Raw genomic sequence first — 107,743 nt, forward strand, 5'->3', positions numbered from 1 at the left:
TCCGGGCCGGCCTGCGTCTTCCCGTCACCGGGAGCGCCCTCGGGGTGCACGTGCAGGTAGGCCAGGTCGCCCTCGCGCAGCGCCACCAGGTGACCATACGCCGCCAGGTAGGGCTGGAGGTCCGTGACCGGCGCGCCGTCCTTGGTGACGGTGAGCTTCACCGGCGACGACTTGCCCGGCACCAGCTCGCCGTCCAGGCGGACCCGGTAGCCGTCGACCTCGGCCACCCGCGACGGTGCGAAGGTGCGGGGCTCGAACGGGCCGGCGGCGTCGAGGTCGACACCGAGCGTGGTCGCCTCGCCACCCGCCGGCTTGAAGTCGGCGAACACCCGGTAGGAACCCGCCTCCGGGATGTCCAGCGGCACGGTCCACGTGCCGTCCGGCGCCATCTCCGGGTGGACGTGCCGGAAGCCGGAGGTGTCGCGCCGGATCGCGATGAGGTGCATCCGCTTGTCGTGCTCGACGTCGAAGGCGGTGACCGCCGCGCCGTCCGGGCCCAGGACGCGGAAGGAGAAGTAGTCGGTTCCCGTGGTCAGCGTCGTGTCGGTGGGCGTGAGGGTGTAGCCGCCCCTGGACGACGCCAGCCCCGCGGGCTGGTCTGGCGCGGTCTCCGCGACGGTGCCGCTGTGGTCGTCCCCGTGCCCGGTGCCCTCAGCACCGGACGTGCCGTCGTGACCGCCCGGGGCGGCCTCGACGGCGAAGGGACCGACAGCGCTACCGGCCGCCCAGGCGCCACCGGCGACCAGGGCGAGTACCGCACCGTAGGCGGAGAGCTTCGCTGCTGTGCTCATCTTCAGTCCTCGAGACTGGTGGAGCCCGCCACGTGACGGGCTCCGGTTCGGCTGCGTCGCCGTTGTTTCTCGGTCGTGTGGTGCTCGGTCGTGTGGTGCTCGGGGTCAGCCGGCGAGGGCGTAACCCGCCTCCTCGACGGCCGCGCGGACGTCCGCCTCGTCGACCGGGGCGGCGCTGGTCACCTTGACCGCGCCGGTCGGCAGGTCGACGTCCACGCCGGTCACACCGGGGATCTGCGAGACCTCCTCGGTCACGGACGCCACGCAGTGGCTGCAGGTCATGCCGGTGACGGTGTAAGTGGACTCGGCCATCGGGAACTCCTGTGTTCGTCGGTCGGGATCGGTCGGGTGCGATCGGGTGCGATCGGGTCAGGAGCGCACGAGGCGCGCGATCGCCTCGCTCGCCTCGCGGACCTTCGCGTCGGCGCCTTCGCCACCCTGGGCGAGGGCGTCGGCCACGCAGTGCTTCAGGTGCTCGTCGAGCAGGCCGAGGGAGACCGCCTGCAGGGCCTTCGTCGCCGCCGCGATCTGGGTGAGGACGTCGATGCAGTACTCGTCGTCGTCCACCATCCGCTGCAACCCGCGGACCTGGCCCTCGACCCGGCGCAAGCGCTTGAGGACGTCGTCCTTGCCTGCCGTGTAACCCCTCATGTCCCACTCCCCTCGGCCACCTGGTGCGTGCCCGTCAGGGATATTCATACCCCCGGGGGGTACCTACGTCAACTCGGGTGGCGGGCCGGGTGAGCGGCGTCACCCGCGAGCGGGCGATGACCCCACCCTACCCCCGTACTGTATCGACCACCGGTCGGCGCGGTGCCCCGGGCAGTGGCCCGAGGTGAGTCGGCGCTGGTCAGTCGGCGCAGCGGAAGCAGAAGTGCGGGCCGACCGGGCGGTCGAGGCCGTGCCAGCCCGCGGCGACGGCGTGCGCCCACAGGACGCGCCACCTGGCGGCGACCTCGTCCGGCCGGGCGTGCGCGCGTCCGCAGTGGTCGCAGATCAGGACGAGCGCGGACACGTCGAGGTCACCGGGGATGGCGGTCACAGTGCGGGTATCGACTTCCTGGTCGGGTGCGGCGGAGCAGGGGGCCGACCGCGTCGGCGGCGGGCGCCTGGTCGTGCGCCGGAATTCTGCTGTCGACCATGGCCGGGTGGTGCGCTGAAACGCCCGTGCGGAACCTTGCGATCAGCTTTCGATCGCTGCGGGCGTGGTCGTCGTCGGGCACTCTGGTGGCCATGTCACCCCAGGCGGGCCGGCGGTGGGATCGCTGATGCCGCGGTTCTCGTTGCGCTGGCGGGTCGCGCTGGCCATGGGGCTGGGTTCCGTGCTGCTGACCAGCGCGGTGGCCGTGGCGGTCTGGAACCTCACGTCCGGCTACATGCTGCGGCAACGCGAGCAGAGCGCGGTGCGGCAGGCCGAGGTCAACGTGCGGTTGGTCGACGCGGCACTGAGCACCGGGTCCGATGGGCTGACCGGGCTGCTGACCGGCCTGACCACCGGACCGGACTCGACCGTCCTGCTGTTCCACGACGGCCAGGTGCTGACCAGCGGGCGGCAGGTGGACGCGCGGGTGCTGCCGCGGCGGCTGGTGGACCTGGGCCGGGAGGGGACTCCCGCGGCTCAGCGGCTCGTGGTGGAGGGCATCCCGGTGCTGGCCGTGACGCTGCCCATCGAGTCGACCTACGGCGCCTACGTCGAGCTGGCGCCGCTGGTGCAGCTGGACCGCACGTTCCGGTTCCTCAGCGCCCTGCTGGTCGCGGTCACGGTCATCAGCGGGTTGCTGGGCGTGGCGCTGGGTTCGTGGGCGAGCCGGCGGGCGCTGCGGCCGTTGACCGAGCTGACCCGGGCGGCGTCCCGGATCGCGGGCGGCGACCTGGGAGCCAGGCTGCCTGCCCAGACCGACCCCGACCTGAAACCGCTGGCCACGACGTTCAACGCGACCGCGGAGGCGCTGGAGCAGCGGGTGCGGCGGGACGCGCGGTTCGCGGGCGACGTCAGCCACGAACTGCGGTCGCCGTTGACGACCATGGTCAACGCCGCCGAGGTGCTGCGCCGCCGCCGGGTGGAAGTGCCCGGCACGGCGGGCAAGGCGCTCGACCTGCTGACGTCCGAAGTGGACCGGTTCGCGCGGATGGTGGTCGACCTGCTGGAGATCTCGCGGGCCGACCAGCAGGCCGAGGACCCGACGTCGGAGACGATCGACCTGGTCTCACTGGTGGGCAACGTCGTCGCGGCCCGGCCCGGTGGTCCCGTGCCGCTGGACACCGGTTCGCCGCCGCCGCGGGTGCTCGGCGACCGCCGCCGGCTGGACCGGGTCGTCGACAACCTGCTGGACAACGCCGAACGGCACGCGGGCGGCGTGGTGCGGGTCGGGGTGTTCGCGCACGGCGGCACGGCGCGGATCGAGGTGTACGACGCCGGGCCGGGCGTGCCACCGGAACTGCGCGACCGCATCTTCGACCGCTTCGACCGGGGCACGCGGGCCGGGCGCCGGGGTGCGGACACCGGCAGCGGGCTCGGGTTGGCGCTGGTCGCGCAGCACGTGCAGCGGCACGGCGGCACCGTGCGGGTGGAGGACCGCCCCGGTGGTGGCGCGCGGTTCGTGGTGGAACTGCCGGAGGCGGAACGATGAGGGCCGCGGCGGTGCTGGTGATGGTCTCGGCGCTGGTCACGGGGTGTGGCGTGACGACGCAGGACGAGCCGCAACCGTTGGTCACGTCCACCGCCAACCCGGTGCCGACACCGACGCTCACCCAACACCTGGACCCGACCACGTCCTCCACGACGACCACCACCCCGGCACCCACCACCTCGGGGTGAACGAGTCCCGCCCGACAGCGAGCCGATCGGCGCTGGCCGGCCCGGCGTCCTGGCTTGTGGGCGAGACCGCGCTGACCGGGCAACCCCCGCTCGATGACCCACGCGGGCCACGGTGATCGGCGCGGGCCGAGCCCGGAGACCAGGGCGTGGCGAGCCGCGCCTATCGACCCGGCCCGCACCGACCGGCGCCACCGACGACCGGTGACCCGGATGATGGTCGGGTGCGCAGGCGGGTGTTGTCGGTGGTCGCGGTGGCGGCCATCATCGTGGGCGTGGTGTTCGGTGGGGCGTTCGCGTTCCAGCGCAAGCTCGTCTACCTGCCCAGCGGTGGGCCGTTGCCGGCCGCGGGTGAGGTGTTGGGCGGTGGGCGGGACGTCACGCTGACCACCGGTGACGGGTTGCGGTTGGCGGCCTGGCACTTCCCGGTGGACGCGGCACGGGCCACCGTGCTGGTCGCGCCCGGCAACGCCGGGAACCGCCACCTGCGCGTCCCGCTCGCCCGATCGCTCACCGCACGGGGCCTGTCTGTGCTGCTCATCGACTACCGCGGCTACGGCGGCAACCCCGGCGACCCGACCGAGGCCGGGCTGGCGCTGGACGTGCGCGCGGCCCGCGACTTCCTGGTCCGCGACGCCGGGGTGCCGCCCGAGCGGCTGGTGTACTTCGGCGAGAGCCTCGGCGCGGCGGTGGCCGCGGAACTCGCGGTCGAGCACCCGCCCGCCGGGCTCCTGCTGCGCTCGCCGTTCACGGACCTCGCCTCGGTCGGCGCCCACCACTACCCGTTCCTACCGGTGCGGTGGCTGCTGCGCGACGAGTTCCCGACCGAGCGGCACGTGGCGCGGGTCGACGCGCCGGTCACCGTCGTCTACGGCACGGCCGACTCGATCGTCCCGCCCGAGCAGAGCCGCGCGGTGGCGACGGCGGCCGGCGGGCGGTCCGTCGAGGTCACCGGCGCCGACCACAACGACCGCGTGCTGCTGGACGGCACGCGGCTGATCGAGGCGGTGAGCGACCTCGCCGGCACCTGAGCGGCTGGTCGAGGCGGTGAGCGACTGGCCGGCTACCAGGTGTCGTCCGGGCCGTCGTCGGGCAGCGGCACGATGCGGTGCTGGTCGGCGACGTCCATCGGGTCGGCCTCGGGCACGTCGGGCGGCTCCGGCGCCTGCTGCGCGCGGCCGACGGCGGCCTCCTCGTCCACGATCCCGGCGTCGGGCTCGGGCTCGACGGGCTGCGACTGATCCGCCACGTCGTTCCACGGCTTTTCCAGGCTCATCTCGGTGATCCTCCACAACGGCACGGGCAGGACGTCCGCTGCGACAAGCGTCGCAGCGGACGGACGGATACGACGTTCAGAAGTGGATTCACAGACCATCGGGGGACCAAACCCGCAGTGCTCGCCGATCGCGTCGGCGTCGAGGCAGCTCGCGTGCGACGAGCCCGCGTCAGGTGGTCCAGTCGGCTGGCAGACCGGACACCGCGACCTTCTCACCGGTCGCGCTGATGTGCGCGGTCTCGTCGCCGAGCCGCAGGTCGGACAGGGTCAGCTCACCCCACCGCGGCGGCAGGTGCGGCCTGGTGGTCAACGTCCGGCGCGGCACGTGCGGCTCCAGTCCGAGGCACGCGCGGACCAGCAGCAACGGTGACGCGCTGGCCCACGCCTGCGGCGAGCACGACGTCGGGTAGGGCACCGGCGGGCTGAAGTCGTCGCGGGAGAAGCCGCAGTACAGCTCGGGCAGCCTGCCGCCGAACGCCTCCGCGGCGTCGAGCAGGCCGTCCGCCAGCCGGTGCGCGAGGTCGACCGCGCCGGGCAGGTGGGCGTAGCGCAGCAGCCCGGCCACCGCGATGGCCGTGTCGTGCGGCCACACGGACCCGTTGTGGTAGCTCATCGGGTTGTAGGCGCCCATCGACGACGCGAGCGTGCGCAGGCCGTAGCCGGCGTCCATGTCGGGCTCGGCCAGCCGCCGGATCACCGTGGCCGCGTGCTCGTCGGTCGCGATGCCGGTCCACAGGCAGTGGGCGATGTTGCTGGTCAGCGCGTCCACCGGGTGCTTGCGACCGTCGAGCGCGATGGCGTACCAGCCCTTGTCCGGCAGCCAGAACGCCTCCGCGAACCGCTGCCGCAGCTCCTCGGCGCGGGCACGCAGGCGCGCGGCGGTCGCCTCGTCCCCGGAGCCCTCGGCCAGCTCCGCCCGCCCCAGGAACGCCGCGTACACGTACCCCTGGACCTCGCACAGCGCGATCGACGGGATGGCCTGCCTGCCGGAGGCGTCGTTGACGCCGTCGAAGCTGTCCTTCCAGCCCTGGTTGGCCAGGCCCCGGTCGGTGGCCCGGCGGTACTCCACGAACCCGTCGCCGTCGCGGTCGCCGTACCGGTCGACCCACGCGAGCGCGGCGTCGGCGGCGGGCAGCAGCGAGCGCACCACGTCGGGGTCCGCGCCCCACCGCCAGCACTCGGCCAGCAGCATCACGAACAGCGGCGTGGCGTCGACCGTGCCGTAGTAGTGGTTGCCGCCCAGCACGGCCGTGCTGTCCGGGCCGAGCCGCAGTTCGTGCAGCACGCGGCCCGGTTCTTCCTCGGTCAGCGGGTCGACCACCTTGCCCTGCGTCTCGGCGAGGGTCTGCAGCGTGCCCAGCGCCAGGCCGACGTCCAGCGGCAGCGCCATCCACGCGGTCAGCAGGCTGTCGCGGCCGAACAGGGTCATGAACCACGGCGCCCCGGCGGCCACGAACGGTCGGCCGCCGCGTGCCGGGTCGTGGATCTGGAGCGCGCCCAGGTCGCTTTCGGTGCGGCGCAACACGTCGGTCAACACCGGGTCACTGGCGGTGACGACCGTGCTGGCCGCGCGCCACGCCCGGATCTTGCGCGCGGGCCCGCTGGCCTCGATCCGCTCGCCGCGGTGGAACTGCGGCTGCACGGGTCGGCCGGACACGGTCGGCTGCACGACCACCTCGGTCGACCACCGGCCGCCCGCGGGCACGACCACGTGCCAGCTCAACGCGCCCGGCACCACGACCGGTTCGGCGGTGGCGGTGAACGACACGCCGCGCGAGCCGTCCTTGCGGTCGCGCAGCACGAGTTCCGGCCCGGCGGCGGTGGCGTCGGAACCGCTGTGCACGGCCCGGCCCTCCTTGACCGCGAACAGGTCGGCGAAGTCCGCGTCCACGTGCAGTTCCAGCCGCACGGCGGTGGCCTCGCGCCCCAGGTTGTCGACCGTGATCGTCTCCCGCATCCCGTCGCCGACCAGCCGTTCCCGCACCAGCAGCAGGGTGCTGTCGGCCAGGCCCGCGGCCGGTGGCCTGCGCAGCACGAACCGCGCCGCGAACGCCTCCGGGTGCGACACCGACAGCGGGTGCGGCGTGCGGCCGTCCAGCCGCAGCTGCCACCGCGACAGCACGCGGGCGTCGCGGAAGAACAGCCCGTGCGGCGTGCCCGGCTCGATGTCGCCGGTGCCGGTCGAGAGGCAGAACGTGCTGCCCTCCACCAACGTCGTGGTGCCGCCGACATCGCCCGCGAACGCCGGTTCGCCCGCGTTGAACGGCTCCGGGGGACCTTCGGCGATCACGCGCGGCCCCCGGACGCGGGCACGTCGACGTTGCGCTCGTAGACCCGGTCGAGCGCGGAGTCCAGCGCGGCGTAGTCGCGGCGCAGCGCGGTGAGCGAGCCGTCACCGGCGAGGACCTCGCGGTAGGCGGCTTCGTAGCCCGCGCCGAGGCCGTCGACGTCGAAGTGCGCGGCGACGTGCGCCCGGCAGGCGGCCGGGTCCAGGTCGCGCACGTCGTGCAGCGCGGCCACCAGCTCCTCCGGGTCGTCCCGGACCAACCCGGTCACGCCGTCCACCACCACCTCCGGCACCGCGCCCGCCCGCAGCGCCACCACCGGCGTGCCGCAGGCCATCGCCTCGATCATCACCATGCCGAACGGCTCTTCCCAACGGATCGGGAACAGAAGACACCGTGCGGCGGACAGCAGCTTGCGCTTCTCGGTCGAATCGGCGACGCCGAAGACGTGGTCGCGCTCGGTCAGCCGGGGACGCACCTCGGCCTCGAAGTACTCCTTCTCGATCGGCTCGGCGCACTTGCCCGCCAGCACGAGCGGCACACCGGCGGCGTGCGCGGCCTCCAGCGCCAGGTGCGGCGCCTTGTCCGGGTGGAAGCGGCCGAGGAACAGCGCGTAGTCCTCTTTCCGCGCCCGGAACGGCCAGTCGGCCAGGCGCAGCGCGTTGTGCACGGTGCCGACCCAGTTCAGCTCGGGTGCCAGCGCGCGCTGCCGGTCGCTGATCGCGACGAGACCGACGTCGTCGCCGAGTTCCCGGTAGTAGCGCCGCATGTCGGTGTCCACGGGACCGTGCACGGTCGCCACGGTCGGCAGGCCCATCGCGGCGTACGCGGGCGCGTTGAGCGGCCCGGCGAGGGTGTGGTCGTGCACGACGTCCAGGCCCGAGGTCGCGGCCAGCCGTTCGACCTCGCGGCGGACGGCGGCGGCGTGCACGACTTCGGGGAACGGCTCACCGAGGCGTTCGGGGACCGTGCGGTCCCACACGGGCACGAACTCGGCCTTGGTGCCGGGTTCTCCCGCGCCCAGCAGGGTCACCGAGTGACCGCGGGCGACAAGGGAGTCGGCGAGGTCGGCGACGACGGCCTCCACACCGCCGTAAGCCTTGGGCGGCACGTCGAAGTACGGCGGGGCCACGAGCGCGACGCGCAGCCGGTCGCGGGCGCCCTGGCGCGGAACCGTTGCGGTGGCAGGAAGGCTGCTCAAGTCGACCTCCGATCTGGCAGGCGGACCACTGATGGCACTCTTCGCCCCAGAGTGCTAACAAAGATCGTGGGCGGTGCGCAACACCCGCCGCGCGAACATGACGTCGATCACGGGGAGAGGTGCTGCGGTGATGGCGGTGGACGGCGACCTGGTGCCGTTGCGGGCCGATTTCGACGTGACGTGGCGCGGGTACGACCGCGGCCAGGTCCGGCACTACGTCGAGGGCGTGGAAGCCGAACTCCGCGTGCTGGCGGTGGATCGCGACGCCGCCGAGGCGCGGGCCGACGACCTGGCCCGCCAACTGGAGACCGCACGGGCCGAGATCCGCGTGCTGCGCGAGCACGTCGACCGGATCTCCCGCACGCCGATCGCCCCGGACGCGCTCACCGCGCGGCTGCGGCGGATGGCGGAACTCGCGCACGAGGAGGCGGCCGAGATCACCGAACGGGCGCGGGCCGTCGCGGAGAACCACTGGGCCACCGCCGAACGGGCCGCGGCGCGGGTGCGCGAGCGGTCGGAACGGCTCGTCGCCGAACTCGACGCCCGGCGGCGGGAGGCCGAGGCCGAGCACCAAGCCCTGATGCGGGAGGCCGGTGAGCGGCTCCTGGCGACGACGCGGCAGGCCGAGCAGCGGCGGCGCGAGCTGGACGAGCGGGCGGCGGCGTTGCGCGAGGAGGTGCGGGTCGACTTCGAGCTGGCGATGAACGCGCGCCGGGCCGAGTCGCTGGAGGCGATCGCCGCCGAGGAGGCCGCCGCGCGGGCGCGGGCCGATCGGCTGGTCCGCGAGGCCGAGGAGCACGCGCGGCGGATCGTGGCCGAGGCCGGGCGCCGGGTGGACGAGCTGCGTGCGCGCCGTGACCGCATCGCCGACGGGTTGCGCGGCGCGCGGGCGCTGTTGGCGGAGGCGAACCCGCTGCTGCACGCGCCGCTGGACGAGATCCCGGCCCAGCGGACGAGTCCGGCACTGCTGGAAGGTACAGCAGAGGCTGTATAGTTCGTCCGGTGCTGACGTGTGAAACCCGCGAGACCGCACTCGCCCGGCTCGGTCGGGCACTCGCCGACCCGACCCGGTGCCGCCTCCTGGTCGCGTTGCTCGACGGCCCCGGCTACCCGGCGCAGCTGGCTGAGCAGTTGGGGCTGACCAGGTCGAACGCGTCCAACCACCTGTCGTGCCTGCGCGGCTGCGGGCTCGTGGTGGCCACCTACGAGGGCAGGCAGGTGCGCTACGACATCGCCGACCCGCACCTGGCCAGGGCGATCGGCGAACTGCTCGACGTGGTCCTCGCGGTCGACCCGACACCGGACTGCGTGGACGACGAGATCCCGGTGGGCGCGCTATGACGGGCGAAACGGCGTCGACGTGCGCGGACGGCTGCTGCACCACCGAGAGCAAGCCGGTCCTGACTCTCGACCGTCGCAGCGTGCTCACCCGGCGGGTCCGCCTGCTGGTCGCCGCGACGATCGCCTACAACGTGGTCGAGGCGGTGATCGCGATCGCCGCCGGGACCATCGCGTCCTCCACCGCGCTGATCGGCTTCGGGCTGGACTCGGTGGTCGAAGTCGCTTCCGCGACCGCGGTCGCCTGGCAGTTCTCGGCCAAGGACCACGAGGCGCGGGAACGGGTCACGTTGCGCGTGATCGCGCTGTCGTTCTTCGCACTCGCGCTCTACGTGACAGTCGAATCGGTCCGCGCACTGCTCGGCGCACAGGCCGCCGACCACTCCACCACCGGCATCGTGCTCGCCGCCGTGTCGCTGGTCGTGATGCCCGTGCTGTCCCGGGCGCAGCGCGCAGCGGGCCGTGAACTCGGCTCGGCCAGCGCCGTTGCCGACTCCAAGCAGACGCTCCTGTGCACGTACCTGTCCGCCGTGCTGCTGGCCGGCCTGCTCCTCAACAGCACTCTCGGCTGGTGGTGGGCCGACCCGCTCGCGGCGCTCGTCATCGCCGCCGTCGCAGTCCGGGAAGGCCGCGAGGCCTGGCGCGGCGAGCACTGCTGCTGACGACGACGGCCGGCCTGTGCGCTGATGGCGGCCGGCCGGCCGGTGCCCGAGCGCGCACGACCTGATGGCCGACGCCTGCGCCTGGCCGCCCGTCAACGCGCTCGTCGAGTGGCCGGACACGGACGAGGACGTGGTGCGGCTGCTGGCCGCCGAGTGGGGCGAGGCGGCCGGGCACACGGAGCCGCTGAGCCGCCTCGACCTCGGCCCGATCGGCGCCGCGTGGGCCGACCCGCCGGGCCAGGCGTTCCACGGCCGGATGACCGCACTCGGCACGGCCGCCGGTGAAGTGGGCACGCGGATGCGCGCGCTGCAGACGCTCGCCGCCGCGTTCGCGACCGACGTCACGTCGGCCAAGCAGACCATTGTGGACGTCATCAACGCCAACATCCCCTTGTACGCCAAGGCGGCGCAGCTGGACCCCGCCGTGGCGGCGTCCACGCAGGACCGGTTCGTCACCGAGATCGCGGCCTGGCTCAACGCCTACCTCGCCTCCTTGGCGGGCCACGGCCCACTACCACCACCGTTCGTGCCGCCCGAGGGACCCGCAGAGGAGGAGGAGAACTGGGGCAAGACGATCGGTGACGCCGCAGGCGTCGTCTCCGCCGTCGCGGGCACCGGCTCGGACGCCGCACCGTACCTGCGGTTCGCCACCGACCAGTTCACCGGCAACGCCACCAACGCCGGGACCGCGGCCAAGTTCGTCCAAGGAGGCGCGTCGATGTTCGCCCAGACTCCCGAGTTCTACGGCGCCGCTTCAACAGCCAGTTGAAGAACAAGTCCAGAGCCAACGCGCCGATCGCGGCCGCAATGGTCGTGATCACGTCTCCACAGGTAGACCGCGCGGCGGCGGGCCCACAACTCGAACGACCACAAGCACTCGTCCAGGTGGCAGGTAACGACCAGGTTTCAAAACAGTGCCCTCACGCGTGACCGGGGGTTGTGATGCAGCTCATGAACACGCATGCTGACGGCCGAATGGGAGCGCTCCCAGACAGCGTTCCGTGAGGAGCAGTCGAGTGAGGAACGGACCGAGAGGACGGCGCGTCGGGCTGACCCTGGCGGCGACCGCGGTGTGCGCGTTGATCGGCGTCAGTGGCGCCGGAGCGGAGGGAACGGTGACGGCCTCGGGACCACCGCACCTGCCCAAGGGCACGTCCTTCTACGTCGAACCCGACAGCAACGCGGCCCGGCAGGCCGAGCAGTGGCGTGCCGAGGGCCGGGTGGCGGACGCCGAGCTGATGGAGGGCATGGCCGCCCAGCCGACCGCCATCTGGTTCACCACGGCGGGCGCCGACCAGGTGCGCGAGAACGTGCGCAACGTCGTGCGCGCGGCACGGGCGAAGGACCAGGTGCCGGTGCTCGTGGCGTACTTCGTGCCCTACCGGGACTGCTCGCAGTGGTCCGCGGGCGGCGCGCGCAGCGAGCAGGAGTACAAGGACTGGATCGACGCCTTCGCCGAGGGCATCGGTGACGAGAAGGCCGTCGTGGTGGTCGAGCCGGACGGCCTGGCCCTGCTGACCAGCGAGCCGTGGTGCACGATCGGCCCCGACTCCGAGCTGGTGCCCCAGCGGTTCCGCGAGATCAACCACGCCGTGGACGCGCTCAAGCGCGGCAAGCACACCCGCGTCTACCTCGACGCGGGTCACTCGGCGTGGCAGGCCCTCAACGACTACGACGCGGGCTACGGCGAGCCGCGTCAGCAGCTGGGCATCGTCAACCGCCTGCTCCAGGGCGGTGTCACCCGGGCGGACGGGTTCGCGCTCAACACCTCGAACTACCGGTTCACCGAGGACCTGGTCCAGTACGGCACCCGTGTGTCGAAGTGCATCTACCTGCGCACGGAGCGGGGTGCGACGAGCTGCCCGGCCAACGAGGAGCTGGACGCGATGCCGGTGCACCGGCCGAAGATGACCCACTTCGTGCTGGACACCAGCCGCAACGGCCTCGGCCACTACACGCCCGGCGAGGGCGAGACCGACTGGTGCAACCCGCCGGGCCGCGGCCTGGGCGAGCGGCCCACGGCGAACACCGGCATCCCGCTGGTGGACGCGTTCCTGTGGGTCAAGCGCCCCGGTGAGTCCGACGGCGAGTGCCAGGGCGGCCCGGCCGCCGGCCGCTGGTGGCCCGAGCAGGCGCTGGAGCTGGCGAAGCTGGCCTCACCGCCGCTGCGCTGACGTGACGTCGGGGCCGCCTCGCCGCCGGGGCGGCCCCGACTCGTCGCGGCGGACACCGAGTGGCGCACGCCGAGTCGCCGTGCCCGCGACGGGTAACCTGTCCGGGTACGGCAACCACGGCGGACCAGGGGTGACCGTGTTCAGCGTGCCCGAGGCGCGAGAAGAGCTGGCCAAGCTCATGCCGGTGCTCACCGAGATCATCGAGGTCCGGGCCGACGCCGCCGAGCTGGCCGCCTCCCTCAACGGCGGCGGACCCACCGACCTCGGCGGGCTGCCCGAGCTGAAGGCGGCGCAGGCCAGGCTGGACGACCTCATGACCACCGTGCAGGCGACGGGCGCCGAGCTGAAGGGCTTCGCGCCGCTGCTGGTCGACTTCCCGTCCGACTTCGACGGCGTGCCGGTGCTGCTGTGCTGGCTCGAAGGCGACCAGGGCCTCGACTGGTACCACCGCACGGACCTGGGGTTCGCCGGACGCCGCCCGCTGGCGTAACAACCCGGCCGGGGCTCACAGGAACGGCGGCAGCCGCAGCGCGCGGTCGTCCAGCCCCAGCTCGGCCAGGATCGCGTCGCACTCCCGCCGGTACGCCTGGGCACCACCCGGGTCGGCGATCGCCAGGCGAGCCAACGTCCGCGCCACGTCGAGCCGCGCGCCCACCTCCCGCCAGAGCGCCGACGACCGGCGCAGCACCTCGGCCGCCTGCCCGCCGCGGCCGAGTTCCAGCTCACCCATCGTGGCGAGGGTCCGGGCGGTCTCGTCGCGCACGCCCAGCTCCTCGTGCACCCGCAGCACGCGGTCCAGCCGCTCGGCGGCCCGGTCCCACTCGCCCCGGTGCAGCCACACCCTGGCCAGGTCGTGCCCGACGCGGGCCGACCCGAGCTCGTCGTCGAGACCGGCCAGGAGCGCCGCCGCCTCGGTCAGCAACCGCTCGGCCGCGTCGACCCGGCCCACCGCCAGCAGCACGTCGGCGCCCAGCACGAGCAGCAGCGCCTTGGTCCGGTCGCTCTCGTCCGCCGGCCAGTCGGCCAGCAGCCGTTCGACCACCGGCACGGCCCGCGCGGAGAACCCCGCCTCGTGCCACGTGCGGGCCAGCGACAACGTCAGCCACCGGGCCAACGGCGGCGGAACGGACTCGTCACACGCCTCGACGCCCTCCTCGAACCACCGCGCGGCCTCGGCGAGCCGTCCCAGGCTCTGCGCCGCCCACCCGGCGTTGCCCAGCGCGCCCACAGTCCCGGCCCGGTCGCCGAGCTTGCGCGCCAGGGCGAGGCCCTCGGCGGCCAACGCGGGCAGTTCCCCGAACCGCGACCGCTGGGCCGCCAGCCCGAACAGGCCCAGCAGCAGCCGGACCGACTGCCGGTCCACGCCGTGCGCCCTGGTGACCTCGGCGGCGGCACGCAGGACCCGTTCCCGCTCCACGTCGTAGGTGCGCAGGGCGAGGAACCCGGTCAGGCGCAGCGCCAGCCCGCCCGCGAGCTCGGCCAGGCCGTGCCGGCACGCCTGCTCGACGCACGCGATGAGCGTGGTCAGCTCGACTTCGAACCACTCCCGCGGCGCGGCGGCGATCGGCCCGGCCACTTCGTCCGGCGCGAGCGGCAGGTCGAGCCCGACCACGTTCTGCAGGCCGTGCCCGACCCGTTCGTCCGCCACCCCGGCCCGGCCGAGCCAGCCGGACAGCACCCGCCGGAGCGCCGCCTCGCGCTCCTGCGGCGGCTCCTCCTCGGCGACCCGTTCGGCGACGAACTCGTACACCAGGTCGTGCAGCCGGAACCGCTCCTGCCCCACCCGGTCGCGGCCGAGCACCTCGACCAGGTGCACGTCGGCCAACGTCTCCAACAACCGGTCCACCGGCTCGTCACCGCCGACGAGCGCACCCGCCACCCACGCGGGCCACTCGGACGTCGCGGCCAGGCCGAGCCGGCGCAGCAGCAACCGGGCGGGCGGGTCGAGCAGCCCGTAGCTGGTCGCGATGACGGCCCGCACGTCCAGGTCGCCCAACGACAGCTCGTCCAGCCGCCGCCGCTCCTCGGCCAGCCGGTCCCACAGCCGGGCGACCGGCCAGTCCGGGTGCACGGCGAGCCGCCCGGCGGCGACGCACACGGCCAGCGGCAGGTTGCCGCACAGCGCGACGATCGCGTTCGCCGCCTCCGGTTCGGCGGCGACCCGCTCCGCGCCCGCGACCCGCGACAGCAGCTCCAGCGAGTCCTCGGCGTGCAGCGCGGGCAACGTCCACCGCGCCACGCCGACCAACGCGCCGAACTGGTGGCGTGACGTGATCACGGTCGCGCACGACGAGCCGCCCGGCAGCAGCGGGCGCACCTGGGCCTCGCCCGCGGCGTCGTCCAGCACCACCAGCACCGCGCGTTCGGCGAGCACGCTGCGGTACAGCGCGACCCGTTCCTCCGGGTCCTCGGGCACCGCCGCGCCGTCCACGCCGAGCGCCCGCAAAAACCGGCCGACCACGACGTGCGGATCGGCCTGGTCGCGGTGCGAGCCGCGCAGGGTGGCGAACAGCTGGCCGTCCGGGAACCGCACGGCCACCTGGTGCGCCACCGCCACGGCCAACGCGGTCTTGCCGACGCCACCCGGTCCGACGAGCACCGCGAGCCCCGGACCGTGGTCGGCCCGCAGCGCCGCCGCCACCTCGGCGTGCACCTTGCCGCGCCCGGTCAGCACCGCCATCTCGGGTGGCAGCTGGCGCGGCACCACGGCCGGCGCGGACCGCTGCGGCACGAGCGGTTCGCCTCGCAGGACCCGTTGTTCCAGTTCCCGCAACGCCGCTCCGGGCCGCACGCCGAGATCGTCGTCCAGCTTCCGGTACGCCTGCCGGTACACCTCCAGCGCGTCGGCCTGCCGCCCCACGGCGGCCAGCGCGACCATCCGCGTCTCGTAGAGCCGCTCCCGGTACGGGTGCTCGTCGATCAGCGGCGCCACATCGGCCAGCACCTCGTCGTACCGCTCCAGCGCGAGCCGTGCCGCCAGCCTGCCCTCCTGGGCGGCCAGCCGTTCCTCGTGCAGCGCCGCCCGGATCGGCCCGGCCCGCTCGTCGTCCACGTCGGCCAGTGCCGGCCCGCGCCACACCGCCAGCGCCGCCCCGAACGCCTCCTCCGCCACCGCGTGGTCACCGGCCTCCGCCGCCCGCCTGCCCCGCTCGGCCGACTCCCGGAACTCCACCAGGTCCACCTCGGCGCCCCGCGTGGAGAGCTGGTAGCCGGTGGGCCTGGTGACGATCACGCCGTCGCCCAGCCGCGCGCGCAACCTGCTGACCAGGTTGTGCAGCTGCGCGCGGGCCGAGCGCGGCGGCTGCGACCACAGCTCGCCGATCAGCCGTTCCGCCGGTGTCACCCGGTCGGCGTTGAGCAGCAACGCGGCCAGCACGTACCGCTCCCGCGCGCCGCCGACCGGCACGGCGTCTCCCCCGCTCCACGCCGTCACCGGCCCGAGCACCCCGAATCGCACGGCTTCGGTATACCGCAGCCGGACCAGCGCGGAATCGGCCGAAAGCGGCCGTTGTGGGGCGACGGAGCCCGCCGGACCGGTGGTCGGTCCGGCGGGCCCTCCCCCCTCGCGAACCGGACCGGTTCACCCGCGTCGACGGGTGAACCAGTGCCGGTGGCCACGGTGGAAAGCGATCAGGAAGGCCGTCTGCAGCACGCACTCCACGGCGATGACCAGCGCGCTGTCCACCACCCGCCACGGGTCGCCGATGCCGCCGAGCAGACCGGTGAACGCGCCCACGACCCCCGTGATGACGATCGGCAGGCCGTACAGGGCGAAGACCGACAGCGAGATCGCGCTGCCGACCGCCATCGCCACCGCGTACACCCGCACCGCACGCCGTTCCCGCGCGGGCAGGTCGGCGGTCGGGTCCGGGCCGCGCCGCACCAGGTGGCGCAGGTACGCCAGCGCGTCCTGGAACACGTTGCGGCCCCGCAACCACTCCATCAGCACGTAGTACAGGTCGGTGCGCATGTAGACCTGCACCTGGACGGCCATGCTCAGCAACACCACCAGCGCGAGCGCCGCGAGGACCCGGTCCACGCCCACCGGCAGCCCGGCGTGCGCCACCACCAGAACGCACCCGGTGACCAGGAAGGCGTCCCACTTCATCCCGGCCAGGTACACCCGCAACCGCGCCCGCCGCGGCACCGCCCAGATCGCGGTCACGTCGGTCTGCACCACCAGGTAGTGCAGCCGGGTGGAGAAGCCGATCCGGGCCGGCGCGCCGTAGGACCGGGCCGCCGCCAGGTGCATCAGCTCGTGCACGGTCGCGCTCACCGAGAACAACGCCGTGTTCACCAGCACGGCGAGCCCGACGTACGGCGTCCAGTAGAAGTCCGACGCCGACGGCACCAGGTCCGGGCGCTGCCACCACGTGACCGCCGCCGCCAGCAGCACGCCGAGCCAGACGACGTTCGCCGTGCGGCCGAACAGCCACCGCACGTGCCGTTCGCGCAACCACGGCAGGTGCTCGCGGCGCTGTGCGCCACCCGACAGGGACCGACCGTCCACACCGGACACGAACTCCAGCTCGACCAGTGCCTCGGCGAACTCCACGACGTCCAGCTCCACGTCGTGCTCGCGGGCGATCCGCTCCTCCACCTCGCCCACGGTCGATCCGGTGTCCAGCAGGGAGATCGCGATCGCGCCGATCCGGGGCAGCTCGACGAATGCGCCCGTCTCGGCCCGGCCGACCACCACCTCGTCCGGGTCGTCGTCGCTGTCGCGCACGGCGAGCCGGTGCAGCCGCAGCACGCTGGACGGCCCGATCGCCACGTCGGTCGACGGCTCAGCCATGGCCGCAGCTCGGGCAGTCGGCGTCGTGCGGCACGTCGATGAAGTAGTGGTGGCCCCAGTCGGCGAAGTTCCAGTGCAGCACCCGCCCGCGCACCTGCGTCGGCAGCCCGCCGAGGTGGTAGATCACCTCCAGCGCGCACAGGTGGCCGCTGACGCTCGCGCTCGCCGCGATCACCGCGTTGGCGCGGTCGCCCTGGAACAGCACCCGGCTGTCCGACACGTGCTCCTGCGTGTTCATCCACCGGAACAGGCACTCCCAGCAGCCCGTCTCCCCCGGCACGTACCCGCCGACGACCGCCATCGGTCCGGTGTAGAGGGACACGAACCACGGCGTGCCGGTGCGCAGCGCGGCCTCGTTGGTCCAGCGCATGATGTCCGGCTGCGGTTGGTCGGCGCACAGCACGAACGCGTCCCGGCCCGCCATCAGCTCTGCCACGTCGTCCGCGCCGGTGACCCTGCGCTCCTCCCCGGTGACCTCGACCAGCGAGTTCATCGCCCGCAGCCGGGCCACCGCGCGGTCCACCTTGGGCGCGCCGACGTCCGCCTCGTCGTAGAGCAGCTGGCGGCACAGGTTCGACTCCTCGACGGTGTCGAAGTCGGCGCAGTGCAGGTGCCCGACCCCGCTCGCGACCAGCCCGGACGCGACCGCCGACCCCGTGCCGCCGAGCCCGAGCAACGCCACCGAGGCGTGCTTGAGCCTGGCCTGGATCTCGTAGGGCGAGCTGCGCGGCGTGCTGTCGATCCAGGCGAAGTAGTGGCGCGGCGAGGCGTACCGGTCGGCCTCCCGCGCGGACACCGGCGTCGGTGCGCCCGCGTCCTCCACGAACCCGTTCGCGGTCAGGTCGTCGACGACCTCCCGCACGCTGTCCGGGTCGACCCCGGGATGGGTCCGGGCGACGTCGGCGCAGATGGCGTCGACGTCACGGGTGCCGTCCATCAGCACCAGGATCCGCTCCAGCGTGCGGTCCTCGTCGTCCTCGATCTCGGAGGCGATGCCGTGCTGCATCAGCCCGATGACGATCCGGTTGCCCGGCAGGGCGAACGGCCTGTGCACGTTCTTGATCCGCGGTCGGAGCATGTGTCACCTCGATTCTCCGGCGGGACGACCGGGCCGGCCGCGGTGCGCGACCGGCCCGGTCCCGCGCGCTGCTCAGCCGTCGTTGCGGACGACGGTGGTCTCGAGCTTCTCCAGCTTGCGGATCTTGACGCTGACCTTCTTCTTGGTGTTCTCCACGACTGCCTCCCTCGGTCGCGGCCCCTTCCCTGTGGGACCGGGGGACAAGCCAAGCCGAGGCCTCTAACAACTCTCTAACCGCCGCCGATGAGCCGCACCCGCGAGCAGCCACCTCCCCCGAGCCGGACACGAGCGGCAGCCGCCTCCGCCGAGTCCTTCCGCGACCCGCCACCGCCCTCCGCGACCGCACGCGCGAGCAGGCGGGCGGCGACCGGATTCCGGTCACCGCCCGCCTGCACCCTCGCGGCCGGTTGGTCTCGGTGGTGGGTCAGAACGCGATCGACCAGGCGTCGATGGTCCCGGTGTCGTACGTGTAGACGTCCTTCACCCGCAGCTTCCACGTGCCGTTCTTGTTCTCCTTGGACGTGTCCACCTTGAACGTCTCGTGGATGCCGTCCGCGGAGTTCTCGCCACCGGACGCCCGCAGCGGGAACACCGCGCCGCTCGGGCCGATCAGGTCCACCGCCAGGTCGGCCGTGTACGGGTGCACGATGTCGACCTTCACCGAGGTCTGCGCGATGCCGGTGCCGTCGCACTCGGACACGACGATGTCGGAGGTGACCGCGTCACCGGCGTCCGGGATGGCCACGTCGTCGGCGTTGGAACCACCGGGACAGACGGGTGGCCTCGGGTTGCCGCCGATGAACCCCGTGTACAGCAACTTGTTCGGCGAGCCGGTACCCGGGTTCTTGACCACGTGCGCGGTGGCGTTGTCGATCAGCGCCTTGGCCACGTCCGCCGGGGTGGCGGCGGCGTCGGCGGGGTTGGCGCCCAGGTACAGCGCCGCCGCGCCCGCCACGTGCGGTGCCGCCATCGACGTGCCGTTGATCGTGCGCTCGCCGCCGTTGTTCCAGGTGGAGGTGATGTTCGCGCCGGGGGCGAAGATGTCGGTGCAGCGGCCGATGTTGGAGAACGTCGCCCGCTTGTCGGAGCTGTCGGACGCGTTGACGGTGATCGCCTCGGGGGCGCGGGCCGGCGAGACGTTGCACGCGTCGCGGTTGTCGTTGCCGGACGCCACGGCGACCGTGACACCGGCCGCGACCACCTTCTTGACCGCCTCGTCCACCGACGTGCTGGCCGTGCCGCCGAGGCTCATGTTGGCCACCGCGGGCTTGGCCGCGTTCTTCGCGACCCAGTCCAGGCCGCCGATGACCTGCGACCACGCGCCGGAACCCTGGCAGTCGAGCACCCGCACGCCGACCAGCTTCACGGCCTTGGCCACGCCGTACGTGGTCGAGCCGATGGTGCCCGCGACGTGCGTGCCGTGGCCGTGGCAGTCCTGCGCCACCGCGTCGTCGTCGATGAAGTCGTAGCCGTCGCCGGCCCGGCCGCCGAAGTCGGGGTGCTCCTTCTGGATGCCGGTGTCGACCACGTACGCGGTCACGCCCTCGGCGGTGTTGTGGTACTTGTACTTCTTGTCCAGCGGCAGCGTCTTCTGGTCCACCCGGTCCAGGCCCCAGGTCGGGTTCTCCTGGGTGCCGGTGGCGTGCGCCTCGCCGTCCTGCTCGACGTACTCCACGGTCGGATCGGCGGCCAGCCGGCGCGCCTGCGTCGCGTTCATGGTGGCCGCGAAGCCGCGCAGGGCGGCGGTGTAGGCCAGCTTCACCTCGCCGCCGTACCGGCCTACCAACGCCTCGGCGGCGGCGGGCGTCTGCTCCAGGCTGACCGAATCCGCCCGCAGCACGACGATGTAGCTGTCCGGCACCGCGCCCGGCCGGCCGGCGCCCACGACGTCGCCCTCCGGTTGCCCTCCGGCGGCGTAGCCGTAGCCCGCGCCGACCGCCAGCAGGGTTGCCGTCGTCAGGCAGGCGGTGACGACCCGTCGCCGGGTCGAGCGATCGTGTCGCATCGGTCGTTCTCCGTTCCACCCGGCCGCCCGGCAGGGATGTGTTGGTGCGGGCAGGCGGCCACGTGAACCCACCCTCCGGCGACGACGGACGTCTAACAATCCGGATAGCGGTACGTAGGTCTACGCGAACCAGCGGGGCGGTGTACTCCGGACTCCGACGAACTCGCCATGGCCTTCGACTACCCGGCGCACAGTCCGGTCATGCGTCCGGAGCAGTCACCGGATCGGGCGATCGGCCGCGTCGACTACCCCGATAGGCCCTCTCGCGGGCACGGGCCAGGAAGTCGGGTGCCAGGTCGAGGCCGGGCGGCCGGTTCAGCACCGGGTCGAGCGCGGGCAGGTCGCGGTCGACGTCCAGCGGACGGGCCACGAGCCTGCCGATCGGCCGCCACGGTGGGCCGATCTCCAGCCGGAACCCCAGTTCGGCGGGCAGGTCGGCCAACGCCGCCGAGCGGAGCCGGGCCGGGTCGGGCACGGCGGCCAGCCACACCAGCCGGTCGTGCCGGCGGAACGGGGTGATGGTGCCGTACCGGGCGCTCGTCCACGTCCGCGCGGGTCGGGGCAGCACGCGGGCGAAGCAGGTCGACAGCAGCACGTCCCACGGTCCCGGCAGCCGGAACGCCAAGCCGAGCACGTCGGGCAGCCCGCCCGGGGTGCCCACGCCCTTGGACAGCCGACCGGACACCTCCACCACGCCGACCGGCAGCGGCAGCCCGGGGTCGAACGTCGCGGTCACCGTGCCCTCGAACCACCGTCCGCGCGGGTGGAACGCCTTGGCGTCCCGCACGCCGGCCAGCGCGCGGAAGGCGGGCTCGACGAGGTCAGGCACTGCGGGCATTCGGGTTGCCCTTGAGCGCGAGGCCGAGCCCGATCATGCCGAGGCCGAGACCCAGGTGCAGCCAGTCGTCGGCGTCGTTGACCGGCACGAAGTTCGCCGCGCTCGCCTTGTCCACGATCAGCCCGTACAGCCAGAGCAGCAGGTACACCGCGCCTCCGCCGACGAGGAACGCCCGCGCGGCCGCCGTCCGGGCCATCACCAGGCCCACCGCGCCGAACAGCAGGTGCACCAGGTTGTGCAAGACGGACACGTGGAACACGCCGATCAGGTGCGCGCCGGACTCCGGACCGGCGAACGTGATCCGGTCGAGGTGGGCGGTGATCCCGGGCACGAACCCGAGCACGCCCACCACCAGGAACACGACCGCGACCCCCACGGCCGCACCGCGGACCGGGTGCGGCAACCGCGTGGTCGCATTCATCGCTGATCACCTCGCTGTGACGGTGGCTCCCGCTCGACTACCCCGCGATCACCACTCGAAACGACCGTCACCTCCCGGTCACCGGAGCGGGCTCACCACCCACCCCCACCGTGCCCGTCCTCCCCGGACCCAACCCGCCCGTCATCAACCGGAACCGCCCGCCCGTCGCGACCCGAGCCGGCACGACCGGCGTCACCGGCAGCCGCCGGGCGCCCTCCGCGCGACACGACCCGCCCACCACGACCGGCAGCCGCCACACGGCCGTCACGCGACACCGTGACGCCCGAAACCGCCCGCGCCCCACCGCCCGCCGCCGCGCCGCGCTCCTCCCCGCTCGCCACCGCCCGCCCGGTCGCCGCCGACGCGACGTCCGGGTAGCGCGGGAACAGCCGGTCCAGGTCGGTGCGCTCGAACACCCGCCGCACGTGCGGCGGCACGGCGGCCAGCCGCAGCCAACCACCCGCCCGCTGCGCCCGCGCCCTGGTCCGCACCAACGCGCTCATCGCCTGCGCGCCGCAGAACGCGACCCCGGACATGTCGAGCACGATCCGGTCACGTCCCTCGCTGACCAGCCGGTCCATCCGGTCCAGCACCCGGCGCGCACCCGCCAGGTCCAACTCCCCGGTCGCCACGACCACCGCGCACCCCGTCCGGTGGGCCTCGACCGACAGCGCCAGCATCCCGATCCCTTCACGCCACCCGATAGCACTCGTCGTCATCGCCCGTCCCGATCAGGGACAGCAGCAACCCTTCCCTGGTCGACCAAGGGCATATCTCCACCTCGTCGGACCCGGTGGCCACCATCAACGCCTCCACCACCAGCGCTCCCGCCAACGACTGCTCCGCCCGGTGCCGGGAGATGCCGGGCAGCCGGGCGCGCCGGGGCGCGGGCAGCCGGGCCAGCCGGGGTATCCAGCTGCGCAAGTCGGCCAAGCGCAGGGTGCGCGGCACGAACGGCCCCTCGTGCTGCGGTCGCGCCCCGGCCAGCCGCGCCAACTGCTGGAACACCTTCGAGCACCCGACTGCCCGGTGACCTTCGACCGACGTGCCCTCCAGCGCGGCCACCACCCGGTCGTGCACCAGCACCTGCTCACGCGCCAGGCCGCGGTGTTCCCGCCGCACGGTCCGGTTCAACCCGAGCTGCCGGCTCATCGTGCGCGCGCCGAACGGCAGCGAACGCGTCAACGACGGCTCCACGTCCTCACCGGCGGCGAGCTCCACCGTGCCGCCGCCGACGTCGAGCACCAGCAGCGGGCCGACGTGCCAGCCGAACCAGTGCCGCGCGGCCAGGTAGGACAGGCGGGCCTCCTCCCGGCCGGGCAGCACGCGCAGCCGGGTGCCGGTGAGGCGGAAGACCTCGGCGATCACCTGGTCGGCGTTAGGCGCGTCGCGGATGATGGACGTGGCGAACGGCACGAAGGTGGAGACGCCGGCGCGCTCGGCGACGCGGCGGGCGATGCGGACGGCGGTCACAACCTGTTCCACGCCTTCGGGGCGCAGTCGGTTGTCACGGGCGAGGGCTTGGTCGAGCCGGAGGCGGGTCTTGTGCGAGACGACCGGGTGCAGTGGTGAACCGGAGACGACGACGAGGTGGGCGCTGAAGCAGCCGACGTCGAGAACACCGACCTGAGCAGGCCGTCTGGACATACGTCACCACCGTTCGCGTGTCAGAGGTACAGGGGGGAGTGCCCAAAAACGCATCGGGTGAAACCGGATTGGGTGATCCGACTCCGGGTAGTTGACGACCATGAGTGCTTCGGAGAGGCCGTTGGCGGTGGTGACCGGCGCGTCCAGCGGGATCGGGCTCGAGCTGGCGAAGGTGTTCGTCGAGCACGGGTTCGACCTGGTCGTGGCGGCGGAGAACGACGCGGTGCACGACGTGGCGCGGGAGTTGGCCGCCGGTGGGGCGCGGGTCGACCCGGTGCGGGCGGACCTGGCCACGTTCGAGGGCAACGAGGACCTGGTCGCCGTGGTCGAGGACGTGGGGCGGCCGGTGGACGCGTTGGCGGTCAACGCCGGTGTCGGTGTCGGCGGCGACTTCGTGGACGACAGCGACCTGCGCACCCACCTGCGGGTGGTGGACCTCAACATCTCGTCGGCGGTGCACCTGGCGAAGCGGCTGGTGCCCGCCATGGTGGAACGCGGTGCGGGCCGGGTGCTGTTCACCTCGTCGGTGGCGGCGACCGCGCCCGGGCCGTTCCACTCGGTGTACGCGGCGTCGAAGGCGTTCCTGGCGTCGTTCTCCCAGGCGTTGCGGGAGGAGCTGCGCGACAGCGGGGTGACCGTGACGGCGCTGATGCCCGGCCCGACGGACACCGACTTCTTCCGCCGGGCGGGCATGACGGACACGAAGGTGGCGACCGGGCCGAAGGACGACCCGGCGGACGTCGCGCGGGCCGGGTTCAAGGCGCTGATGGACGGCGACGACCACGTGGTGGCCGGTTCGCTGCGCAACAAGGCACAGGCAGCCGCCGGCCGCGTCCTGCCGGACCCGGTGAAGGCCCGGGCGATGCGCGGCATGACCGAACCCGGCTCGGGCAACCCCCGCTCGTGACCGCTGGAAGACCCGCAGCTCACCGAACCGCCGGTTCGGGCTGTCGCCCCCGGCTGCCGGTCGATGCCGCCCGGTTCGGGCCGCCGGTCAGGCCACCGGGTTCGGGGCCGCAGGTCCAGGCCGCCGACCGGGCCCCCGGGTTCGGGCCGCCGGGTTCGAGCTGCCGGTGGGGCCGCTGGTGAGGGCCGGCCGGCTCAGAACTCCGGGATCTCCGGTACCTCGTGCCCCTTCTCCGCCGGCTCCGGCTGCTCGTCCCCGATCAAGGTCAGGTACTCGTCGACTTCCTGCGGTGTCGGGTCGATCGGTGCTTCCTCGGCGATCTCGTCCGGGTCGACCGGGTCGCCCACTGGTTCCTGTGCTGCCGTCATGACCGCTGGTTACCCAGTGTGCGCTTGCTCGAACGGGGTAACCGTGACGCCGTGACCATCCACGCGAGACGAGACGTCCCCGCCCTCCCCGACCTGGTCTTCGCCGCCGCCGCCGACCCCGCCCGCCTGGCCACCTGGCTGCCCGACCCCTACCAGGTCGTCGGCCGCTCGGACGACGTGCTGATCCTGCGCGCCCACGACGCACCGCACCAGGTCAGCCTGGCCGCCGACTACGACCAGCTGCTCCTGACCTGGGACCCCCTGGCCGGGCACGGCTGCCGCGGCGAGCTGCGGGTCTCGCTGGCCGGTGTCGCGGGCAGCGTCGCGGAGCTGCGGGTGGACGACTGCCCCGACGACCAGTTGCCGTCCCGCATGCTCGAAGCCCTCGCGAACGAGGTTGAGCGGAACCTCACCGCCGGCTGACCATGCCCCGGTGGACCTCCGCCCCGCCCGACCGGACGAACTGCCGCTGCTGCCCCCGATCGAACGGGCCTCCGGTGAGCAGTTCCGCGACTTCGGCATGCCGGAGATCGCCGACGACGACCCGATGCCGCTGAGCACCCTCACCCACCTGCACGTCTGGGTGGCCGCCGACCCGCACCCGGTGGCCTGGGTCGCGGTCGAGGTGGTGGACGGCGCGGCGCACGTGGAGCAGCTCTGCGTGCACCCCGACCACGCCCGGCGCGGCATCGGGGCGGCGCTGCTCGACCACGTGGGGAGCTGGGCCGCGGCGCGCGGGCTGGACGCGTTGACCTTGACGACCTTCCGCGACATCCCGTGGAACGGACCCTATTATCGACGGCTCGGGTTCGGTGAGCTCACGGACCTCTCGCCGGGTCTGGCGGCCGTGGTGGCGGCCGAAACCGCGCGCGGCCTGGACCCGGCGACACGCGTTTGCCTGCGCAGACCGCTCCCGTAACGGCGTTCGGGCGCGATACTGGACGGGCAGACCGCCCCGCCAGCGACCGTTTCGGAGGTTCCCCAAGGTGGTCGACTTCGTGCACGAGGCGCTGTTCTACCGCGACGACGAGCAGTTCCTCGCGGGCACAGTGCCGTTCGTGCGCGACGGTCTCGCCGCCGGTGAGCCGGTGCTGGTGGCCGTGCCGCAGCGCGGGATCGACCTGGTGCGCCGCGCGTTGGGCGGGCAGGCCGAGCAGGTCGAGTTCCTGGACCTCAGACGCGCCGGGCGCAACCCGGGCCGGATCATCCCGGGCGTGCTGGCCGCGTTCACCGACAACGCCTCCACCACCGGCCGGGTGCGGATCGTCGGCGAGCCGATCTGGCCGGAGCGCACCGAGTTGGAGTACCCGGCCTGCGTTCAGCACGAGGCGCTGATCAACACCGCGTTCGAGGACCGCGCCGCCTGGATCCTGTGCCCGTACGACACGGCGAACCTCACGCCGGCGGCGGTGCGCGACGCGGAGACCACGCACCCGGTGGTGGTCGAGGGGCAGCAGCGCAGGCAGAGCGTCGGCTACCGCGAGCCGTTCCTGGTCGCCGAGGAGTTCAACCGGCCGCTGCCCGCGCCCCCGCCGGACGCGGTGGTCCGCCGGTTCGACCTGGACGGCCTGGCCACCACCCGCCGGCTGGTCGCCGCGTTCGCCACGGACACGGGCCTGAGCACCGACCAGGTGGAGGACCTGGTGCTCGCGGTCAACGAGCTGACCACCAACAGCGTGGTGCACGGCGGCGGCTTCGGCACGCTGGTGCTGTGGCGCGAGGGCGGCGCGGTGGTGTGCGAGGTGCGTGACGCGGGCCGGCTCGCGAACCCCATGGTGGGCAGGCGGAACCCGGGCGTGAGCACCCACGGCGGGTACGGCGTGATGCTGGTGAACCTGCTGTGCGACCTGGTCCGGGTGCACGCGCACGAGGACGGCACGTCGATCCGCGTCTACGTCGGCTGACCCCGCGGTCGGGGCGGCACGCGCTGTGTGCTTGCCCACGCACCGGTCCCGATCGGCGGGTTCGCGCTGGTCGCCGATCACCCTTCGCCCACAAACAGCGGCGGCGCACCGGCCCGGACCGGCAGAATCGGGCACGTGACTCCCGCACTTCTGCTCGCCCACGGGGCCGGTGGCACGGTCCGCGCGAACTTCAGCCCGCTCATCCCGCGGCTGTCGCGCAAGCGCAAGGTGCACGCGGTGGACTTCCCCGGCTCGGGGACCACCCCGCGCGCGACCGGGCCCCTGGACCTGGACGACCTCGCCGACCGCCTGGTGGCCACCGCCGAGGGCGAGGAGCGGTTCGCGGTCGTCGGCTACTCGATGGGCTGCGCGGTCGCCGTGCGCGCGGCACAGCGGTACCCGGAGCGGGTGACGGCGCTGGTGCTCACCGCCGGTTTCGCCCGCATCGACGACGAAACCAGGGAACGGATGCGGCAGTGGCGCCGGCTGGTGGACGGCGACCGCGCCGAGCTGGCCCGCTTCCTGCTGTCCATCGCGCTGGGCGAGCCGTTCCTGCGCCGGATGACCGCCGAGCAGACCGACGGCTTCCTGGAGCTGATCGCGCTCACCATCCCGGCGGGCACGCCCGAGCAGGTCGACCTGGTCCAACGGATCGACCTGCGCGACGAGCTGCCGTCGTTGTCCGTGCCGACGCTGGTGATCGGCGCCAAGCACGACCGGTTGATCGCACCCGGCACCACGCGGCAGCTGGCCGACCTGATCCCCGGCGCCCGGTGGGCCGAACTGGACAGCGGCCACTCGCCCGCGGTGGAGGCGCCCACCGAGTGGGTCCGGCTGATCGAGGAGTTCCTGGACGCACTGCCCACCGGCGGCTGATCGCCATCACCGCACGTGCACGGCGCCGTGCACGCCCACCTGCCGCTTGCCGACCTCATGGCGGCGCACCGCGGCCCGACAAGCCGGCCACGCCACCCACCGCGCCGACCTCGCGGTTCGCGGGGGCGGCCGGTTTGCGGGTCGGCCGGCCGGGCTAACCAGGCCGCATGACCAACACGCTCGTCCTGGACGTCGACGGGACGCTGGTGGACACCAACTTCCACCACGCGGTGGCCTGGTTCCGCGCGTTCCGCCGGTTCGACATCACCGTGCCGACCTGGCGGCTGCACCGGTCCATCGGGATGGGTGGTGACAAGCTCGTCACCGCCGTCGCCGGCGAGCACGTCGAACGCGAGCACGGTGACGAGCTGCGCAAGGCGTGGGAAGTGGCGTTCGAGCCGATGCTGGCCGAGATCAGGCCGCTGGAGGGCGCGCACCGCCTCGTCGCCGCGGCGCTGGAGCAGGACTTCGCGGTGGTGCTGGCCAGCTCGGGCAAGCGCCACCACGTGGACCACTACCTGAAGCTGATCGACGCCTCCGGCATCCCGTCGACCTCGTCGGACGACGTCGAGGACACCAAGCCCGCGCCCGACCTGATCGAGGTGGCGCTGCGCCGGGTGGACCGCGCCAGCCGGGCCGTGGTCATCGGCGACTCGGTGTGGGACTGCGAGGCCGCACGTCGGGCCGGGCTGCCCTCGGTGTGCCTTCGCACGGGTGGTTTCGGCGACGCCGAGTTGCGCGAGGCCGGTGCGTCGGCAGTCTACGAAGAACTCGACGAGTTGCGGGCGGACCTCACCGACCTGCCGATGGCGTAGGAGGAATCGTGCGGATCGGGTACACGCTGATGACCGAGCAGGCCGGGCCGCGCGAGCTGGTCGAGCACGCCGGGCTGGCCGAGCAGGCGGGGTTCGACTTCGAGGTCATGAGCGACCACTACTCGCCGTGGCTGGACGAGCAGGGGCACGCGCCGTACGCCTGGAGCGTGCTCGGCGCGGTCACCCAGGCCACCGAGCGGGTCGAGCTGATGACGTACGTGACCTGCCCGACCGTGCGCTACCACCCGGCGGTCGTGGCGCAGAAGGCGGCGACCGTGCAGCTGCTGTCGGGCAACCGGTTCACGTTGGGCATCGGCGCGGGCGAGAACCTCAACGAGCACGTGGTCGGCCGCGGCTGGCCGCCGGTGAACGTCCGGCACGAGCTGCTGCGCGAGGCCGTGGAGATCATCTCCCAGCTGTTCGACGGCGGGTACGTCAACTACTCGGGCCAGCACTTCCGGGTCGACTCGGCGAAGCTGTGGGACCTGCCCGAGCAGCGCGTGCCGATCGCGGTCGCGGTGTCGGGCGGCCAGTCGGTGCGCACGTTCGCGCCCCTGGCCGACGCGATGGTGGCCACCGAGCCGGACGCGTCGCTGAGCCAGGAGTGGGACGTCTTCCAGGGCGGGCCGTCGCGCAAGATCGGCCAGCTGCCGATCTGCTGGGACACCGACCGCGACGCGGCGATCGAGCGGGCGCACGAGCAGTTCCGCTGGTTCGGCGGCGGCTGGAAGGTCAACGCGGAGCTGCCCGGCACGGCCGGGTTCGCGGGCGCGACGCAGTTCGTGCGACCGGAGGACGTGGCCGCGCAGATCCCGTGCGGCCCGGACGTCGGCCCGGTGGTGGAGGCGGTGGCGAAGTTCCGCGAGGCCGGCTTCACCGACCTGGCCCTGGTGCAGATCGGCGGCGACCACCAGTCGGAGTTCCTGGACTTCGCCAAGGGCGAGCTCCTGCCCGCCCTCCGCTGACCGCCCGCTGACCGGCGGACTACCCGGTCAACCCCGCTTGGCCGAGCCGCCGCGATCCTTCGACGGCGGCCCGGTCACGGTGGGCGGACCGAGGTTCGGGACGATCACGGTCGGCGTGTTCGGAGGCACGTGGATCGGGGTCTCCCGCTGTGCCTTGGTGGTCGTGGTGGTGGGCGGCGTGGTCGTCGTACCCGCCGAGGTCTCGTCATCGGGCTCGACACCGACGTTCCCGGCCGGCGGCTGCGACTCCGGCGCGCCCTGCACCACGGTCACCGTGGACGGGTCGCCCGACACCGCCACGCCCGTGTCCGGCGCCTGCTCGGCGACCGGCTCGGCACCGGTGGTCGTCGGTCCACCGGTGCGCCCGCCGGGAGCGGGCACGATCGGGTCGCTCATCAGCAGGAAGCCCACCAGCGTCAACACCACCGCGGCGGCAGCGGCACCCACCAACACCGCCTTGGACTTCGGCTCGCGCTCCTCGACCTCCTCGGGCCGGTCCACCACGGCCACCTCGACCAGCGGCGACAGGCCCGCGCTCGCCCGCTGGGCCCGCGCCAGCAACCGCTCGCACTCCGCCGCGGACGGCCGCTTGGCCGGGTCGGTCGCGGTCATCGCGGTCAGCACGTCGGTCCACGGGTCGGGCAGGTTCGCCGGGATGCGCGGCTCCCGGTGCAGCCGCGCCAGCGCCGCCTCCGTGTCGCCGCCCGGGTATTCGGGCCGCCCGGTCAGGCACTCCAGCAGCACCAGGCCCAGCGCGTAGACGTCGGCGGCGGGCAGCACGTCACCGCCGCGCACCTGCTCGGGCGCGAGGTAGCCCGCCGTGCCGACCAGGATCCCGGACTTGGTCACCCGGGTCACCTGGGCCTGCAGCGCCAGGCCGAAGTCGGCCAGGTAGGCGCGCCGCCCGGCCGTGTCGAGCAGGATGTTGGACGGCTTCACGTCCCGGTGCACCACGTCGTTGGCGTGCACGTGGGCGAGCACCCCGGCGATCTGCGACCCGATCGCGGCCACCACCTCGGGCGACATCGCGCCCCGCATCCGGCGCCGCAGCGTGCCGCCCTCGACGGGCTGCATCACGAAGTACGGACGGCCGCGGAAGCTGCCGGTGCCGTACACCTCGACCAGGCCGGGGCAGCGCAGCGAGCCGAGCACCTCGGCCTCGCGGTCGAGCCGGATCCGGTCCTCGCCGGAGGCCTGGCCCAGGAAGAACTTGATCGCGACGTCACGGTCGAGGCGGGTGTCCACCGCCCGGTACACCTCGGCCATGCCACCCGATCCGAACAGGCTGCCCAGGGCGTACCTGCCGTCGACCACCTCGCCGGTCAGGTCACCGTCCCACATCCGGTAGAACCTCCGCTGTGTCGACGACGTCGGCCCGGACGCCGGAAGCTACCGGTCCCACGCCACGGCGAGCCACCCCGTTTGCCGTTCCGCGTCCACCTACCCGTAGCACTCCCGTCACAAACCACCGATTTCTTCGGGTTGCCGAACCTGTGCTGGAGTAACGACCGCTGCCGGTGAACCTGACGACCGTGCGCCGAAGACCACCCGTTCGAGGGACCTCCGGCGCACGGCACACCCGTCAGGGCGAGGCGGTGGCGCAGGGCGTGGTGGTCGACGTGGAGGACACGGTCGTCACCGGTGGGCCGGCCGAGGCGAGCCGGGTGCCGCTGCACAGGTGGGTCTCCACCCGGCCGTCGGACGAGTCGCCGCTCGCGAACACCAGGTACTGGGTGCCGACGCGCAGGCTGATCCCGCACAGCCCGCCGCTGGTGGACGTGACGACGTCGACCCGTGCGGGCACGTCGCCCTTGTACTCGCGGTGGACGGCGACGGCGTAGCGGTACTTGTCGTCGTGGGGCGAGGACGGGTCGCCCGCCTCCAGCGCCTGGCTCAGCACCAGCCCGGAGAACACGTGGGTCGCACGCTGGTAGCGCTCCCCCTCCGTGCTGGGCAGGCAGCTGCACGCGCTGGCGGGGCTGGTGAACACGGCGGTGAGCAGGGCGGCCGTAACGGTCACGATGCCGGCCGCGTGGGCTAAGAGACGGAAGCGCGCCAAGAGATCCCCCTCGGAAAGGAGTGGTCGGCGGCGGTGTGCGCCCAGCCTACGGTCCGGCGTGCAGCGCCAGCCAGAGTTCGGCGCGCACGCCCGCGGGTTCCAGCGAACGGCCCAGCAGCTGCTCGACCCGCTTGAGCCGGTTGCGCACGGTGTGCCGGTGCACGCCCAGCCGGGTGGCGGCCGGGTCGGCTTGGCCGTGGCACGCCAGCCACACCCGCAGCGTCTCGCGCAGCACGTCGTCCAGCGGCGCGAGCAGGGTGGCGGCGAACTCCGCCGCATCCGGCGCGAGCAGGCCGGACCCGGCGACCTCCTCGAACGTGGCCACGCCCGCTTCCCACGCCCGCAGCGCCTCCCGGTAGCCGCGGGCGACGTCACCGGCGTCCACCGGGCTGGACGCGGCGGCGGGCACGTCCACCTCACGGCCCAGCACGACCACCCGCCCGTCCACCTCGGCCCAGAACCCCTCCGGTTCGGCGGGCTCGCGCAGCACGAACACCCGGAACGGCCCCGCCGGCACCCCGTCCACCGGCACGCCCGCCAACGCCAGCCGGAACCGCGCCTCGCGCAGCTCCCGCCGCACCGCGTCGACCTCGTCCGACCGGGCCAGCGCCACGGTGAGCAGCGACGCGGCGGCGTTGACCACGCCCGCGTCCAACGGCCCGGCGGTCGCCACGGCGAGGTAGCCGCGCCGACCGAGCACCTGCATCGCGACGTGCCGCTCCCCCGCCTGCCACGCCGCACCGGCCGGTCCGCCCGACGACGCCAGCCGCCGCACGTGCGGGTCGAGGTCGGGCAGCGCGCCGACGACGTGCACCGGCGTGCCGTGCGGGTCGAGCAACGCCGCCGCGCCGTCGATGAGCCGGGCCAACCGCCGCAGCACGCCCGGCGGCCCCTCGCCGACCGCGGCCCGGGTCAGCGCCCGCTGCGCCGTGCCCGCCCGGGCCAGCGCCGCGTACTCGTCCGCCGCGACGGCCCGCGACACCGCCTTGGTGATCGCGATGAACGGCGTGGCCCTGGGGACCTCCAGCAACGCCAGCCCGGCGTCCCGGGCGGCCCGGACCAGGTCGTCGGGCACTCGGTCGTGGCTCAGCCCGGTGCCGAACCCGAGCCCCACCGCACCCGCCGCCACCAGCCGCCGCACGTACCGCTCGGCCGGTCCGAGCGCGATGCCGGTGGTCAGCAGCAGCTCACCGCCCTCCAGGAACGGCGTCGGGTCGGACAGCTCGGTGCTGTGCACCCAGGCGACGGCCCGGTCCAGCCCCGCGTCCACGCGCACGGCCAGCCCGACCTCGCGGGCCAGCTCCCCGACCGTCAACGCCATGGACACTGTGTACAACCCGCGAACACCCGTTCGCCAGTCCGGATACTGTCCTCCGACGCCCGACCGGTCGATGCTGGACCCATGGCCCGACTGCGCACGGAGATCCCCGGCCCCCGGTCACGCGAGCTGGCCGAGCGGCGCAAGGGCGCGGTCGCGGCGGGCGTCGGCTCCGTGCTCCCGGTGTACGTCGACCACGCCGAGCCGGGGCTGCTGGTCGACGTGGACGGCAACCGGTTGATCGACCTGGCCTCCGGCATCGCGGTGACCGGCGTCGGCAACCCGGCGCCCCGCGTCGCGCGGGCCGTGCACGAGCAGGTCGACCGGTTCAGCCACACGTGCTTCATGGTCACGCCGTACGAGAACTACCTCTACGTGTGCGAACGGCTGGCGGAGTTGACGCCCGGCGGGCACGACAAGCGCTCGGTGCTGCTCAACTCCGGCGCGGAGGCGGTGGAGAACGCGGTCAAGATCGCCCGGCACGCCACCGGGCGGCCGGGCGTCGTGGCGCTCGACCACGCCTACCACGGCCGCACGAACCTGACCATGGCGTTGACCGCCAAGCAGATGCCCTACAAGCACGGCTTCGGCCCGTTCACCCCCGAGGTGCACCGGGTCCCCGGTTCCTACCCGCTGCACGACGGCCTGACCGGCGCGGAAGCGGCCCGGCGCGCGGTCGCCGCCCTCGACCGGCCGGACCGGATCGCGTGCGTCGTGGTCGAGCCGATCCAGGGCGAGGGCGGCTTCATCGTGCCCGCGCCCGGGTTCCTGCCCGCCCTCGCCGACTGGTGCCGGTCGCACGGCGTGCTGCTGGTCGCCGACGAGGTGCAGACCGGGTTCTGCCGCACGGGCGACTGGTTCGCGTGCGAGCACGAGGGCGTCGTCCCGGACCTGGTCGTCACGGCGAAGGGCATCGCGGGCGGCCTGCCGCTGGGTGCCGTCACCGGGCGCGCCGACGTGGTGGACGCCGTGCACCCCGGCGGGCTCGGCGGCACGTACGGCGGCAACCCGATCGCCTGTGCGGCCGCGATCGCCGCCATCGACACCATGCACGAGCTGCACCTCGACGCCGCCGCCCGGCGGATCGAGGCGACCGCGCTGCCCCGGCTGCGCGCCCTGGGCCCGGTGGTCGAGGCGCGCGGCCGCGGCGCGATGCTGGCCGTGGAACTGGCCTCCGCCGAGATCGCCTCCCGGGTCGCGGCCACCTGCCACGCGGCCGGGGTGGTCGTGCTGACCTGCGGTACCCGTGGGAACGTGATCCGCCTGCTGCCGCCGCTCGTCATCCCGGACGAGCTGCTGGCCGAAGGCCTGGACGTGCTTGAAGGAGCCCTTCAGTGACGACGACGCCGTACTGGGTCGCGGGACAGCCCGCGACGAGCGACGACCCGGTCGAGATCCGCACCCCGCACGACGGCGCCCTGGCCGGCGTGACGTCCAACGCCACCGCCGAGGACGTGGAACGGGCCGTCGCCGCCGCGCACGCCGTGGCCGAGGAGTTCGCCGCGCTGCCCGCGCACGCCAGGGCGGCGGCGCTCGACCACGTGTCGCGGCGGCTCGCCGAGCGCGCCGACGAGGTGGCCGCGCTGATCACCGCCGAGTCGGGCAAGCCGGTGAAGTGGTCGCGGATCGAGGTCACCCGCGCGGTGTCGACGTTCCGCTGGGCCGCCGAGGAGGCGCGGCGGTTCTCCGGTGAGCTCCAGCGGCTGGACACCGACCCGGCGGCGAACGGCAGGCTGGCACTCGTCCGGCGGGCACCGCGCGGTCCCGTGCTGGGCATCGCGCCGTTCAACTTCCCGCTGAACCTGGTGGCGCACAAGGTCGCGCCCGCGCTGGCGGTGGGCGCGCCGATCGTGGTCAAGCCCGCGCCGGCCACCCCGCTCGTCGCGCTGCTGCTGGGGGAACTGCTGGCGGAGACCGAGCTGCCCGCCGGGTCGTGGTCGGTCCTGCCGGTGCCCAACGAGGTGGCGGGCGCGCTGGCCGAGGACCCCCGGCTGCCGGTGGTGTCGTTCACCGGGTCCGGTCCGGTCGGCTACTCGATCCTGGACCGGGTGCCGCGCAAGCACGTCGTGCTGGAGCTGGGCGGCAACGCGGCGGCCGTCGTCTGCCCGGATTGGACCGATCTGGACTGGGCCGCCCAGCGCATCTCGACGTTCTCGATGTACCAGGGCGGGCAGTCGTGCATCTCGGTGCAACGCGTGTACGCGCACGAAGACGTGTACCCGGCGCTGGCCGACGCCGTCGTGTCGCACGTGCGCAAGCTCGGCACGGGTGACCCGACCGACCCGGTCACCGACGTCGGCCCGCTGATCAACGAGGCCGCCGCCCTGCGGGTCGAGGCCTGGGTGGACGAGGCCGTGGCCGCGGGCGCGCGGGTGCTGACCGGTGGGCGCCGGTCGGGTGCGTCGTACGAGCCGACCGTGCTGGCCGACGTGCCGCCGTCGTGCAAGGTCGTGGACGAGGAGGTGTTCGGCCCGGTGGTGGTGCTGGATTCCGTGCGGTCGGTGGACGAGGCGTTCGACCGGGTGAACGCCTCGCGGTTCGGCTTGCAGGCGGGCCTGTTCACGCACGACGTCCGGCTGGCGTTCCGCGCCGCGAAGCGCCTGGCGGTCGGCGGCGTGATCGTGGGCGACGTCCCGAGCTTCCGGGCCGACCAGATGCCGTACGGAGGCGTCAAGGACTCGGGCACCGGCCGAGAGGGGGTGCGCGCGGCCATGGAGGACCTCACCGAGCAGCGCGTCCTGGTGCTCACCGGCCTGGAGTTGTAGGGCTTGCCGCCCGACCACGCCGTCCTCGCGATCGCCACCGACCCGGCCGCCGACCTCGAGCACGGTCGGCGGCTGGTGCTGGCCGCGCTCGACGGCCTCGCCGCCACCGCGCCCGGCCACGACGCCGTGCTGCTCACCCGCCCGCCGTCGGACCGGTTCGCGGTACGGCTCACCGAAGCCGTGCACGCGTCCGCGACACCACTGCGCCTGCGGTTGGTCGTGGCGGACGGGGAGGTCTCGACGGCGCTCGCCGTGCTCGCCTCGGACGCGCTGCGGTCCGCGCACGCGTCCACCACCCGTCCCGTCACGATCGCGGTCACGGAGGGCTACGCCCGCGCTCACCCGATCGCCGATCCCGACCGTCACCGGATCGTGCGAGTGCCGGGTGTGCCCGAGCCGGTCTGGCTGCTCGACGCCCGCGTGCCGGACACCGAGGCCCTGTTCCACGCGCTGATGGAGGTGCCTTCGCTGCAGCGGGAGGAGACGCGCCGACTCGTGCTCGATCTGCTGCCACCGGTCATCGCCGCCGCCGTGCCGCACCACCCCAACGGCGCATTGCACGTGAGCGGACTGTTGCTGACCTGCCTCGAACACGTGGACGGCCTGAATGCCCTCTGCCACGCTTTGCGGGTGATGGAAGGTGAGGATTCCACACCAATGAGGCGAATAGAAACACTATTGTGGCACGAAACAAACCCCTAGCAACCGTACCGTGTAGCCCGGAATAGGGCCTACCCGGAAGGGGTTGGAACACTGCGCGCCGACCGCTCGGATGGGGGGCCACCGATGGTCCACGTGGACGACAACGGCGGCCGAGGGCTGCTCATGTCCCTGGTCGACGTGATGGCCCGCGTCCCGAGCCTGTCCGACCGCGCCGGTCGCAACCTGGTCGTCCGGATGATGTCCGCAGAATTGCGGGAAACGCTGCTCGTCGAGGAACACCACACCGCGATCGGGCACCTGTTCAACCTGGCCGAGGTCTGCCAGCAGAGCCCGGAACGTTTATCTGCACTCATTCGTATCGTATCCCGCATCGACCACGACACCCGGGCAATGGTTGAATTGCGCCGCGTCGTGGCCGAACTGACGCCACTCGACCTGTTCCCGACCTCCGATCGAGCAAAGCTGTTCACCTTGCTGGCTGGCGTCGTGGTACCCGACATCGCGGACATCTACCGCGTCGTGGCCGGACCGACCGCTCCGAGCCTGTACGGGCCGACCACCTACGCCGAGGTGTTCCGGGTGCTGGAGACGCTGAACGCCGGCCCGGACGGCCTGCCGCGCCCGCTGGTGTTCGTCGAGCACATCGCCGCGCGGGTGCGCACCGAGCTGGCGATCGAGCTGCACCGGTGGAACGAGGCGCAGGCCGTGTCGATGAACCTGCTCGCCGAGCTGACCGCGGTCCGGGAGAGCCTGCGGCCGGAGACCGCGCAGCCGCTCACCCCGGCGCCGGGCTCACCCGCCTACCTCGTGCTGCAACTGCGCCGCGAGGGGCCGACCGGCGAGGGGTTCCGGCTGTCCCACTGGCGCCAGCTCGGCCGGCCGTCGCCGTGGTCCCCGCTGCACGGCGAGGACGCGGTCGGCACCCTGGACGAGATCAAGGTGCGGGTCGCCGCGCTGATCGAGAAGGTGGAGGACGACTGGGCGCAGTACAGCCCGGACATCCGCATCGAATGGGTGCTCGACTACGAGAACCTCAACCTGGACGTGGACCAGTGGCCCTGGGAGAACGACGCGGCGCTCGCCCAGCCGATGGGCTGCCGGTACCCCGTGGTGGTCCGCAGCCTGGAGCGGATGGCGGCGCGGAAGTACCACCGCGAGTGGCGGCAGCGCTGGGCGGAGCTGACCGGCCAGCTCGGCCGGGCCGCGGGTCTCGCGCACACGTCGACGTGCCGGGCGCTGAGCGGTACCGACGAGGGCCTGCGCGAACTGCTGACGCGGTTCAACACCGAGCGCGGGCTGGTGTCGCTGGTGCTGTCCGCGCCGCCGCGGCCGGAGAACGCGGGCCGGGACGAGGTCGCCGCCGGGGTGAAGGCCGGGGTGCCCCTGATGTTGTGGCACCGGCACGACTGCGGTTCGCCGGAGTTCTCCGACGTGGTGGAGTCGGTGCTGCACGGCCAGGACGAGCTGCACGTGCTGGAACGCGTCCGGCTGGCCCGCAACTCGGCGTACGCGGAAGGCTCCGGGCGGCGCCACGTCGGCGAAGCCCTGACGATCCTGTACGACGACCCGGAACGGATCGTCGTGCCTAGCCAACCGGGTCCACCCCGGGAAGGGGTTGCGGTCGGATGAACGACGGTCACGTCTACCACGGCACGGGCGAGGTCGCGCGGACCCCGATCGCGGACCTGCCACCGCCTCCGCCGTGGCGGACGTTCACCGGCCGGGGTGACACGGCCCGGCCCTCCGACGACGGCGGCGAGGGCGACCGCCGGGTCGGTGGCGTGCGCGCGGTCCGGCGGACACCGCACCCGGACGAGGTCGCGATGGTGAACGCCGCGATCCGGCTGCGCCGCCCGCTGCTGGTCACCGGCGCGCCGGGCACGGGCAAGTCGTCGTTGGCCTACCTGATCGCCCGGGAGCTGGGGCTGGGCCCGGTGCTGCGCTGGCCGATCACCAGCCGCACCACGCTCAAGGACGGCCTCTACCTGTACGACGCGATCGCGCGGGTGCAGGCGGTGGGTGCGAACGACCCGGACTCCGGGATCGGCGACTACGTCCACCTCGGGCCGCTGGGCACCGCCCTGCTGCCCTACGACCTGCCGCGCGTGCTGCTCATCGACGAGCTGGACAAGGGCGACATCGACCTGCCCAACGACCTGCTGAACACGTTCGAGGAAGGCGAGTACGAGATCCCGGAGCTGGTCCGGTACGCCAAGCACCGCGACGAGGTGGAGGTGCTGACCGCCGACCGCGGGTACACCGCGACCGTGCACCACGGCGTCGTGCGCTGCCGCGAGTTCCCGATCGTGATCATCACCAGCAACGGCGAGCGCGAGTTCCCGCCCGCGTTCTTGCGCCGCTGCCTGCGGCTGCACGTGAAGCAGCCCGGCAAGGAGCAGCTGGGCGAGATGGTGGCGGTGCACTTCGGCGACGCGCACGGCGTCGACGTGGCCCGGCTCATCTCCGACTTCCTGGCCCACCGCGCCAACGTCGGCACCGTGTCGGCCGACCAGCTGCTCAACGCCGTGCACCTGGCGACGTCCGGGTCGTACCAGCCGGACGAGGAGTGGGCCGAGCTGCTCGAGGCGATCTGGCACCCGTTGTCCGCGGAGGCCGGATGACCGGACCGCGGGCCGAGCCGTCTGCCGGTGAGGTGCTGCTGCAGCACCTGGACGCGACCGACAGCCGGGTGGAGGTGCTGCGCACGGCGGACCTGACCTTGCGCGAGGTCCGGGATTCGCTGTGGCTCGCCGGCGCGCTGCGCCCACCCCTGCCCGAGCCGGCCGCGGAGCCGTCCCGGGCCGCCGACGACCCGCGTGACGATGAACCACCCGCCCCACCGCCGTCCCCCGACGAACCGCCGCCGGACGTGCCGCGGCCCGACGCCGAACCGGGGTCGGAGGCGGAGCCCGAGCCGCCGCGGACCGAGCGGTGGACGCAGACGCCGACCACGCTGTCGCGGGCCGACCCGGTGCTCGCGGTGGGTGGCACGGTCAGCGCGGTGTCGGCGTGGCCGACCGTGCCCGCGTTGCCGGAACGCCGCGGGATCAGCCGCGCGTTGCGGCCGTTGGCGCGCCGGCAGCCGTCGCCCCGGCTGAAGGCGCTGGATGAAGAGGCGACCGCGGTGCGTGCCGCGCGGGACGGGCTGTGGCTGCCGGAGTGGCGTGCCGCGCCGTGGCGGCGGTTCGAGGTGGCGCTGGTGGTCGACACGACCGTGGCGGCCGAGCTGTGGCGGCAGACCGTGCGCGAGTTCCGCGTGCTGCTGGAGCGGCAGGGCGCGTTCCGGGACGTGCGGACCTACGAGCTGGACAGCTCGCGCACGGCGGCGCGGGACGTGACGCTGCGGTCGGAGGGCGGCGCGGAGCACAGGTGGCGCTACCTGGTCGAGCCGACCGGCAACCGGATCGTCCTGGTGCTCACCGACACCATCGGCCGTGCCTGGCACAGCGGCGCGGTCGGGCACGTGCTGCACGCGTGGGGCCGGTCGATGCCGGTCGCCGTGGTGCAGACGCTCGCGCAACGGCTGTGGTCGTGGGGCGGCCTGCCGACCAGGCGGATGCGCCTGTCCGCGCCGACGCCCGGCGCGCCGAACCGGCGGCTGCGCGTCGCGGACGCGTCCGGCGGCGGGATGGCGGTGCCGGTGCTCGGCCTGTCCGCCGAGTGGATGGCGGGCTGGGCGAGGCTGCTCACCGCGCCGGGCTCGGAGTGGGTCGAGACGACGGCCGCGCTCGTCACGCCGCAGACCGCGCCGCCACCCGAGCGCGAAACCGACGAGGAGCCGTCGACCGCGGCCGAACGGGTGCTGAAGTTCCGCACATACGCGTCGGTGGACGGGTTCCAGCTCGCCGGCCTGCTCGCCGCGACACCGCTGAGCCCGCAGCTGATGGGCCTGGTACAGCGCGTGCTGCTGCCCGGCTCGGACCTGTCGGCGTTGGCCGAGGTGATGCTCGGCGGCCTGATGACCCGGCTGCCCGAGGCGAACGGCGCGACCGACGCGGTGGCCTACGACTTCGACGCCGGTGTCCGGGAGGAGCTGCTGGCCACCTCGCGGCGCTCGGACACCGCCCGGGTCGCGCGTGTGCTGGACGAGTACGCGGGCGCCGAGAACGAGGCGCTGCGCAACTACCGGTTGGCGCTGGACGAGCCGGACCACACCGCGCCGCCGGAGCCCTCGCCGGAGAACGTGCCTTATCTGAAGGTCCAGGAAGCGGTGTTCCGCGCACTTTCCGGCCCATACGCTCGCAGGTCACAGCACATCCGACGGGTGCTGGGCCTGGACGGGGGGACCCGCGCCACCACCGGCGGAGTCCCGGACGGCACACCGAACCAGGAGAGCAACTCTGTGACGAACACCGACACCCGACGGCCGGCGCAGGCGGTCGGGTCGCTGCCGCGCGAAGGAGAAGACGTGAACGCTCCCGGTAGCCCCCTGTTCACCGGCGAGCGGCTGGCCGGTTCCACACAGCCGCAGGTGTGGGGTCACGTGCCGTTGCGCAACCCGGACTTCGTCGGCCGCGACGAGCTCCTGGAGCAGCTCCGCCTCCGCCTGAGCGAGGCGGGACCGACCGCCGTGCTGCCCGAGGCGCTGCACGGCATGGGCGGTGTCGGCAAGTCGCAGACCGTGGTCGAGTACATCCACCGGCACGCCTCCGAGTACGAGGTGGTGTGGTGGATCTCCGCCGAGCAGCCGGCCCAGATCAAGTCCGGTTTCGTCGAGCTGGCCAAGAAGATCGGCGTCGCCGCCTCCGGTTCGGCCGAGACCGCGGTGCCCGCCGTGCTGGAGGCGCTGCGCCTCGGCGAGCCCTACCGCCGCTGGATCCTGGTGTTCGACAACGCCGACCGGCCGCAGGACGTGCGCCAGTACTTCCCGGCGGGCAACGGCCACATCGTCGTCACGTCCCGCAACTCCGAGTGGGGCGGCTTCGCCCGGCCGGTCGCGGTCGACCTGTTCACCCGCGAGGAGAGCATCGAACTGCTCCACCGCCGCGCCGGTGACCTGGACGACGCCGAGGCCGACGCGCTGGCCGAGGCGCTCGGCGACCTGCCGCTGGCCGTCGAGCAGGCCGCCGCGTGGCGCGCGCAGACCGGCATGCAGGTCTCGGAGTACCTGCAACTGCTGGAGCAGAACCGCACCGAGCTGCTGGAGGCGGGCACGTCCAGCGAGGACCAGCTGCCGGTCGCGGCGGCGTGGAACGTACCGCTCAACCGCCTCAAGCACGACCACCGGGCGGCGTTCCAGTTCCTCCACGTCTGCGCGTTCTTCGGGCCGGAACCCATTTCGCAGAAGCTGTTCCGCGGCGTTCGCGGCCTGACCGTGCCGGACGCGCTGCGCGATGCGCTGAACGACCCGATCAAGCTCAGCCGGGCGATCCGCGAGATCAGCCGGTACAGCCTGGCCAAAATCGACCACCGCAACAACGCGCTGCAGCTGCACCGCCTGGTGCAGACGGTGATGAAGAACCGGTTGAACCAGGAAGAGCAGGACATGATGCGGCACGCGGTGCACGTGCTGCTGGTCAACGGCGACCCTGGTGACCCCGACGCGTCGACCAACTGGCCGCGCTACGCCGAGCTCCTGCCGCACGCCCTGGTGTCCAAAGTGGTCGACTGCCAGGACAGGTGGGTCCGCGTGCTGGTGCTCAACCTGGTCCGCTACCTGCTCAACTCCGGCGACTTCGGCGGCGCTCGCGACCTGGCGGGCCAGGCGTCGGAGTCGTGGCGCAAGACGTTGGGCGAGAGGGAGTTCGACACGCTGGAGGTCACCCGCCGGTACGGCATCTCGCTGCGCAGGCTGGGCCGGATCGAGGAGGCCCGCGCCCTGAACCAGCGGACCTACGAGCTGTTCCGCGAGGTCGTCGGCGACGACCACGAGGGCATGCTGAACATGCTCGACACGCTGGCCCTGGACCAGCGCGCGCAGGGCGTGTTCGGCGAGGAGCTGCTGACCAGGCAACGCGTGTACGACCGCGCCGTCGAGATCCTGGGCGAGGACGACCCGCAAACCCTCAGCTACGCCAACAACCTCGCCAGCCTGCTGCGGCTGATGGGCGACTACGACGCGGCGCTCACCCTCGACCGGGACACCCTCCGCCGCCGGGAGGCGGTGCTCGGCTCCGACCACCCGCTCACGTTCTCCTCCCACAACAGCGTGTGCATGGACCTGCGCGAGCTGGGGCACTACGTCGACGCCGCGCGACGGCAGGAGGAGAAGCTCGCGCAGCAGCGGGAGCTGTTCGGCGACGACCACCCGCAGGTGATCGGTGCGTCGCGGAACCTGTCGGTCGCGCTGCGCAAGGCGGGTGAGCACACCCGGGCGAAGGACCTGATCGAGGACTGCATCCGGCGCTACCGCAGGCGCAACGGCGACGAGCACATCGACACCGCCACGGCGTGGATGAACCTGGGCACCGACCTGCGGCACCTGGGCGAGCTGGACCGGTCCTCGGAGTTCTCGCGGCGCGGCTACGACACGCTGCGGCGCATCCTGGGCAGCAGCCACCCGTACACGCTCATCGCCGGCATGAACCTGGCCGTGACGCACCGCCTGCGCGGCGAGGTCGACGCGGCGAAGGCCCTCAACCAGGAGACGCGCGCGAAGTTCACCGAGGTGTTCACCGCCGACCACCCGTTCACCCTGGTGGCGGCGACGAACCTGGCCAGCGACCTGGCCGCGGCCGGCGACACCGCGGCGGCCAAGGCGTTGGACGAGGACACGTTGGAGCGCTCCACGCGGGTGCTGGGCGCGGAGCACCCGTCGACGCTGGCGGTCGCGTTGAACCTGGCGCTCGACCTCGGCGCGCTCGGCGACGAGAACGCGGCCGCGGTGCTGCACGCCCGCACCGTGGCGAGCTACCGCAAGGTGTTCGGCGAGGAGCACCCGGGCACGATCGCGGCCACCCAGTACACGCGGGCCAACTGCGACACCGACACCATGCAGTTCTGAGGTCTCAGCGGACGTCGGTGGGGCTGGTGGCCCGGTCGAACCAGGTCGCCAGCTCCACCGGTGGCGGTGCGGCGCCCGTGCGCACCGCCGTCGCGTGGTGCACCGCCCGGACCAGCTCGGGGTGGTGGCGCAGCACGGCGGAATCGAGCGAGAGCCCCAGGCCCGCCCACGCGCTGAGGTCGTGCGGCGTGGTGCGCAGCCGCGCGGCGTAGCCCTCGGCGGCGGCCTCCCGTTCACCGCGCAGGTACGCGAAGTCGGGTCCGTCGCGGTGCGGCACCCGGTCGAACTCGTCGGGTTCCAGCACGCGCAGCCGCAGCAGCGCGGTGAGCAGGGATTCACCCGAACCGGTCGTCGGCACGACCGCGCCGGGCACTCGCGCGTCCTCGGCGAACGGTCGGCGGTCGAGCCACGCCGCGACCGCGTCCCGCACCGCGCGGGGGTCGGGCCGCACGTGCCGCAGCCGCCACGTGATGGCGTGTTCGGCGGTGATCTGCTCGACCGCGGCGGCCACGTCCGGCGGCACGTCCCCCAGGTCGCACGCCGCGAGCCGCACGGCCACCGCCGCGACGAACTCCCGTCCGAGGTCGGTCAGGTCGACGAAACCGCGCAGGGAGTCCACCGCCAGGCCGACCTGGCGCGCGCGGTAGGCGAGGCTGAACTCGGCGCGCCGGGCCAGGGCGGTCGGTACGAGACCGCGTTGGCCGTGCCAGAACTCCACCACGCTGACGAACGCGTAGACGCCGTGCAGCAGCCCGTCCACCGGGCGCGGGTCGTCCCGCCACGGGGCGTAGTGCCGCGGCGTGGCGTCGGAGGTGTGCAGCCCGACCAGGTCGAGCAGGGCGTTGACCTTCGAGTGCTGCAACTCGTGCACGAGCGCTTCGGCGAACTCCGTCGCGGACCGCTTGGGCGACAAGGCGATCGCGCCGAACGCCGCCGAGGAGGACGCCGCGAACACGTCCCGCCGCGAGTCCAGCGGCACGACCGTCGACAGGCCCGCCGACAGCTCCTCCGCCGAACCGGGGTGCCGGGCGGTCAGCAGTTCCCAGGCCTCGTCGAGGTACTTGCGCCACTCGTCCCACTCGCTGTCGCTCAACGGGTCGGGTGCCACCGGCCCGCCGAACTCCCGGTACGGCCCGAGGTCGTCCACCACGACCTCGACCGCGTGCCCGCGCGCGGAGCTGCGGTGCCGTCGCACGGCCCGCCACTCGACCGGCCCCGGCACCTCGATCGTCGTGCCCGACGCGGAGTTGACGACCCGCGCCTGGCCCACCGGGAAGCGCCCGGACAACCGGTACGCGCCCACCGTGGGCAACGTGACGGCGCCGTGCACCACGGGGACGGTCAACGCGCACGGCCGCCCACCGCGGACCGCCGCCGCGGCGGCGACGGCGTGGAACCAGCCGACCTCCGACCACAGCGGAGTGGCGTCCACCGCGGTGCCGAGCACCTGGCGCAGGGCGCGGGTCAGCCAGACGCCCACCGAGTGGTGCATCAGGACTTCTTCCACCACGTCCGGCGCGATGTGCTCGACTTCGGCCAACAGCGTCCACGCACCGTCGATGTCGGCGAACGGGCCGAGCCGTGACGTGACCGGGGAAGCAGCTTCCAGGAAAGCGCGCAGGCGGAGCTTGCGGACGCTGTACTGGGTTCTCCGCAAAATTGCCATTCCCGCCGCGGAGACGGCTCCCGAGCAGATCTCGTCGAACACGAAGCGGGGCAAGCGGTGGGTGCTCAGCCCGAGTGGGTTCATGGGTTGAACTGCTCCTGGACCGAATCACCGAACCCACCCAACCGGAACCGGTCGAGCGTGCGGTGAACGGCCTGGTGGAGCGCGGTGTCGTGCAGCGTTCTCATCTCGGACAACGAGGTCGAAGCGAGATCCAACAAGTCCGAGGACAGTTCTGCTGGTGTTTCCACGGTCATACCGGCCGCCTCCCGATACCGCCCGATTCCATCATGCACGAACACGCACATGTCCGGGAGTGGCCGAACGGATAATCCGCCCCACGGCCATCCGGTCTTACGACGAATGGCCCCGGCCCCTCGGTGCTGCGTGGCAGCGGGCGCACCGCCATCGCCGAGAGCGCCGACGCGCGCTCCACCGCGATCGCCACCTCCCCGCTGACCAGCGTGCTCGACCGCGGCGACCTGCTCACCCACGCCGAACGCGTGCTCCGGCCGGCGCGACGCTGACCGGCCGCCGGTCTACCGGCGGACCGAGGCGATCAGGCCGACCGGCGGGAGCAGGCCGGCGGCCATCCGGCGTTCCTCGGCGGCACGGATGGTGTCGAGGACGTCGGCGGTGTGCGTGCCCGGTTCGGTCCAGACACCACCGCGTCCGTTGACCAGGCGCCACAGGATGCTCGTCCCCACCGTGGTCAGGTCGGAGCCGACGCGGCCCAGCGCGGCGATCAGGGCGGAGCCCCGGTGGAGGAAGTCGTGACCGGCGACCCAGGCGTCGAGCGGGTCACCGGACGGCGGCTCGGCGTCGAGCAGACCGGCGGCGACCAGCAGTGCGCGGTTGTCGTGCAGGAAGTGCGCGCCGGCGTGGTCCACCCGTTCCCAGGCGAACTCCTCGATGACGACCTGCCCACCCGGAACGACCAACCCGGCCGCGTGGTCCACGACCCCGGCCAAGTCCTCGGCGTGGTGCAGCGACCGCGTGAACAGCACGACGTCGTACTCGCCGGAGACCTCGCGGACGTCGGCCTGGACGACGCGCACACCACGTTCCCGTGCCGCGGCGGCCATCTCGGCGTCGCGGTCCACTCCGGTCACCTGATAACCCAGTTCCCCCAGAGCCGCGGCCAGAGCACCGCGGCCGCAGCCGACTTCGAGCACCCGCGCCGGTGGCGCCGGCAGCAGTGGTGTCAGGTGGGCGAGCGTGTGGGGCACAGCGACAACGGACAGATCCATTCCGGCGACCTTAGATCGGACCTGCCCGGTGATCGACGGGTTTTGCCGCGCCCGCTTCGAGTTCCAGTCGCGCCGGGGTGCCGTCAGCGAGCTGCGGGCGCTGGGTGACGGCCTGGTCGAGCTGCCTGGCCAGCACGGGGATGGTGGTCGACATCAGGTAGGTCTGCGCACCGGCCTCCATCATGCGCCGGACCGGGCCGCGGTAGCTGATGCCGAGTCCGCAGGCGCCCCTGCGGCAGCCGCGGCACCTTCCTCGACCACGCCGCCCGAGATCGTCGCGATCACCTCGCCGTCGCGTGTGATGACCAGCTCGTCACCGGGCCCGAGGCGGTCGATCAGCGCCACGACGTCGTCGGGCAGGCGCGTCACGTCGATCCGCGCGATGTGCTCGTCGGTCATCGGACCCCGGCCCGGGGCAGCTTCCTCATCTCAAGGTCATTTTCCCACAACCGCGACCGCGGCCGGTCGGAAGGCGACGCTCCGGCCACTGCCGCGGGGCGTTCCGCGGCCAGGCGGGTCCGGACGGCCCGACCCCTCGGCGAGCCGTCCGGACCTGCTTGGCGAGCCGACCGGCCGGCTCCCGATCACCGGGACCGGCGGTAAGGGCAACGTGACTTACGGTGCCCCTGCGTGGACCCCTAGAAGGGGACGCAAACGCTCACGCCGCGGTGGCAGACGACTCCTTCGAGGAAGTAGTCGGGATCTCCGGTGGTCATCCAGATGTAGAGCTCATTGGCCCCGCCGACGACATCCGCCGGGATGGAGAAGGACGCCGGCCCCGACCTGTCGCACCAGGTGCTGGAACTGACGGTGTCCAGGTAGGTGTCACCGGCCCAGGCTTCCGCGTAGATCCGCCGGCACCCGACTGCCTTGAACGACCCGGTGACGCCGACCGACCGGTTGTACCAGGTGACCGTGCCTTTGTAGTAGCTCGCCCCGACCACGATCGGGAACGTGCTGGTGGGGTAGCCGGCGACGGTGGCGGCAGTGGCGGTGGCCGGGGCGGCAGTGGCCGGTGCCGCCGCGAAGATCATCCCGGCGATCGACGCCACCGCGGCCAGCAGCGCGCCGACCCTCCTCGTGCGGCTCTTCGCCTTCGGCGCGTCCTTCAGCCTCACCATGACAAACCACTCCCAACTTCTTCGAGTAACGGGGTACTGGCCCCAGATCGCCGTCGTGCGGAGGCGACCGCCCAGGATCGGGCGGTGCGCGTTGCCGCCGCTGTTCGGCAACACCACCCAACCCCGCGTCGACCTCGGACCGGAAAGCATTCGAGCCGGTTCGAATCCGCCGCCGACTGCTAGCGTCGGCGAGTGCTCACGCTGCGTGCAGACGCCGACACGGTGGCCAGGACACGGTTGTCGCCTTCCCCGGCGTCGGAGTCCGTGGCGTGGCTGAGGCTCACCGCCGCGTCGGGACGGCACCCGGTGTTCGGAGATCCCGGACCACTCGCCCGCGCGTCGCTGGCCCATCCGGACGTCGCCCTGCTCGCGGACCTGTTGCCGCACAACGGCGACACCTACACGCCCGACCTGCTCACCCCGCAACCGGGCACGGACGCGCACCGCCGTGACCTGATCGACGAGCAGATCGCGCAGATCGAGGCCGCGGCGCAGGAAGACCTCGAAACCCAGGTCTTCACCTACACCGAGACCCACTGGAGCAGGCCGCTGCGGGCCGCGACCCGCCGGATCGCGGAGTCGGGGCGGATGCAGCGGCGGCTCGCGAACGGCCTCGCCCGGTTCTGGCGGGACACCCTCGCCGACGGCTGGCCGGAACTGCGCTCGATCATCGACCGGGACATCGCCCACCGCGCGACGGCCATCGCCACCCACGGCATCGGCCGGACGCTCGGGGCGCTGCACCCCGACGTCGACTGGGCGGGAGACGCGGTCACCCTCGCCAGGTCGAGGGACGGCGAGATCGACGTCACCGGCCGGGACCTGGTCCTCGCCCCCGGCGTGCTCAACTGGTCCGACGTCGTCATCCAGGTCGACGTCCCGGGCCAGTTCGTCCTCTACTACCCCGCCCAGAGGATCGGAGCCGGCCGGGACCGCGGGTCCGGCGGAATCGTGCGAGTGGTCGGCAACACCCGAGCGACCCTGCTGTCCGACCTCGACACCGCCCGGTCCACCGCGGAACTCGCCACCCGACTCGGTTACGCGCCGGCCACCGTCTCCTACCACCTCGGCGCCCTGCACCGCGCCCGCCTCGTCACCAAGGTCCGGGACGGGCGCTACGTGCTGTACCAGCGGACAGCACAGGCAACGCGCCTGTTGGAAGAAGCCCACGACTGACCGGGCCACCACCCCACCGCTCGAGCCACCGCCCGGACGACAACAACTGTCCGTTCCGCTCGAAGATGGCGGACGCCCAGCCCGGTGAACAGTAATCCGCCACGTAGGTCCGGACTGCGATCGATCGAGTTGTCCGGACCTAGTTGGCGGATTCGACGACGACCGATGCAAGACCATAATCACGTTAGCTAGCGCCGATGAGGAGGTCGACTTGAACGTCCGCTCCCTGGCCGCGACGGCGGTACTCGCCCTGACCGCCAGCATGCTTGCCGCCACGCCCGCGCAGGCGGAGACTTTCGATACCTTCACCCCGCAAACGATCTCGGTGCCCAAGCAGGTCCAGCCTGTCGTGCACAGCGTCACTCCCGTAGGCACCATTTGGCTGGACATGACCGCCACGCAGACCGCATACGTGGTGTCGAAGATGCGGGTCAACGACGCCACCATCCGCAGCCTCTTCGACAACGAGATCGTCTGCCAGGGGCCGGGCGGGTGGAGCAAGAACATGGTGATCGGGCAGAACGTGTACGACCTGAACTCGGGCTCCCCGTATCAGGACGTGACGCTCTACACCCGTTTCCTCGTACACCCCGGCGTCGCCGGCAGGGTCACCTGCACCGCGAACGTGCGGGGTAACTCGCTCAGCACGACCAGTGCCGCCACCTATCGGCTGGTCAGCGGGTACCTCACGTTCGCCGACACCTCGGTTGTCAACGCCGCCGACGGGCAACCGGTGCAGTCCAGCGTGAGCGCAGGGGTGCACGCCCTCAAAGGCGGCACATTGTGGCTGCCCAACCTCGGCTACTTCGACCTTCCCTCGACTGTGCAGGGCCTCAACGTCGTCGGCGATGTCAACCTGAAGGTCTGCCATCCAGACGGCCCGGACGACCCGTGTGACAGGTACGGGTCGGCCCAGGTGAAGTTCACGCTGTTCATCAACCAGTGGAAGTCGGACGGCACACTCTGCAAGGACGACAGCAGCATCCAGGTCACGCACAACGTGCCGTACTGGGTGCACCACAAATACGTGCCACTCAACAAAGCGGACTTCACCGTGAGCACGGCGCCGGGTTGCATCCCCCGGTTCAACGCCTACGTCAAGGTCGAGTGGTTGAGCGGCCAGACCGCCGGAATCCATGGCACTGCTAACCTCACCGACTCCCAGGGCTCGACAACCAAGCACGACTCCGATATGAGCCACGCCTACGTACTGCCGTACTGACCTCGCGCTCACCTCACCGGCGTGGCCGAGCTGGTGACCATGGTGTCCGGGGTCAGCGGCCGGGTCAGATCGGTGTGGAGATCCTGGCGCCAGAGCAGGTGGAACAGCACCGGCAGCACCGCGATCGGATCTGCCGGTGGCCTGGGCTCCGTCCATCAGCCCGCGAGGCTGACTGAACGCCACGCGTAACGCGGGCGCGACGTCGGCCAGGCCGTGGCGCGCGTGTCGGTAGCCGGCCAGCCAGCGACTGTGCCCGGCGGTGCGCCGACCACCTCGTAGTCCGAGCCCATCAGTGGGCAGGCCGCGCGGGTGGCGTCGAACGCGACCTGGTCACGTGGCTTGATCCGGTGGGCGGGGCGGACGTCGAGCACCCGCGCCGAGCCGTCGGCGAGACGGGCGAAGTAGTCCGGGGCGTGGGAGCGGGGCTTGCCTTCGGCTGTGGTCCAGAACAGCCAGAACGGCTGGGAGGCGATGTCCACGACGTCGGCGTCGAAGACGAGCAGGACCAGGGTGTCGCGCTCGACCCAGGGCTCGTAGCCGACCAGGGTGCCGTCGTGGCAGTCCACCAACGGCCGGAGTAGTGCCGCTGGCCCTTGTAGGACGGAAGCGCGCGCACGGGCAGGCAAGACTCGAACGGGATCTGCCACGCCTTGGTCAACGGCAGGCGCTGCTCGCCCTCCTCGTCGGCGAACGCGACGTCGTACCGCTCGTCGGACGGCGGGCCGGCGCCGCCGGGTACGAGCTCCAGGTTCCGCGCCGAGGCATCTTCCCGGCAGAGCACCGGCCCGCTCGCACCAACCCCCCGCCAACTAGTCCCGGACTCCGCCACCGCTCCGCCACGTACACCCGGACTCCGCCACCTTCGCGCGGACCGGTCAACAACGGCCGCGAGCGGTCAAGTTGATGGTTGTCACCGGGCAATCACACAGAGTATGGTCTAGACCTGCCGCCGCGTTTGGGTGAACGCTCCACCCAGCGCACTCGGGTTGGCGTTCGCCACAAGCGTTTCCGCCCATCCGATCAGAGGAGTCCACATGTCACTCCGCCGAAGGATCGCCGCGGTGGCGGCAGGCGTGCTCGTCGCGCCGCTCGTGACGGTCGCCCTGCCCTCGGCGCCCGCGTTCGCGCACGGCTACGTCTCGTCACCCGCCAGCCGTCAGGCGCAGTGCGCCCGCGGTCTGGTGGCGTGCGGCGACGTCAAGTACGAGCCGCAGAGCGTCGAAGGCCCCAAGGGCCTGCGCAGCTGCAACGGCGGCGTCGCACGGTTCGCCGAGCTGAACGACGACAACCGGGGGTGGAAGGTCGCGAACACCGGCCGTTCGGTCACGTTCACCTGGACCTTCACCGCCCGGCACCGCACCGCGAACTACGAGTACTACGTGGCCGGCCGGCGGGTCGGCTTCGTCGACGGCGGCAACCAACAGCCCCCGGCCACCGTGTCGCACACGGTGAACCTGGGCGCGTCCGGCCGCCAGACGGTGCTCGCCATCTGGAACATCGGCGACACCTCCAACGCGTTCTACGCCTGCATCGACGTGAACGCGAGCTGACCAACCGCGAGAGTCCAACGTCCAGCACGCGAGAGTCCAACGTTCGCGCACCCCGAATTCAACGCTCAGGCTCACCCACTGCCGTGCTGAGCGTTGAATTCAGGTGCTCCGAGCGTTGGACTCTCGCGGTGTGAGCGTTGGACTCTCGCGCGCGCGGGTCAGGCGGTGAAGCCGCCGTCGGCGTGCAGTTGCGCGCCGGTCACGTAACGGGCCTCGTCGGACGCCAGGAACGCCACCGCCGCCGCGATCTCCGCCGGCTCCGCGTAACGCCCGACCGCCGTGAAGCCGCGCACGACGTCGGCACCGGCACCGTCCGCCGGGTTCGAGTCGGTGTCCGTCGCACCGGGGTGCACCAGGTTCACCGTGATGCCGCGCGGCCCCAGCTCCCGCGCCAACGCCTTCGTCATCCCCGCCAACGCCGCCTTCGACGCCGCGTACAGCGAGAACCCGGGGAACACCGCCCGCTCGGCCACGTTGCTGCCGATGCCGATCACCCGGCCACCGGCGCCAAGGTGCGGCAACGCCGCCTTCACCGCGAGGAACGCCGCCCGCACGTTCACGTCGAACGTCCGGTCGAACTCCGCCACGCCCAACTCCTCCACCGGCCCGACGATGAACTCACCGGCGTTGTTCACCAGCACGTCCAACCGCCCCAGCACCGACACGGCCTCCTCGACCGCCGCGACCACCGCCTCCGCGTCACCGCTGTCCGCCCGGACGGCCACCACCCGCCGCCCCAGCCCTTTCACCCGATCCACCACGTCGCCCGGGTCGTTCCGGTAGGTGATCGCCACGTCCGCACCCAACTCCGCCAACCGGATCGCGATCGCCGCACCGATACCCCTGCTGCCGCCCGTGACCAGGGCGACCTTGCCGTCGAAGTTCATGCCACGATCGTGCTACCGCAACCCATTCCAGTCCGGCGGGAATCGGACGTCGCGCTGTGCCAACGAATTCGGCCCTACGATGAATGCCCGAAGTCCGACACCGAGGGGGTACAGGTGGCATGGGCACCGAGGAGCGCGTCGGTCCGGGGAAACCGCGACGAGGACCACATCCCGTTGATGCCGCTGGTTGACGCCCTTCGGCGGATCCCGACCCTCGCCGACCGGAGCGGACGCGAACTCGTGGTCCGGATGCTGGGCGACGAACTCCGCGAACACCTCCCGGTCGAAGACCACAAGCACTCCATCGGCCACCTGTTCAGCATCGCCGAGGTGTGCAGCCAAAGACCGGAACGGTTGACCGCACTATTACGGGTCGTCGAATTGCTGGAACAGGATTCGCGGCCGATGGCGGCACTGCGCGATCTCGTCCGCGACATGACCACGCTCGAGCTGTGGCCCGCCGAGACCCGCGACGAGCTGTTCGCCCTGCTGTCCGACGTGGTCGTGCCGGACATCGAGGGCATCTACCTCACCGTGGCGGGCCCGTTGGCGCCGAAGCTGCACGGTCCGACGACCTACGCGGAAGTGTTCCGCACCCTGGAGACCCTCAACGCCCGCCCGGACGGCGTGCCGCGGTCGTTGTTGTTCGTCGAGCACCTCGCGGCACGCGTGCGGACCGAACTCGCGGTCCGGTTGCACCGCTGGGTCGACCGGCAGGCGGCCGCGCTGGAGTTGAGCGGGGAGTTGCACGCCGTCAGGTGGGAGGTCCAGGGCGGCACGACCCGCCCGCCGCACCGCTGCGACGCCTACGTCGTGTTCCAGTTGCGCCGGGAGGGCCTGACCGGTGACGTCTACCGGTTGTCGCACTGGCGCCAGCTCGACCTGTCCACCGGCTGGCACCCGGTGCGCGGCGCCGACTCCACCGGTGACCTGGCCGGGGTGAAGCGCCGGGTGGCCGAGATCGTCGAGGAGCTGGAGGGCGAGTGGGTGAGCTTCGCGCCGGAGATCCGGGTCGAGTTCATCCTGGCCGGCGACGTCATCAACCTCGACGTCGACCAGTGGCCGTGGGACACCGACCCGCTGCTGCCCGAGCCGCTGGGCTGCCGCTACCCCGTGGTGGTCCGCAGCCTGGAACGGATGGCGGCCCGCAAGTACCACCGGCTGTGGCACCTGCGCTGGGAACGGCTGCGGTCCCAGCTCGACCACGGCGGCGCGCTCTCGGCCGACGCCACCTGCTGGGGCCGTGACGGCAGCGCGCAGGCCGTGCGCGAACTGATGTCGACGTTGCAGCGCAACGCCGCCGCGGTGTCGCTCGTGCTCAGCTCACCGCCGCGGTCGGAGTCGTCCGGGCGTGACGAGATGGCGGCGGGCCTGCGTGCGGGGATACCGCTGATCCTGTGGGACCGCGCCGGTTCCGACGACGGCTTCGACGCCCACGCGCGGCGGTTGCTGCACGAAGGCGACGACCGCGACCTGCTGGAGCGGATCCGCCACGCGCGGTCCGACGCGTTCGAACGGGGAGAGGGGCACTTCGGCGCGGGCCTCACCGTCCTGTGGGACGACCCGTCACGGCTGGTGTTGCCGATGCACCCGATGGCGCCGGAAGGGGCGTGAGGCAGTGGACTTCGACGGCACCGACTGGCAGGTGTACCGCGGCACGGGAGGGGTGGCGGCCGAACCGGTCGCGGGGTTGCCGGAGCCACCACCGTGGCGGCGGTTCCCGGGCGTCGGCACGACGTTCCGCCCCGCGGACGACGGCGGCGAGGGCGACCGGCGGGTGGGACGGTCGCCCGACGCGCCACGCGTCCCCGCGCCCGGCGAGGTGACCATGGTGAACGCGGCGCTGCTCCTGCGCCGACCGCTGCTGGTCACCGGCGACCCCGGAACGGGCAAGTCCACGCTGGCCTACCTGATCGCCCGCGAGCTCGGCCTCGGCCCGGTGCTGCGCTGGGCCGTGACGAGCCGCACGCGGCTCGGGCACGGCCTGTACTTCTACGACGCGATCGGCCGGGTGCGCGCCGCCGGCGGGACCACGGGCGACGACGACATCGGCAACTACATCCACCTCGGCCCCCTGGGCACCGCCCTGCTCCCCTACGAGCTGCCGCGCGTGCTGCTGATCGACGAGCTGGACAAGGGCGACATCGACCTGCCGAACGACCTGCTGAACGTGTTCGAGGAGGGCGAGTACACGATCCCGGAGCTGGTGCGGATCGCCGGTAGCCGGCCGGAGGTGCGGGTGCTGACCGAGGACACCGGCGGCACGGCCCCGATCCGCGACGGCGTGGTCCGGTGCGCCGAGTTCCCGGTCGTCGTGATCACCAGCAACGGCGAGCGCGAGTTCCCGCCCGCGTTCCTGCGCCGCTGCCTGCGCCTGCACATCGAGCCACCGGACGCCGAGCGGCTCGGGCAGATGGTCGCGGCGCACTTCGACGACACCACCGGCGTCGACGTGGCGGCGCTGATCGAGGAGTTCCTGCGCCGCCGCGACGAGGTGGGCGGCCTGGCCGCGGACCAGCTGCTCAACAGCGTCCACCTGGCCCTGCGCCTGGCCACTTCCGGCGACTACCGACCCGATGGCGCCCTGCCCGAGCTGCTGGAGGCGATCTGGCACCCGCTGTCGGCCGAGTCGGGATGAGCGCCGACGACCCGCTGACCGGGGGCTCGGCGATCCGGCTCACCGTGCGCGAGGTGCGGGACGCGCTGTGGCTCGCGTCGCGGATGAGCCGTGGGGTCTCGGCCCACGACCCACCGGCCGCCGTCGACCCACCGCGGCCGGCCCACCTCGACTCCCCGCCGCGGCCGCCGTCCGACCCGCCGTCCGCGAGCCGCGAGGTCGAGGTGCCGCCCGTCGAGGTACCGGACCGGGCACCGGCGCAGCGCGGGAGTTCCCGGGCCCGGGCCGCTATCGACGCCTCCGCCGCCCTGCTGCCCGCCGTCCCGGCCCTGCCGGAGCGGACGCGGATCGCCCGCGCGCTGCGACCGCTGGCACGAACCGCGCCCTCACCGTGGCGGGAGGTGCTGGACGAGGAGGCGACGGCGGTCCGCGCGGCGCAGGACGGGCTGTGGCTGCCCGAGTGGCGCCCGGAGCCGTGGCACCCGTTCGACGTGGCGTTGGTCGTGGACGGTTCGCCGTCCATGGCGATCTGGCAGCACACCGCGCGCGAGCTCGCCGAGCTGCTGCGCCGGCAGGGCGCGTTCCGCGACGTGCGCCGCTACGGGCTCGACTTCTCCCCCGCCACGCCGGAAGGTCTCCGGCTGCGCCCGGAAGGGCCCACTGCCGCGGCCGTGCCGTGGAATCGCCTGGCGGACCCCACCGGACGTCGCCTGGTACTGGTGTTCACCGACGGGATCGGTGACGCGTGGCGGAGCGGCGCGGCCGGTCACGTGCTGCACCACTGGGGACGGGTGATGCCCGTGGCCGTGGTGCACGCCCTCGATCAGCGCCTGTGGCAGTGGAGCGCGCTCGACACGCGGCGCGTGCGGCTGTCGTCCCCGTCCCCCGGTGCGCCGAACCGGCTCCTGCGCTCCACCCCGGCCGAGCCGGCGTTCGCCACCCCGCCGGGCGGCACGGTGGTTCCCGTCCTCGCGCTGTCGCCCGAGTGGATGGCGCCGTGGGCCCGGCTGGTCACCGAACCGGGCTCGGGTTGGGTGGACACCACGGCGACCGTCGTCCGCCCGTTCGACCGCGACACCGCACCGGAGCCGGCCCGGCCACCGGACGTCGGCGCGCGGGAACGGGTGCTGGGTTTCCGCACGGTCGCGTCGATCACCGCGTTCCGCCTGGCGAGCCTGCTCGCCGCCGCACCGCTGGACCTGTCGTCGATGAAGCTGGTGCAGCGCGTGATGCTGCCCGGCAGCGGCTTGTCCGCGCTGGCCGAGGTGATGCTCGGCGGCCTTCTGGTGCGGAAGGACGGCGGTGCCGGGCCGACGTCCGTCCGGTACGACTTCCACCCCGGCGTGCGCGAGGAACTGCTGGCCGGCCTGCAGCGCGCCGACACCGTCCGGGTCGTCCGCCTGCTCGCCGACCACGCTCCGCCCGAGGTGACGGTCCTGCACAACTACGCGGACGCCGTCGACACGCCGGACGACGTCGAACTCCCCGAGCTGTCGCCCGGCAACGCGCCGTACCTGCGGGTGCAGGAAGCCGTGTTCCGCGCGCTGTCCGGCCCGTACCTGGCGAGGGCGAACCGCTTGGCGGCCAGGGGTTTCGGCGCGCGCGAGGAGGCCTCACCGGAACCGGGCAGGCGCAGGCGTACGCCGCTCGACCACCGCCCGGAGGTGTGGGGGCCGATGCCGCTGCGCAACCCGGACTTCGTGGGCCGCGAGGAACTGCTGGCGGCGGTCCGGCGGCGGTTGGCCGAACCGAGTACGGCCGTGCTCCACGGCATGGGCGGCGTCGGCAAGTCGCAGGCCGCCGTGGAGTACGTGTACCGGCACGCGTCGGAGTACCAGGTGGTGTGGTGGATACCGGCCGAGCACCCGGCGCAGGTCCGGACGAGCTTCGTGGAGCTGGCCAAGCGGCTCGGCGTGCCGGCGGGGTCGACCGACACCGCCGTCTCCGGTGTGTTGCAGGCGCTGCGTGACGGCGGGGCGCACGCCCGGTGGATGCTGGTGTTCGACAACGCCGACCACCCCGACGAACTGCGCCCGTTCTTCCCCACGGGCGATGGGGACGTCCTGGTCACGTCGCGCAACCCGGTGTGGGCGAGCATCGCCCGGCCGGTGGAAGTGGATCTCTTCACCCGGGCGGAGAGCGTCGAACTCCTGCGCCGGCGGGCAGGCGAACTCGACGACGACGAAGCCGACGCGCTGGCCGAAGCCCTCAACGACCTGCCGCTGGCGGTCGAGCAGGCCGCCGCGTGGCGGGCCCAGACCGGCATGGCGGTGGAGGAGTACCTGGACCTGCTGGCCGAGAACCGGGACGAACTGCGGGACGCCGCCCTCCCCGACGACGCCGCGCTCCCGATCGCGGCGGCGTGGCGCGTCCCGCTCAGCCGCTTGGCCGAGGACCACCCCGCGGCGCTGCACCTGCTCCAGGTGTGCGCGTTCTTCGGCGCCGAGCCGATCCCGCAGCGACTGTTCCGCGGCGCCCGCGACGCGCCGGTCTCCCCGGAGCTCGTGGAAGCCATGGAGGACCCGGTCGCGTTCAACCGCGCGATCCGGGAGATCAGCAGGTACAGCCTCGCCAGGATCGACCACCGCAACCACACCATGCAGTTGCACCACGTGGTGCAGGCGGTGTTGTCCAGCCGCGTCAGTCCCCGGGAACGCGATCAGCTGCGGCACGCCGTGCACATGTTGCTGGTCAACGGGGACCCGGGAGACCCGTCCCAGGCCGCGGACTGGCCGCGGTACGCCGAGCTGGTGCCGCACGCGGTGCAGGCCGGTGCCGTCGAGTGCCAGGACAAGTGGGTCCGCCGGCTGCTCATCAACCTGGTCCGGTACATGCTGGAGGTGGGTGACTTCAGCGGCGCCGTGGAAATGGCCGAGCGGAGCGTCGCCGCTTGGCGCGCCATGGCCGAGGACGACGACTTGCGCACGTTGGAGATGGCTCGCTTGCACGGCGTGGGCCTGCGCCGGCTGGGACGCATCCACGAGGCCAGGTCGCTCAACGTGAGGACGTACGCCGCGCTGCGCCGGAAGGTGGGCGACGACCACGAGGACACCCTCAACATGCTGGACACGGTCGCCGCGGACCGCCGCCGGGAAGGCAGCCTCGTCGAGGAGCTGCGGTTGCGGCGGCTGGTGCACGCGAAAGCGCGTCGGATGCTCGGCGAGGACGACCCGGAGACCTTGCGCTACGCCAACAACCTCGCCGCGTCGCTGCGCAGCCTGGGCCAGTTCGCCCAAGCTCGTGAGCTGGACGAGGACACCGTGCGCCGGTTCACCGACGTGCTGGGTGCCGACCACCTGATGACGTTGCGCTCACGCAACGCGTTGGCGGTGGACCTGCGGGAGTGCGGCGACTACGGCGAAGCGTGGGACATGTTGGACGACACCTTGCTGCGCCAGCGGGAGCTCTTCGGCGAGGACCACCTGTACACGATCGGCGCGGCACGGGCCCTGGCCGTCACCCGCTGCCGGGCCGGTGACCACGTCGGCGCCCGCGAACTCGCCGAGGAGTGCCTGGCCCGCTACCGCCGCCGACAGGGCGAATCGCACCTCGACACCATCACGTCCCTGATGACGCTGTCGGTGGACCTGCGCCACCTGGACGACCTGCCCGCCGCACGCGACCTGGCCGAGCGCAGCCACCGGCTGTTCAGCCGGACCAGCGGCGCCGAGCACCCGTTCACGATGATCGCCGCGACCAACCTGGCGGTGACGCACCGCCTGTCCGGGGATCCGGACCTGGCCCGGCGGCTGAACACCGACGCGACGGCCACGCTGCGCCGGGTGTTCAGCGCCGATCACCCGTTCGCGCTGGTGAGCGCCACCAACCTGGCCGGTGACCTGGCGGCGCTCGGCGACCACGCCGCGGCGCGGGAGCTGGACGAGGACACCTTGCGGCGCTCCGGCCAGGCCCTCGGACCACGGCACCCCTCGACGCTGGCCGTCGCGCTGAACCTGTCGCTCGACCTGGCGGACCTCGGCGACCACGCCGCAGCGGACCCGCTGCACCGCCAGGCCGTCACCGGTCTGCGGGAGGTGCTGGGTGGCCACCACCCGGCTACCCGATCAGCCGCCCGGCGCGTCAGGGCGAACTGCGACATCGACACGATGGAGCTGTGATCAGGCGTCCAGCCACCGCGCCAGGCTCACCGGGTCGGCGGCCTGGCCACCGCGGGCGGTGATCTCGCGGTGGAGCCCGCGCACCACCTCCGGCTCGCGCAGCAGGGGCGGCAGCGACAGCGCCAACCCGAGGCCGACCCAGGCACCGCCGTCCTCGGCGTTCCGCTGCACGCGGTCGAGGTACTTGGAGGCCGCCGCCGACAGGTCGCCGTCGGCCAGCGCGACATCGGCGTCGTCGCTGGCGGTGGGAGCAGTACCGTCGCTATCCGGTGCCTTCGCCCTCAGCAGCGCCGCCCGGTGGGAGTCGGCCCGGCCGCCGGCGGCCACCACGTCGCCGCGCACGCGACGGGACCGGGGGCGGCCCGCGAGCCATTCGTCGGCGAGGGCCGCGAGGTCCTCCGGGCGGGGCTCGACGTGCCGGATCCGCCACGTCGCCCGGTGGTCCGCGATGATCATTCCCACCAGGTGCGCGTGACCTGAGCCGGCCGCGGCCGGCTCGCACACCGCGAGCCGCCGCGACACCGCGTCGACCAGCAGCTTGCCCGCCGCGGTCAACCGGGAGGTGTCGAGGCTGTCGAGGGCGAGGCGCAGCTGGCGCACCCGCAGGGCGAGCGCGAACGACGCGGGCGCGCGACCGTGCCAGAACTCGACCACGCTGATGAACGCGTAAAGCCCGTGCAGCACACCGGTCAACGGCCTCGGGTCGTCCCGCCAGGGCGCGTAGTGCCGCTTCACCGTGCCGTCGTCGTGCAGGTGGACCAGTTCGAGCACCGCGTTGAGCTTGGAGTGCTGCAGTTCGTGCACCAGGGTCTCGGCGAACTCGGCGGCCGAAGCACGAGCCGACAGAGCCACCGCGCCGAACGCGATCGCGGACGACGCACCCACCACACCGCTGCCCGGGTCCAGCGGCACGAGGCTGGTCAACCCGGCCGACACCTCGGTGGCGTACCCGCTGTCCCACTCGGTCAGCAACGTCCACGCTTCGTCGAGCAGCGCGCACCACCGCTCGTACTCGGCGCGGTCGAGCGGGTTCGGCGGTGTCGGTTCGGCGAACCCGCGGTTCGGGTCCAGGTCGTCGACCACGACCTCCAGGGACAGGCCGCGTGCCTCACTGCGGTGGCGACGGAACGGCCGGAACAGGCGTTCCCCGCCGTTGACGCACACCGGTCGGCCCGCTCCGCACACCAGCTCCACCGACTCCACCGACTCGGACAGCACGAACTGCCCGACCGTGGGCAGCGTGGCCACTCCCCCGGTCACCGGCACGGTCAGCCGCGCCGGGATCCCGGCCCGCACCGCGACAGCGGCGGCCACCGCGTGCAGGACGCCCGAGGCCGCCGTCGCCCGCTCGACACCCTCGGGGTTCCGGCGCAACGCCCGCGCCAGCCACAGACCGACCCCGGGCGCCATGAGCACGTCCTCGACCACCACGGGGTCCAGGCGCTCGGCTTCGGCGAGCACGGCCCATGCGCGCTCGGCGTCGGCGGTCCCGGCGGCGTGAGCGGCGTCGCGGCGAGCCAGCTCCAGCAACGCCCGCATCCCCAGCCTCCGCCGGCCGTACTGGGCGCGGCGCAACGCGCCCATGACCGCCGGTGTGCCGGGACCCGCGCAGATCAGGTCGAACTCGGCTGCGGACAGGTGCGGACCCGCCAGGTCAGCCATCGTGGCGACGGAGGAACGAGAACTGCTCCTGGACCAGGTCGCCCGGCTCGCGGTGCGCGGCGAGCGCCAGGGTCCACTCGATCGCCTCGGCCAGCGCGGGTGTCGCCATGGCACCCAGTTCGGCCAGGGAGAAAGACGTGCAGTCGAACGGGTCCGCCATGGGACCCGGTGGCGAACTCGCCGTCACTCGTGTGCCTCCTGTGCTCCGCACGCCCGAACGCGACCGCCCGAACAGCGCTTGGCGACAGACGGCGATCGACCTTAACAAGGAAGGCGGACGTCCTGCGCTCCGGGCGTACGGGGTCACCACGCCCGGGACCGGGCCGGAATTTCCGTTGCGAGGGCCGGCGGAGCTCGCATAGGTTCGCGGTACACGAGGAAGGAGGTGGTCCGAAGTTGAATAGCTATAGGACTCGTCGTGAGGTGGCTGTCCGCTAGGACCGACCTTTCCCAGGTGGTCTGGGCGAATCCCAGGCAGCCACCCGGCCCCCGTGACCCCGAGCCCAGTCCAGCTCGGCCCGCACCTGGTGCGGGAAGCGGTCAGGGGGCCGTTTCACGTTCCGGCGAGGTTCACCCCAGGTGGGCGCGCACGACCCGCAGGTCGGCGAGGAACCCCTGGTAGGCCTCGTCGCGGTCGGGAGCGCGCAGGACCGACGACGGGTGCACGGTCGCGATGACGTCGTGGTCCTCGGCACGCTCGGCCTGGCCACGCCGTTCGCTCACCTTGAACGCGGAGCCCAGCACGGCCTTCGCCGCCGTCGGCCCAGGCAGTCCAACGCCTTGTCCAGCAGTCGGCCGGCGGGACCGACGAACGGCTCGCCCTGCCGGTCCTCGACGTCGCCGGGCTGCTCGCCGACGAGCATCAGCCGGGCGTGCTCCGGTTCCGCGCCGAGCACCGTCTGCGTGGCCGGTTTGTACAGCTCACAGCCTCGGCACTCGGCGGCGGCACGGCGCAGCGCCGCCGAGTTCGGCCCTTTTGGGCACGAACTCGGCGGCGCTGGAGGTCCTGCTAGCGGTCGTCGCCACGGAAGGCGTCCTTGACCTTCTCCCCCGCCTGCTTCAGCGAACCCTTGGCCTGCTCGGCGCGGCCCTCGGCCTGCCACTGCTCGTTGTCGGTGGCGTCACCGATTGCTTCCTTGGCCCGGCCCTTGAGTTCCTCGGCCTTGTTGCTGACCTTGTCGTCGGTACCCATGACCGTCCTCTCGTCGGCTCTTCTCTGTCGACGAACGGGTACCCCTCCCCCGAACGGGGAAACTACGACCACATGACCGCACGTATCGTCGCCATTGCTATCGACTGCCCATCCGAGCAGGTCAGCACCGTTGCGGAGTTCTGGTGCGCGGCCCTCGGACACCACGTGGCAAGCCGCTGGAAGGACCCCGAAGGGGTGGAGTACACCGAGTTGGCGGGCGACGGCCCGACGCTCGTGCTGCAACCCGTCGCCGAGCCGAAGCGGACCAAGAACCGGCTGCACCTCGACCTCGCGCCGGACGGCGACCGGGACGCGGAGGTCGAGCGGCTCATCGGCCTGGGCGCCCGCGTGGTCGACGCCGACCCGGCCCTGCCCTGGGTGGTGTGCGCCGATCCGGCGGACAACGAGTTCTGCGTGCTCCCGGCGCGCTGAAACCCCTCCAGTTGCACCGGACCGCCCGTCCTCTACTACGGTGATCGTCTACGCGGTTGAAAAGCCAGCCGCAAGCCACCCGGCACCCGCAAGGGCACCAGGGTCAGCGAGAGCTGTGGGCTTGCCGGTGCTGGCACCCGCGTGTCCGGACGCTCTCGCACTGCTGGCCTGGCTGACCGGTACCGACGTGCGAGAGAGGAGCCCGACCGTGGTCGGGGACAACGGGCACGATTCGCTGACCGCGCGGATCGCCAGCCTTGAGGCCGAGATCGTGGGACTGCGCAAAGCGGTGCAGACGCGCACCGTGATCGGGCAGGCCACCGGCCTGATATCGGCGGTGCAGGGCTGCACGCCCCAGGAGGGGTTCCAGCTGCTCGTGCGGATGTCACAGCACCACAACGTGAAGCTGCACACGATCGCGCTGAAGCTGCTCGACCTCTCCGCCGAGCTCGGGCCGAGGCAGGCGGTGCGCGCCGTCCACACCTCCCCCGAACCGGACGACGACGGCCCGGTCGCCGTCGCCGCGTGGCCCGGGGTGGAGGTGGTGAACGCCGCACGCGGGCTCGTCGCCGCCTACGACGCGGCGCAGTACTCCGGTGACGACCGGCCGGAGGAGCGAAGACGGCTGGCCGACCAGGTCGAGTCGGCCGGTCGGCTGCTGGCCGAGAAGCTCACCGAGGTCGGTTGGCTCATCCCCGACCAGGGGACGTGACCGCCGCGCGCTCCACGATCGCGAAGGTGTCGGCGGGCAGGTGCACCGCCTGCCCGTCCACCGCCTGCCCGTCCGCCCCGGTCCCCACCTCCACCTCCGCCGACGCGAGCAGCACCTCGCCCGCCTCGACGTCGAGCCGCACCACGGTGTCGTCCCCGAGGTTGCACACCACCCGCAGCGAACCCCGGTGCAGCACGAGCACCGACCCCTCCTCGCGCACCACGAACCGGTCCAGCCGCGGGTCCGCCAGTTCCGGGCGTGACCGGCGCAGCGCGATCAACGCCCGGTAGAGCTCGAACAGCTCCCGGTGGCCGGGCGACGACACCTCGTCCCAGCGCAACGTCGACCGCCGCACGGTCTCCGGGTCGATCGGGTCCGGCACCTCCGACTCGCCCCACCCGTGCCTGCCGAACTCGCGCCGCCGACCCGTGCGCACCGCCTCGGCCAGCTCCGGGTCCGGGAACGAAGCGAAGAACTGCCACGGCGTGCTCGCCGCCCACTCCTCACCCATGAAGATCATCGGCGTGTACGGGGAGCAGAGCACGATCGCCGCGCCGACCGCCTGCCGCCGCCACGACACGGTCGCCGACAGCCGGTCGCCGGTGGCGCGGTTGCCGACCTGGTCGTGGTTCTGCAGGTAGGCGAGGAACCGGTGGCCGGGCAGCCGGTCGCGGTCCACCGGCCGGCCGTGGTGCCTGCCCCGGAACGACGACCACGTGCCCGCGTGGCGGAACACCTCGCGCAGCGTCCGGCCCAGCGCACCCTCGAAGTCCGGGTAGTAGCCGAACGTCTCGCCGCTCAACGCCACGTGCAGCGCGTGGTGCAGGTCGTCGTCCCACTGGGCGTGCAGGCCGTAGCCGCCGCCTTCCCGCGCGGTGACGAGCTTGGCATCGTTCAGGTCCGACTCGGCGATCAACGTCAACGGCCTGCGCACGGCGGCCGACAGGGCCTCCACCTCGACGGCGAGCTGTTCGAGCACGTGCAGCGCGCTGCGGTCCACGAGGGCGTGCACGGCGTCGAGGCGCAGCCCGTCCACGTGGAAGTCGCGCAGCCAGCCCAGCGCGTTGTCGACCACGTACCGGCGCACCTCGTCGGAGCCCTCGCCGTCGAGGTTGAGCCCGGGTCCCCAGTCGTTGCTGCCCGCGAAGTACGGCCCGAACCGGTCGAGGTACGCGCCGGACGGCCCGAGGTGGTTGTAGACCACGTCCAGCAGCACGGCGAGCCCGCGCGCGTGGCAGGCGTCCACGAACCGCTTGAACCCGTCCGGCCCGCCGTACGGCTCGTGCACCGCGCCCCACAGCACGCCGTCGTAGCCCCAGCCCGCGGTGCCGTCGAACGAGTTCACCGGCATCACCTCGACGTGCGTGACGCCGAGGTCGACCAGGTGGTCCAGCCGCTCGACCGCGCCGTCGAAAGTGCCGGCGGACGTGAACGTGCCGATGTGCAGCTCGTAGACCACCGCGCCGGGCAGCGCCCGCCCGGTCCACGCCTGGTCGGTCCAGCCGAACGCCGAGTGGTCGTAGACCCGGGACGCCGCGTGCACCCCGTTCGGCTGCCACCGCGACCGCGGGTCGGGCAGCGCCTCGTCGGAGTCGCCCAGCAGGAACGCGTAGTCGGCCCCGGTCGCGTCCGAGTGCCACCACCCGCCGTCGCCGGCCGTCATCGCGTGGTCGCGACCGTCGACCCGAACCCGGACGCGCTCGTGCGCCGGCGCCCACACCGAGAAACCCACGGATCTCCTCAGACTCCTGTCGTCGGCTCAGCCGACGTCCGATCGCCTCGAACCAGCAGTGCCACGGGGTAGCGGTCGAGCAGGTCGGCCAGCAGCGGTGAGGCCGGGCGGGAGGTGAGCACGTCGGTCCACTCCCCCGGCGGCAGCGGCAGCACCGCGTCACCCCAGCCGCCCGCGTTCGCCAACCCCACCGGGAGCCGGGTCGCCACCGCCACCAGACCGGTCCGCTCGAACGCGACGACGTGCCGCGCGGTGCGGCCGGACGCCTCCAGCGGCCGGTAGCCGCGGAACAGCTCGGGCCGTTCCCGGCGCAACCGCAGCGCGCGCTGCACGACCAGCAGCTTCGCCGCGCCCGAGTCGTCCACGTCCGGCAGCCAGCCGTCCTGGACGCGTTCCAGCAGCCGTCGCCGCACCTCGTAGTCGACGGGTCGGCGGTTGTCCGGGTCGACCAGCGACAGGTCCCACAGCTCGGTGCCCTGGTAGACGTCCGGCACGCCGGGCGCGCAGAGCTGCACCAGCTTCTGGCCCAGCGCGTTGGACCAGCCCGGCGCCACGATCCGGTCGACGAACGACGCCACCTCGGCCGCCACCGGACCGGCCAGCACCTGCTCGGGCCACGCCGCGACGGCCGCCTCGAACTCCTCGTCGTGGTCGATCCACGTGGTGCGGACCTTCGACTCCTTGGCCGCCTTGTCCAGGTAGGCGCGCATCCGGTCGGCGGTGATCGGCCACGCGCCGACCAGGGACTGCCACGCCAGCATGTTCAGCGACGGCTCGTCGATCGGGTGCGCGGCGGTCCACCGGCGCACGCACTCGGCGAACTCGCCGGGCAGCTCCGCCAGCACCGCGAGCCGGGCCCGCACGTCCTCTGACCGCTTGGTGTCGTGCGTGGACAGCGCCGTCATCGACGCCGGTGACCCGGCCTCCCGCATCGCCGCGCGGGCGTGGAACTCGGTCGGTGGCACGCCGAAGCGGTCCGGAGCGCCACCGACCTCGTTGAGCGCCACGAACCGGGTGTAGCGGTAGAACGCGGTGTCCTCGGTGCCCTTGGCGACGACCATGCCGGACGTCTGCTGGATCCGCGTGGCCAGCTCGCCCTGCGGCTCGGCGCGCACCTGCCGGTCCAGCGCCGCTGCCGCCGGCGACGCCGCCGCGGTCACCGCCGCTTCCCACGCGTCGAGCCCTTCGGGCAGGTAGGAGCGGTAGACGGGGAAGTGGACCATGACCTCGGCCACCGCGCGTTCGGCCTCGGCCTGGTCCGCGTCACGCACCAGGGCCGCGATCCGGCGCACCTCGGCGCGCAGGATCGTCCGGGTCACCAGGTCGCGGCACTCGTGCTCGACCGCGGCGAAGTCCGCGGGCACGGCGAACTCCTCGGCCAGCGCGGTGAACGCCGCCTCGCCCGCCGGGTCCACGAACAGGCCGCAGACCTCGCGCAACGCGTCGTAGCCCGTGGTGCCCTCGGCGGACCAGCTCACCGGCAGCCGCTCGTCCGCGCCGAGGATCTTCTCCACGACCAGCCACACGCCCGAGCGCTGCTTGAGCCGCCGCACGTACCCGCCGGGGTCGGCCAGCCCGTCCGGGTGGTCGACCCTCAGCCCGGTCACCTCACCCGACGCCACCCACCGCAGCACTTCGCCGTGCGTGGCGTCGAACACCGCGGGGTCTTCCACCCGCACCGCGGCCAACGTGGTGATGTCGAAGAACCGCCGGTAGTTCAGCTCGGTGTTGCCGCGCCGCCAGAACACCAACCGGTAGTGCTCGTGCTCTTCCTCGGACGCCTCGTCACCCGCGAACGGCAGCAGCAGGGGCCCGGAGTCCCAGTCGATGTCGAAGAACCCGGCGTACCGCGACTCCCGACCGTTCCGCAGGACGTCCCACCACCACTGGTTGACGTCGTCCGGACCGACCGCCATGTGGTTGGGCACGATGTCGAGCACCAACCCGAGCCCCGCCCGCTTGAGCGCCTTGTGCAACGCCAGCCGCCCGGACTCCCCACCCAACTCCTCCCGTGCCCGCGTCGGGTCGACCACGTCATAGCCGTGGGTCGACCCGGGCACCGCCTCCAACACCGGTGAGGCGTACAACGCGCCGACACCGAGCGCGTCCAGGTAGTCGACCACCGCCTCGGCGTGCGCGAAGGTGAAGTCGGGCGTGAACTGGATGCGGTAGGTCGACGCAGGTGCACCACCGACCCCACCGCCGACCAGTTCGCTTCGCAGGGGTCCCCCCTGGGGGTCCCCTGTCTCGATTTTACCGGCGGGGTCCGACAATTCCCGGGTCGAGCCGTGCGGTTCCGGGGTCGAGCCGTGCGGTTGCGGGGTTGAGCCGTGCGGTTCCGCGGGCGAGCTGGGCGGTTCCGGGGTCGGGCCGTGGCCGATGGCGGCCGGGCCGGGCGCGCCCGTCACTCCTGCTCCAGCCGCTGCAGCACTACCAGCGACCGCGCCACCAGCGTGAGCGTGCCGCCCGCCGCCACGACGTCGCCCTGCTCGGGAAGTGGCGTCACCTCGCCCGTCGCGGTGTCGATGACGACCGTCCACTGGGAACCGTAGCCCTCCTCGGGCAGCGTCACCTCGATGTCCTCGTGGTGCGCGTTGAACGCGAGCAGGAACGAGTCGTCCAGCACCCGCATCCCCCGCTGGTCGAGGTCGGGTATGCCTTCGCCGTTGAGGAACACCACGACGCAGCGGCCGAAGTCGTCGCCCCAGTTCTGCTCCGTCATCTCTTCACCCGAAGGTGTGAACCAGGCGATATCGCGGAGTTCGTCGCCCTTGCGGATGGGCTTGCCCTGGAAGAACCGGCGCCGCCGCAGCACGGGGTGCTGCCTGCGGAACGCGGTCAGGGCCGACGTGAACTCCACCAGGTCCCGGTTCTTCTCCGCCAGCGTCCAGTCCACCCAGGACAGCTCGTTGTCCTGGCAGTAGGCGTTGTTGTTGCCCCGCTGGGTCCGGCCGAGCTCGTCGCCGTGCAGCAGCATCGGCACGCCCTGCGACAGCAACGTGGTGGCCAGCAGGTTGCGCCGCTGCCTGGCCCGCAGGTCGTTGACCTCGGGGTCGTCGGTCGGCCCCTCGACACCGCAGTTCCACGACCGGTTGTCGTCGGCGCCGTCACGGCCGTCCTCGCCGTTGGCCTGGTTGTGCTTGTCGTTGTACGACACCAGGTCGTTGAGCGTGAACCCGTCGTGCGCGGTGACGAAGTTGATCGACGCGTACGGGCGGCGGCCGTCGTCCTGGTACAGGTCGGACGACCCGGTGATGCGGGACGCGAACTCGCCCAGCGTGGCCGGCTCGCCGCGCCAGAAGTCGCGCACCGTGTCGCGGTACTTGCCGTTCCACTCGGTCCACAGCGGCGGGAAGTTGCCCACCTGGTAGCCACCCGGCCCGACGTCCCACGGCTCGGCGATCAGCTTCACCTGCGACACCACCGGGTCCTGCTGCACCAGGTCGAAGAACGTGGACAGCCGGTCCACGTCGTAGAACTCGCGGGCCAGGGTCGCGGCCAGGTCGAACCGGAACCCGTCGACCCGCATCTCGGTCACCCAGTACCGCAGCGAGTCCATGATCAGCTGCAACGTGTGCGGGCTGCGCACGTTCAGCGAGTTCCCGGTGCCGGTGTAGTCCATGTAGAACTTCGGCTCGTCGTCCACCAGCCGGTAGTAGGCCTGGTTGTCGATGCCGCGCATGGACAGGGTGGGTCCGAGGTGGTTGCCCTCGGCGGTGTGGTTGTAGACCACGTCGAGGATGACCTCGATGCCCGCCTCGTGCAGGGCGCGCACCATGCCCTTGAACTCCTGCACCTGGTTCGCCGTCTCCGGCATCGCCGTGTAACCGGCGTGGGGCGCGAAGAACCCGATCGTGTTGTAGCCCCAGTAGTTGCGCAGGCCCTTGTCCTGCAGTCCGTGATCGGTGATGAAGTGGTGCACCGGCATCAGCTCGACCGCCGTGACGCCGAGGCCCTTGAGGTGGTCGATCACCGCCGGGTGCGCGAGGCCCGCGTACGTGCCGCGCAGGCTGCGGGGCACCTCCGGGTGCTGCATGGTCAGGCCGCGCACGTGGGTCTCGTAGATGACCGACTCGTTGTACGGGATGTTCGGCGGCCGGTCGTTGGACCAGTCGAAGAACGGGTTGACCACGATCGACAGCGGCACGTGGCCCGCCGAGTCCTGGTCGTTGCGGGCGTCGGGATCGCCGAACTCGTAGCCGAACAGGGACTCGTGCCAGTCGACGTCGCCCGCGATCGCCTTCGCGTACGGGTCGATCAGCAGCTTGTTCGGGTTGCACCGCAGGCCGCGCTCCGGGTCGTGGGGCCCGTGCACGCGGTAGCCGTATTTCTGGCCGGGACCGACGCCGAGCAGGTAGCCGTGGTGGACGAAGCCGTCCACCTCCGGCAGCCGCACGCGCGTCTCGGTCCCGTCAGCGTCGAACAGGCACAGCTCGACGTAGTCGGCGACTTCCGAGAAGAGGGTGAAGTTGGTGCCTACGCCGTCGTAGGTGGCACCGAGCGGGTAGGGGGTACCGGGCCAGGGCCGCACAGGGTTTTCCTCCGGACGAGCGGGAACGATTCGACCCCTTGACCGTGCTGGGTCAGGACCTGCCTGCGTGTGACCTGACGAGCTGGCCGCGCGCGGCGACCAGGAGCAACCTCGCCTCCTGCCACTCGCAGTAGCGCAGGTGCTCGCAGGCGGCCTCGGCGCAGGCCACCGCCTGGGCGAGCGCTCCGTCCGAACCCACGTCGGTGCGCCGCAGGGCGTCCCGGAGGGACTCTTCGGCATCGCGGGCCCCGGCGAGCGGATCGGCCAGGTTCGTCGGTCGGACGGCCACCAGGACCTTCTCGACGGTCGACTCCAGAGCGTTCGAAGGGGTGCTGCTGCTCTGGGGAATCATCTGTTCGGGCACCAGCCCGGTACGGGACACCAAGTCGGTGTTCACGGGTGACTGCCACCTCCAACCTTGGCGCGGGTGACTGGTTGACGATACTCCGCGGCCGAGCCGCGCGCTGTGACGTGGGGGTTTCGCTTCATCACGAACCGCTCCCGTCGACTCCGGGCGTGCGATCGCCGGCCAGCACCGCGGCCACCCGCCGCACGCGCGCATCCACGAACATCTCGTCGAGCGCCACGGGCAACGGGATGCGCCAGTTCGGGTACTGGTCGGTGGTGCCGGGCAGGTTGGGCTGGCGGGTCTCGCCCAGCGCATCCTGCGGCGAGGTCAGCACGAGCACGGAACGGGCTTTCGCGAGCAGGGCGTGGAACGCGGTGACCAGGTCATCGGCAGGTACACCTTCCTGCTTGAGGAGTTCGAGCAACTCCCCGCGCTCACGCTCGGCTGCCCGGTATTCCCCGTCCACCGGTCCCTCAAACTGCCCCAGTTCGGCTCGCACCCGAACGTGTTCGGCGGCCAGGAACCCGGCCACCGTGGGCAGGTCGTGGGTGGAGATGCTCGCCATGGCCGACGCGGTCCACTTCTCCGGCGGCACGAGCGGGTGGTCGGGCAGGTCGTACTCGCGTTGGAACCACAGCACCGCCGAGCTGAGCACGCCGTGCTCGTGCAACGCCTCGGTGACCTTCGGCTCGATCGTGCCGAGGTCCTCGCCGACGACGACCGCGCCGGCCCGGTGCGCCTCCAGCGTCAGCACGGCCAGCATCGCGTCCGGGTCGTAGTGCACGTAGGTGCCGCGCTTGGGCGGCTCGCCCGGCGGGATCCACCACAGCCGCCACAGGCCCGCGACGTGGTCGATGCGGATGCCGTCCGCGTGCCGCAGCACGCTGCGCACCACCGCCCGGAACGGCTCGTAGCCCTGCTCGGCGAGCCGGTCGGGTCGCCACGGCGGCAGGCCCCAGTCCTGGCCGAGGCGGCTGAACGCGTCTGGTGGCGCGCCGACCGTGACGTCCGCGGCGAACGCGTCGCGAACCGCCCACGTGTCCGCGCCGCCGGGGTTGACGCCCACCGGCAGGTCGTGCACGACCCCGACCGGCATGCCCGCGTCTCGCGCGGCCCGGCGCGCGGCGGCCAACTGCTGCTCGCACAGCTCCTGCAGCCACGCGTGGAACGCCACCCGTTCGGGATCGGGGGTGGCGGTGGCCGGGTCGCGCTGCCCGGGTGGCCACTCGCGCCAGTCCGGGCCGTGCACCTCGGCCAGCGCGCAGAACCGGGCGAAGTCGAGCAGGTCGCCTTCGGGCGCGCGGTGCTCCTCGTGCCGCCAGAGCAGTTCGAGCGCCTTCGCCTTGGCTGTCCACACCGCGTCGTAGTCGATCAGGTCGGTGTCGGCTGGCGGGCGCAGCGCGTCGATCTCGGCACGGGTGGCGTCGTCGGCGGCGCGGTAGGCGGGGATGTCGGAGATCCGCAGGTAGAGCGGGTTGGCGAAGCGGCGGCTCGACGGCGAGTACGGCGAGCGCTCCACCGGCAGGGTGGGGCTGATCGCCTGCACGGGGTTGACCAGCAGCACGCCCGCGCCGAGTTCGGCCGCGCTGCGCCGGGCCAGCGTGGCGAGGTCGGCGTAGTCGCCCATGCCCCACGACTCGGAGGAGCGCATCGCGTAGAGCTGGAGCATCCACCCCCACGACCGGGGGACGGGTGCCAGCTTGCGCGGCGCGACGATCACGGTCCGCGCACCGAGCCGGTGGTAGCCCAGCGGCAGCGCGGCGGGCAGCTCGACCCGGCCGCCGTCCTCCAGCTCGACCGTGCCGGTCTCCTCCAGCACGTCGCCCTCACGCAGGACGACCGTGCGCGGCGGTACTTTCGGCGCGGCGAGCGCGCGCCGGACCGCCTCCGGCGTCGAGGCGTCCACGTCCAGCTGCGCGAGCACCGCGACCACCACATCGGGGTCGACGTCGGCTCGGCGCTGGGTGGCGTCCTCGTAGTGGGTGGCCACGCCGTGGGCCTCGGCCAGTGCCGCGAGCTCGTCGTCCACGTCGGACAGCTTCGCCTTCCCCGTCGATCGGAATCCAGGCTGGTGACAACTGGTCACCCAAAGGTTGCAGGACGTTGCCCGTGGTTAATAACCCAGCAGAGTGAGTTCAAACCTCGCGGCGTCAAGAACCTGCGGGCCCGGTCGACTCGCGCACCACCAGCTGCACGGACGGCGGCTCGGTGTCGTCCTCCTCGCCGCGCAGCCGGGCCAGCAGCACGTCCACGGCGTGCTCGCCGCGTTCCCGCCAGGCGCCCTCCACCGCGGTCATGCCCACGGCGCGGGCCAGGTCGGTGCCCTCGAGGCTGACGATCGACACGTCGCCGGGCACCTCGCGGCCGTCGCGGCGCAGCCGCAGGAACACGCCCAGCGCCACCTCGCCGCTCGTGCTGATCACCGCGGTCGGCAGCCGCTCGCCGTCGAGCAGCGCGTCCACCACCTGCTCGCCGCCCGCCACCGTCGACGACGACCACAGCGTCCACTCCGGACGGACCGCGAGCCCCTCGGCGACCAGCACCTCGTCGTAGGACTCGTCGATGTCGCCGGCCAGCACCAGCGCCACGTCTTGGTGGCGCAGCCCCGTGAGGTGGCCGGCCGCCAGCCGCAGCGCCTCGCGCAGGTCGCCGTCCCACACCGCGACCACGGGCACGTCCAGGCCCGCCAGCGCGGCGTCCTCGGCGTCGGTGAGGTTGACCGCGAGCGCGAGCACCCCGTCGACCCGCCTGGCCAGCGGCAGCTCTTCGAAGAACCGCTTGCGCGCGTCGGCGTCGCGCAGCACGTAGAGCAGCACGTCGTACCCGGCCTGCCGCAACGCGCCCTCCGCGCCCGCGAGCAGGTCGCCCCGGCCCACGTCGGCGGTCAGCACGGCGACCGCGTACCGCCGGCCGCCGGCGAGGCTGGACGCGTCCCGCGCGATCGCGTACCGCATCCGCTTGGCGACCTCGGTCACGTACCGGCGGGTCGCCTCGGACACGCCGGGCTCGCCGCGCAGCGCCCGCGACACCGTCGCCGCGGACACCCCGGCGGCCCGCGCGACGTCGGACATGCTCGTCAACTCACACCTCCCGGCCTGGTACGAGGTTAGCGAGAACCGTACGGTTGCCTTGCCCCGAGCACCCTGCGGTACGTGATCGACACCCTGCGAGAGGACCGCCATGAAGGCAGGCGACCAGGCACCCGACTTCACGCTGGCCGACCAGGACGGCGTGCCGCGCACGCTGTCCGGGCTGCTCTCCGGCGGCCCCGTGGTGCTGTTCTTCTACCCCGCCGCGATGACCGCCGGGTGCACCGCGGAGAGCTGCCACTTCCGCGACCTCGCGGCCGAGTTCGCCGAGGTCGGGGCGCAGCGGGTGGGCATCAGCCCGGACTCCGTGCAGCGGCAGCACGAGTTCGCCGCGACGCACCGCTTCGACTACCCGCTGCTGTCCGACGGCGACGGCGAGGTGGCCGCGCGGTTCGGCGTGAAGCGGCGCTTCGGGCCGCTGCCGGTGAAGCGGCACACGTTCGTCATCGACACCGACCGGACCGTGATCGAAGTCATCAGATCCGAGTTCGCCATGAACGCGCACGCCGACAAGGCGCTGGCCGTGCTGCGCGAACGGGCCGGCCGCACGGCCTGACGGCGTTCAGCAGGGCCGCAGCCCGGCGAGGACGAAGTCGGCGATCTCCTCGCCGAGCTGCGTGGGCGACTTGGGGCCCTCCGGCCGGTACCAGGTCGGCAGCTGGTTGACCACGCCCAGCGCGATCAGCACCGCCGTGTCGGCGGGCACGGCGGAGCCGAACTCGCCTGCCTGCTGCGCCTGCTCGACCACGGACCGGAACGTCTCGTGGTAGCGCCGCCGCTCGGACCGGAAGGTGGCCATCCGCTCGGCGTCCAGCCGGTGCATCTCGCGCACGAACACCGCGGTCTCGTCCACGCTGGCGGCCGTCGTCTCGACCAGGCTGACCAGGATCCGCCGGACCGTGGTGGCCGCGTCCAGCCGGGCCGCCACGATCCGGTCGAGGTCGGCCATCTGCCGCCCGATGAGCGACCGGTAGATCTCGAACAGCAGGTCGTCCTTGGACCCGAAGTAGTGGTAGAGCGCGCCCTTGGTGACCGAGGCCGCCTCGACGACCTCCTGCACCGTCGTCGCGTCGAACCCCTTCGCGGCGAACAACCGCACGGCCGCGCCCACGATCCGCTCGGGCGTCGCCCCGGTGCGCCGCGCCACGGTCAGGCGCCTGGCGCCAGGGCGCGCACCAGGTCGAGCTGGTCCGCGCCGGTGGGCAGCAGGGCGATGACGGGCGTGTCGACGCCGTTGGCGGCGTACTTCGCCACGTGCGCGCGGCACTCGTCCACGCTGCCGTGCACGATCAGCTGGTCCACCACCTCGTCCGGGATGAGCGCGCCGGCGCCGCGCCGGTCACCGGACGCCCACGCCTCGTGCATCGGGCGCAACGCCTCGCCGCGGCCGAGCCAGTCGTGGAACGCCGCGTACGCGGGCACGGTGAGGTACGTGCTGATCAGCATGCGGCCCAGCGCGCGGGCCGCGGCGGCGTCCTCGGTCGGGCACACGAAGATCCGGGCGGCCAGCTCGCCGCCGTCCATCTCGGCACGCACCTTCGGCACGTCGTCGGCGCCGAGCCAGTTGGTGATCGCGCCGTCCGCCTCCCGGCCGGCCAGCCGCAGCATCCCCGGGCGCAACGCGGCCAGCATGATCGGCACCCGGTGCTCGGGCGCGCGCTCCAGCTTGAAGCCGCGCACGGCGAACGTCTCGTACTCCTCGGACACCTTCTCGCCCGCCAACGCCGCCTTGAGGAACCGCAGCGTGTCCCGCGTGCGCTGGAACGGGTCGCGGAACGGCACGCCGTTCCAGCGTTCGACGATCGCAGGCGAGGACGACCCGATGCCCAGCACGAACCGCCCACCGGACACCTCGGCCAGGGTCGCCGCGGTCATCGCCAGCGTCGCCGGTCCGCGCGTGTAGACGGGGGCGATGGCGGTACCGAGCCGGACGCGGTCCGACCACTGCGCGGCAAGCGCCAGCGGCGTGAAGGCGTCGGTGCCCGCGGTCTCGGCCGACCAGACGTCGGTGTAGCCGAGGTCGGTCAGTTCGGCCACCAGCGCGCGGTGGTCGAGCACCGGCACGCCGGTCAGCGGCAGCGTGATTCCCCAACGACCCACGATCGCCTCCCTGAAGGTGTCCGGCCGCCACCGTACCTCAGGTACCGACCAGTCGGTATGCCCACATCGGGGAGTGGCGCAGGCCACGTGTCACCCGCCCTGGGGCCGGGTAACCAAGGGATGCGCGTACCCGCCCCTGTACGCCGTTCTGCCCCGCCGGAGTGCGCCCGGCGGGGCAGAACGTGGTACGCGCCGACAAGCCGTCGTGCGTGGCCTTGGGCGCGGGGTTCGCGCGTGCTTCAGAGCTTCAGCGCTTGCCGCGGTACGCGAAGTCTCTACAGGGAGATGCCGCGCTCGCCCAGCCAGCCGACCGGGTCGATCTTCTGCGAGCCGTTGACCCACACCTCGAAGTGCAGGTGCGGGCCGGTGGACTGGCCGCGGTTGCCCATGGTGGCGATCTGCTGGCCCGCGTTGACCCGCTGACCCGCCGACACCAGGCTCTCGTTGATGTGGCCGTAGATGGTGATCGTGCCGTCGTCGTGCTGCACGCGCACCCACAGGCCGAAGCCGGACGCCGGGCCCGACTCGACCACGACGCCGTCCATGGCGGACAGGATCGGGGTGCCGATGGAGTTGGCGATGTCCACGCCGTAGTGGGTGGTGCCCCAGCGGGCGCCGAAGCCCGACGTGAACGAGCCCTCGGCCGGCTTGGCGACCTTCGGCCGGCTCGCGGCCTCGGCGGCGGCCCGCTCGGCGGCCTGCTGCTCGGCGATCCGGGCCTGCTCGTCGGCGATCCGGGCGTTCTCGGCGTCGATGCGGGCCTGCTCCGCCGCGGCGGCTTCCTGCTGCCGCTTCAGCTCGGCCTGCCGCGCGGCGTAGCCGTCGGACGCGCGGCGGATCGCCTGGTCGACGTGCTGCCGGACGAAGAGCCCTTCGGAGCGCATCAGCTTCGCCGCTTCGAACGCGGGCTCGACGGCGTGCACGGTGCGGACCTCGGCCTCGCGGGGCGCGGAGGTGTGCACCAGGGCAGCCGCCAGGTCGGAACTCGCGCCGACCGGGAGGAACCGGGCGTCGCCGGTGTCGAGGCCGCCGGTGGCGCCCACGCCGGTGGCGAGGGCGCCTGCCGCGACGACGACCGCCGCGACCCGGCCGCTCACGGGCTTCCGATCGCACTCCGCGCGGTGGGAGCGTTTGCCGGACGAGGTGTGGGGCGCGGTGAACGCGCGTCGACCTCCGGCTTTCGTGTGCCGTGCCAAGGTAGTGCCTTCCTGCATCGGGGAGCACGGCCCGGCCACAGGGACACCTGGCGGGGGATCCAGGCTGGCGGCGCTTTCGGGGAGCGACGCCGTGTCCCTATGGTGACCGAACCGTGACATGCGGCGGGGACCGTAACCCGATGTAACAAGAAAGGGCAAGCCCTGGCGAAACCACTAGTGCTTTTTGGTGAGATAACCCACTGATCGTCACTCAGCGTGTTCGAGTACCCGCAGGTTCCGTATCAGCTCGTTATAAAAGGCCAGGTCAGAGGCACCTTTGGGCGTGACGTAACCCGTGACGAAGGTCGGCTACCGGTAGCGCGGCTCGACCGGCGGCAGGTCGGCGGGCGGCTGGCCCTCGTGGATCACCCGCATGGCGTTGAACCACGTCGGAGCAGCCACCTGACCACCGAAAACGCCGCCCGCGTCGTTGCGGCCGCACAGCCTCGGCGGGGTGCCGTTGCAGATCACCTGGGGAGCCACCCCATCGGTGAACGTCATGACCGCCCCGGCGAACAGCGGAGTGGCACCCATGAACGCCACCGACCAGTGGTTCTCGGTGGTGCCGGTCTTGCCGATCATCGGCCGGTTCCAGCCCGCGTTCGACGCCGCGCCCGCGGCCGTGCCGCGGGGCTTGGTGTCCGCGCTCATGCCGACCGCCAGCGCGTTCGCCACCTCGGGCGCGACGGCCTGGTCGCACGGCGCTTCCTTCAGCTGCACCGGCTGGCCGTTGCGGTCCACGACCTTCTCCACCGGCGTCGGCGGGCACCACTTGCCGCCGCTCACGATCGTCGCCGCCACGTTCGCCAGCTCCAGCACGCTGGTCGGACCCGCGCCGAGGGTGAACGAGCCGCTGTTGTCCCGCTTGTAGACGTCACCCTGGGACGGGCCGTTGGAGCCGTCCGCCTTGAGCGGGTCGCCCGCGCCGTTCACGCCCTGCATCGACTCGCGCAGCCCCAGCCGGTAGGCCATGTCGACCACGTTGTTCAGCCCGGCCTGCTCCTCCAGGATGATGAACGCGGTGTTCGGCGACTGGGCCAGCGCCTCGGTCAGCGTCATCTTCTCCGGGTAGTCGCCCGCGTTCTTGACCGTGTAGGGCTTGTTGCCGTCCTTGTAGACCCGCGAGTTGTAGGTCTTCGGCACGTCGATCTGCTTGTCGATGCCCGTGACACCGCGCTCCAGCGCCGACGCGGCGGTGAACACCTTGTAGATCGAGCCCGCGCCGAACTTGGTCACCTCGGCGGGGATGGAGTAGGCGCTCTGCCCGGCGTCGGCGTTGTTGCCGAAATCGCGGTTGGCGGCCAGCGCGCGCACCCGGTGCTTGTCCGTGCCCGGCTGCACCACGGCCATCGCGTTGGCGATGCCCGGCTGGGCCTTGGGCACCTGCGCCATGGCGGCGTCCTTCGCCGCGCGGGTGGCGACCGGGTCCATCGTCGTGGTGATCGTGTAGCCGCCGCGCAGCAGTTCCTCGGTCGGCAGGCCCGCCTTCTCCAGGTAGTCGATCAGGTAGCGGCAGAAGAAGCCGTAGACCGGGCCGTCGCCCGCGCCGACGCAGCCGTTGGGCAGCAGCTTCAGGTCGGGCACGACGCCGATGTCGGTGGCCTTGTACTCGGCGGCCTTGTCCTCGGCGACCTTCGCGTCCGGGCCGAACGCGCCGTTGTCGCGCATCCGGTCGATCACGGTGTTGCGGCGCTTGATCGCGGCGTCCACGTCGGAGCCCGGGTTGAGCCGGCTCGGCTCGTTGACCAGGCCCGCGAGCATCGCGGCCTGCGGCACGGTCAGCTTGTCCGGGGTGGTGTCGAAGTAGGTGCGCGCCGCCGCGCCGACGCCGTACGCGCCGTTGCCGAACGGGACGACGTTGAGGTAGGCGGTGAGGATCTCGTCCTTGCTCATCTTCTGCTCGAGCTGGGTGGCGATGCGGGCCTCGCTGATCTTGCGGCCCAACGTCACCTCGGTGGCCTTCTCGTAGGCCTCCTCCGAGCCCTTGCCGACCACGAACGCGAGGTAGTTCTTCACGTACTGCTGGGTGAGGGTCGAGGCGCCCTGGGTGGTCTCGCCGTCGACACCCGCCTTGGCGGCGGCACGGGCGATGCCCTGCCAGTCGACGCCCTTGTGCTCGAAGAACCGCTTGTCCTCGATCGCGATGATCGCGGCCTTCATGGTGTCCGCGATGCCCTCGGACGGCACCGGCACCCGGTACTGGTCGTAGAGGTACGCGATCGGCTGGCCGTGCATGTCCAGCACCGTCGTCACGAGGGGCAGCTCGGCCTTGGTCAGCTCACCGGAGGTCTGGTCCACGGTGTCCGCGGCCCGGTTGGACGCCAGCCCGAGGCCGCCCACCACCGGGAACAGCACCGCCGCGACGAGCACGCCCGCCATCAGGCACAACCCCACCAACTTGACCAGACCTGTCGCGCGCGCGGCGAACACCGACCAGCAACCCCTTCCACAACCCCGCGGGAACCCCCACTGACTAAGTCGCGCGATGACCACCGCAGGTTGCTCCGCGAGGAGCAGAAGTTCTCGGCTCGATCTCCGGCGACGGTTGTCGAAGTTACTCCTGCCCACCGAAGGCCGTGGTCAAACCCCGCTCGGCCGGACGGCGCAGCGCCGCGGGCACGCGGAGGTGACCAGCCTCACGCCCCGGCGGTGATCAGTTCGACGCGCGCAGCCTGATCGTCGCGCTGGCCCGCCGGACCTCCACCCCCGCGTGGTGGGGCAGCACGTCCTCCAGGAACGCGTACCCCTTCAGGTCCTCGTCCGGTCGCCGCGACACCGTCCGCCACCAGGTGGCGATGTCCACCCAGCCGGGCGCCGACAGCGACCCGCCGAAGTGCTGCACCGACAGCGCGGCGCACAGGTTCGCGAACCGCACCCGGTCCGCCAGCGGCCACCCCGACAGCGTCCCCAGCACGAAACCGGCGCCGAACACGTCACCGGCGCCGGTCGAGTCCAGCGGCGCGACGTTCAGCCCCGGCACGTCCACCATCTCGCCGGTGCCCGAGTCCACCGCCACCGCGCCACCGCCGCCCCGCGTCACCACCACCACGGGCACGTGCTCGGCCAACGCCATCGCCGCCCGCTCGGGAGTGTCCGACCGGGTGTACCGCTGCGCCTCGGCGTCGTTGGGCAGGAACGCGTCGAACCGCTCCAGCCGCCGCAGCAGCTCGGGCGCCCACAGCTCGGTCCGGTCCCACCCGATGTCGGCGAACAGCAGCGCGCCCTGCTCCTTCGCCTGCGCCACCCACCGCTCGTCCTCCGGGCCGACGTGCACGAAGCACGCCCGGGTGAGGGGCGGCGGGTCGAGGATCTCGTCGGCCGACACGGGCGGCCGGTGGCCGTGCGTCACCATCGACCGGTCGCGGTCCATCGCCATGGACACGGTCACCGGCGAGTGCCAGCCGTAGAACCGGCGGCAGTAGGAGAGGTCGACGCCCTCCTGCTCGGCCAGGACCTCCCAGCAGAAGTCGCCGTAGGCGTCCTCGCCGAACGCGGCGGACAGCGCGGTCCGCAGTTGCAGCCTGCTCAGCGCCACGGCGAGGTTGGCGATGCCGCCGGGGCACGAGCCGAGCCCCTCGGCCCACACCTCGGTGCCCGGAGCGGGCGGGCGGGGCAGGCCGGTGAAGATGATGTCCAGGAACACGGTCCCCGACAGCAGCACGTCGAACACCGGCACGGGGCCCGCTCCCGGCTCCGCGGACGGCGCCGGCTGGTTCGACGGCACTAGTGGTGGCACGAGCGGAGGCGTGGCGGCCATGGTCCCACGATGCCAGGCCGGGTCAGCCGTCGACAGCCGCGAACATCTCGCGCATTCGGGCGAGCGCGCGGTGCTGTGCGACGCGGACCGCGCCCGCGGTCGAACCGACTGCCGCCGCCGTCTCCTCCGCCGACAGCCCCACGGCGACCCTGAGCACCAGGATCTCGCGCTGCCGCTCGGGCAGCCTCTGCAACAGCTGGGTGATGTGGCCGATCATCTCGCCGGTCATCGCCCGCTGCTCCGGCCCGGCCTCCAGGGTCGGCGTGTCGGGCAGCTCGGGCACCACCTCGGCGCGGCTGCGCACCGCGCGTCTTCGCGCGTCGGCGACCTTGTGCGCGGCGATCCCGTACACGAACGCCAGGAACGAGCCCGGCTCGTACTGGTACTTGCCGAGCGCCGACACCACCGCCAGGCACACCTCCTGGGCGATGTCCTCGGCCGAGACGAGCGTGCGCTCCCTCGACCCGACCCTGGCCCGGCAGTAGCGCAGCACCAGAGGCTGGATGCGCGCCAGGAGCTGGCCGATCGCGCGCGGTTCACCCAGCAGCGCCTGGTCGACCAGCTCCGACAGCTCGGCCTCGGCCAGCCACTGGGCGGTCACCGGGCTCCCGCCCTCGCCCACCACCAACCTGACCTCGGGACGACCGGTCACGCCGGCGTCGTCGCGGACCGCGCCGACCCCCACCTCGACGTCAGCTCGCACGGATGCGTGCTGCACCATCCGGCGACCTCCTCACGCTCGTCATACCTCCGGCCATCCCGGCTCACTGATGAGGAGCACGCAGCGGCGCTCCTGATACCGGACGAGTCAAAGCTGACCACGATCCGACGCAGCGTGGTCGCAACAGCACCCGGAGGTGACGACGGATAAGCCGTTCGGCCGAGTGGCAAGCCTCCGCTACTTCACCGCGGTGAACTGACGGACACCCAGGTAGCCCACTCGGAAGCCCGCTTCGGAGTAAGCGAGGTAGAACTCCCACATCCGCCGGAACGTCTCGTCGAAGCCGAGCGAGGCCACCTCGTCCCCCCGGGCCAGGAACCGCTCGCGCCACCGGCGCAGGGTCTCGGCGTGGTCGCGGCCGAACTCGCGGCTCCCGACCAGCCGCATCGCGGTGTGGTCGCGCACCGCGTCCTCGATCGCCCGGACCGAGGGGATCAGCCCGCCGGGGAAGACGTACTTCTCCAGGGGACTGCCGGCGCGCGGTGCCCACGACGCCGTGGATCGTCCGCGGCCGTCGGACGAGGTGGTGACCGGCGCGCAGCCGGCGCCCTTCCGTGGTGGCACCGCCGGGACGTCGGGCAAGCCGATGCCGAAGTGCCGGGCCGCCGGGGCTTCGGCCACCGCCGGCACGCGAGAATGCCCACCGGAACACGTGGGCCGGTCGAGCGAGGGGACTGAAGATCACCGTGATCGAACAGATGGGCGTGCGGACCGACGAGGGCGACTTCGACGCGATCGCGGCGGGCCCCGAGGACGGCCGGCCGGTGTTGCTGCTGCACGGCTTCCCCGAGGCCGCCGTCGAGTGGGAGCACCAGGTGGCGGTGCTCGGCCGCGAGGGTTTCCGGGCGGTGGCGTTCGACCAGCGCGGCTACTCGCCCGGCGTGCGGCCGGAGCGTGCCGCCGAGTACGGGATCGACGCGCTGGTCGGCGACGTGCTCGCGGTGGCGGATTCGCTCGGCTGGTCGACGTTCGACCTCGTCGGCCACGACTGGGGCGGCGCGGTGGCGTGGTGGACCGCGTCCGAGCACCCCGACCGGCTGCGCCGGCTCGCGGTCGTGTCCACGCCCCACCCCGGCGCGTTCGCGGAGGCCCTGCGCACCGATGAGGACCAGCACCTGCGGTCGGGGTACATGACCGAGTGGCGCAACAGCAACACCGAGAAGAAGATGCTGGACGACGACGGCGCGGCGTTGCGGCAGATGTTCGAGTGGCGGGTGCCGCCGAGCCGGGTGGACGAGTACGTGCGGCGGCTGTCCGAGCCGGGCGCGCTGACCGCCGCGCTGAACTGGTACCGCGCCGGTCGGCCGGGTGGGAAGGCAGGGAAGGTGTCCGTGCCCACCCTGTACGTGTGGAGCACGGAGGACGTGGCGTTCGGCTCGACGGCGGCGTTGAGCACGGGCGACTGGGTCACCGGGCCGTACCGGTTCGAGATGCTGGAGGACGTCTCCCACTGGGTGCCGGAAGAGGCGCCGGAGGCGTTGACGGCGCTGCTCCTGGAGCACTTGGCCCGCTGAATCGCGTCCGGATTGAACCGCTGCCGTGGTGCCGCACGTGTTCCCGCGTATGACGGAGTTGACCTACTCGGAGCGCAGGGTCGCGACCCTCGCCGCGTGTGGCCACAGCAACCGGGCGATCGCGATGCGGTTGCACATCACCGTGAGCACGGTGGAACAGCACCTGACCAGGGTCTACCGCAAGCTCGAAGTGGCCAACCGGGCGGAGTTGAAGGGCCACCAAGCCCTAGTGTGACCCCATGCGGGTCGCGGGGTTGCTGCTCGCCGCGGGTGCCGGGCGGCGGTTCGGCGGACCCAAGGCGCTGGTGTCGCACGGCGGCGTGCTGTGGGTCGACCGGGCCGCGGCGGTGCTGCGCGACGGCGGGTGCGCGCCGGTCGTCGTGGTGCTCGGCGCCTCGGCGTCCTCGGTGCGCGCGAGTGCCGCGCTGGAGGGCTGCGTCGTGGTGGACAACCCCGACTGGGCCACCGGCATGGGCTCGTCGCTGCGCGCGGGCCTGGCCGCGCTGACCGGCTCGGACGTCGGCGCGGTCGTCGTGCTGCCGGTGGACACGCCCGGCGTCACGGCGGCGGCGGTCGAACGCCTGCGCGCGCCGGCCTCACCGGCGGCGCTGGCGCGTGCCTCGTACGACGGCGCGCCCGGCCACCCCGTGCTGATCGGCGCCGACCACTGGCCGGGCGTGGTCGCCTCGGCGGTCGGCGACGCCGGCGCGCGGGACTACTTGCGCCGGCACAGCGCGCTCGACGTGCCGTGCGGCGACGTGGCGGACGGCGACGACGTGGACCACCCGCGCGACCTGCCCACCTGAGGCCGGAGGCGCTCAGGCCGAGGTCGGGCGTTGCTCCTCGGCGTCCGGCTGCACCACGGGCAGCGGCCCGGAGATGATGCGCGGCATCGGCACGTCCAGCGCGGGCGCGGTCTCCGGGGTCCACCGGTCCTGGCCGTCCACGTGGCCTCCCAGCAGGGCACTCGCCTCCGCCGTCGCCTGTTGCACGATCTCGCGAGCCCGCTGCTCGGCCTCGGCGAGCCGCCGTTGCGTCTCCTGCTCGGTCTCGTCCAGCAGCACGGCCTGCTGCCGCGCCACCTCCTCGGCCCGCTTGAGCATCTGCTCGCTGCGCTCCCGCGCGTCGGTCTCGAAGGCGTCCGCCTTCTGCCTGGCCACGTGCATCAGGTAGCGGATGCAGCCGGACACGGCGTTGTCCTTCGAGTAGCCGGCGTGCAGCACCCGGTACTCGGCGAGCTCGCTGCGCGCGTCCTCCAGCTCGCGCATCAGGTCGTCCGCGGTGGCCACGGCGCCGTCCCGGTCGATCCGCAGCACCTCCAGCTCCTCCCGCAGGCGGGCCATCTCCCACCGCGTGCGGAGCAGTTCCTCGTCCACCCGTCGCCGGTCGTAGCCGCGCCACCGCACGGGGAAGGGCGTGCCCTGGGACTTGTCGATGTGCATGGCTGCCACCGCCGTTCCGGACGACTCAGCCCCGGGCCAGAGCCACGAGGTCGTCCATGGTGCCGTTGAACAGGTTCTGGTCGATCGGGGTCGACGAGTGCTGCCAGATCGCGTGCGCCGCCCAGCTGTGCGGCAACGGGCCTACGCTCTCGGCGTACCGGGCCACCCACAGCGGGTTCGTCGCGGTGAAGTCACCGAGGCGGCCCGTGCAGGTGTCCCACCACGAGGTGGACGTGTAGATCATCGGGAAGCGGCCGGTGCGGGCGTGGTAGGTCTCGCTGAACTGGCGGATCCAGGCCACCATCGCCTCGGGCACCAGGCCGTAGCACTTGGCGTCGCTGTACGGGTTGTACTCGACGTCGAGGGCGCCGGGCAGCGTGCGGCCGTCAGCGCTCCACCCGCCGCCGTGGTCGACGAAGTAATTGGCCTGGGCGGCGCCGTCGGACCGGTCGGGCAGCGCGAAGTGGTACGCGCCGCGGACCATGCCCACCTGGTACGAGCCGTCGTACTGCTGGGCGTACTTGGGGTTGACGTAGCCGGTGCCCTCGGTCGCCTTGACGTACGCGAACCGCTTGCCCTGGCCCCACCAGTGCGGCCAGTCGACGTCGCCTTGGTGGCTGCTCACGTCGATGCCGGGGACGCTGGGTCCGTCGACCACGAGCTGAGACGCGTCGACGGGGTTCGAGCCCTCGTGCTTGGCGATCTGCGAGCCCGCGGAGTGGTCGCCGTGGTCCTCGGCCGCGGTCGCCGGTACGTGCAGGGCGGCGAGGCACGCGAGCACCGCCACCGACGCGGTCGTGCGGGACAGCCACCTGGGTGATCGCGCCGGCATTGGACTTCCTCCCCTTCTCCGCGTCGGCCGAGCCGTGCTCGGGCTCGACGGCCCGCGGCGGCTCACGCCTCGCGGCCGTGACTTCTGCCGAACGGCTACCACCACTCGGACCCGGACAACCTGAAGAAGTCGTTTACACCTGAACGAATGACAAATACCGACTTTCGCGGCACTGCATGTGACCATCCGGTGCGTGCCGGTGACGATCAATTCCCGCGGCCGTCAACGAAGCCGGCATGAAGTGACACTTCCGGGGGCACTCACCCGATGAGCGCGACGCACAGAAGGTGAGAACAATGACCACGACCCAAGTGGACTGGGAGCCGTTCATCGAGTCACTGCACGAGGCGGCCGGCCTGTGGGACCGCGGCCTCGCCTGCCGGGCCAGTCGGCAGGAGGTCGACGAGGACGTCGACGCCGAGCCACCGCGGGTCGTGCCGATCACCGAGGCCGAGGCCGAGCGGCTGATGAGGGCCGTGGCGTTCCTCGCGCGGCGGCTGAGCGTGGCGGCCGAGTGCGTCGTCTACGTGACCGCGGAGTCGCGGCTGGAGCCCACCGAGGGCGACCCGGCGGCGCAGGCCGACGCGCTGTCGTTGACCGCGCTGCACGCCGCCGCGATGCGGCACGCGGCCGACCTCGCCAGCGCCGCGTTCAACCGCTCCGACGCCGCGTGAAATCCACTCTCCGTAGAAACGTCCACGAACGGGTGAACAATGCCGGGTTAAACGTCCGGAAGTCATTGTCCGTACGTTGCGGTGAACCCGCTTCCCCGGTGTTTCCGCCGCCCGTCCGAGCGTAACTCTCGGGTCATGCGCACCGCCGCCCTAGTGAAACTGATCGGCCTCTGCCTGGTGGCCGGGTTGCTGGTCGCCGGGATGGTCGTCCCGGTCTTCGGCGCGGCCGGTCTCGTGTCCAACCGGATGAGCGACCAGGTCGCGGCCACCACGCTCAACATGCTCGAGACGCCGCCGCCGTTGATGACCACGATCACCGACAAGGACGGCGTCCCGTTCGCCTACCTCTACGACCAGTACCGCGTGCTCACGCCGCCGGACAAGGTCGCGCAGGTGATGAAGGACGCGCTGGTGTCCGCCGAGGACCGGCGGTTCTACGAGCACGGTGGCGTCGACTGGCTGGCCACGCTGCGCGCCGCGCTGCGCAACCAGTCCGAGGGCACCGTCTCGCAGGGCGCGTCCACGATCACGCAGCAGTACGTGAAGAACCACCTCGTGCACGTGCTGGAGCGGGAGGACGTCGCCGGGCAGAAGAAGGCGCAGGAGCAGACGATCGCCCGCAAGCTGCGCGAGGCGCGCATCGCGGTCCACGTGGAGTCGCAGCTCAGCAAGGACGAGATCCTGTCGCGGTACCTGGACGTGGTGCCGTTCGGCGGCACGATCTACGGCATCGCGGCGGCGTCCCAGGCCTACTTCGCCACCACGCCCGACCAGCTGACCGTGCCGCAGGCCGCGATGCTCGCCGGGATGGTCAACAGCCCGACGTTCCTGGACCCGGAGGCCCGGCCGGACAAGGCGGTCGAGCGGCGGAACATGGTCATCGACCTGATGGCGGAGAACGGCAAGCTGTCGCGCGAGCAGGCCGAGGTGCACAAGCGCACGCCGCTGGGCCTGGCCACGCCGGTCCGCCCGCTGCCGACCGGGTGCGTCGGGTCGGGGCCGGAGTTCGGGTTCTTCTGCTCGTTCGTGGTGAACCACCTGACCCGCAACGGCTACTCGTTGAACGAGCTGAAGACGGGCGGCTACACCATCCAGACCACTTTGGACCGCACGCTCACGCAGCAGGCCAAGCAGGCGGCCGAGGCGCAGGTGCCGAAGACGACGCCGGGCATCGCGAACACGGCGGCGATCGTGCGGCCGGGCAAGGAGCGGCACGACGTCGTGGCGCTGGTGGCCAACCGGGACTACGGGCTCAAGAAGGAGGAGTTCCAGACCCAGTTCGACCTGCCCAGCGGGGTGGAGAACAAGTTCGGCGCGGGGTCGGTCTACAAGGTGTTCACAGCCGCGGCGGCGTTGGAGAAGGGCGGGCTCGGGATCGAGAGCATCGTCGAGTCGCCCGGTTCGTACGCCTCACGCGTGTTCCGCGGTGGTGCGCCGGGGTGCCCGGGCACCGGTGAGCCGTTCACGTACTGGTACTGCCTGCGCAACCACGACGGCAGCTACCCGCCGCGGATGACGTTGAAGGAGGCGTTGGCGACCTCCCCCAACACGGCGTTCGTGATCCTGGAGGAGCGGGTCGGGTTGAACGCCGTGGTCGACATGGCGTACCGGCTGGGGATGCGGGACACGCTGGCGACGAACATCGCGGGCGTGCCGCCGGACCGGAAGTCGAAGCAGAAGGAGCTGCGGGTGACGCAGTCGGAGTTCTACAAGGAGTCCGGGAACGCGTCGTTCACCCTCGGTCCCGCGCCGACGAGCACGTTGGAGCTGGCGAACGTGTCGGCGACGCTGATGTCCGGTGGGGTGTGGTGCCGGCCGACGCCGATCGTGAAGATCACGGACCGGCACGGGAAGGACACGGCGTACAAGGAGCCGCCGTGCGAGCAGGCCGTGGAGGAGCCGTTGGCGAACGCGCTGGCGGTCGGGCTGAGCGAGGACGACCAGGAGCGCGGCACAGCGGCGGCGGCGGCGAAGCAGTTCGGCTGGACGCGGCCGGCGCTGGGCAAGACCGGGACGACGGAGGAGTACAAGTCCGCCGCATTCCTCGGCGCGACCCCGGACTACGCGGGTGCGGTCCAGGTGTTCAACGACAGCACCGCCCCGAGCGGCATCTGCGTGAACGCCGGCCCACCCCGCCTGTGCGGCGAGGGCGACATCTACGGCGGCACCCTGCCCGCGCGAACCTGGTTCGACTTCATGACGAAGGCCCACGCCAACCTGCCGGAAAAACCCCTCCCCCCAGTCGAACCTCGCTACCGCCGCCCCTGACCTGCACCAAGGCATACCTCACGTCACACCATCGGGTGATCATGACCCCAAAATGTACGGAAACACCGTTACCAGACCTCGGTTGATTATGACGAGCCCCGAACCACCCACCCGACCGCCTGGAGCCCCCACCCCTGACCCCTGACCCCTCAGCACCCGGCCCCCAACTCCCGACCACTGACCGCCAACGACCGCACCGACCTACCCCACGAGCCACACCCCCACCCCTACCCCTGCCGCCGCCCCCGCCGAACCACCACCAGCCCACCCCGCCAGCCATTGCCCGCTCCACCACTACCCACCAGCCGACCCTGCCAGCCCCACCACCCGCCGCACCGGCCCGCCCGCCCGTCCGCCATCCGCGCACCGGGCCACCCGCCCCGCCCAGCCACCCGCCCCGCCCAGCCACCTGCCCTGCCCGCCGCCCGCTACCGGGCCACCCGACTCGGCCAGCCATCCCGTCCGCCAGCCGCCGCAGCCGCCCCGGCCGCCCGACGTGCCGACCCGGCACGAATGCCGAGCCCACCGGCGCGGGCCGAGCGACGCCAACCCCCGACGTGCCGCCCCTAGCGGCCAACGCGGCGGTGATCACGCGAGCAGGCACGCGGCCGTGGGCGCGCGACGCGACGCGGATTTGCGCGGCACCGCGCGCGTCAGACCAGCCGCACGTCCACGCCCGCCTCGCGAATCCGGCTCACCTCCGCCTCCGGCGCGTCCGAGTCCGTGACCAGCACGTCGATCACGTCCACCGGGCACACCCGGCCGAACGCGGTACGCCCGAACTTCGAGCTGTCGATCGCCGCGACCACCCGCGCCGACGCGTCCACGGCCGCCTTCTTCACCGCGCCCTCGGCCAAATCGTGCGCCGAAACGCCGTTGCGCGCACTCAGCCCACAGCTACCGAGCACCACCGTGTCGAACCGCATCACCTGGAACGCGTGCTCGGTCAACGGCCCCACGAACGCCAGCTCACCGGGCCGGATGTCACCGCCCGGCAACACCATCCGCACCTGCTCCGCACCCCGCAGCACGTCCGCCGAGTGCAACGACAGCGGCAGGACGGTGAGCCGCCGGTCGGTCAGCCGCCGCGCCACCTCCACCGTCGTGCTGCCACCGTCGAGCACCACCGTCTCGCCGTCGTCCAGCAGCCCGGCGACGGCCGCCCCGATCCGCCGCTTAGCCTCCAACCGCTGCCGCGCCCGCGCCGCGTACGGCGTCTCCTCCCCCGTCAACATGCTCACCGCCGCACCCCGCACCCGCCGCAGCAGCCCTTCCCGCTCCAGCACGTCGAGGTCGCGCCGCACCGTCATCTCCGAAGCACCCACCAGCTCGGCCAGGCTGCCTACGGACACCCGCTCACCACCCCGCAGGCGGTGGAGGATCTTCTCGTGACGCCATGACACATCCATGCTGTTCATTTGAACACCGCACATGTTCAGTGGTCAACACCCTGGCGGGTGATGGGACGATCCGGTAGGACTACGGCACCAGCACCTTTTGGTATAGACCACTGGAGGACCGCATGACGACCGAGCCCGTGACCGACACCGACTACGGCGACGTCGTGCGCACCCACCTCACCAGGGTGGAGCAGCAGAACGCGGCGGCCCTGGACGACGTGGCCGAACTGGTGCTGGCGAGCGTCCGCGCGGACGGCATGGTGCTCACCGCGGGCGCGGGCCACTCCCTGGCCGCGGTCGCCGAGACGTTCTACCGCGCCGGCGGCCTGGCCTGCGTCCGCCCGATCTACCACCCCGAACTCCTGCCGATGCACGGCGCGGTCAGCAGCACGTCCGCCGAACGCCGCTCCGGCCTGGCCGCCGAGGTGCTGCGCGAAGCGGGCCTGGCCGCGCACGACGTGCTGTTCGTCTTCTCCACCTCCGGCGTGAACCCCTACCCGGTGGAACTCGCGGTCCTCGCGGCCGACGCCGGCTGCCCCGTGGTCGCGGTGACGTCGGTCGCGGCCAGCGCGCTGGCACCGCGTCGCGCCGGCACGACCCTCGCCGAGAACGCCACCGTGGTGCTGGACAACCTCGTGCCGCCCGGCGACGCGACCTACCCGCCCGCGAACCCCGTCACCGCCGCCGTGTCCACGATCGCGACCGCGTTCCTGTGGAACCTGCTGATGGTGCGCCTGTTCGACAAGGCCGCCGAGGCGGGCGTGGCGCTGCCGCTGTGGCGCAGCGCGAACGTCGAGGGCGGCGACACGGCCAACGCCGACCTGCTGCGCAAGTACCAGACGCGGGTGCCCCAGCTGGGATGAGCAACGTTCACGAATTCTCCACACGGTCGGGTTAATCTCCGATCGCTAAAGGGGGAATTCGTGAACAAAAGAGCGAAGCGGTGGGTACTGGCGGTCGGGGGCGCCGCGGCGGTCGCGGTGATCGTCGCGGGCCTGGTGGTGCTGCGGTCGGGCGGTGAGCCGGAGGTCCGGGACAAGCCCGAACGGGTGGGCCCCGGTGTCGTCGCCCAGCGGTTCTTCACCGCGATGGCGTCCGGTCAGGCGGGACAGGCGGCGGCGGCCACCGACGCGGCGGACGTGGCAGGCGCGGCCCTCGCCCGGACGCAGCAGGGCATGCCGGGCGCGTCGTTCCACGCCCAACTCAGCCCGCTGCCGCAGGTCGCCGAGGACGCCACGACAACCGAGGTCGACGCGAACGTCACCTGGACGTTGCCGGGCGGCGTGCCGCTCGAGTACCCGACCAAGGTCGGGTTGCGGCTGGTGGACGACCAGTGGCGCGTCCACTGGTCACCGTCCCTGCTGCACCCGCAGCTCGCCGAGGGCCAGAACCTGGCCTACCGCGCGCTGCCCGCCGAGGGCGCGCTGGTCGACCGCACGGGTCGGCCGGTGCCGCCGGACTTCGCCCCGGTGGTGATGGGCTCGGTGCGGCAGGCGGTCGGCAGCTTGAACGGCACGCCGGGCTGGCAGGTCGCGATCGTCGACCCGGCCGGGTCGTCGGTCACCGTGCTGCAGGAGCAGAAGCCGCAGGCCGCGAAGACGATGACGGTCACGCTGGACCCGATCACGCAGAGCGCCGCACAGGCCGCGGTCGACCAGGTGGGTGGTCAGGCGGCGATGCTGGTGGCGATCCAGCCGTCGACCGGCGAGATCCTGGCCGTGGCGCAGAACGCGACCGCGGGCAACGACCCGCTCGCGCTCTACGGCCACTACGAGCCGGGGTCGACGTTCAAGGTCGTCACCGCGACGGCGGTGTTGACCGGCGGCCTGGCGACGGCCGACACGCCCGTGCCGTGCCCCGGCAAGGCGACCGTCGGCACCAGGCAGATCACCAACGACGACTCGTTCGAGCTGGGCACGGTGCCGTTGCACCGGGCGTTCGCGGCGTCGTGCAACACCAGCTTCAGCCAGTTGGCCGCCACCATGCCGCCGACTGCGCTGCCCAACGCCGCCGCGTACTTCGGGCTGGCGTCGGACTTCACCGTCGCGGGCATCACCACGAACACCGGCAAGATCCCGCCCGCCGACTCCGTGCCCGCCCGGGTCGAGGCGGGCATCGGGCAGGGCCAGATGCAGGCGACGCCGTTCGGCATGGCGCTGGTCGCGGCGACCGTCGCCAACGGACGCACGCCGGTGCCGCAGCTGATCCGGGAGATCCCGACCGAGGGCGCGGCACCGACGGCGTTGCCGGGCGGCGTCACGGGCGCGTTGCGGTCGATGATGGGCGAGGTCGTCACCGGCGGCACGGCCCGTGAGCTGGCCGGTTACGGCGGGGTGCGCGGCAAGACCGGCACCGCGCAGTTCGGTGACGGCACGCGGTCGCACGGCTGGTTCATCGGCTACCGCGGTGACCTGGCGTTCTCCGTGCTAGTGGTGAACGGCGGCTCGTCCAAGGTCGCGGTGGCCGCCACCGGCACGTTCCTCGGCGCGCTCTGAACACCGCTCCGCCCGTCGCGCCGGACTCACACGGCGGCCTCCAGGTCGTCCGCCGCGGCGGGCGTCTCGTCGAACTGCGTGCGGTACAGGTCGGCGTAACGGCCCTGGGTCGCCAGCAGTTCGGTGTGCGTGCCGCGTTCGACCACGCGTCCGTCCTCCACGACCAGGATCTGGTCCGCCGCGCGGATGGTGGACAGCCGGTGCGCGATCACCAGCGCGGTCCGGCCGCGCAACGCCTCGGTCAGCGCGACCTGCACGGCGGCCTCCGACTCGGAGTCCAGGTGCGCGGTCGCCTCGTCCAGGATGACCACGCGCGGCCGGGCCAGGAGCAGCCGGGCGATGGTGAGCCGCTGCCGTTCGCCGCCGGAGAGCCGGTAGCCGCGTTCGCCGACCACCGTGTCGAGTCCGGCCGGGAGTGATTCGACGAGGTGGTCCAGGCGTGCGCGGCGCAGCGCGTCCCACAGTTCGTCCTCGGTCGCGTCCGGTCGCGGGTAGCTCAGGTTCGCGCGGATCGAGTCGTGGAACAGGTGACCGTCCTGGGTGACGACGCCCACCGTGTGCCGCAGCGAGTCGAACGCCAGTTCTCGCACGTCCACATCGGACAGTCGGACGGCGCCGGAGTCGGCGTCGTAGAGCCGCGGGACGAGCGAGGCGATGGTCGACTTGCCCGCGCCGGACGACCCGACGAGCGCGACGAGCTGACCCGGCTCGGCACGGAAGCTGACGCCGTGCAACACCTCCTCGCCACCGCGTGTGTCCAATGTGGCCACTGATTCCAGTGAGGCCAGTGAGACCTTGTCGGCTGACGGGTAGGCGAACCGGACGTCGTCGAACTCGACGGAGACCGGGCCGTCCGGCACGCGGCGCGGTTGGGGCGGTTCGGCGATCATCGGCTTCAGGTCGAGCACTTCGAACACTCGTTCGAACGAGACGAGGGCGGTCATCACGTCGACCCGGGCGTTGGCCAGGGCGGTGAGCGGTGAGTAGAGGCGGGTGAGCAGGAGCGCGAGCGAGACGACGGTGCCCGCGGCCAGGTGGCCGGTCAGCGCGAGGTAGCCGCCGAGGCCGTAGACGAGGGCTTGGGCCAGGGCGGAGACCAGCGTCAGGCCGGTCATGAACCAGCGGGTCGCCATCGCCGTGCGGACGCCGATGTCGCGGACGCGTGCCGCCCGTTCGTCGAACTCGGCGACCTCGGCCTCCGGTCGGCCGAAGAGCTTCACCAGCGTCGCGCCGGGTGCGGAGAACCGCTCGGTCATCTGGGTGGTCATGCCCGCGTTGAGCGTGGACGCCTCCCGCTGCAGGCCCGCCATCCGGGTGCCCATGCGGCGCGCGGGGATCACGAAAACGGGCAGCAACACCAGGGCGAGCGCGGTCACCTGCCACGAAAGGGTGAACATCACGCCCAGGGAAAGCCCCAGTTGGATGACGTTGGTGACGACGCCCGAGAGCGTCGAGGTGAACGCCCGCTGCGCGCCGATGACGTCGTTGTTCAGCCTGCTGACCAGCGCCCCGGTGCGCGTTCGGGTGAAGAACGCGATGGGCATGCGCTGCACGTGCTCGTACACGACGCGCCGCAGGTCGTGGATCAGCCCTTCCCCGATCCGCGACGACTGCCACCGCTCGACCAACCCGAGCCCCGCGTCCACGACCGCGATCCCCGCGATCACGACGGCCAACCACACCACGACCGACACGTCCCGCCCGCCGACGATCGCATCCACCACCCGCCCCGCGAGCACCGGCGTACTGACCGCGAGCACCGCGGAAACCACCGTGAGCAGCAGGAACACGACCAACTTCGCCCGATGCGGCGCCGCGAACCCCCACACCCGCCGAAACGTCCCCCGCCGCACCGCCGTGGGCGCGTCCGAAGCCCGCATCGCGCTGCGCATCAATCCCCAAGAACCGTCCACGACAGACGGTAACGCCCACAGCCCACCCGACGTTCCCATTCGTGCACACACCCTGCGGCCGACAGGCCCAGATCGGCACCCACAGACCCCCAACCGGCCCTGCGCCCAGCCCACCAGTTGCCCGCAACGGCTTGGCGAGCCGGGCGCCGGCCGAACGCTGCGGCGGCGGGCCGACCGAGACGGGGCCGACACGGCGGCGGGCCGGGGCGGGCGGGGCTGCGCGCGACTCCAGCCGGGGTATGCCGTCCAGCCGGGTCGAGTCGTTCGGCCGTGGTCGGGGGGTCCGGCCGTGGTCGAGCGGGGCGGCCGTGGTCGAGCGGGGCGGCCGTGGCTATTGGGCCAGCCGTGGCTATCGGTCTGGCGGTGGTCGGGCGGTCCCGCCATGGTCGGGCGGGCCGGTGGTGGGTGGTGCGCGGTGGCGGTCAGGATTGCGGTCGGGGGTGGTTCGGGGCTCCGTCATATCAACCGAGGTACGGGAACAGTGTTTCCGTACATTTTTCGGTCGATCTCACCCGATCGTGTTTGGTGGTTGGTCAGTGTTGGCCGTTAACCAGGGCGGTCAGTTCGGCGAGGCGGCGGAGTTGGGCTTCACGTTCCGCGCGCAGTTGGGTGTCTTCCGAGGCGCCGTCCGCGGCGGATGCCAGTAGAGCCAGGGTCTCGCTCACGGCGCCCGGCATCGGCTGGAGCACTCGGGCGACCAGGGCGTCGACCGCCTCGTCCAAGCCGTCCGCGGGCACGACGGAGTTCGCGAGGCCGATCCGCAGCGCCTCCTCGGCGCCGACCCGCCTCCCGGTCAGGCAGATCTCGGCCGCGCGCGAGTACCCGACCAGGCGCACCAGGGGCAACGTGCCGCCCAGGTCGGGCACCAGGCCGAGCGACGTCTCGGCCATGCAGAACTTGACGTCGTCGGCAGCCACGCGGAAGTCGCACGCGAGCGCGAGTTGGAACCCCGCGCCGATCGCGTGCCCGCGCACCGCGGCGATCGTCACCCGAGCCGGGTCGCGCAGCCAGCGGAAGCCTTCTTGGAACTCCGCGATCAGTGCGGCGCCTGCTTCGGGTCCCCGTCGCGTGATCTCCGGCAGACCCGGTTCGCCCTCCACCGGGGCGCCCGTGAACATGCGCCGGTCGAGCCCCGCGGAGAAGGCGCGACCGGAACCCCGGACGACCACGACGCGGACGTCCGGGCCCAGCTGTTCACCGATCGTCCGCAACGCCACCCAGGTCGACGGCGTCTGTGCGTTGAGCACGTCGGGACGGTCAAGCGTGATGGTCGCGCGCGGTCCGTCCACGACGAGCCGCACGCCTCCGCGTTCCAGCAGGCCGGCGTCGATGGTGGTCGGTGCCGACATGCGTGAACCTCCGGGTTTCGTCAGGCGTCGTCTCTCCTCGACACCTGCAGGTTACCGGAGGGTAGCTTACTTCTTCTTCGTGCGGGTGGCGCCACCGCGACCGCGCAGCTGCACACCGGACTCGCTGAGCACCCGGTGCACGAAGCCGTAGGAGCGCCCGGTGGACTCGGCCAACGCCCGGATGCTCGCGCCCTTTTCGTACTTCTTCTTCAGGTCAGCGGCCAGCTTGTCCCGCGTGGCGCCGGTGATCCGGGCGCCCTTCTTCAGGTCAGCCACCTTGTCCCGCCTTCCGTAGACAGCAGGTCGGGCCTTCGAAAGCCCCTGTCGTCGCAATGATCGAACACGAAGACCAAGAACGCCAGGTGATCAAGCGAAATGATCTGCGAGCGGTCGTGGGATCACGCAGAGTCGATCAGTGCTCACGTTGCGGGGTGAACGGCGAAACCCGTTGGCTCAGGCCAACTGCACGAGCTCCAGGTACTCCTGGGACCAGTGATCTTCGGTCCCGTCGGGCAGCAGGATCACCCGCTCGGGCTCAAGGGCCTCCACCGCCCCGGGGTCGTGCGTGACCAGCACGACGGCACCCTCGTAACGGCGCAACGCGTCGAGCACCTGCTCGCGGCTGGCCGGGTCGAGGTTGTTCGTCGGCTCGTCGAGCAGCAGCACGTTCGCCGCGCTCGACACCAGCCCGGCCAGCGCCAACCGGGTCTTCTCGCCGCCCGACAGCGTGCCGGCGGGCTGTTCGAGCTGCTCACCGCTGAACAGGAACGTGCCGAGCAGCGAACGCAGCTGCTGTTCGGGCACGTCCGGCGCGGCGTGGCGGATGTTCTGCCACACGGAAGCCTCGTGGTCGAGCGTCTCGTGCTCCTGGGCGAAGTACCCGAGCTTGAGGCCGTGACCGGCGATCACCTCGCCGCTGTCCGGGCGTTCCATCGAGCCGATCAGGCGCAGCAGCGTGGTCTTGCCCGCGCCGTTCAGCCCGAGGATGACCACGCGCGACCCGCGGTCGATGGCCAGGTCGACGCCGGTGAAGACCTCCAGCGAGCCGTACGACTTGCTCAAACCCTCGGCGGTCAACGGCGTCTTGCCGCACGGCGCGGGCTGCGGGAAGCGGATCTTGGCGACCTTGTCGGCCTGGCGGGTGTCCTCCAGGCCGGAGAGCAGCTTCTCGGCGCGGCGGGCCATGTTCTGCGCGGCGACCGCCTTGGTGGCCTTCGCGCGCATCTTGTCCGCCTGCGCCATGAGCGCGCCGGCCTTCTTCTCCGCGTTGGCGCGCTCACGACGGCGGCGCTTCTCGTCGGCGGCGCGCGCTTCGAGGTACTTCTTCCAGCCCATGTTGTAGATGTCGACCTCGCCGCGCGTCGCGTCGAGGAACCACACCTTGTTGACCACGTCGTCCAGGAGCTCGACGTCGTGGCTGATCACGACCAGACCGCCCTCGTGCGACTTGAGGAACCCGCGCAGCCACGCGATCGAGTCGGCGTCGAGGTGGTTGGTCGGCTCGTCGATCAGCAGGATCGTGCTGGACTTCGTGCCGACGCCGCCCTCGGAGGCGGCGAACAGGATGCGGGCCAGCTCGACGCGGCGGCGTTGACCACCGGACAGCGTGCGCAGCGGCTGGGCGAGCACGCGGTCGGCCAGGCCGAGGTTGGCGCAGATGCGGGCGGCTTCGCTCTCGGCCGCGTACCCGCCGAGGGCGGCGAACCGCTCTTCGAGGCGCCCGTACTTGCGCACGGCGGCCTGCAGCTCGGTGTCGTCGACCAGCTCGGCCATCGTGGACTGCATCTTCTCCATGTCGCGGAGCAGCTGGTCCAGGCCTCGCGCGGACAGCACGCGGTCCTTGGCGATGACGGACAGGTCGCCCTCGCGCGGGTCCTGGGGCAGGTAGCCGAGCTCGCCGGTGCGACGGACCTCGCCCGCGTACGGCTGGCCCTCGCCCGCGAGGACGCGCAGTGACGTGGTCTTGCCGGCGCCGTTGCGGCCGACGAGGCCGATGCGGTCGCCCGGTTGGACGCGGAGGGTGGCGTCGGACAGCAGGATGCGCGAGCCCGCGCGCAACTCGAGATCGGTTGCGGTGATCAAGTTTTACTCCGGTGTGTGGTCGTGCGAGGTCAACGGCGCGGTTTGGGCGCGGGACCTACTCGATCAAGATGACCACGGTTCCAGTCTACGGGGTGGGCGCCACCGGATTACCGGTATGTGTCGACCGGCATAGATTGCCCGCCATGACTACGGACTTCACGGGCAGGGCGGCTCTGGTCACGGGCGCCAGTCGGGGCATCGGGTACGGCATCGCGGCGGAGCTGCTGTCGCGCGGCGCGTCGGTGACGATCACGTCGCGCAAGGCGGAGGCCGTGACGGCGGCGGCCGAATCCCTGGCGGCCACGGCGGGCGTCTCACCCGATCGTGTGCTGGCGGTGCCGGGGAACGCGGGCAGCGCGGACGACCGCGCGCGGGCCGTCGAGGCGACCGTGGAGCGGTTCGGCCGGCTGGACGTGCTCGTGAACAACACCGGCATCAACCCCGTGTTCGGGGCTCTGGTGGACGCGGACCTCGACGCGGTGCGGAAGATCTTCGACGTCAACGTGGTGGCGGCGCTCGGGTTCGTGCAGCTGGCGTGGAAGGCGTGGATGGAGGAGCACGGCGGTGCGGTGGTGAACATCGCTTCGGTCGGCGGGCTGCGGTCGACCGGCGTGATCGGGGCGTACGGGGCGAGCAAGGCGGCGCTGATCCGGTTGACGGAGGAGTTGGCGTGGCAGTTGGGTCCGAAGGTGCGGGTGAACGCGGTCGCGCCGGCGGTGGTGAAGACGCGTTTCGCCGAGGCGCTGTACACGGGACGTGAGGAGGAGGCGGCGGCCGGCTACCCGATGAAGCGGCTGGGTACGCCGGAGGACGTGGCGCGGTTGGTCGCGTTCCTGGCTTCGGACGGCGCCGAGTGGATCACCGGCGAAACCGTGCGCGTGGACGGCGGGCTGCTCGCCACCGGCACGTTGGGGTAGGTCGGCCGGGCCGGGGCGGACGGCGGGGCTCGCCGCGACGGGTCCCGCCCGCCGGGGAGCAGCCGGGTGAGCGCCCGCACGGGCCGGGGTCCGGGCCTGACGGGTGCGCGAGCGGTACCCGCACGGGCCAGATTTAAGCGGCCAGGCCCAGGCCCAACGGGAGTGCGAGTGGTGCCCGCGCGGGCGGGTTGGGGTCTAGCGGGTTGTGGTGATCCAGGGTCTCGCGGTGGTGTGCGCCGTGCCGGTGGTGCGTGGAGCCGTGGTTACGGTCGTGGTGCTGGTCGGGGTGGGGTCGGGGCTGCTGGTGTCGGTCGTGGGGGTGGTGGAGGCCGGGGGCACCGGTGAGGACGAGGTGGCGTCCTCGGGGGTTGTCGTGGTGGTTGGTCTGGCCGGTGCGCTGGTGCTGGTGTCCGGCGGGCCGGCGGGGCTGTTGTCGGTGGGGTCCGGCGGTTGGTTCAGGGCGAAGGCGACCACCACCGCGACCACGGCGGTGCCGGTGCCGGCGGCGGCCACGGCGTAGGTGCGGCGGCGGCGTCTCACGGCGGTCCCCCGGTAGACGATGTCCAGCGGCCCGAACGTGCGTGGCACCGGTTGGATGTTCAGTTGTTCGAACGTCTTCTTCAGCTCGTCCTCAAGCACCGCGCGACACCTCCTGCCACAACGCGCTGAACTCCGGTCCCAGCCGCTGCCTCAACGCCTTCAGGCCGCGGCTGGTGTTGCTCTTCACCGTGCCCACCGAGCAGCCGAGGGCCGCGGCCGTCTCCTCCACCCCCAGGTCGTGCCAGAACCGCAGCACGAGCGTCGCACGCTGCTTGGCGGGCACGGCGCCCAACGCCTGCCACACCACCAGCCGGTCCTCGCTCAACGACCCCGCCTCCGGCACGTCCGGCATCTCGTCGGTGAGCTTCTCCCGTTTCCACCGCACCCGGCGGCGCTCCGCGAGGAACGTGCGCACCACGATCTGCCGCAGGTAGGCGTCCACCCCTTCGCGCTGCGCCAGCCTCGGCCCCGCCAGGTAGAACTTGAGGAACGCGGACTGCACCACGTCTTCGGCCTCGTGGTGGTTGCCGCACAACAAGAACGCGGTGAAGCGCATCGAGTCGGCACACCGGTCGAAGTAGTGGGTGAACTCCGCGTCCCAGCTCACGCCGTCAGCGCCTCGTCGGTGCCGGCGTGGACGGCAGCGGCGGCGACGTCTCCACCGGGAACGACGCGCCCGGCGAGGTGGTCACCGTCGACGTGGCCACCGGCGGCCGGGTCGACGTCGGCTCCGGGCGCGTGGTCGCCGTGGGCCGCGGGGTGACCTCCGGCCGCTGGCTCGTGGTCGCCGGCGGCCGGGTGACCGTCGACTGCGGTTCGGTGGACGCCGGCGACGTCGCGATCGGCGACGACGAAGCCGGTGACGTCGCAACCGGTGACGTGGCGGTCGAGCTGACGGGAGGCCGGGTGGTGGTCGGCGCGGGCGCCTCGTCCCCACCGCCGGACGCCAGCGCGGTCCCCGCCACGGCGATACCGCCGAGCACGACGGCCCCCGCCGCCAGCACGAGTCGTTTGCGCAGCAAGACTGCTCCTCGGGTTCATGAGGCAGCCGGTGGTCGGTGCCTCCTCACCCTTAGAAATGCGGTCGGGGTGGCCTGGGGTTGTCACGAGTTTCCGCGAGTTTCCCGGACCACGACCTCCACCGCCCGCGCCCGCTCGGCGGCCTCGTCCAGCACCGCCCGCCGAGGCTCCGGCACGTCCAACACGCGCGGTGACGCCAACGCGAACACCTCGCCCAGTCGACGGTCACCCCGCAGGACGTCCAACGCCTGACGGTCACCACCGAGCACGACCGCGTCCAGCTCACCGACCCGTGGCCCCAGCACCCGCGCCGCGTCGTCCGCCGCCGCCTGGAGGGCGACCCGGGCCTGCCCCTCCCGACGCCGGGCGAACCGCTGCTGCGACCACCCACCCGCCTTGTTGCGCCCGTGCACCTGACGGCTGTCCGTGGTCGACACCAGCACCACGCCGTCCTGCGCCACCCCGATGCTGTGCCCGCCGAGCCGCACGAGCAGCAACCCGATCCTCCGCGACGCCGACGCGTGCGCCAGCAGCGCGTCGATCACCAGACCTTCGTACTCGCCCGCAGGGGTGAACTCACCGAAAGCGACCGACACCGCGGCCGTCGCGCCGTCCACCGCCGTGACCAGGCAAGACCCCGGCGTCACCGACGTTGACGCCACACCACCGTGACGCAGGGCGAACCGCGAGAACCACCCGTCCAGGCGTTCCGGCGGCACTTCGACCGCCCGTCCACCGCCGGAGACCGGGCGGACCCTGTTCATGCCGGTGCGACCGCGACCCAGACCGGCAGCGGGTGCCCGCACTCGGCGGGCGAGAGCCGCTGCACCGCGCCGAACCCGGCCTCGGTCAGCGAGGCGGCGATCTGCTCGGGCGACAGCACCCGGTGCCTGGTCGACACGGTGTTCGCCACCTCCCACGTCTCCGCGCCGCGCACCAGCCGCACGACCTCCAGGGCGTAGGACTCGCCATCGGCCGCCCAGTCCCACAGCTGCACGGTCACCTGCCGGTCCGGACCGCGCCCGGACACCTTCGGCGGCGGCGCGGTGGGCCTCAGCTTGCCGAGCTTGTCCAGCTCGGGCACGGCGGCGACGAACAGCCCACCGGGCCGCAGCGCCCGCCGGGCCAGCAGCAGCGCCTGGTCGAGCGCGTTCTCGTGGGCCAACCGGGGCAGCAGGTCGTCGCCCGCGCGGACCACGTCGACGGGCCGCCCACCGTGGTGCCGCACGACGTCGAGCAGGTCGAGCACCACGTGGTGGCCGTCGCCGAGCACGGCGGCGGCGACCTCCGTCAGCGGGTCCTCCGGCAGGGGCACGAGGTCCTGGGCGGCGGTCACCGGGCACACAGTAGGCCCAACGGATCAACGGCCGCCAACAGCGTGTGGCCGGTGGGGCGAGCGGACGGCCTGACCGCATAGCACCCCGAAGGGGCCGCCGGCACGACCCCGAAGCTGCCGTTGCACAATGTTACCGGCGGGTTTACAAAGGGGAGAGCACGGATGTTCACCACTTGACAGAACGATGCCGACCCCAGTGAACTCGTAACCCGTATGGCCCAATCATTGACTCCACCTGGAAGGCACCAACGCCCTGCGTTGGCGGGTAGGGTCACTGGGGCGTGATCTCATGACAGCGGGGAGTCACAATGACCAACGCTGCCGGTCGACCCAACCTGTCCGTCGACGAACTCGACTCGACGGGCCACGGCAGTCTTGCGCAGCTTCTCACCACGGGACCGTTCCCCGAGGCGCTGAGAGCCGCGATCAAAGCGAGCAGGCTGAGTCTCGACCGCATCCAGCACCGGCTCGCGCTGCGCGGGGTCACGATCAGTGTCGCCACGCTGAGTTACTGGCAGTCCGGTCGACGCCGACCCGAGCGACCGGAGTCGCTGGAGGCGCTGCGCCACCTGGAGACCGTGCTCGGCGTGCCGCAGGCGGGCCTGTCCGCGCTGCTCGGCCCGCCGCGCCCGCGCGGCAGGCGGTCCCGGCCGACGACGATGATGCCGATCGACGCGCTGTGGGCGCGTCGCGAGCGGGTCGCGAACCTGCTCACCAAGGTGGACACGTCGTCGGACGTGAAGCTGGGCCGGATCAGCCAGCACGACCGGATCGAGATCGCCGCGGACGGCGGTCAGCGCTCGGTGTGGGTGCGCCAGATCCTGCGCGCCGAGCAGGACGGCCCGGACCGGTGGGCGCTGGTCTTCGAGACCGAGCAGGCGAATGTGCTCCCGCAGGTGGTGAACCTGCGCAACTGCCACCTGGGGCGGGTGGTCGAGGACACCGAGGCCAACATCATGGCCGCCGAGATGATGTTCGACCGGCCCCTGACCAGGGGCGAGACCATCATCATGGAGTACGAGCTGCTGTTCGCCGAGGGCCACTACCCGGCGGGCAACAACACGTTCGCCCGCAAGTTCCGGCTGCCGGTGCGCGAGTACGTGATCGAGGTGCGGTTCGACCAGTCGAACCTGCCCGCCCGCTGCCAGCAGTTCAGCGTGCCCGCCGGTGACGAGACCCCGTCCCGGCGGCGCAACCTGGCCCTGGACGCGGCGGGTGGCGTGCACGCCGTGGCGCTGGGCTTCGGGCCCGGCGTGTTCGGCATCCGCTGGGAGTGGCCGAAGTAACACGTGAACAAAAGGGCCCCGGGAGCGCGCTCCCGGGGCCCTTTTCACGTCACCGCAACGATCAGACGTAACCGTTGATCTTCAGCGAGACCGCGCGGATCGAGCCGCGGTCGGACGCCGCCGCGTCCACGACCTTGAACTTCCACGTGCCGTCCACCGGCTCGGCGAGCAGCGCGCCCAGCGGGGTGGTGGGCCGCCACGTGCCCGTGTACGGCGCCAGGTTGCTGGTCACCGCGGAGAACGGCTGCGCGGCGGTGTCGTCGAACACGACCTGGCACAGGTTGTTGCCGGTGGAGCCGTTGCGCTGGAACACCGTCGCGGTCGCGCCGGACGGCGAGGTCAGCGTGCCGACCAGGTCACCGACGAACGAGTGGTCGATGCCCACGGTCGTGGCACCCGTGGCCGAGCTGCAGGTGTCGCCGTCGATCGAGAACACGATCCTGGAGCCGCGGCCGACGCCGCTGACCGGGATGTCCACCGTGACGCCGGTGGCGTCGTTGTCCGGGATGGCCGCGACCGGCCCGGTGTAGGCGAACGTCTTCGTCTCCCGGGACGGCTCGCCGACGTTGAGCGTGAACGCGCTCGTGGTCGGCGAGGTCGAGCCCGCGAACGTCACCCGGGCGTCCAGCCGGACGGCCGAGCCGGTACTCGCCGACGCGGGCACGCTCACCTTGAACGTGTTGGTGACCGTCTGGCCGACCTCGACGTTGCCGTAGTACTTCGACCGGGGCGCGATCGTCACACCCGCGGTGGGCGTGGTCAGCACGAGGCTGGTCGACGCGGCCGTGCCGTCACCGGAGTTGACCACCGGCACGGTGACCGTGGCCGTGGTGCCCGGCTTGAGGTACTGGCTGCCGTCGCCGTCGTTGACCACGGTCGGCTTCACGGCCTTCGCCAGCGGCTGCGGCGAGGCACCGGTGTAGCCCAGCACCAGGTCGGCGCGCACGACACCCGCGCCGGTCCGGTTGTCCACGCCCGCCTCGGCGATGTCGATCGCGGTGCCGGTCAACGCCTCCCGCACCTCGGCGGGCGACAGGCCGGGGTTGCCGGACAGCACCAGGCCCGCGATGGCCGCGGCGTTCGGCGCGGACGCCGACGTGCCGAAGAACGGGTTGAACCCGGCCACGCTGGTCTGCACGCCGTCCGCCGCGGTCAGGTCGGGCTTCTGCCGGACCTCCTCGCTCGGGGTGCCGTCCGGCGCGAAGAACACCCGGCGCGGACCGTCCGAGGTGAACCGCTCGGGCTTCTGCGTGCCGTCGAACGCGTTCGGGAACGGGCCGCGCGGGTTGGCCGGGTCGCCCGGCTCCAGGTCGAACGGCAGCGGGTTGTTCGCCGGTGCCGCCGCGACGCTGATCGCGCCCTTGGCCGCGGAGTGGCCCCGCGTCACGCCGGGCGTGGCGTACTTCTTGAGCCCATCGGACGAGTCCTTGAACCGACCGCCGAGAGCCGAGAGCGCCAGGTACTTGTCCTCACCGCGGAACTTGACCACGGCCAGCCGCAGCCCGGACGCGGTGGTGGGCGTGTTCAGCCGCTCGTACGGGTCCTGGCTGCCGTCCTGCACGCCCTGGCTGAACGCCACCACGTTGCCCTGCGAGTTCGCCAGGTACAGGTCGTAGTCGTTGAACGACGAGGCCAGCGGGTCGGACCAGAACAGCGTCACGGGCACGTTGCCCGAGCTGTCCGACAGCGGGTTGAACACCTGCTTGGCGTCCGGCGAGGGGTTGAAGTCGTGCGCGGTGCCGGCGAACTTGCCGACGCCGACGCCCGAGTCGACGAACTGGCCCTCCCAGTGGCCCGAGGTGCCGTCGGCGACGTTGCCGTCGTTGCCCGCGGAGGAGAAGTACAGCGCGCCGTCCGCGGTGACCGCGTCCACGGCCTGCGCGATCACGCCGTCCTGGAACGGCGACTCGTTGAAGTAGAGGATGTCGTCGACGATGACGTCGCAGCCCAGCCGGAAGCGCAGGGAGCGGATGTTGTCGGCGAAGCTCGCGTCACCGTTGACCGCGGTGGCGAAGCCGAGGCTCGCGTTCGGCGCGATGTCGTGGAGGATCTCCAGCATCGCGGTGCCCTCGTTGCCCGTGCCCTCCTGACCGGCCAGGACGTCGACCCCGGCGGGCAGCTCACCGGCGGCCTGCGACAGGCCGAGCGAGTCGACGCCATCGGACAGCGCGCACAGCTTCACGCCGGTGCCGGTGACGCGGAAGTCGTTGCGGGCGGTGTCGGCGGCGTGCGCCCGGTCGCCCTCGCCGGTGCGGACCGCCTGCGGCGCGACCAGTGCCTCGCGGGTGCGTGCCTCGATCTCCCTGGCCTTGTCCTCCTTGGAGGGTGCCGGGTCGGCCTTGCGGTCGTCCTTCTGGTGGTACGTCCGGTACTCGACCGCGGTCTCGACGCGGCGGACGTCGCCGCGGGCGGACAGCTTGGTCAACGCGGTGAGCGGGAGCTGGGCGCGGACCGTCCTGCCCTCGGTGGAGACCGAGCGGATGCCGCCACCGGCGGCCTTCACCGCGGCGACGAGGTCGTCGGTGACCTTGAACGCGCGGATGTCCACCTCGACGGTGTTTCCGCTGTGGACCTTCACGCCGGTCTGGAGGGCGGGGAGCTTGTTGAACGTGGTGGCGTTGGCGCGGCGGCGCTGCTCGACCACGAGCGCGCTGTCCACTTTGGACTCGGCGGCGGTGAGGGACTTCTTGATGTCCTGCAGCGCGGCGATCTGCGCGGCGGTCCTGTCCTCGACGCCCTTCGACGCCTTGGGCGGGTCGGCGGAGGCGGGCGACACGACGCCCAAGGTCAACAGCACCGCGGCACTCGCGGCGATCAGGGCGTTTCTTCGCAAACGGCGTTTCGGTGAGCGCACAGGCGTCTCCCCCAGCTCGTGCGTGCCCCCGACGCACGCGACCCTCGGTCGGATGTCTCCGACCGAGGGGTCAACGTATTGCGCACGGACAAGTACCGTCTGCCACCGTTCGGCCTACTTCTCAGATGGTCGATCCATCACATTTCACAGTACAAAAGCATCTGTCCACAGCTGACCGGTGCGTCCGGACAGTGCGTCGAGCAGCGCCGCGGCCTGGTTGTCGGTGAGCGAGGCGATGAAGTCGACCACCGCCCGGCCGCGGGCCAGCGCCCGCACGGCGTCCGGCCCTGACGGCGTCTCCCCCGTGGCGCCGACCAGCACGGACGGGTCCGTCCGGGCCAGGCCCGCGTACTCGTCACCGGCCAGCTCGACCAGGTCGTGCAGCCGGCGCGGCAGCCGGTTCGCCTCGTGCCGGTCGGTGACCCACTGCTCCAACGCCTCGACCAGCGCGGTCAGCAGCCGCGCCTGGCCGCGCTGGTGCAGCGCGAGGTCCGGGCGCAGCAGCACGAACCGGCGGTGCACGAACTTCAGCACCTGCACCTCGTGCCACTGCGGCACGGCCAGCACCACGTGCCCGGACCGGGTCGTCGGCTCCTCCACCACGCCGACCGAGTCCACCAGGCGACGCGTCCAGCGGGCGGAGAACCCGGCCACGGCCTGCTCGGCCTCCACCGAGCCGTCGAACGGCACCGCCAGCAGCCCGTCCACCAGCTCGGCACGCACCTTGGCCACCGCGTGCGCGAACGCGTCGTCGTGCACGGCCCACGAGTCCTTGGCGTGCAGGCGGCGGCGCAGTGCCTCCAGCGAACGGCCCGGTCGGCGTTCCTGGGCGGCGAGGTCGGCGGCGCTCAGACCCGCCAGCTCCACCGCGTGGTCCAGCCACGTGTTCAGCTCGGTCGACACGGCGGCGTGCTGGAGCACGCCCACGCGGTGGAAGTCCTCCAGGTCGTGGATGGCGTAGGCGATGTCGTCGGCGGTGTCCATGACCGACGCCTCGACCGTCTGCTGCCACGGTTCCACCCTCGCCGTGTAGAACGCGCGGGACTGCTCGACGTCCTCCAGCTCGGTGACGTAGGCGGAGAACTTGCTGGACCCCGTGCCCGGCCCATCGGTCGGCTCGGCGGCACCACGGGGCGGCGCGGGCAGGTCCCGCGGGTGCGGCTTCGGGTAGGACAGGCGCGTCCACGGGTACTTGAGCATCGCCGCGCGCACCGCCACCGTGAGGTCCAACCCGACCGCGGCCGGACCGCGCACGTCGGTCGTCGTGACGATGCGGAACGACTGGGCGTTGCCCTCGAAGCCGTCCGACAGCCCGAACCGGTGCCGGGCCAGCCGATCCAGCACCTGCTCGCCGAGGTGCCCGAACGGCGGGTGCCCCAGGTCGTGCGCCAGGGAGGCCGCCTCGACGACGTCCGGGTCGCAGCCGCCGAGCTTGTCCAGCAGGTTGGCCACGTCCGGGCGCGTGGTGAGCCGTTCGGCGATGGCGCGTGCGGCCTGGGCGACCTTCAGGCTGTGCGTGAGGCGGTTGTGCACCAGCAGACCCGAACCGGTCGAGCTGACGACCTGCGTGACGCCGCCGAGCCGGGCGAAGAACGGCGAACTGGCCACCCGGTCCCGGTCGATCCGGAACGGGCTCGTGGCCAGGTCGGCTTGGACGGTCGCGTGGCCACCGGAACGGCGTTGGGTGCGGGGGTCGGCTGGCTCTTCGTGCATGGCCGAAAAACTAGTCGCACCGTCGCGGCTCGGCGCGTGACCGGTAGCGGCCACGGCCCGCCGCGCACCGGCCCGCTGCGCCACTTTGAGTGCCATGGGTGGATTCGCACACATGCAGGTGGACGGGATAGAGCCCGCGCTGCACCGCCTCACCGGCACCGGCGAGACGCTGGCCGCCACGTGGCGGGACGGGCAGTCCGGGCTGGTCGCGGGCGAAGCGGGCATCGGCGCGGACCCGTTGGGGCAGGCGTTCCGCGCCGGCTACGACGCCGACGCCGCCAAGGTGCGCCAGGTCGCGGACCTCGTGCCGGAGTTGCTGCTGAGCGACGGCCGGACCGGTCACGACGCTGTGGTCGACTACCTCGCCGCCGACGAGCGCTCCAGGGGCGCGTTCCCGGGTGGTGGCTGAGGTGGCCATCCCCGAACCGACCTCCGAGCTGTGGCTGCGGGCGAAGGCCATGGGCGCCACCTGGCCCCTGTCGAACGAGGAGACCGCGCACGCGCTGGCCGACAGCTGGCGGCGCACCGGCGCCGAGTACGGCAAGGCCGCCGAGCACAGCCTGAACTCCGTTAACGCCGACTGGCCCGACGCGGCCGGCACGGTGTTCACCGGCCTCGTCCGGCACCACCTCCAGCGCGCCGCGACGACCGGCACCGACATGGGCGAGCTGGCCAGACGCGCCGACGTCTTCGCCAACGAGGTCGCCACCGCCAAGGACGCGATCGTCAAGCTCCTCGACGCCAACGCCGAGCGTTACGCGGGCATCACCGGCATCGGGGAGGACCTCCGGCGCAACGCGTTCGCCCAACAGCTCGCGGGCGAGGTGAACAGGCTGGTCAGCGACGCCGCCGGGCGGATCACCGGCGGTCCCGCGCTCGGCGGGCCACCCTCACCCCCACCCGGCGGCAGCCCTCAGGACGTCCACACCTGGTGGCTCTCCCTGGGCGACGGCGACCGCAGCCGCCTCGTGGCGGAGGACCCCGACCTGATCCGCAACCTCGACGGCGTTCCGGCCACCGCACGCGACCTGGCCAACCGCAACGTCCTCGAACGGGAGCTCGCCGCCCTGCGCGCCGAACGCGGCGAGCTGGCGGAGCTGATCACGCGGTACCCCGACCTGACGAGCTCGCAGGACATGCGGATGATGCAGCTCGACAAGCAGATCGCGGCGCTGGAGAGCCTCCGCGGCAAGACCACCGAACAGGGCTACTACCTGCTCGGCCTCGACACCGCGGGCGACGGCAAGGCCATCGTCGCCTACGGCAACCCCGACGAGGCCGCCAACGTCGCGACGTTCGTGCCGGGTGTCGGGGCCTCGCTCAGCACCATCGACGGCGAACTCAACCGCGCCACCACCCTGGCCGATGGCGCCGGCGGCATCAAGGAAGGCAGGGTCGCCGTCATCGCCTGGGTCGGCTACGACACACCCGACAACATCGCCTCCGCGCTCAGCCCGACCTACGCCGCCGACGCGGGCGTTGCCCTCGACCGGTTCCACGACGGCCTGCGGGTCACCGCGCACGGCGCCCACCTCAGTGCCGTGGGCCACAGCTACGGCTCGACCACGATCGCGCACGCCGCCCAAGCGCACAGCCTCGCCGCCGACGACCTGGTGCTGGTGTCCAGCCCCGGCGCGTGGACCCAGCACGTCAGCGACCTCAGGCTCGACGGCGTGAACCCGGAGGACGTGGGGTCGCGGGTGCACGCCACCACCGCGCCGAGCGACGCCATCGACGAGTGGAGCAACTTCGAGGTCCCGAAGTACGAGCCGAGCACTCAAGACCCCGACCCACCCACGGTGGACCCCATCCTCGGGCGCGACCCCACGAACCCCCTGTACGGGGCCCGCGTCTTCGAGTCCTCACCGGGCTGGAAGAACTCCCAGGGCGTGGCACCTGATCCCCACATGGCACCGCTGGAAAGAGACCACCCGGCAGTCGACGAAATTGGCGAGATCATCAACGGGAACCGCTGAAACGCCTCAAAGGGGCGCTCGACATGAGCGCCCCTTTGAGGGAATGATTGTTCGGCGGCGTCCTACTCTCCCACACCCTCACGAGTGCAGTACCATCGGCGCTGGAAGGCTTAACTACCGGGTTCGGAATGGGACCGGGTGTT

At 72.4% G+C, this 107,743-nt stretch carries 102 protein-coding genes and 1 rRNA gene (1 of these 103 running past the window's edge); 44 read left to right on the top strand and 59 right to left on the bottom strand.

All coding sequences use genetic code 11. The features are described 5' to 3' along the window. From B0I31_RS29310 to B0I31_RS29325, 4 genes are all read right to left on the bottom strand, one after another. Positions 1 to 791, bottom strand: partial view of a hypothetical protein gene (locus tag B0I31_RS29310; protein ID WP_106618622.1) — the 5' portion only. It extends 172 nt beyond the left edge of the window; 791 of the gene's 963 nt are visible here — the first part of the coding sequence; the start codon lies at positions 789 to 791; its stop codon lies off the left edge, out of view. Between the two features lie 105 nt (positions 792 to 896). Beyond that, positions 897 to 1,103 carry a heavy-metal-associated domain-containing protein gene (locus B0I31_RS29315; protein ID WP_106618623.1) on the bottom strand — a complete coding sequence of 69 codons (207 nt, stop codon included), beginning with the start codon at positions 1,101 to 1,103 and terminating at the stop codon, positions 897 to 899. A 57-nt stretch (positions 1,104 to 1,160) separates the two neighbouring features. Then, complete coding sequence (locus tag B0I31_RS29320) at positions 1,161 to 1,442, bottom strand: metal-sensitive transcriptional regulator (protein ID WP_073900036.1); 282 nt, start codon at positions 1,440 to 1,442, stop codon at positions 1,161 to 1,163. Between the two features lie 199 nt (positions 1,443 to 1,641). Then, positions 1,642 to 1,833 carry a hypothetical protein gene (locus B0I31_RS29325; protein WP_106618624.1) on the bottom strand — a complete coding sequence of 64 codons (192 nt, stop codon included), beginning with the start codon at positions 1,831 to 1,833 and terminating at the stop codon, positions 1,642 to 1,644. 226 nt (positions 1,834 to 2,059) lie between these two features. On the opposite strand from B0I31_RS29325, the gene B0I31_RS29330 reads away from it, so the two are divergent. The 3 genes from B0I31_RS29330 to B0I31_RS29340 all read left to right on the top strand — a co-directional run bounded on the left by B0I31_RS29330 (position 2,060) and on the right by B0I31_RS29340 (position 4,637). Then, positions 2,060 to 3,421, top strand: a complete 1,362-nt coding sequence (locus B0I31_RS29330) for a HAMP domain-containing sensor histidine kinase (RefSeq protein ID WP_106618625.1) — start codon at positions 2,060 to 2,062, stop codon at positions 3,419 to 3,421. Further along, complete coding sequence (locus B0I31_RS29335) at positions 3,418 to 3,609, top strand: hypothetical protein (protein WP_106618626.1); 192 nt, start codon at positions 3,418 to 3,420, stop codon at positions 3,607 to 3,609. The genes B0I31_RS29330 and B0I31_RS29335 overlap by 4 nt, the downstream gene beginning before the upstream one ends. Before the next feature lie 221 nt (positions 3,610 to 3,830). Further along, positions 3,831 to 4,637 (top strand): alpha/beta hydrolase, encoded by an 807-nt coding sequence (locus B0I31_RS29340; RefSeq protein ID WP_219910851.1) that lies wholly within the window; start codon positions 3,831 to 3,833, stop codon positions 4,635 to 4,637. Between the two features lie 32 nt (positions 4,638 to 4,669). On the opposite strand, the gene B0I31_RS29345 is transcribed toward B0I31_RS29340, so the two are convergent. The 3 genes from B0I31_RS29345 to B0I31_RS29355 form a co-directional block, all read right to left on the bottom strand. Beyond that, complete coding sequence (locus tag B0I31_RS29345) at positions 4,670 to 4,882, bottom strand: hypothetical protein (protein WP_146173982.1); 213 nt, start codon at positions 4,880 to 4,882, stop codon at positions 4,670 to 4,672. Positions 4,883 to 5,051: 169 nt separating this feature from the next. Next, complete coding sequence (locus B0I31_RS29350; protein ID WP_245950531.1) at positions 5,052 to 7,172, bottom strand: amylo-alpha-1,6-glucosidase; 2,121 nt, start codon at positions 7,170 to 7,172, stop codon at positions 5,052 to 5,054. Further along, positions 7,169 to 8,368 carry a glycosyltransferase family 4 protein gene (locus B0I31_RS29355; RefSeq protein ID WP_106618628.1) on the bottom strand — a complete coding sequence of 400 codons (1,200 nt, stop codon included), beginning with the start codon at positions 8,366 to 8,368 and terminating at the stop codon, positions 7,169 to 7,171. The genes B0I31_RS29350 and B0I31_RS29355 overlap by 4 nt, the downstream gene beginning before the upstream one ends. A 73-nt stretch (positions 8,369 to 8,441) precedes the next feature. On the opposite strand from B0I31_RS29355, the gene B0I31_RS29360 reads away from it, so the two are divergent. The 6 genes from B0I31_RS29360 to B0I31_RS29385 all read left to right on the top strand — a co-directional run bounded on the left by B0I31_RS29360 (position 8,442) and on the right by B0I31_RS29385 (position 13,032). Then, positions 8,442 to 9,362, top strand: a complete 921-nt coding sequence (locus B0I31_RS29360) for a coiled-coil domain-containing protein (RefSeq protein WP_146173983.1) — start codon at positions 8,442 to 8,444, stop codon at positions 9,360 to 9,362. An 8-nt stretch (positions 9,363 to 9,370) separates the two neighbouring features. Further along, positions 9,371 to 9,709 carry a Cd(II)/Pb(II)-sensing metalloregulatory transcriptional regulator CmtR gene (cmtR, locus tag B0I31_RS29365; RefSeq protein WP_106618630.1) on the top strand — a complete coding sequence of 113 codons (339 nt, stop codon included), beginning with the start codon at positions 9,371 to 9,373 and terminating at the stop codon, positions 9,707 to 9,709. Then, positions 9,706 to 10,368, top strand: coding sequence for a cation efflux transmembrane domain-containing protein (locus tag B0I31_RS29370; RefSeq protein WP_106618631.1), 663 nt, complete (start codon positions 9,706 to 9,708; stop codon positions 10,366 to 10,368). The genes cmtR and B0I31_RS29370 overlap by 4 nt, the downstream gene beginning before the upstream one ends. Before the next feature lie 64 nt (positions 10,369 to 10,432). Further along, entirely contained in the window at positions 10,433 to 11,137 is a 705-nt protein-coding gene (locus B0I31_RS29375) for a WXG100-like domain-containing protein (RefSeq protein WP_106618632.1), read from the top strand. A gap of 247 nt (positions 11,138 to 11,384) precedes the next feature. After that, the gene (locus B0I31_RS29380; RefSeq protein WP_106618633.1) at positions 11,385 to 12,542 is read left to right on the top strand and encodes a glycoside hydrolase family 6 protein; all 1,158 of its coding nucleotides are present in this window, start codon (positions 11,385 to 11,387) and stop codon (positions 12,540 to 12,542) included. Positions 12,543 to 12,621: 79 nt separating this feature from the next. Continuing rightward, positions 12,622 to 13,032 (top strand): DUF2203 domain-containing protein, encoded by a 411-nt coding sequence (locus tag B0I31_RS29385; protein WP_425444413.1) that lies wholly within the window; start codon positions 12,622 to 12,624, stop codon positions 13,030 to 13,032. 15 nt (positions 13,033 to 13,047) lie between these two features. Here the strand turns inward: B0I31_RS29385 and B0I31_RS29390 are convergent, their stop codons facing one another. The 8 genes from B0I31_RS29390 to B0I31_RS29425 all read right to left on the bottom strand — a co-directional run bounded on the left by B0I31_RS29390 (position 13,048) and on the right by B0I31_RS29425 (position 23,326). Continuing rightward, positions 13,048 to 15,999 carry an AfsR/SARP family transcriptional regulator gene (locus B0I31_RS29390; RefSeq protein WP_106618635.1) on the bottom strand — a complete coding sequence of 984 codons (2,952 nt, stop codon included), beginning with the start codon at positions 15,997 to 15,999 and terminating at the stop codon, positions 13,048 to 13,050. Positions 16,000 to 16,122: 123 nt separating this feature from the next. Further along, positions 16,123 to 17,337 carry a PqqD family protein gene (locus tag B0I31_RS29395; protein WP_106618636.1) on the bottom strand — a complete coding sequence of 405 codons (1,215 nt, stop codon included), beginning with the start codon at positions 17,335 to 17,337 and terminating at the stop codon, positions 16,123 to 16,125. Beyond that, positions 17,330 to 18,415, bottom strand: a complete 1,086-nt coding sequence (locus B0I31_RS29400) for a HesA/MoeB/ThiF family protein (RefSeq protein ID WP_106618637.1) — start codon at positions 18,413 to 18,415, stop codon at positions 17,330 to 17,332. The genes B0I31_RS29395 and B0I31_RS29400 overlap by 8 nt, the downstream gene beginning before the upstream one ends. Positions 18,416 to 18,839: 424 nt before the next feature. Continuing rightward, entirely contained in the window at positions 18,840 to 20,420 is a 1,581-nt protein-coding gene (locus B0I31_RS29405) for a S8 family peptidase (RefSeq protein ID WP_106618638.1), read from the bottom strand. A 199-nt stretch (positions 20,421 to 20,619) separates the two neighbouring features. Further along, a complete protein-coding gene (locus B0I31_RS29410; protein ID WP_106618639.1) occupies positions 20,620 to 21,258 on the bottom strand; it encodes a hypothetical protein in 639 nt (212 codons plus the stop codon). Beyond that, positions 21,242 to 21,679: a DUF4383 domain-containing protein gene (locus tag B0I31_RS29415; protein ID WP_106618640.1), complete on the bottom strand. Its 438-nt coding sequence runs from the start codon at positions 21,677 to 21,679 to the stop codon at positions 21,242 to 21,244. Before B0I31_RS29415 ends, B0I31_RS29410 begins: the two co-directional genes overlap by 17 nt. Before the next feature lie 92 nt (positions 21,680 to 21,771). Beyond that, positions 21,772 to 22,398 carry an STAS domain-containing protein gene (locus tag B0I31_RS42070; protein WP_245950532.1) on the bottom strand — a complete coding sequence of 209 codons (627 nt, stop codon included), beginning with the start codon at positions 22,396 to 22,398 and terminating at the stop codon, positions 21,772 to 21,774. After that, the gene (locus B0I31_RS29425; protein ID WP_106618641.1) at positions 22,370 to 23,326 is read right to left on the bottom strand and encodes a Ppx/GppA phosphatase family protein; all 957 of its coding nucleotides are present in this window, start codon (positions 23,324 to 23,326) and stop codon (positions 22,370 to 22,372) included. The genes B0I31_RS42070 and B0I31_RS29425 overlap by 29 nt, the downstream gene beginning before the upstream one ends. A 100-nt stretch (positions 23,327 to 23,426) precedes the next feature. On the opposite strand from B0I31_RS29425, the gene B0I31_RS29430 reads away from it, so the two are divergent. Beyond that, complete coding sequence (locus B0I31_RS29430) at positions 23,427 to 24,233, top strand: SDR family NAD(P)-dependent oxidoreductase (protein ID WP_106618642.1); 807 nt, start codon at positions 23,427 to 23,429, stop codon at positions 24,231 to 24,233. A gap of 194 nt (positions 24,234 to 24,427) precedes the next feature. Here B0I31_RS29430 and B0I31_RS40850 read toward each other — a convergent pair whose 3' ends face one another. Next, positions 24,428 to 24,601, bottom strand: a complete 174-nt coding sequence (locus B0I31_RS40850) for a hypothetical protein (RefSeq protein WP_181320515.1) — start codon at positions 24,599 to 24,601, stop codon at positions 24,428 to 24,430. A 51-nt stretch (positions 24,602 to 24,652) separates the two neighbouring features. Here B0I31_RS40850 and B0I31_RS29435 point away from each other — a divergent pair, with 51 nt between their 5' ends. The 6 genes from B0I31_RS29435 (at position 24,653) to B0I31_RS29460 (ending at position 29,161) form a co-directional block, all read left to right on the top strand. Continuing rightward, on the top strand, positions 24,653 to 25,024 hold the full coding sequence (locus tag B0I31_RS29435; RefSeq protein WP_146173984.1) for a hypothetical protein: 372 nt from the start codon (positions 24,653 to 24,655) through the stop codon (positions 25,022 to 25,024). 10 nt (positions 25,025 to 25,034) lie between these two features. Beyond that, entirely contained in the window at positions 25,035 to 25,520 is a 486-nt protein-coding gene (locus B0I31_RS29440) for a GNAT family N-acetyltransferase (protein ID WP_106618644.1), read from the top strand. Between the two features lie 67 nt (positions 25,521 to 25,587). After that, complete coding sequence (locus B0I31_RS29445; protein ID WP_106618645.1) at positions 25,588 to 26,505, top strand: sensor histidine kinase; 918 nt, start codon at positions 25,588 to 25,590, stop codon at positions 26,503 to 26,505. A 135-nt stretch (positions 26,506 to 26,640) separates the two neighbouring features. After that, on the top strand, positions 26,641 to 27,381 hold the full coding sequence (locus tag B0I31_RS29450; protein WP_245950533.1) for an alpha/beta fold hydrolase: 741 nt from the start codon (positions 26,641 to 26,643) through the stop codon (positions 27,379 to 27,381). Positions 27,382 to 27,548: 167 nt separating this feature from the next. Next, positions 27,549 to 28,196 (top strand): HAD family hydrolase, encoded by a 648-nt coding sequence (locus B0I31_RS29455; protein WP_106618646.1) that lies wholly within the window; start codon positions 27,549 to 27,551, stop codon positions 28,194 to 28,196. Between the two features lie 8 nt (positions 28,197 to 28,204). Further along, positions 28,205 to 29,161 carry an LLM class F420-dependent oxidoreductase gene (locus B0I31_RS29460; protein WP_106618647.1) on the top strand — a complete coding sequence of 319 codons (957 nt, stop codon included), beginning with the start codon at positions 28,205 to 28,207 and terminating at the stop codon, positions 29,159 to 29,161. A gap of 27 nt (positions 29,162 to 29,188) precedes the next feature. Here B0I31_RS29460 and B0I31_RS29465 read toward each other — a convergent pair whose 3' ends face one another. The 3 genes from B0I31_RS29465 to B0I31_RS29475 form a co-directional block, all read right to left on the bottom strand. Beyond that, positions 29,189 to 30,502: a serine/threonine-protein kinase gene (locus B0I31_RS29465; protein WP_106618648.1), complete on the bottom strand. Its 1,314-nt coding sequence runs from the start codon at positions 30,500 to 30,502 to the stop codon at positions 29,189 to 29,191. 241 nt (positions 30,503 to 30,743) lie between these two features. Beyond that, positions 30,744 to 31,181, bottom strand: a complete 438-nt coding sequence (locus B0I31_RS29470; protein ID WP_245950534.1) for a hypothetical protein — start codon at positions 31,179 to 31,181, stop codon at positions 30,744 to 30,746. Positions 31,182 to 31,266: 85 nt separating this feature from the next. Continuing rightward, on the bottom strand, positions 31,267 to 32,541 hold the full coding sequence (locus tag B0I31_RS29475) for a PucR family transcriptional regulator (RefSeq protein WP_106618721.1): 1,275 nt from the start codon (positions 32,539 to 32,541) through the stop codon (positions 31,267 to 31,269). An 81-nt stretch (positions 32,542 to 32,622) separates the two neighbouring features. Here B0I31_RS29475 and gabT point away from each other — a divergent pair, with 81 nt between their 5' ends. From gabT to fxsT (B0I31_RS29510), 6 genes are all read left to right on the top strand, one after another. Next, positions 32,623 to 33,876 (top strand): 4-aminobutyrate--2-oxoglutarate transaminase, encoded by a 1,254-nt coding sequence (gabT, locus tag B0I31_RS29480; RefSeq protein WP_106618650.1) that lies wholly within the window; start codon positions 32,623 to 32,625, stop codon positions 33,874 to 33,876. Then, complete coding sequence (locus tag B0I31_RS29485; RefSeq protein WP_106618651.1) at positions 33,873 to 35,303, top strand: aldehyde dehydrogenase family protein; 1,431 nt, start codon at positions 33,873 to 33,875, stop codon at positions 35,301 to 35,303. The genes gabT and B0I31_RS29485 overlap by 4 nt, the downstream gene beginning before the upstream one ends. A gap of 3 nt (positions 35,304 to 35,306) precedes the next feature. Beyond that, positions 35,307 to 36,005 (top strand): effector-associated domain 2-containing protein, encoded by a 699-nt coding sequence (locus B0I31_RS29490; protein WP_106618652.1) that lies wholly within the window; start codon positions 35,307 to 35,309, stop codon positions 36,003 to 36,005. An 84-nt stretch (positions 36,006 to 36,089) separates the two neighbouring features. After that, on the top strand, positions 36,090 to 37,595 hold the full coding sequence (locus B0I31_RS29495; protein WP_106618653.1) for a VMAP-C domain-containing protein: 1,506 nt from the start codon (positions 36,090 to 36,092) through the stop codon (positions 37,593 to 37,595). Next, complete coding sequence (locus B0I31_RS29500) at positions 37,592 to 38,587, top strand: AAA family ATPase (RefSeq protein ID WP_106618654.1); 996 nt, start codon at positions 37,592 to 37,594, stop codon at positions 38,585 to 38,587. Before B0I31_RS29495 ends, B0I31_RS29500 begins: the two co-directional genes overlap by 4 nt. Continuing rightward, positions 38,584 to 42,909 carry an FxSxx-COOH system tetratricopeptide repeat protein gene (fxsT, locus tag B0I31_RS29510; protein WP_181320517.1) on the top strand — a complete coding sequence of 1,442 codons (4,326 nt, stop codon included), beginning with the start codon at positions 38,584 to 38,586 and terminating at the stop codon, positions 42,907 to 42,909. Before B0I31_RS29500 ends, fxsT (B0I31_RS29510) begins: the two co-directional genes overlap by 4 nt. 4 nt (positions 42,910 to 42,913) lie before the next feature. On the opposite strand, the gene B0I31_RS29515 is transcribed toward fxsT (B0I31_RS29510), so the two are convergent. Together B0I31_RS29515 and B0I31_RS29520 are read right to left on the bottom strand one after the other, a co-directional pair. Beyond that, positions 42,914 to 44,659 carry an HEXXH motif domain-containing protein gene (locus B0I31_RS29515; RefSeq protein WP_106618657.1) on the bottom strand — a complete coding sequence of 582 codons (1,746 nt, stop codon included), beginning with the start codon at positions 44,657 to 44,659 and terminating at the stop codon, positions 42,914 to 42,916. After that, positions 44,656 to 44,883 (bottom strand): hypothetical protein, encoded by a 228-nt coding sequence (locus B0I31_RS29520; protein WP_106618658.1) that lies wholly within the window; start codon positions 44,881 to 44,883, stop codon positions 44,656 to 44,658. Before B0I31_RS29520 ends, B0I31_RS29515 begins: the two co-directional genes overlap by 4 nt. Positions 44,884 to 44,955: 72 nt before the next feature. On the opposite strand from B0I31_RS29520, the gene B0I31_RS40855 reads away from it, so the two are divergent. Further along, positions 44,956 to 45,102 carry a hypothetical protein gene (locus B0I31_RS40855; protein ID WP_181320519.1) on the top strand — a complete coding sequence of 49 codons (147 nt, stop codon included), beginning with the start codon at positions 44,956 to 44,958 and terminating at the stop codon, positions 45,100 to 45,102. A 12-nt stretch (positions 45,103 to 45,114) separates the two neighbouring features. Here B0I31_RS40855 and B0I31_RS29525 read toward each other — a convergent pair whose 3' ends face one another. The 4 genes from B0I31_RS29525 to B0I31_RS29535 form a co-directional block, all read right to left on the bottom strand. After that, on the bottom strand, positions 45,115 to 45,825 hold the full coding sequence (locus B0I31_RS29525) for a class I SAM-dependent methyltransferase (RefSeq protein ID WP_106618659.1): 711 nt from the start codon (positions 45,823 to 45,825) through the stop codon (positions 45,115 to 45,117). A gap of 10 nt (positions 45,826 to 45,835) precedes the next feature. Further along, positions 45,836 to 46,009, bottom strand: coding sequence for a hypothetical protein (locus B0I31_RS42075; protein WP_245950535.1), 174 nt, complete (start codon positions 46,007 to 46,009; stop codon positions 45,836 to 45,838). Beyond that, a complete protein-coding gene (locus tag B0I31_RS42080; protein WP_245950536.1) occupies positions 46,006 to 46,224 on the bottom strand; it encodes a hypothetical protein in 219 nt (72 codons plus the stop codon). The genes B0I31_RS42075 and B0I31_RS42080 overlap by 4 nt, the downstream gene beginning before the upstream one ends. 239 nt (positions 46,225 to 46,463) lie before the next feature. Then, on the bottom strand, positions 46,464 to 46,946 hold the full coding sequence (locus B0I31_RS29535) for a hypothetical protein (protein WP_106618660.1): 483 nt from the start codon (positions 46,944 to 46,946) through the stop codon (positions 46,464 to 46,466). Positions 46,947 to 47,138: 192 nt separating this feature from the next. Between B0I31_RS29535 and B0I31_RS29540 the strand changes: the two genes are divergently transcribed. Both B0I31_RS29540 and B0I31_RS29545 read left to right on the top strand, forming a co-directional pair. Continuing rightward, entirely contained in the window at positions 47,139 to 48,122 is a 984-nt protein-coding gene (locus B0I31_RS29540) for an ArsR/SmtB family transcription factor (protein ID WP_106618661.1), read from the top strand. Between the two features lie 211 nt (positions 48,123 to 48,333). Then, on the top strand, positions 48,334 to 49,344 hold the full coding sequence (locus B0I31_RS29545; protein WP_106618662.1) for a hypothetical protein: 1,011 nt from the start codon (positions 48,334 to 48,336) through the stop codon (positions 49,342 to 49,344). 155 nt (positions 49,345 to 49,499) lie between these two features. On the opposite strand, the gene B0I31_RS41290 is transcribed toward B0I31_RS29545, so the two are convergent. Further along, positions 49,500 to 49,910, bottom strand: a complete 411-nt coding sequence (locus B0I31_RS41290; RefSeq protein WP_219910852.1) for a TnsA-like heteromeric transposase endonuclease subunit — start codon at positions 49,908 to 49,910, stop codon at positions 49,500 to 49,502. 468 nt (positions 49,911 to 50,378) lie between these two features. Between B0I31_RS41290 and B0I31_RS29555 the strand changes: the two genes are divergently transcribed. Further along, on the top strand, positions 50,379 to 50,894 hold the full coding sequence (locus B0I31_RS29555; RefSeq protein ID WP_106618663.1) for a lytic polysaccharide monooxygenase auxiliary activity family 9 protein: 516 nt from the start codon (positions 50,379 to 50,381) through the stop codon (positions 50,892 to 50,894). Positions 50,895 to 51,052: 158 nt separating this feature from the next. Here B0I31_RS29555 and B0I31_RS29560 read toward each other — a convergent pair whose 3' ends face one another. After that, positions 51,053 to 51,781 carry an SDR family NAD(P)-dependent oxidoreductase gene (locus B0I31_RS29560; protein WP_106618664.1) on the bottom strand — a complete coding sequence of 243 codons (729 nt, stop codon included), beginning with the start codon at positions 51,779 to 51,781 and terminating at the stop codon, positions 51,053 to 51,055. 177 nt (positions 51,782 to 51,958) lie between these two features. Here B0I31_RS29560 and B0I31_RS29565 point away from each other — a divergent pair, with 177 nt between their 5' ends. The 3 genes from B0I31_RS29565 to fxsT (B0I31_RS29575) are packed head-to-tail and all read left to right on the top strand — an operon-like array spanning position 51,959 to position 58,516. Continuing rightward, the gene (locus tag B0I31_RS29565; protein WP_106618665.1) at positions 51,959 to 53,395 is read left to right on the top strand and encodes a VMAP-C domain-containing protein; all 1,437 of its coding nucleotides are present in this window, start codon (positions 51,959 to 51,961) and stop codon (positions 53,393 to 53,395) included. Between the two features lie 4 nt (positions 53,396 to 53,399). Next, positions 53,400 to 54,419: an AAA family ATPase gene (locus B0I31_RS29570; protein ID WP_245950537.1), complete on the top strand. Its 1,020-nt coding sequence runs from the start codon at positions 53,400 to 53,402 to the stop codon at positions 54,417 to 54,419. After that, on the top strand, positions 54,416 to 58,516 hold the full coding sequence (gene fxsT, locus B0I31_RS29575; protein WP_106618666.1) for an FxSxx-COOH system tetratricopeptide repeat protein: 4,101 nt from the start codon (positions 54,416 to 54,418) through the stop codon (positions 58,514 to 58,516). Before B0I31_RS29570 ends, fxsT (B0I31_RS29575) begins: the two co-directional genes overlap by 4 nt. Here the strand turns inward: fxsT (B0I31_RS29575) and B0I31_RS29580 are convergent, their stop codons facing one another. The 5 genes from B0I31_RS29580 to B0I31_RS29590 all read right to left on the bottom strand — a co-directional run bounded on the left by B0I31_RS29580 (position 58,517) and on the right by B0I31_RS29590 (position 61,370). Further along, entirely contained in the window at positions 58,517 to 60,178 is a 1,662-nt protein-coding gene (locus B0I31_RS29580; RefSeq protein ID WP_106618667.1) for an aKG-HExxH-type peptide beta-hydroxylase, read from the bottom strand. Further along, positions 60,171 to 60,365 carry a hypothetical protein gene (locus tag B0I31_RS40130; protein ID WP_146173987.1) on the bottom strand — a complete coding sequence of 65 codons (195 nt, stop codon included), beginning with the start codon at positions 60,363 to 60,365 and terminating at the stop codon, positions 60,171 to 60,173. The genes B0I31_RS29580 and B0I31_RS40130 overlap by 8 nt, the downstream gene beginning before the upstream one ends. A 383-nt stretch (positions 60,366 to 60,748) precedes the next feature. Further along, positions 60,749 to 60,901, bottom strand: a complete 153-nt coding sequence (locus B0I31_RS43135) for a uracil-DNA glycosylase family protein (RefSeq protein WP_425444415.1) — start codon at positions 60,899 to 60,901, stop codon at positions 60,749 to 60,751. Beyond that, the gene (locus B0I31_RS43140; protein WP_425444416.1) at positions 60,898 to 61,074 is read right to left on the bottom strand and encodes a uracil-DNA glycosylase family protein; all 177 of its coding nucleotides are present in this window, start codon (positions 61,072 to 61,074) and stop codon (positions 60,898 to 60,900) included. Before B0I31_RS43140 ends, B0I31_RS43135 begins: the two co-directional genes overlap by 4 nt. A 113-nt stretch (positions 61,075 to 61,187) precedes the next feature. Next, entirely contained in the window at positions 61,188 to 61,370 is a 183-nt protein-coding gene (locus tag B0I31_RS29590) for a CsbD family protein (protein WP_106618668.1), read from the bottom strand. A 72-nt stretch (positions 61,371 to 61,442) separates the two neighbouring features. Between B0I31_RS29590 and B0I31_RS29595 the strand changes: the two genes are divergently transcribed. After that, positions 61,443 to 61,802, top strand: a complete 360-nt coding sequence (locus tag B0I31_RS29595) for a VOC family protein (RefSeq protein WP_106618669.1) — start codon at positions 61,443 to 61,445, stop codon at positions 61,800 to 61,802. 208 nt (positions 61,803 to 62,010) lie between these two features. Next, positions 62,011 to 62,514: an ANTAR domain-containing protein gene (locus tag B0I31_RS29600; RefSeq protein WP_106618723.1), complete on the top strand. Its 504-nt coding sequence runs from the start codon at positions 62,011 to 62,013 to the stop codon at positions 62,512 to 62,514. On the opposite strand, the gene treZ is transcribed toward B0I31_RS29600, so the two are convergent. The 6 genes from treZ to B0I31_RS29630 all read right to left on the bottom strand — a co-directional run bounded on the left by treZ (position 62,492) and on the right by B0I31_RS29630 (position 72,197). After that, positions 62,492 to 64,246, bottom strand: coding sequence for a malto-oligosyltrehalose trehalohydrolase (treZ, locus tag B0I31_RS29605; RefSeq protein WP_106618670.1), 1,755 nt, complete (start codon positions 64,244 to 64,246; stop codon positions 62,492 to 62,494). The genes B0I31_RS29600 and treZ overlap by 23 nt on opposite strands. Before the next feature lie 8 nt (positions 64,247 to 64,254). Beyond that, positions 64,255 to 66,468, bottom strand: coding sequence for a malto-oligosyltrehalose synthase (gene treY / locus B0I31_RS29610; protein WP_425444419.1), 2,214 nt, complete (start codon positions 66,466 to 66,468; stop codon positions 64,255 to 64,257). Positions 66,469 to 66,650: 182 nt separating this feature from the next. Further along, complete coding sequence (gene glgX, locus B0I31_RS29615; RefSeq protein ID WP_106618671.1) at positions 66,651 to 68,777, bottom strand: glycogen debranching protein GlgX; 2,127 nt, start codon at positions 68,775 to 68,777, stop codon at positions 66,651 to 66,653. A 52-nt stretch (positions 68,778 to 68,829) separates the two neighbouring features. Continuing rightward, complete coding sequence (locus tag B0I31_RS29620; RefSeq protein WP_106618672.1) at positions 68,830 to 69,174, bottom strand: hypothetical protein; 345 nt, start codon at positions 69,172 to 69,174, stop codon at positions 68,830 to 68,832. Positions 69,175 to 69,265: 91 nt separating this feature from the next. Then, positions 69,266 to 71,155 carry a 4-alpha-glucanotransferase gene (gene malQ / locus B0I31_RS29625; RefSeq protein ID WP_106618673.1) on the bottom strand — a complete coding sequence of 630 codons (1,890 nt, stop codon included), beginning with the start codon at positions 71,153 to 71,155 and terminating at the stop codon, positions 69,266 to 69,268. Positions 71,156 to 71,276: 121 nt separating this feature from the next. Beyond that, complete coding sequence (locus B0I31_RS29630) at positions 71,277 to 72,197, bottom strand: LacI family DNA-binding transcriptional regulator (protein ID WP_106618674.1); 921 nt, start codon at positions 72,195 to 72,197, stop codon at positions 71,277 to 71,279. Positions 72,198 to 72,306: 109 nt separating this feature from the next. On the opposite strand from B0I31_RS29630, the gene B0I31_RS29635 reads away from it, so the two are divergent. Then, positions 72,307 to 72,771 (top strand): peroxiredoxin, encoded by a 465-nt coding sequence (locus tag B0I31_RS29635; RefSeq protein WP_106618675.1) that lies wholly within the window; start codon positions 72,307 to 72,309, stop codon positions 72,769 to 72,771. A 6-nt stretch (positions 72,772 to 72,777) separates the two neighbouring features. On the opposite strand, the gene B0I31_RS29640 is transcribed toward B0I31_RS29635, so the two are convergent. The 7 genes from B0I31_RS29640 to B0I31_RS42085 form a co-directional block, all read right to left on the bottom strand. Further along, positions 72,778 to 73,362 carry a TetR/AcrR family transcriptional regulator gene (locus B0I31_RS29640; protein ID WP_106618676.1) on the bottom strand — a complete coding sequence of 195 codons (585 nt, stop codon included), beginning with the start codon at positions 73,360 to 73,362 and terminating at the stop codon, positions 72,778 to 72,780. Positions 73,363 to 73,364: 2 nt separating this feature from the next. Further along, positions 73,365 to 74,315: an LLM class F420-dependent oxidoreductase gene (locus tag B0I31_RS29645; protein WP_106618677.1), complete on the bottom strand. Its 951-nt coding sequence runs from the start codon at positions 74,313 to 74,315 to the stop codon at positions 73,365 to 73,367. 275 nt (positions 74,316 to 74,590) lie between these two features. After that, positions 74,591 to 75,412: a M23 family metallopeptidase gene (locus B0I31_RS29650; protein WP_245950538.1), complete on the bottom strand. Its 822-nt coding sequence runs from the start codon at positions 75,410 to 75,412 to the stop codon at positions 74,591 to 74,593. A gap of 408 nt (positions 75,413 to 75,820) precedes the next feature. Beyond that, a complete protein-coding gene (locus B0I31_RS29655; RefSeq protein WP_245950539.1) occupies positions 75,821 to 77,941 on the bottom strand; it encodes a transglycosylase domain-containing protein in 2,121 nt (706 codons plus the stop codon). Positions 77,942 to 78,164: 223 nt separating this feature from the next. Next, complete coding sequence (locus B0I31_RS29660; RefSeq protein ID WP_106618679.1) at positions 78,165 to 79,268, bottom strand: PfkB family carbohydrate kinase; 1,104 nt, start codon at positions 79,266 to 79,268, stop codon at positions 78,165 to 78,167. A gap of 22 nt (positions 79,269 to 79,290) precedes the next feature. Next, positions 79,291 to 79,986, bottom strand: coding sequence for an RNA polymerase sigma factor ShbA (gene shbA / locus B0I31_RS29665; RefSeq protein ID WP_425444420.1), 696 nt, complete (start codon positions 79,984 to 79,986; stop codon positions 79,291 to 79,293). A 180-nt stretch (positions 79,987 to 80,166) separates the two neighbouring features. Next, complete coding sequence (locus tag B0I31_RS42085; RefSeq protein ID WP_425444417.1) at positions 80,167 to 80,610, bottom strand: class I SAM-dependent methyltransferase; 444 nt, start codon at positions 80,608 to 80,610, stop codon at positions 80,167 to 80,169. 77 nt (positions 80,611 to 80,687) lie between these two features. Between B0I31_RS42085 and B0I31_RS29675 the strand changes: the two genes are divergently transcribed. The 3 genes from B0I31_RS29675 to B0I31_RS29685 are packed head-to-tail and all read left to right on the top strand — an operon-like array spanning position 80,688 to position 82,309. After that, positions 80,688 to 81,503 carry an alpha/beta fold hydrolase gene (locus B0I31_RS29675; RefSeq protein WP_425444421.1) on the top strand — a complete coding sequence of 272 codons (816 nt, stop codon included), beginning with the start codon at positions 80,688 to 80,690 and terminating at the stop codon, positions 81,501 to 81,503. Between the two features lie 49 nt (positions 81,504 to 81,552). Further along, a complete protein-coding gene (locus B0I31_RS29680) occupies positions 81,553 to 81,738 on the top strand; it encodes a helix-turn-helix domain-containing protein (protein WP_073900341.1) in 186 nt (61 codons plus the stop codon). A 4-nt stretch (positions 81,739 to 81,742) separates the two neighbouring features. Further along, a complete protein-coding gene (locus B0I31_RS29685) occupies positions 81,743 to 82,309 on the top strand; it encodes a nucleotidyltransferase family protein (RefSeq protein WP_106618683.1) in 567 nt (188 codons plus the stop codon). 12 nt (positions 82,310 to 82,321) lie between these two features. Here B0I31_RS29685 and B0I31_RS29690 read toward each other — a convergent pair whose 3' ends face one another. Beyond that, on the bottom strand, positions 82,322 to 82,945 hold the full coding sequence (locus B0I31_RS29690) for a F0F1 ATP synthase subunit B family protein (protein ID WP_106618684.1): 624 nt from the start codon (positions 82,943 to 82,945) through the stop codon (positions 82,322 to 82,324). A gap of 25 nt (positions 82,946 to 82,970) precedes the next feature. Then, positions 82,971 to 83,777, bottom strand: a complete 807-nt coding sequence (locus tag B0I31_RS29695) for a lysozyme (RefSeq protein WP_106618685.1) — start codon at positions 83,775 to 83,777, stop codon at positions 82,971 to 82,973. Positions 83,778 to 84,073: 296 nt separating this feature from the next. Here B0I31_RS29695 and B0I31_RS29700 point away from each other — a divergent pair, with 296 nt between their 5' ends. Together B0I31_RS29700 and B0I31_RS29705 are read left to right on the top strand one after the other, a co-directional pair. After that, positions 84,074 to 84,451 (top strand): hypothetical protein, encoded by a 378-nt coding sequence (locus tag B0I31_RS29700; RefSeq protein WP_106618686.1) that lies wholly within the window; start codon positions 84,074 to 84,076, stop codon positions 84,449 to 84,451. A 153-nt stretch (positions 84,452 to 84,604) separates the two neighbouring features. After that, positions 84,605 to 86,719: a transglycosylase domain-containing protein gene (locus B0I31_RS29705; protein WP_245950540.1), complete on the top strand. Its 2,115-nt coding sequence runs from the start codon at positions 84,605 to 84,607 to the stop codon at positions 86,717 to 86,719. Between the two features lie 653 nt (positions 86,720 to 87,372). Here the strand turns inward: B0I31_RS29705 and B0I31_RS29710 are convergent. Next, positions 87,373 to 88,128: a DeoR/GlpR family DNA-binding transcription regulator gene (locus B0I31_RS29710; RefSeq protein WP_245950541.1), complete on the bottom strand. Its 756-nt coding sequence runs from the start codon at positions 88,126 to 88,128 to the stop codon at positions 87,373 to 87,375. Positions 88,129 to 88,241: 113 nt separating this feature from the next. Between B0I31_RS29710 and B0I31_RS29715 the strand changes: the two genes are divergently transcribed. Then, entirely contained in the window at positions 88,242 to 88,982 is a 741-nt protein-coding gene (locus B0I31_RS29715) for an SIS domain-containing protein (protein WP_106618689.1), read from the top strand. A gap of 60 nt (positions 88,983 to 89,042) precedes the next feature. Beyond that, on the top strand, positions 89,043 to 90,614 hold the full coding sequence (locus B0I31_RS29720) for a penicillin-binding transpeptidase domain-containing protein (RefSeq protein WP_146173989.1): 1,572 nt from the start codon (positions 89,043 to 89,045) through the stop codon (positions 90,612 to 90,614). Positions 90,615 to 90,640: 26 nt separating this feature from the next. Here B0I31_RS29720 and B0I31_RS29725 read toward each other — a convergent pair whose 3' ends face one another. The 4 genes from B0I31_RS29725 to B0I31_RS29740 all read right to left on the bottom strand — a co-directional run bounded on the left by B0I31_RS29725 (position 90,641) and on the right by B0I31_RS29740 (position 95,958). Beyond that, the gene (locus tag B0I31_RS29725) at positions 90,641 to 92,527 is read right to left on the bottom strand and encodes an ABC transporter ATP-binding protein (protein ID WP_106618691.1); all 1,887 of its coding nucleotides are present in this window, start codon (positions 92,525 to 92,527) and stop codon (positions 90,641 to 90,643) included. 533 nt (positions 92,528 to 93,060) lie between these two features. Next, the gene (locus B0I31_RS29730) at positions 93,061 to 93,876 is read right to left on the bottom strand and encodes an enoyl-CoA hydratase/isomerase family protein (protein WP_106618692.1); all 816 of its coding nucleotides are present in this window, start codon (positions 93,874 to 93,876) and stop codon (positions 93,061 to 93,063) included. 66 nt (positions 93,877 to 93,942) lie between these two features. Next, on the bottom strand, positions 93,943 to 94,152 hold the full coding sequence (locus tag B0I31_RS29735) for a helix-turn-helix domain-containing protein (protein ID WP_015103570.1): 210 nt from the start codon (positions 94,150 to 94,152) through the stop codon (positions 93,943 to 93,945). A gap of 177 nt (positions 94,153 to 94,329) precedes the next feature. Next, positions 94,330 to 95,958, bottom strand: a complete 1,629-nt coding sequence (locus tag B0I31_RS29740) for an ABC-F family ATP-binding cassette domain-containing protein (RefSeq protein WP_106618693.1) — start codon at positions 95,956 to 95,958, stop codon at positions 94,330 to 94,332. Positions 95,959 to 96,101: 143 nt separating this feature from the next. Between B0I31_RS29740 and B0I31_RS29745 the strand changes: the two genes are divergently transcribed. After that, positions 96,102 to 96,875: an SDR family oxidoreductase gene (locus B0I31_RS29745; RefSeq protein ID WP_106618694.1), complete on the top strand. Its 774-nt coding sequence runs from the start codon at positions 96,102 to 96,104 to the stop codon at positions 96,873 to 96,875. Positions 96,876 to 97,083: 208 nt separating this feature from the next. After that, positions 97,084 to 97,395, top strand: coding sequence for a hypothetical protein (locus B0I31_RS29750; protein ID WP_146173990.1), 312 nt, complete (start codon positions 97,084 to 97,086; stop codon positions 97,393 to 97,395). Positions 97,396 to 97,506: 111 nt separating this feature from the next. Here B0I31_RS29750 and B0I31_RS29755 read toward each other — a convergent pair whose 3' ends face one another. The 4 genes from B0I31_RS29755 to B0I31_RS29770 form a co-directional block, all read right to left on the bottom strand. Next, the gene (locus tag B0I31_RS29755; RefSeq protein WP_106618696.1) at positions 97,507 to 98,022 is read right to left on the bottom strand and encodes a SigE family RNA polymerase sigma factor; all 516 of its coding nucleotides are present in this window, start codon (positions 98,020 to 98,022) and stop codon (positions 97,507 to 97,509) included. A gap of 4 nt (positions 98,023 to 98,026) precedes the next feature. After that, positions 98,027 to 98,437 (bottom strand): hypothetical protein, encoded by a 411-nt coding sequence (locus B0I31_RS29760; protein ID WP_106618697.1) that lies wholly within the window; start codon positions 98,435 to 98,437, stop codon positions 98,027 to 98,029. An 81-nt stretch (positions 98,438 to 98,518) separates the two neighbouring features. Next, complete coding sequence (locus tag B0I31_RS29765) at positions 98,519 to 99,199, bottom strand: acVLRF1 family peptidyl-tRNA hydrolase (protein WP_106618698.1); 681 nt, start codon at positions 99,197 to 99,199, stop codon at positions 98,519 to 98,521. Then, the gene (locus B0I31_RS29770) at positions 99,196 to 99,771 is read right to left on the bottom strand and encodes a hypothetical protein (protein ID WP_245950542.1); all 576 of its coding nucleotides are present in this window, start codon (positions 99,769 to 99,771) and stop codon (positions 99,196 to 99,198) included. The genes B0I31_RS29765 and B0I31_RS29770 overlap by 4 nt, the downstream gene beginning before the upstream one ends. Positions 99,772 to 100,079: 308 nt before the next feature. On the opposite strand from B0I31_RS29770, the gene B0I31_RS29775 reads away from it, so the two are divergent. Beyond that, on the top strand, positions 100,080 to 101,057 hold the full coding sequence (locus B0I31_RS29775; protein ID WP_073900201.1) for a helix-turn-helix transcriptional regulator: 978 nt from the start codon (positions 100,080 to 100,082) through the stop codon (positions 101,055 to 101,057). 61 nt (positions 101,058 to 101,118) lie between these two features. Here B0I31_RS29775 and B0I31_RS29780 read toward each other — a convergent pair whose 3' ends face one another. Together B0I31_RS29780 and B0I31_RS29785 are read right to left on the bottom strand one after the other, a co-directional pair. Beyond that, positions 101,119 to 103,911, bottom strand: coding sequence for a S8 family serine peptidase (locus B0I31_RS29780; RefSeq protein WP_106618699.1), 2,793 nt, complete (start codon positions 103,909 to 103,911; stop codon positions 101,119 to 101,121). A 144-nt stretch (positions 103,912 to 104,055) separates the two neighbouring features. Further along, positions 104,056 to 105,624, bottom strand: a complete 1,569-nt coding sequence (locus B0I31_RS29785) for a deoxyguanosinetriphosphate triphosphohydrolase family protein (protein ID WP_106618700.1) — start codon at positions 105,622 to 105,624, stop codon at positions 104,056 to 104,058. A 94-nt stretch (positions 105,625 to 105,718) separates the two neighbouring features. Here B0I31_RS29785 and B0I31_RS29790 point away from each other — a divergent pair, with 94 nt between their 5' ends. Continuing rightward, the gene (locus B0I31_RS29790; protein ID WP_146173991.1) at positions 105,719 to 106,033 is read left to right on the top strand and encodes a hypothetical protein; all 315 of its coding nucleotides are present in this window, start codon (positions 105,719 to 105,721) and stop codon (positions 106,031 to 106,033) included. A 1-nt stretch (position 106,034) separates the two neighbouring features. After that, positions 106,035 to 107,600 carry a WXG100-like domain-containing protein gene (locus tag B0I31_RS29795; protein ID WP_146173992.1) on the top strand — a complete coding sequence of 522 codons (1,566 nt, stop codon included), beginning with the start codon at positions 106,035 to 106,037 and terminating at the stop codon, positions 107,598 to 107,600. 49 nt (positions 107,601 to 107,649) lie between these two features. Here the strand turns inward: B0I31_RS29795 and rrf are convergent. Further along, a 5S ribosomal RNA gene (gene rrf / locus B0I31_RS29800) occupies positions 107,650 to 107,743 on the bottom strand; the annotation flags it as partial.

The organism is Saccharothrix carnea (assembly GCF_003014735.1).
GTDB classification, from domain to species: domain Bacteria; phylum Actinomycetota; class Actinomycetes; order Mycobacteriales; family Pseudonocardiaceae; genus Actinosynnema; species Actinosynnema carneum.

Bases quoted from the DNA above. Each gene is read 5' to 3' on its own strand.
- B0I31_RS29415 (WP_106618640.1), bottom strand. From the start codon at position 21,679: ATGAATGCGACCACGCGGTTGCCGCACCCGGTCCGCGGTGCGGCCGTG.
- B0I31_RS29580 (WP_106618667.1), bottom strand. From the start codon at position 60,178: ATGGCTGACCTGGCGGGTCCGCACCTGTCCGCAGCCGAGTTCGACCTG.
- B0I31_RS29785 (WP_106618700.1), bottom strand. From the start codon at position 105,624: ATGCACGAAGAGCCAGCCGACCCCCGCACCCAACGCCGTTCCGGTGGC.
- B0I31_RS42080 (WP_245950536.1), bottom strand. From the start codon at position 46,224: ATGACCGACGAGCACATCGCGCGGATCGACGTGACGCGCCTGCCCGAC.
- B0I31_RS29790 (WP_146173991.1), top strand. From the start codon at position 105,719: ATGGGTGGATTCGCACACATGCAGGTGGACGGGATAGAGCCCGCGCTG.
- B0I31_RS29395 (WP_106618636.1), bottom strand. From the start codon at position 17,337: ATGGCTGAGCCGTCGACCGACGTGGCGATCGGGCCGTCCAGCGTGCTG.
- B0I31_RS29375 (WP_106618632.1), top strand. From the start codon at position 10,433: ATGGCCGACGCCTGCGCCTGGCCGCCCGTCAACGCGCTCGTCGAGTGG.
- B0I31_RS42070 (WP_245950532.1), bottom strand. From the start codon at position 22,398: ATGACGACGAGTGCTATCGGGTGGCGTGAAGGGATCGGGATGCTGGCG.
- fxsT (WP_106618666.1), top strand. From the start codon at position 54,416: ATGAGCGCCGACGACCCGCTGACCGGGGGCTCGGCGATCCGGCTCACC.
- B0I31_RS29560 (WP_106618664.1), bottom strand. From the start codon at position 51,781: ATGAACTTCGACGGCAAGGTCGCCCTGGTCACGGGCGGCAGCAGGGGT.
- B0I31_RS29675 (WP_425444421.1), top strand. From the start codon at position 80,688: ATGGGCGTGCGGACCGACGAGGGCGACTTCGACGCGATCGCGGCGGGC.
- B0I31_RS29595 (WP_106618669.1), top strand. From the start codon at position 61,443: ATGACCGCACGTATCGTCGCCATTGCTATCGACTGCCCATCCGAGCAG.
- B0I31_RS29700 (WP_106618686.1), top strand. From the start codon at position 84,074: ATGACCACGACCCAAGTGGACTGGGAGCCGTTCATCGAGTCACTGCAC.
- B0I31_RS29565 (WP_106618665.1), top strand. From the start codon at position 51,959: ATGCCGCTGGTTGACGCCCTTCGGCGGATCCCGACCCTCGCCGACCGG.
- B0I31_RS29710 (WP_245950541.1), bottom strand. From the start codon at position 88,128: ATGGATGTGTCATGGCGTCACGAGAAGATCCTCCACCGCCTGCGGGGT.
- B0I31_RS29400 (WP_106618637.1), bottom strand. From the start codon at position 18,415: ATGCTCCGACCGCGGATCAAGAACGTGCACAGGCCGTTCGCCCTGCCG.
- B0I31_RS29690 (WP_106618684.1), bottom strand. From the start codon at position 82,945: ATGCACATCGACAAGTCCCAGGGCACGCCCTTCCCCGTGCGGTGGCGC.
- B0I31_RS29685 (WP_106618683.1), top strand. From the start codon at position 81,743: ATGCGGGTCGCGGGGTTGCTGCTCGCCGCGGGTGCCGGGCGGCGGTTC.
- B0I31_RS29715 (WP_106618689.1), top strand. From the start codon at position 88,242: ATGACGACCGAGCCCGTGACCGACACCGACTACGGCGACGTCGTGCGC.
- B0I31_RS29525 (WP_106618659.1), bottom strand. From the start codon at position 45,825: ATGGATCTGTCCGTTGTCGCTGTGCCCCACACGCTCGCCCACCTGACA.
- B0I31_RS29425 (WP_106618641.1), bottom strand. From the start codon at position 23,326: ATGTCCAGACGGCCTGCTCAGGTCGGTGTTCTCGACGTCGGCTGCTTC.
- fxsT (WP_181320517.1), top strand. From the start codon at position 38,584: ATGACCGGACCGCGGGCCGAGCCGTCTGCCGGTGAGGTGCTGCTGCAG.
- B0I31_RS29775 (WP_073900201.1), top strand. From the start codon at position 100,080: ATGACCAACGCTGCCGGTCGACCCAACCTGTCCGTCGACGAACTCGAC.
- B0I31_RS29765 (WP_106618698.1), bottom strand. From the start codon at position 99,199: ATGAACAGGGTCCGCCCGGTCTCCGGCGGTGGACGGGCGGTCGAAGTG.
- B0I31_RS29370 (WP_106618631.1), top strand. From the start codon at position 9,706: ATGACGGGCGAAACGGCGTCGACGTGCGCGGACGGCTGCTGCACCACC.
- B0I31_RS29475 (WP_106618721.1), bottom strand. From the start codon at position 32,541: ATGGCGTTGACGGTCGGGGAGCTGGCCCGCGAGGTCGGGCTGGCCGTG.
- B0I31_RS29465 (WP_106618648.1), bottom strand. From the start codon at position 30,502: ATGTGGGACGGTGACCTGACCGGCGAGGTGGTCGACGGCAGGTACGCC.
- B0I31_RS29515 (WP_106618657.1), bottom strand. From the start codon at position 44,659: ATGAACCCACTCGGGCTGAGCACCCACCGCTTGCCCCGCTTCGTGTTC.
- B0I31_RS29535 (WP_106618660.1), bottom strand. From the start codon at position 46,946: ATGGTGAGGCTGAAGGACGCGCCGAAGGCGAAGAGCCGCACGAGGAGG.
- B0I31_RS29745 (WP_106618694.1), top strand. From the start codon at position 96,102: ATGACTACGGACTTCACGGGCAGGGCGGCTCTGGTCACGGGCGCCAGT.
- B0I31_RS29345 (WP_146173982.1), bottom strand. From the start codon at position 4,882: ATGAGCCTGGAAAAGCCGTGGAACGACGTGGCGGATCAGTCGCAGCCC.
- B0I31_RS29500 (WP_106618654.1), top strand. From the start codon at position 37,592: ATGAACGACGGTCACGTCTACCACGGCACGGGCGAGGTCGCGCGGACC.
- B0I31_RS29520 (WP_106618658.1), bottom strand. From the start codon at position 44,883: ATGTGCGTGTTCGTGCATGATGGAATCGGGCGGTATCGGGAGGCGGCC.
- B0I31_RS29455 (WP_106618646.1), top strand. From the start codon at position 27,549: ATGACCAACACGCTCGTCCTGGACGTCGACGGGACGCTGGTGGACACC.
- B0I31_RS29680 (WP_073900341.1), top strand. From the start codon at position 81,553: ATGACGGAGTTGACCTACTCGGAGCGCAGGGTCGCGACCCTCGCCGCG.
- B0I31_RS29405 (WP_106618638.1), bottom strand. From the start codon at position 20,420: ATGCGACACGATCGCTCGACCCGGCGACGGGTCGTCACCGCCTGCCTG.
- B0I31_RS29430 (WP_106618642.1), top strand. From the start codon at position 23,427: ATGAGTGCTTCGGAGAGGCCGTTGGCGGTGGTGACCGGCGCGTCCAGC.
- B0I31_RS29555 (WP_106618663.1), top strand. From the start codon at position 50,379: ATGTCACTCCGCCGAAGGATCGCCGCGGTGGCGGCAGGCGTGCTCGTC.
- B0I31_RS29630 (WP_106618674.1), bottom strand. From the start codon at position 72,197: ATGTCCGACGTCGCGCGGGCCGCCGGGGTGTCCGCGGCGACGGTGTCG.
- B0I31_RS29320 (WP_073900036.1), bottom strand. From the start codon at position 1,442: ATGAGGGGTTACACGGCAGGCAAGGACGACGTCCTCAAGCGCTTGCGC.
- B0I31_RS40850 (WP_181320515.1), bottom strand. From the start codon at position 24,601: ATGACGGCAGCACAGGAACCAGTGGGCGACCCGGTCGACCCGGACGAG.
- B0I31_RS29410 (WP_106618639.1), bottom strand. From the start codon at position 21,258: ATGCCCGCAGTGCCTGACCTCGTCGAGCCCGCCTTCCGCGCGCTGGCC.
- B0I31_RS29730 (WP_106618692.1), bottom strand. From the start codon at position 93,876: ATGTCGGCACCGACCACCATCGACGCCGGCCTGCTGGAACGCGGAGGC.
- B0I31_RS29330 (WP_106618625.1), top strand. From the start codon at position 2,060: ATGCCGCGGTTCTCGTTGCGCTGGCGGGTCGCGCTGGCCATGGGGCTG.
- B0I31_RS29590 (WP_106618668.1), bottom strand. From the start codon at position 61,370: ATGGGTACCGACGACAAGGTCAGCAACAAGGCCGAGGAACTCAAGGGC.
- B0I31_RS29495 (WP_106618653.1), top strand. From the start codon at position 36,090: ATGGTCCACGTGGACGACAACGGCGGCCGAGGGCTGCTCATGTCCCTG.
- B0I31_RS29635 (WP_106618675.1), top strand. From the start codon at position 72,307: ATGAAGGCAGGCGACCAGGCACCCGACTTCACGCTGGCCGACCAGGAC.
- B0I31_RS29315 (WP_106618623.1), bottom strand. From the start codon at position 1,103: ATGGCCGAGTCCACTTACACCGTCACCGGCATGACCTGCAGCCACTGC.
- B0I31_RS29660 (WP_106618679.1), bottom strand. From the start codon at position 79,268: ATGGCCGCCACGCCTCCGCTCGTGCCACCACTAGTGCCGTCGAACCAG.
- B0I31_RS42075 (WP_245950535.1), bottom strand. From the start codon at position 46,009: ATGATGGAGGCCGGTGCGCAGACCTACCTGATGTCGACCACCATCCCC.
- B0I31_RS29335 (WP_106618626.1), top strand. From the start codon at position 3,418: ATGAGGGCCGCGGCGGTGCTGGTGATGGTCTCGGCGCTGGTCACGGGG.
- gabT (WP_106618650.1), top strand. From the start codon at position 32,623: ATGGCCCGACTGCGCACGGAGATCCCCGGCCCCCGGTCACGCGAGCTG.
- B0I31_RS29695 (WP_106618685.1), bottom strand. From the start codon at position 83,777: ATGCCGGCGCGATCACCCAGGTGGCTGTCCCGCACGACCGCGTCGGTG.